This window comes from Amycolatopsis sp. NPDC005003 (assembly GCF_053600695.1).
This window is the reverse complement of sequence record NZ_JBSGAI010000028.1, coordinates 57,672-139,822: the sequence shown is the minus strand read 5'-3', so window position 1 is coordinate 139,822 and position 82,151 is coordinate 57,672. Positions and strand designations below refer to the sequence as shown.

Genomic DNA, 82,151 nt, shown 5'->3' with positions numbered 1-82,151 from the left:
CCGGTGATGGCCGGCCGCAGGTTGAGCGCGGTGAGCACCACGGCGACCGCGAGCAGCGCCCCGGCGTTAGAACCCGAAATACCACTCACGACCGGTTGCGGCAGAAGCAGAAGCAGAAGCGCTGGTTCTCGACTGCGGGCTCAGCCGGCGGCGACGATGCGCCACCGCTGGTTGGCGCTGGTGCTGTCGCCGTACTGGCCGAGGTCGGCGCCGCTGCCGGTGCGGCCCATGCCGTCGAGGTAGAGCCCGGTGCCGCTGTTCCGGATGCGGACGTTGTTCGCGTCGGTCACCACCGACCACTGCTGGTTGCCGCTGCCGCTGCCGGTGTACTGGGTCGCCGCGGCGCCGTTGGCCGTGCGGCCCGCGCCGTCGAGGTAGAGGCCGGTGGCGCGGTTCTTGACGCGCACGCGGTTGCCCGAGTTCTCGATGACCCACTGCTGGTCGTAGCGGCCCGGGTCGCCGGTCGCCTGGCCCGCGCCCGACCCGACGGCGGTGCGGCCCATGCCGTCGATGGCGAGCCCGGTGGCGGCGTTGACGATCCGGACGTACGTGCCGCCCCCGGTGCCTTCGCCCCACGCGTACCGCAGCCGGGCCAGCCCGCTGGGGTTCGACAGCGACAGCTTGATGCCCGCGCCGGTGCCGGCTTTCGTCGTCATGCTGTACCAGTCAGCGTCGCGCAGGCCCGGCCAGTACACGCTGCCGACGCCGAGGCTCCGCAGTTTCGCGCTGACCCCCCGGATGTAGTCGGCGAAGAACGACCCGCTCGGGATGCTGTAGTCGAGGGTGTCGTAGTGCACGCCGTTCTTGCTGCCGGGCGACATCGGGCCGCCCCACTCGGTGACGACCGTCCGGTCCGCGTACGCGCCGATGTAGCCGCCGATGTGGTCGGCCCACTCGGTTTCGCTTTCGTAGCCGGCGAAGAACGAATAGTCGTGGGCCGCCAGGAGCGTCCCGTCGAGCCGCCGGTCGCTGCCGACCGCGGGCACGTTCTGGGCGTACCCGGTGCCGTCGAGGATCACCCGGCCGCGCGGCACGCCGGGGTAGCGGGCCAGCCAGGCGTTGTAGAAGTTGTTCAGGTCGCCGGCGCCGTAGGCGTACGGCTCGTTGATGACCTCGAAGTAGGCGTTCGGGTTGCTGCCGTACTTGGCGACCACGGTGTCCCACATCTGCTGGAACCGGCCGGTGTCCTGCGGTTTGCCGCCGGTGTGGGCCCAGTACGCCAGGATCACCTTGCCCTTGGTGAGCGCGGCGTCGATCGCGCCGGTGTAGGTGGCCCAGTAGCCGGACACCGTCGGCTCGTTGATCGGCAGCCGGACCGTGTCGGCCCCGGTGATCGAGTACAGCTGGCCGACGACCTGGTTCGCCACGGTGGCGGCCGAGGAGTAGGTGTCCGAAGCCGTCAGCCCGGAGACGTACAGCACGCCGTTGACGAAGTTGTCCCGCGTGTCGGCCCAGTTGACGCCCTTCAGCCCCGCCGTGGACGCCTCGGCCTGCGGCGGGGCGGCGGCCAGCAGCCCGGAGGCGAGTGCGGACACCGCCAGGAACCGGAATGCCCTGGACAATGTCCTGCGGAGCACGGAGGGGTTCGGTTTCATCGGCTCGTTTCCTTCCCGGATCCCTGCGCAGCGTCGAGACACTGGTAACACCCCGGCCGGGGAACCGGCCAGGGTTCCGAAGCGAAACGCTCAGAACCGGTCAGGAAAGAACACCGCCGTGCCGCATTGAACGGCGCTGGCCCCCGTTCAATGCGGCACGGAATGCGCCTCAGCCGAAGTTCACGTCACTGCACCACATGTACGTCTGGTCCTGGTGGGACGCCTGCCAGATCGTGAAGACGACGTGGTGGCCGCGGTAGCCGCCGGAGGTCTGGACGTTGAAGGTGATGTCCTTGGCGGGGGCGAAGCGGCCGGTCTGCGTCACCTGGTCGAGGTTGCCCCAGCCGAGGCGCTGGGTGGTGGGGTCGTAGCCGTTCTTGCTGACGTAGACCCGGATGAAGTCGGCACCGTGGCTGGCCTGGTCGTAGAGGTGCATCGAGAAGTTCGCGCCGAGGGTGGTGGTCCGCCACTGGCCGGGGGTGTTGAGGGAGTTGTTGCGCGCCAGGCCGTTGCTGCACAGCTGCCCGTCGGGCGTCGCGCCCTGGAAGTTGCCGTGCAGCCCGTCCCGCAGGGCGCTCATCCAGTTCCACATGGTGTCGGCGTTGGCCTGGAAGGCGGCCCAGCACATGGGATCCTGCTGCTGCATGGCGGGGTTCGTGTGCTGGCTGCCCCAATCCTTCCAGCACTGGTAGGCCCGGGTGGCGGGGCCGACGATGGTCCCGTGCGCCGAGGCGGTGGGGACCCCGACGAACAGGCCGGCCAGCCCGGCGATGACCAGGGCGATGATGCCGCGCAGCCGGGTACCGGACCCGGAGGAGTTGCGCCTACGCATGGATGAGCCTCCATTCTCGGAAGAACGTGCGGTTCATATGGGAGCGCTCCCAGGGTGGCAGCAGCTTATTCTCGATCCGGACAAACGTCAACCAATCACCTGAGTGGAATTGGGGTTATTTCCCGTCGCCGCGATTTCGAAAATAACGGATTCCGCGCCGAAACTTTCGGGGCCGGCGCGGGATCACTTCTCCTGCCTGGCTCCGGAGAGCAGCCCGCTGACGCTCCGGACGACGTCGGCGCGTTCACGCAGGGCGGGGTCCACGGCCATGAGCACCGTGACGATCGCCCACAGCACGGCGAAGAGCGTCGCCGTGGTGCCCACCGGGTCGGGCAGCTGCACGCCGAGCCGGTGCACGAGCCAGAGGGCGCCGACAGGGAACGCCCCGATCACCAGTGTCCGCAGGAAGACGGCGGCCGCCCGGACCCGGCCCCACTTCGTGACGGGTGAACCCGGTAGTTCGTCGTAGGTGTGGTCGAGGACGGCCGTCATCAGCTGCACCACGAAGGCGCGCAGGTCGGCCTGCGTCCGGACGTTCGGCAGCGCGATCCACAGCGCCTTCTCCCGCACGGCCTGCGCCGCCGAACGGACGCGGCCGCGGAACACGCGCCGGTGCCGGGCGTCGGAGAGGCGGATGGTGTGCCCCAAGCCCTCGACGCACATCGCCGCCAACCGCAGGCGTTCGGGCGAGGGTAGCCGCCGGTCGCCGGGTATGTGGTCGACCAGGTGCACCAGTGTGAGGGCGAGGGAGTACAGAGTCAGCTCCTTCGGCCCCTTCCGGATGACGTACCTGCTAAACAGGCTCGAGGCGAGCGAGCCGGCGACCGCCGCCATGCCGACGATCATGGACGATCTCTCGGCGGAGGAGGGGAACATCATGACCGCGGAGGCGAAGACGCACACCAGCTCGCCGGCGAGGATCACGCGCCCCAGGTTTCCCGAGTCCCAGAGGGAAAGGGCACGACGGCGAACGCGATCAGCACGAGCACCGCAAGGATCCGAGGTGCGGCCTCGTCGAAAAGATCGAGCAGCCACTTCAAGCGGGCTCCGCGCCGGCAATACAGGTCGTAGCCCGCGAGCAACAACGAGCGTTCGTCATCGGGCATGGCCCCGACGCGGGATTCGGCGGCGAACAAGGGCTTCACCGCGAGCGCCGCCCGCCACTCCCACGCGAAGTTCCGCTGGAGCACCCAGTGGCGCCGGTGCGCGACCCCGTCCCAGTGCGCCCGCACGGGGAAGGCATTCCTTTCGTACCGGTGCCCCACCAGCCACAGCGACTCCGTCATCCGCCGGTGCGCGTCTTCGGTCAGCAAGTCACAACCCTTCGAGGACCGGTTACCGCCGGAAATCGTCGGGTCGACCGGCCCGTGTTACAGCCACGCGGCCTCGACGTCGTCGGCGGGCGGCTCGGTGAGCAGCTCGGTGTCGCCGCCGAACTGGCGGGTGACGGCTCCGGGGCCGTGCAACGGCCATCCGGGGTCGCCGTCCGCGGCGAACCGGGCCCAGGCGGCCACGAAGTCGTCGCGCAGCCGGCGCAGGTGCGGGACCGCCGGGTCGATGCGGTCGAACACGAGCGGGAGCTCCACGCCGTGGCTCGCCCCGAGGGCCGGGCCCTGCGGTTCGGCGGCGAACAGGTACGTGTGGGCCCGCCCGCCCGCGGCGGTCTGGGCGGCGGCGAGCCTGGCGGCCGGCCGCCGGTATGCGGCGTCGCCGAGGAACATCGTGCGCAGCGCGGCCAGGTCGGCGCCGGGCGCGCGGCGACGGTACGCGGCGAGCAGCCGCTCGGGGACGGCGACACCGGCGCGGCGCAGTTCGGCCAGCAACGCCGGTTCGTCCGCGGGGGCGTAGCGGGCTCCTTGCAGCAGCTGGAAAAGCCGCATCTCGTCGCGGTTGACGCCGACGAGCAGGCCGATCCCGGCCGCCGCGCCGTCGGCGACGGCCTGGTGCGGGTGGCGGTGGAGGACTTGGCCGTCCAGCACCGGACCCCAGGCGCGTCCGCCCGGCAGGGCGCGACGGCCGGCGTCCGCGTCCACCACGTCGTTCTGCGCCCGGACGATCCGCTCGACCGGCACGGCACCGAGCTCGTCGACGTCGGTGAGGCCGAGCGCGGCCAGCAGGCCGGTGGCGATCGCGGTGGCGGTCGCGGCGGTGCTGACGCGCTCGGTGTGCCCGCTCTGCAGGATCGCCCGGTGGAAGGTGCCCGCCGCGGCGGGCGTCGCGAGCAGCGCGCCGATCGACGACGCCCCGGCGGACTGCCCGGCCACGGTGATGTTCCCCGGATCGCCGCCGAAGGCCGCGATGTGGTCGCGGACCCAGCGCAGCGCCGCGGCCTGGTCCTGGAGACCGAGGTTGGCGCACTCGGGCCGGCCGAGCTCGGCCAGGTACAGGTGGCCGAGCGCGCCGAGGCGGTAGTTCGCGGCGACCACGACGGTGCCGGTGAGCCGGGACAGCGCCGCGCCGTCGGTGTTCGGGAGCGCGGCCGAGCCGCTGTCGAAGCCACCGCCGTGGATCCAGACGAGCACCGGACGGCGGCCGTCGACGTCCGGTGTCCAGACGTTGAGGTAGAGGCAGTCTTCGCCGCACTCGGCGGGCGTTGCCCACAGGTCGCCGGCCGCCGCGGCCGGCGACCCGGCCAGCAGGGCGCTGACCCGTTGCGCGGCGGCGGGCCCGAACCGGGTAGCGTCCCGCACCCCGGACCACGGCCGGTACGGCTGCGGCGGGCGCAGCCGCAGTGGCCCGACCGGTGGGGCGGCGAACGGGACACCCGCGAACAGGGCGCCTCCGCCGGGCAGCGGGGTGTCGCGGAGCGCGCCCGCGGCCGTGTCGAGCAGGGGGGAGTGGGTCATCGCCGGTCAGGCCTTTCGCAGCGTCCGGCCGGCTTGGGCGCCGGTCTCCGGACAAATTTATTCCACGGAATGACATTTCAGGGAAGGAGTGGTGGCGTGAGTGACGTCATGCAGGTGTTCTCGGACCTCGTCCGCTACGAGACGCGGCTCTACAACGTCGTCGGCGAGCGGCTGCGCGCCGAGCACGGCCTGACCGCGTCCCAGTTCGAGTTCCTGCGGATCATCGGCCACCGCGACCGCTGCCGGGTCGGCGACCTCGCCCAGGAGGTGGCGATCACCGTGGGCGCGACCAGCAAGGGCGTCGACCGCCTGGAGGCCGCGGGCTGGGTGGCCCGCCGCCCGAACCCGGAGAACCGGCGGTCGTCGTTGCTCGTCCTCACCGAAGAGGGCCGCCGGCTGCTGGACGCCGCCACGCCGACCTTCGAGGACGCGCTGGGGACGTGGCTCGCCGGTCCCCTGACCGGGAAGGCGCTGGACCAGCTGGCGTCGGCCGTCGCCGTCCTGCGGCGGACCATGGAGGACGAGCGGGCCGGCCTGCCGACCGGGTGAGCCCGGTTTCCGGGCTTGAACCTGACGCGACGTCAGGTTCTACGGTCGAAGGATGAGCGACCGCAGGTGGAGCATCGGCGAGCTGGCCAAGGCCGGCGGGGTCACGGTGCGCACCTTGCACCACTACGACCGCATCGGCCTGGTGTCCCCGGGGGAACGGACGCCGGCCGGGCACCGGCGGTACACCGAAGCCGACGTCCGGCGGCTCTACCGCGTGCGAACCCTGTGCGGGCTGGGACTTTCCCTGGACGAAGTCGCCGCCGTGCTCCGGAACTCGCGAGACGACCTCGGCTCCCTGCGCGCCCTGCTGACCGCCCAGCTCGCCGATCTCGAGGCCCGCGCCGCGCGCATCGAGGAGTCGGCCCAGCGGCTGCGTGGCCTGCTCGCCCGGCTGGCCGGAGCGGGCATGCCCGGACCCGAACAGTTCCTCGCCACCCTCGAGCCGATGTCCGTCGACGCCGGCCGGTACCTCTCCGCGGCTCAGCTCGCGGCGATCACCGAGCGGGCCGCACAGCTGGGCAGCGGGACGGTCGAAACCCTCAAGACCGAGTGGCTCGGCCTCTTCGCCGCGCTCCGGCGGCACCTGCTCGACGGGACACCCGTCGACGATCCGGCCGTGCAGGCGCTGACCGCCCGCTGGCGGGAGATCGCGGCGGCGTTCCACCCCGGCGGTCCGCCGTTCGAGGCGGCGACCACGGCGCTGTGGGAGGAGAACCGGGCCGGGCTGGGCGGGGACCTCGACGAGCGCCTCGGCTGGGCGGGGCCGGGCAGCGCCGCCGAGGTCGTCGACTACCTGCGCAAGGCCCGCGCCGCGGGCGAAGACAACCGCGAAGACAACCGCGAGGACGGCTGAAATGGACATCGACATCACCGGCTGGCTCCGGGAGAACCTCGTCCGCCTGCGGACGCTGGAGCCGGACGACGCCGGCCGGCACGAGCTCGAACCGTTGCGGGACATCGTCGGCGACGCCCGCGTCGTGGCCATCGGCGAGAGCACGCACCGGGTGCACGAGTTCTACCGGCTCCGGCACCTGGTGACCCGGTTCCTCGCCGAGGAGATGGGGTTCACCGGCTTCGCGATGGAGTCCGGTTTCCCCGAGGGCTGGGCGGTCCACGACTGGGTGCTCGGCGGCGACGGCGACCTGGACCGGCTCCTGCGCACCGGGATCACCTACCACATGGGCAAGTGCGCGGAGATGCGCGACCAGCTGGTGTGGATGCGCGAGCACAACCGCACCCACGACCGCAAGCTCCGCTTCTACGGCATGGACATCCCGGACTCCAGCGCGTCCGCGCGGCCGGGGGTCGAGGCGGCGCTGGCGTTCCTGGACGAGGCCGACCCGGCGTACGCGGCGGCGGCCCGCCGGAAGCTGCTGCCGCTGTTCGACTACCTGCCGTCCGACCGGACCGGGCTGGCCTGGGCCGCGCCCGCACTCCAGGCGTACGCGGCCCTCGGCGCCGCCCACCGCCACGAGCTGACCGCCCGGATCGGCGAGCTGACCGAACGCCTCCGCGCGCTGCGCGTCCCGTACTCCACAGTGGACGCGGACCGGGCGGACATCGCGCTGCAGTGCGCGATCACCGCGCGGTACGCGGACGCCTTCCTGGCCAACCTGGCCGCCGCGCCGGAGCGCACGTACTCCGGCGCCAACGTCCGGGACGCGGCGATGGCCGACAACGTCGAATGGATCCTCGGCCGGGAGGAGCGCGTCGTCGTCGGGGCGGCCAACGGGCACGTGCAACGCTGGCCCTATCGCGTGCCGCCGATCATCAACGACGAACAGGTCATGCTCGGCCAGCACCTGGCCCGCTCGCTCGGCGACCGGATGGTCGTCATCGCGACGACGTACAACGGCGGGCGCGTGTTCAGCCATCGCCCGCTGCCCGGCGGGCCGCCCGGCCACACCGAGGTGTTCTACGAGGACGTCGCGCCGTTCACCGAGCCGGGCAGCCTCGACGTGCTGCTCTCGAGCGCCGGTGCACCGCTCGCCCTGCTCGACCTGCGCGACGTCCCCGCGGAGGGGGAAGTGGCGCGCTGCTTCGCGAAGATCGACAGTACCCGGCAGGGACCGTACAAGCAGCTGGTGAATCCCCTCGAGGCGTTCGACGCCGTCGTGCACATCGACGAGATCTCGCCCTGGCAGACCTTCATCGGAGGGTGAACCGGATGGGCGGTGCGCTGGACGTTCAGGCCGAGTCCGTGGCTTCGCTGGGCCGTGCCTGCGCGGAGTTCGCCGGGCGGCACCGGGCCGCGGCGGCGGCCGGCGGTGCCGGCCCGTCCGAGTTCCGCGACTGGATCGCCCGGGCCGCCGGGCTGGTGGTGGCCGCCGAGCGCCTGCTGGCTTCGGAGATCGACCTCGCCCGCGGCGGCGGCGTCACGTGGGACGAGATCGCCGGAGCGCTCGGTGTCAGCAGGCAGGCGGCCTGGAAACGGTTCGCCGGACCACCCCGGGAACCGTGAGCGTGGGTGCGGGAGCCCGGCCCGGGGGCTCCCGCACCGGACGTCAGCCCTTGGCGGTCAGCTCGAGCAACCGGCCGGTGAGGTCGAGGTGTTCCTCGACGCTGCCGGTCAGGTAGGTGATGTCGACGAACGTGTGGTCCGGCGACACCAGCTCGACGATCTTGGTGACCCCCTCGGCGATGGTGGCCGCGTCCGTGCCGGGCGCGGCGTTCACCCGCAGCGCCACGCCGAGCGCCTGCGGGTCGCGGCCGGCCTTCTCGGCGTCCGCGCGGAGCTTGGCCAGGGTCGAGGTGATCACGTCCGCGGGGAACTGCTCGGGCACCGACCAGACCGGGAGCCAGCCGTCGGCCCGCTCGGCGACCCGGCGCAGCGACTTCTCGCCGAAGCCCGCCAGGTGGATCGGCGGCTTGCGCACCGGCTTCAGCGCGACGTTCGACTCCGCGATCCGGTAGCCGACGCCGTCGTGGGTGACGGTGTCCTTGGACCACCACGTTTCGAGGAGGTCGAGCAGGTCGTCGAGGCGCTTGCCGCGTTCGGACATCGGCACGCCGACGGCCGCGTACTCGTCGGGGGACCAGCCGATGCCCAGCCCGGGCAGCAAGCGGCCGTTGCTCGCGACGTCGATGCTGGTCAGCAGCCGGGCGAAGTTCGCGGGCTGGTACTGGGTCGCGTTGATGGTGCTGGAGCCGAGCACCGCGGTCTCGGTCACGGCCGCGGCGATGGCCAGCGCGGTGAACGGGTCCTGCGCGGTGTGGAACTCCTCGGGCATGGTGTCGTAGCCCGGGTAGGGCACCACCGGGGCGACCGGCGACAGCAGCCGGTCGCCGACCCAGAGCCCGGCCGCACCGGCCCGTTCCGCCTCACGCGCGTAGTGTGCGATCCCGCCCGGTGTGGCCGCCGCCTTGCCGAACACCGGAAGGCTGAAACCAAGTGGCATTGCTTCTCCCCTGAAGTGTGATCGGACCGTTCGGTCCTCATGCCACTACTACTCGCATCTAGTTGCCCGTTCAAGTAATTCCGGGTTTCCTGCCGCCGATCCCCCGTGGATGACCTATGCTGGGGGTAGCGGTCGAGCCGACGGCCGGAACGAAGCTCCCCCCTGCGCTCGGGGCATCAGTTGTCGCGCGGTTCCCGTTCCGCGATTTCACTTCAGCGTTGTACCTAGGGTGTGGCCGACGAAAGCAGGCCACCATGACCACCCGTCTCTCCACGCTGTCCACGGCGTCCGGCTCGGTCGAGCTGCCGGGCTCCCTCCGCCTCACCGTCCACCGGCCGGCGCCGGGCACCGCGGTCGTCGAGGTCGATGGCGATCTGGACCTCGCCACGGCCCCGAGGCTGCACGAGCTGATCGCGGCGACGGCGTCAGGCGCCCTGATCCGCCTCGTGCTCGACCTGCGCGGCGTGCAGTTCCTCAGCGCGACCGGCCTGGCGGCCGTCGAGCACGGCTACCTGCTCGCCGCCGAACGCGGCATCGCCTGCGCCGTGCGGGTCCACCCGGCCGGGCGGGCGCTGCGCGTCATCCGCCTGCTGCCGCTGCGGTTCGCCGAGGCGCTCGAACCGGGCTGACCGTTCGCCCACCGTAACGGGAACGACTCGCTGCGCGACTGACTGAGCGCGGGAAACCGCGGACGTCGGTTCCGACGAAGTGGGGGACACCCGTGCGCGCACCGGGCCCGGAACTCCAGCCGCTGGTCGACCGCCTCGCCCGCCGGCTGCCCGGGGTCGCCGTCACCGCCTACGACGGCAGCCGCGGCGGCCCGGCCGAGGCGGCGACCACGCTCGCGATCCGCACGCCCGCCGCGTTCGCGCGGGTGCTGCGGGCGCCGCGCGGTCTCGGCCTGGCGCGGGCGTGGGTCGCGGGCGACATCGAGATCTCCGGCGACATCGCGCCGGTGGCGGCGCACGAAACCGATCTCCACCACCCGGCCGTCGCCGCCGGCCTGCTCACCACCGCGCTGCGGGTGACGGCCCGGCGCGGGTTCCGCGACCTCGCCACGGCCGGGGCCACGGCGAGCGAATACCGCGCGGCGCGCCCGGGACGGCACACCGTCGGGCGCGACCGGGCCGAACTCGACTTCCACTACGGCCTGACCGCCGATTTCTACGCCCTGCTGCTCGGCCCGTCGATGACCTATTCCGGCGCGATGTTCGCGAAACCCACCGATTCCCTGGAAGCCGCGCAGGACCGCAAGCACGCGCGGATCGGCGAAAAGCTGGCACTCGGCGCGCATTCGACGGTGCTCGACATCGGCTGCGGCTGGGGCAGTTTCCTCGACCACGCCGAAACCGCGTACGGTGCGCACGGAATCGGGTTCACGGCGTCCCGGGAACAGTACGAATACGCCTCGCGGCGGTTTTCCGGCCGCCCCGGGGTGCGGATCGAGTACGGCGATTACCGGCAGCTGCTGCCGTCGCTTTCCAGCAGCACCGCCGGCAGCGCCGCCGGGATCACCGCCGCGGCGAGCGTCGGGATGTACGAACACGTCGGGGAACGCCGCTCGGCCGCCTTCTTCGCGCTCGTGCGCCGCTCGCTGCGGCCCGGCGCCCGCTACCTCAACCAGGCGATCACCCGCCGCGAGACCGGGCCGCGGCGGTTGCGCGCCAACGCCTTCGCGCAGCGGTACGTGTTCCCGAACGGCCAGCTGCTCCCGCTGTCGCGGCAGCTCGCCGACCTCGACCGGGCCGGGTTCCGGGTGCTGTCCACCGAGAGCTTCGGCGAAGGCTACGCGCGGACCACCGGCGCCTGGCTGGGCAACCTCGAGCGCAACTGGGACGCCTGCGTCGCGGCCGCCGGGCTCGAGCGGGCGCGGGCCTGGCGGGCCTACCTCGCGGGTTCCCGGCGGCGGTTCGAGGACGGCACCATCGACGTCACCCAGGTCCTCGCGGAGGCGAGGTGACGCGATGGCGGTGTCGCTGGACAGCCTCAAACCCCAGCTGATCGGGCGGTCCTTCGGCCGCAACCGGCTGCTCACCGGGTCGGCGCGCCCGCTGCGCGCGAAGGCCGGGTTCAACTCGTTCGGCGTGGGCGCCGCGCTGGTGGTGCTCGCGTTCGCGGGACAGCAGCAGGTGCTGGTCGACACGTCGGAAGAGCCGTCGGCCATCGGCGCGATCGTGCGGGCGCCGGCGCGGTTCGACGGCATCGCGATGCCGCTGCTGCAGGACCCGGTGGCGCTCGTCGTGCTCTTCACCGCGCTGGCCACGCCGCTGTTCTGCCTCCAGCAGGTGGAGTCCATCCGGGACTTCATCCCGATGACCCTGCGCAACGTCGGCGACGAGGCCCCGCACTTCGACCCGCGCGAGGTCCAGGTCCTCATCATGCGGGCCAACCGGTGGTTCCGGCGGATCGGCGCGAAGAAGGTTTCGCTTTCGCTGTTCGTGCTCAGCGGGGCCGGCGCCTACTGCCTGCTGCGCTACCTCCAGACGGACGGGCTGCTGGCCGGGTGGAACCCGGTGCCGGGCCGGACCGAGCCGTGGCGCGCGGCCGTCTACGCCGGCTGGTGGGCGAACGGCCACGCGCACCCGGTGATGGCCGTCCTGCTCTGGCTGCTGGGCACGTACATGTTCTACTTCGTGCTCAAGCAGCTGCTGATGGGCCTGGTCTTCGCGAGCTTCGCGCAGAAGGCGACGACGGTCGGCTTCGGCGTCACGCCCCACCTGCGGGCCAACAACGACGGCTACTGGGGCCTGCGGACGCTGCGCCGGTTCATGCAGTGGACGTACGGGTCGACGCTCGCGCACTTCGTGACGACGCTCGGCGTGTGCATCGTGTGGCTGCCGTTCACCCAGTGGACGTTCTTCATCGTCACCGCGGTGATGATCGTCAACAGCACGCTCGTCATCTACCCGACGATGATCGCGCACAAATCGGTGCTGCAGGCGAAGCAGAATTACGTCGACGACCGGCTCGCTTCCGCGGAGACCGAGGAGGAAAAGAAAAGCGCCGTCGAGGAGGCGGAAAAGGTGTGGCAGAGCCCGGACCTGCCGTTCCGCACGCGGGCGACGTTCACCGCGGTATTCGTCTACCTGCTCGCCCCGTTCGTGCTTGCGCTTGTTTCGTGGCTGTTGAAGCGCTAGGATCCGGCAAACTCTGGCGAGGAGGCGTGTCGTGGCCGAAATTCCCAGCCTGCTCGAGCCGATCACCGAATTCCGTCCCGGCCGCCCGCTGATCCTCTTTCTGCCCGGAATGAGCGGCAACAAACGGCAATGGGACTTCGTGATCCGCCGGCTGGACGGCGTCGGGGCCGACCTCGCGTACGGCGCCCCGGTGCTGGCGCACGCGGCGTTCGGCAACGCCCGCCCGACGGTCTCCCAGCTGGGCGAGGCACTCGCCGCGGAGCTGAGGGCGGCCGGCCGCGACCGCGTGACGGTGGTGTCCCACTCGGTCGGCGCGTTCGTGGCGCTGGTCGTCGCCCACGAGCTGCCGGAGGCGGTGCGCTCGGCGGTGCTGGCCAACGGCGGCCTGTCGAGCGTGGCCAGGTTCATCGACCGGCCCCTGCACCGGATCCCCGGTGCCACGACGTCGCGCCTGTCCTACCTGCGGCTGTTCGCGCTGGTCGGCACGCCGGTGCCGCCGCTGGTGAAACGGGCGATCGCCAGCCGGGAGTGGTCGAGCAGGCTGCTGGTCGGCCGCCGGCTCGTCTCGCGGCCCGCGCTCGCCTCCCGGGAGGCCCGCGATTCCCTGATGGAGGAGGCGGGCAACGCGCGGACGATCGCGGGGCTGTGGCAGAACCGCCACTACTGGCGCGAATTCGAGCGCACGGCCGCCGAGATCCCGGCCAAGGTGCTCTTCCTGGTCGGCGGCCTGGACCCGATGACGAGCGTCGCCGACACGGGCGTCATGGCGCGGCTGCTGCCGGACGCGGAGATCCGGGTGCTGCCGGGGGTGGGCCACGCGGCGCCGCTGGAGGCACCGGACGCCGTGGCTGCGGCGGTCGAGGACGCCGTGGCGGCCGGTTAGGCCGGGGCTGCCGGGGTAGGTTTCAGCCACGAGCGAGGGGAGCTGACGCCGGTGGCACGTCTTCACGTCGGGTGCGCGATGTGGACCCACAAGGCGTGGTCCGGGCGGTTCCTGCCACCGTCGCTGCCGGCCAAGGAGCGCCTGCGCGCCTACGCCGGCTGGTGCAACGCGGTCGAAGGCAACACCACCTTCTACGCGACACCCGCCCGGCACACCGTCGAGGCTTGGGCGCAGCAGACCAGCCCGGACTTCCGGTTCGTGGTCAAGGTGCCCAAGGTCGTCACGCACGAGCGCCGGTTCGCCGGGGTCGAGGCCGAGATGCGGGCGTTCCTGGACGCGCTCGAGCCCCTCGGCGACCGGGCGGTCCTGTGGACCCAGCTGCCGGGCTCGTTCGGCCCCGCGGACGTCGACGCGCTCCGCCGCTTCCTGCGCCGGCTCCCCGCCGGCCGCCGGCGCGCGGTGGAGGTGCGCCACCCCGGGTTCTTCACCGACGCCGGCTCGACGTCGCTGCTGGAGGGCGCGCTGGCCGACTCGGACGCCGAGTGGGTGCCCTTCGACACCACGGTTTTCTTCCGGCACCCGCCGGTGAGCGAGGCCGAGCAGGAAGCCTGGGTGAAGAAGCCTCGGCTGCCGCGGCGGACGCGGGCCCTGACCGACCGGCCGGTCGTCCGCTACCTGGGCCGGGACTCGGCCGAGGAGACGGCCGAGGGGTGGCGGCCGTGGACCGAGGTGGTCGCCGCCTGGCTGCGCGAGGGCCGGTCGCCGACGGTTTTCGTGCACACCCCCGACAACGACGACGCACCGGCGCTCGCCCGCCGGTTCCACGACGACGTGCGGGCGCTGGTGCCCGGCCTGGACCCACTGCCCGAGCCGGAACCGGTCGAGCCCGCGACCCTGTTCTGAAGCGACGGCACGACCCGAGCGGGGGAGACCGATGTCCACCGAGCCGACGTCCGGGCCGCCGCTGCCGCCACCCGTCACCGGGCCGCGGGTGGCGCCGCCCCGCGACGCCTCGTCCCCGCCTCGGCTGACCGTGACCGGCCCACCGGGGGCGGTGCCCCCGAGCGGGGCGTTCACGGTGCAGGTCCGCGTGCTCAACACCAGTGTGATCGTCGAGCACTTCGTGGTCGAAGTGGTCACTTCGCCGTCGACGGCCGTGGACCAGCCGCGCGCCGGAGTGACCCTGATGCCGCAGCAGGACGGGACCCTGGAGTTCACCGTGGCGGCGCCGGACGCCGAGGTCGCCGGGGCGGCCGGAGCGCCGTGGCAGCTCGACGTGGCCGTCCGGGTGCGAGCCGAGCCCGGCGAGACCGTGGTGGTGGGCCGGGTCCGCGTCATGGTGCTGGCCCAGCCGCGCGCCACCGAGCCCCGCCGTCGCGGCGTGGTGGAGGCGCCGCCGCCGGACACCTACCACCTCCTCGCCGACCACCCGATCGAACGCGAGGGCGACCTCCTCGATGCCGACGACACCGCGCGCCGCATCGCCGACGTCATCCTCGACACCGAGGTCGTGACCCCGTTCACGCTGGGGATCCAAGGCGGGTGGGGCGCCGGCAAGAGCAGCCTCATGCAGCTGGTCCGCCGGCACCTCGAGGCGCGTGGCGGCCGTCGCGTGCGGGTCGCCTGGTTCAACGCGTGGACCGCCGAGGGGTCCGACGCGCTGGCCACCCTGCTCCGCTCGGTGCTGCGCGAACTCGACCGCAACGTCCTCCGCCGCGTCATCCGCAAGACCAACGCCACCTCGTGGCTCCGGCTGCCGTTCATGGTGTTCGGCTCCTGGCTCGGCGCCCGCAGCCTCGCCGACGAGGTGTGGCGGCTCTTCTCGCTCGACGCCCCGCAGCGCAACGTCATCCGCACCGAGATCCAGCGCGCGCTCGGCGACTGGGCGGGCCGGGACCGCAAGCTCAAGACCGGGCGGCTGCTCGTGGTGTTCGTCGACGACCTGGACCGCTGCTCGGCGGAGAACGTCGCCCGGGTGCTGGAGGCCATCCGGCTGTACCTGGACGCGCCGGGGCTGGTGTTCGTGATCGGCTACGACCCCGAAGTGGTCGGCGAAGCACTGGTGGCCGCCCGCGGTGACAAGGCGCGCGGCCCCGCGTACCTGGAAAAGATCATCCAGGTGGACCACACGATGGCTCCGCCCGAACCCGCGCCCGCCCGCGAACTCGCCCGGCTGTGCGCCCGGCACTGCGGCGTCGAACAGCTGCTCGGCGAGGCCGAGCTCGCCCTCATCGTGGAACGCAGCCAGCGCAACCCGCGGCGGGTCAAGCGGTTCCTCAACACGTTCGTGCTCGCCCACCAGCTCGACTCGGGGGCGGCGCGGCTGTGGCCGGACGAGCACATCAAGCTCCTCCTGCTGCGGCTGTACTTCCCGGCGTTCTTCCGGTTGCTGGTCACCGACCCGCAGCAGGACGTCATCCGGCAGCTGATCGAGCTCGCCCGCCTGCGCACGGCCCTGCTGGCCCGCCGGGAACCCGACGCCGAGGACGTCGCTTGGCTGTGCGAGAGCGCGGGGCTGGCCAACGTCCACCCTGCGGACGCGCTCGCCGACCTCGAACAGCACCTGCCCGAGCCGATCGTCGAGCTGTCCAAGAACCGGGATCTGTTCACCCTGCTGTGGAGCCTCGGCGACCAGGAGCGGCGCGCCGGCCTGCTCGACCGGCTGCGCGATCCCGCGGCCCTGCGGGCGATCGAGGTGCCCGAGGCGGCGCCGCCCGAGCCGGCCCGGCCCCGGGAGGACCGGGTCTGCTCCACGTGCGGTACCTCGTCGAACCTCGAATTCTGCCCGGAATGTGGTTCCTACCTCGGTTTCTGAGCGGTGCGCCGGTGACCACCGCCACGCGGCCGTCCGGGTGAGGCGGAAAAATCTTGGGCGGTGCCGGGGAGAAGTGCCGCCGCCGCGCCACGAACAGGCTGTACCGAGAAGGGAGCAGCCGATGCTGAGTGTGGGGTCGAGGGGGCCGGTGCACCGGTCGATCGTGGTGGTGGACATCGCGGGGTCGTCCCGCTGGGACAACCTCGCGCAGCTGCGGGCGCGGGCCGCGCTGGCGCGGATGATGCGGATCGCCTTCCGGGCGGCCGGGGTCGGCTGGTGGCGGCTGTCCATTCAGGACCGGGGGGACGGGCTGCTCGTCATCGTGCCGGCTTCGGTGTCCAAAGCGGACCTGCTCGACCCGTTCGTGCCGCGGCTCCTCGCCGAGCTGCGCGCGTACAACGCCGTCGTCGCACCGGCGTGGCGGATGCGGCTGCGGCTGGCGGTGCACGCGGGGGAGCTGCTGCGCGCCTGGCCGCGGTGGGTGAGCGAAGACGTCAAGCTCGCGTGCCGGCTGGTCGACGGCGAACCGCTCTACGAACTCCTCGCGCGGTCCGGCACCGACCTGGCCGTCGTGGTGTCGGAACGGATCCACGACGGCGTCGTCCGGCACGGCTACAAGGGCATCGACCCGGAAACCTATGCGCCGGTGCGGATCCGGGTCAAGGAAGTCGACGCGCCGGCGTGGCTGCGGACGGACGCGGACCCGGCCCTGGCGGACCGGGCCCGCGTGCCGGTCAGCCGGGCGGCCGAAGCGTGAGCGTCGTGCCGTCGCGGCCGGCGAACACGCTGTCCAGCTCGGTGGCGTACGCGACGCGGCCGGCGCCCGTGACGGTGAAGGGGAACCGCCGTCCGCCCGGCGCCGTCACGTAGTGGGTGCCCGGCAGGAGCCGCACGACGTGGGGCTGCCGGGCGTCCCACCAGCCGACGCCCTCGACGCCGAACTGCGGGTAACCGGACCCGGTGGCGTCGACGGTGACGCCGAACCCGTGGACGGCGAGCGTGCGGCCGCCCTCGCCGGTGAGCAGGCCCCGCAACGCCGGGTCGTAGCCCACGAACCCGCGGTCGTCGACGGTGAACACCACCGTCGGCCCGCCGTTGGTGACCACGCGGTGGGTGCCGGGGAAGATCCGCAGCGTGCGGGCCGGCCTCGGTGTCCCGAAGGCGACCCCCTCGATCGACGCGTTGGCGTAGCCGAGGTCCGTGACGTCCAGGGTGACCGGCAGCCCGTGGACGGCCAGCACGGTTCCGGTCGCGGTGAGCAGCGGGCTGCCGGAGCGCACGAGCCCGTCGGCGGTCACGGTGAACGGCACGCTCAGCCCGTCGTGCGCGACCACGCGGTGGGCACCGGGCAGCAGCCGGAGTTCGCGGACGGCCTGCGGGGTGCGCCAGCCCGTGCCGCTGACGGTGGTGTTGTCGTAGTCGACGTCCGTGGCGTCCAGCGTGACGCGGAAGCCGTGCACCCGCAGCGTTTTGCCGTTGCCGGCGCGCTCGAACAGGCCGTCGAGGCCGTCGGCGTAGCTGACCGTGCCGTCCGCGGTGACGGTGAACGGGACCGAGTTCGCGTTCGCCGTCACGACCGAGTGCGTGCCGGGCAGCAGCCGGAACGTGCGGATCGCCTGCGGGGCGGGCCAGCCCGCGCCGCTGACGGTCATGTTGTAGTAGTCGGTGCCGGTCGCGTCGAGGGTCACCGGCAGGCCGTGCACGGCGAGCACCCCGTCATGCCAGGTCAGCAGGCCGTGCGAACCGGCCGGAAGGGTGACTTCGCCCGCCTCGGTGACGGTGAACGGCAGCGAGTTCCCGTTGGCCGTCACCACGTTGTGCCGGCCCGGCAGCAGGCTGAGGTGCCGGACCGGCTGCGGCACCGGGAAACCGGTGCCGCCGACCGCCATGTTGTAGTAGTCCACATCGGACACGTCGAAGGTGATCGCGTGCCCGCGCACGGTCAGGGTCGAGCTGTCGTAGCCGGTGAACGGGCCGTCCGGCGGCAGGTCGTAGCGGACGCGGTAGTCCTCGGTGACGCGGAAGGGGAGGACCTGGCCGGCCGGGGTGGCCAGCGTGTACGGGCCGGGGGCGAGGTCCAGGGTCTGGGCCTGCCGGGAGTCCCGCACGCCGACGCCGGAGATGGTCACCGTCGGGTAGGAGAGGCCGGTGGCGTCGATCGTGATCGGCTTCGGCTGCGGTGCCGTCGTGGTCGGTGGCGGTGTGGTGGTGGGCGGTGCTGTCGTCGGGGGAGTCGAGGTGGTGGGTGGTGCTGTCGTCGGGGGGACTGTGGTGGTCGGTGGTGTCGAGGTGCTGGGTGTTGTGGTTGGTGGCGTCGTGGTCGGGGGGACCGTGGTCGGCGGTGTGGAGGTCGGTGCCGCGGTGGTCGGCGGCGGGACGGCCGGGCGCGCCGAGGAGGAACTCGACGCGGGCGGCACACGGCTGCCCGGCGAGGTCGTGGTGGGCGGCGGCGGGCTTTCCGGGGCCGTCACGGCCACCGGCTTCGCGGTCGGCGCGCTCACCGTGGGTGCCCCGCCGGCCGGGGCGGTCGTCGCGGAGGCGCGCGGCGAGTCCGCCACCGGCGGCACGCCACCGCCGTCGGAACCGGCCAGTACCGCGGCCACGATGGCCGCGGCGGCCGCGACCCCGCCCGTTGCCGCGGCGACGATCCGGTGCGCCACGTCCGGGTTGTCCCGCACGAACCGGGTGACCCCGTCCACCTTCTTCAGCAGCGCGGGCCGGGACGAGAGCAACCGGCCGGCGAGGTTCGCGGGCCCCGCCAGGGGCACCGGCACGGCCAGCGCGGCCGCGGCCTGCGCCGGCGTCGACGAGATCCCGCCTTCGCCCACCCGGTCGAGCAGCGCGACGAGCGCCCGGCGCCGTTCCTCGTCGTCCTCGGCCAGGCGCAGCAGGCCCGGACCGAGGGCCCAGCGGCTGTACTTCTGGGCTTCGTCGATGCGGGGGGAGCACGTCGCGCAGCCGCCGGCGTGCTTGAGCACCGCACGCGTCCGCTCCGGGTCGAGCAGCAGCCGGCGGCCCGCGCGCAGCTGTTCGGCGTCGAGCACCTGGCACAGGCCGGCGCAGTCCGCGCGGCCGGTGCGGGCCAGGACGAGCGCCGCGATCGCGTCGAGCATCCGGAGCCGCGACCGCTGCAGCTGCCGGTTCACGACGTCGACCGGACGGCCCAGTTCCTTCGCCAGTTCCGCGCCGACGACGTACCGCCCCCGTTCCTGGGTGAGCCGGACGTGGGTGCGCATGATCGTCGCCAGGCCGTCACCGAGCCCGTGGGTCGCCGCCTCCAGCATGGCCCACAGCTGCCGCTTGCCGAGCAGCATTTCGTACTCCGACGGCAGGTCGGGCAGGTCGGTCCGGGCCAGCTCGAGCTGCTGCTCGCCCGGCTCCTGCGGGACTTCGCCGGGCGGCTCGTGACGGCGTTCCTTGGCCCGGTAGCGCTCCTTCAGCACGTTCTTGGCGATGCCGATCAGCCACGCCTCGGGCACGTCGGGCTCGGCGCCCTTGCGCAGGCCGACGAGGGCGCGGAGGACGACATCGCTCACGCAGTCGTCGAGGTCGGCCGGGTCGGGCAGGTGCCGCCGCAGGTAGGCCCGCACACTGGTGCGGCAGTGTTCGAAGATCTCCGCCTCGGTCATCGCGCGGCCCTCCGGGTGGCGAGGCGGGTGCCGGTTTCCAGCAGCCATTCCCGCGCCGGCTGCCCGCACGGGCAGGGCAGGTGCCCGACGAACTGGGCGAACGTGTCGTGGGTGGTTTCCCACGACACGGTCCGTTCGCGCAGGATCCGCCAGCAGCGCTGGAAAACCGGACGGGCGTACCGGCCGTAGAGCACGTCGAGCGCGCTCCAGTCACCGTCGTACAGCCGCGCCACCAGGGCGCGGTCTTCTTCCTGCTCGGAGCGCAGGACGTCCATGGCATCTCCCGAGGTCGGCAACCGTGTCGCCTGGTTCGTGGCGCACCGGGCCGGTTTCTCCCCGCGTGACCCGAAAATTCCGCAGCCATTTTCGCGGCCGGAACCGGTACCGCAAAGGCGTCCGGCCCGGTTGTCCGCCTTTTGTCCAGCTGTGCGGTCAGGCCGATTCCGCTTCGGCCCCGCCCGGGAGGGACGCGAACCGCTGCAGCTACCGGCCCGGCGTGACCAGGGCCGTGAACAGCCGGGGGAGCACGTCGGTCAGGTACCGGCTGTCGGCCTTGTCGGGGAGTTCGTCGAGGATCGCGCGTTCGAGCATGGTCACGTAGAGGGCCACCATCGTGACGACGGCGCTGTGCGGGTCGACGGTCAGCCGCATGTCGAGCCGGCCGAGCAGGTTCTGCAGGATCTCCGCGAGCGTGTCGTGGAACCGGCCCTCGGCGGCCGCGGTCGGCGCGCGCAGTTCCGGCTGCCGCATGGCCTGGGCGCGGAATTCGGCGTTGAGCAGGTACCACGTCTCGTCGGCGGTGAGGGATTCCATGAACAGCAGGCCGGCTTTCTGCAGCACCTCGTCGACGGAACCGGGCGCGGCCTCCTCGGCTGCCTCTTCGACGGCGGCGCGCAGCCGCTCGGCGCGCTCCTGCATCTCCACCTCGTAGATCGCCAGGAACAGTTCTTCCTTGCTGGCGAAGTTGGAGTAGAAGGCGCCGCGGGTGAAGCCGGCGCGTTCGCAGATCAGCTCGACCGGGGCGTCGCGGATGCCCAGCTCGGTGAACACCTCGTAGGCCGCCGCCATGACCCGCCGCCGGGTCTCCGCGCGTCGCCGGGTCATGCCCTTCGGGGTGCCGAGACCCGCGCTGGTGGTCGCCATGCCGCTCACCTTACTTTCCCCGGCTCACCCGGCGGAGTGACGGGATCCACCTTGCATCGGATACATTACGCATTAGGATACACGACGTATCCATCGTGGTCAGGAGTTTTCGTGTCGTCGTTCCTCTACCGGCTGGGCCGCGCCGCCGCCCGCGCCCGGGTGCTCGTGCTGGTGCTGTGGGTCGTGGTCCTGGCCGCGGCCGGCGGGGCGGCACTGCTGTTCAACCAGGGCACCGACGACGCCTTCGCCATCCCCGGCTCCGAGTCGCAGGACGCGCTGGACCACCTCGGCCGGGTCTTCCCCGAGGTCAGCGGCACCTCCGCACAGCTGGTCCTCGTGGTACCGGACGGCGCGAAGGCCGACACCCCGGGCAACCGCGCCGCGGTGGCCGAGGCCGTCACCCGGATCGGGAAGCTGGACCAGGTCGCCACCGTCGTGAACCCGTTCGGCGAGAACGTCGGCGGCGCGGTGTCGGACGACGACCGGGCCGCGCTGATCGCCGTGCCGTTGAAGGTGCAGCTCGCCGCGGTCGATCCGGCCACCAGGACCGGGCTCGCGACCATTGCCGAGGACCTCGGGCAGCAGACCGGCGCGAAGGTGTACACCGGCGGCGACGCGTTTTCCGACCGGGTCCCGAAGCTCAGCCCCACCGAGGGCATCGGCCTGCTCATCGCGTTGCTGGTCCTGGTGCTGATGTTCCGGTCCCTGATCGCCGCGGTCATGCCGCTGGTCACCGCGGTTCTCGGCGTCGGCGTCGCCATCGGGCTGGTCTTCCTGGCCACCCTCGTCACGCCCATTTCCTCGACCGCCCCGATGCTGGCGGTGATGATCGGGCTCGCGGTCGGCATCGACTACGCCCTGTTCCTGCTGTCCCGGCACCGCGACCAGCTCGCCGAGGATCTCGACGTCGAGGAGTCGATCGCCCGAGCCACCGCCACCGCCGGTTCGGCGGTCATCTTCGCCGGGTTGACCGTCGTCATCGCCCTGCTCGGGCTGGCCGTGGCGGGGATCCCGTTCCTGACCACCATGGGCGTCGCCGCCGCGGTCGCCGTGGCACTGGCGGTCGCGATCGCCGTCACGCTGGTGCCGGCGCTGATGTCCTTCGCGGGCAAGCGGTTGCGGCCGCGTGCCCCGAAACCGCGGAAGATCCGGGCTCGCCGGAAGCCGCAGATCGCGCGCTGGTGGGTGCGCACCGCGACGAAGGCACCCCTGGTCACCGTGCTGGTCGTGGTCGCCGGGCTGGCCGTCTGCGCGATTCCCGCCACCAGCCTGCGGCTGGCGTTGCCGGACAACGGCACCGAGGAACACGGCAGCCCGGCCCGCGACACCTACGAGGTCGTGAGCGAGCACTTCGGCCCCGGCTACAACGGCCCGCTCGTCGTCACCGCCGACATCATCACCAGCATCGACCCGATCGGCCTGGTGAACCGGATCGCCGGCGAGATCCGGCACGTCCCCGGCGTCGCCTCGGTGCCACTGGCCACCCCGAACCCCAAGGGCGACACCGGCATCATCCAGGTCGTGCCGGCGACCGCGCCGGACTCCGCGCAGACCGACGACCTCGTCTCCCGGCTGCGCGGGCTGGAGCCGCACTTCCTCGACGCCTACGGGACGCAGACCGCGGTCACCGGCATCACCGCCGTCGGCATCGACGTCTCCGCCCAGCTCGGCAGCGCCCTGCTCCCGTTCGGCCTCCTCGTCGTCGGGCTGTCCCTGATCCTGCTGGCCATGGTGTTCCGCTCGATCTGGGTGCCGATCAAGGCCACCGCCGGCTACCTGCTCTCGGTCGCCGCGGCCTTCGGCGCGACGTCGTTCGTGTTCGTGCAAGGACATCTCGCGGACGTCCTCAACGTGACGCACACCGGCAGCGTGATCAGCTTCCTGCCGATCATCCTGATGGGTGTCCTCTTCGGACTCGCGATGGACTACGAGGTGTTCCTCGTCTCGCGGATCCGCGAGGACTACGTGCACCACGGCGATCCGCACCACGCGATCGAATCCGGGTTCATCTCCGCATCCCGGGTCGTCGTCGCGGCGGCGGTGATCATGTTCGCGGTGTTCGCCGCGTTCGTCCCCGAAGGCAGTGCCACCATCAAACCCATCGCGTTCAGCCTCGCCGTCGGCGTCTTCATCGACGCCTTCATCGTCCGCATGACCCTGGTGCCCGCGGTGCTGGCGCTGCTCGGCCGCCGCGCCTGGGGGCTGCCGCCGAAGCTCGACCGGGCGCTGCCGGTGTTCGACGCCGAGGGCGACGCCCTCGTCCACGAACTGCGGCTCGCCGGCTGGCCCGGCACCGACGAGGCGATCAGCGCCCGCGGCCTGCGCCTGGAGGACGACCGCGGCCACCCGGTGTACCGCGACGTCGACCTGCGCGTTCCCCGCGGCGGCGTGCTGGTGCTGTACGGCACGGGGGCCTGCGGCAAGACCGCGCTGGCGTACACGCTCGCCGGCCGGGTCACCAAGTTCACCGGCGATCTCAAGGTGCTCGGCCGGGTGCTGCCGCAGCACACGCACGCCCTGCGCCGCGAGGTCGCCGTCATCCCCGGCCGGGCCACGACGGACCCGGCCCGGCAGATCGCCCGCGATGCCGACGCCGGGCTCGTCGTGGTCGACGACGTCGATCTCGTGCTGCGCGCGGACATCCGCGGCCACGTCCGCCGGCTCCTCGCCGAGCGGGGCGCCACGACCTTCGTGCTGACCTGCCAGGACCCCGAGCGCATCGCCGACCTGCTGCCCGCCGGCGCTCACCGGCACGCCCTCACCGCCGTCCAGCCCGCCGAGGTCTCCTGATGCTCAAGCCCTTCGCCGACTCCGCCCGTGCCCTCGCCACGGGGCCGCTGACCTGGCGCACCTGGACCGGCTTGATCGCCGTCCCGCTCATCATCATGGGTCTGCTCACCTGGGCCTTCTGGGCGCCCGACACCAACCACGGCACCGCCAAGGCCGCCGTGGTCAACAACGACGAACCGGTCCAGGTCAACGGCCGGACCGTCCCGCTCGGCCGGCAGCTCGCGGGCTACCTCACCCACAGCGAAGATTCGGCCTACGACTGGGTCCTCACCGACGCCGACGACGCTGCCGCCGGTCTCGCCGAGGGCAGCTACGCGGCCACGGTGACCATCCCGAAGGACTTCTCGGCCCGCGCCACCTCGGCCGCCACCGGCAAACCCCTCGAGGCCCGCCAGGCGCAGGTGCAGGTGCGGACGTCCGACGCCGCCGGCGTCAGCGACCCCGGCTTGGCCGACCACATCGCCCAAGCCACCCGGCGGACGTTGAACCAGCAGGTCGTGCAGACCTATTTGGACAATGTGTACGTCGGGTTCACGACCCTCCACCAGAAGGTGGGCCAAGCCGCGGACGGCGCGGCGCAGCTCGCCGACGGAACCCGTCAGCTGGACGACGCCGCCGGGCAGCTGCGCACCGGCGCCGACCAGCTCGCCGCCGGAACCGCCCGGCTCGCCACCGGATCCGGCAAGCTGGCGTCCGGCCTCACCCAGGCCGAACGCGACACCGCGCAACTGCCCGCACTGACCCGGCAGCTGGCCGACGGCGCCGACCAGGTCGCCGACGGCAACGAACAGCTCGCCGGTGTCGTCGTGCCACTGGCCGACCGGATCATCGCCGCGATCGACGCCGTCCCCTCGGCGAGCAGCGCGGCCCAGCAGCTCCGGCAGCTCGCCGACGAGTGCACCGGCACCCCAGCGTTCTGCGGCGCACTCCGGGACACCGCGGACCGGTTCACCACCGACGCGCAGAAGATCGACGGCGGCAAAGCCGCCATCCGCGCCAACGCCGTCAAGACCCGCGACTCCATCCAGGCCCTCGCCACCGGGGCCCGCAAGGTCGCCGACGGCAACGCCCGGCTCGCCGCGAAGTCCCGGGAACTGGCCTCCGGCATCGCCTCCGCCGCCAGCGGCGCGCGGCAGCTCGACAACGGCGTCCGGCAAGCCAACACCGGCGCGCAGAAGCTCGCTTCCGGCGCCGGGCAGCTGAAGGACGGGACCAAGAAGGTCGACGACGGCGCCCGGGAACTCGCCACCCAGCTGAACCGGGGCCGCGACCAGGTGCCCAGCTACACCGACGCCGAACGCGCGCACCTCAAGACCGTCGCCGCCGAGCCGAGCACCGCCACGACCGACGGCACCCCGATCGGCACCCTGGCCCTCACGCTGTTCGCCGCGCTCGCCCTCTGGGCGCTGGCGCTGGCCACCTACATCGTCACCCGGGCCGTGCCGGACGGCGTCCTGACCGCGCGCGAACCCACCTGGCGGATCATCCTCCGCGCCGCCATCCCGGGCGCGACCGCGGCGGCCCTGGCCGCGCTCGCCATCACCGCGATCGCCGTCCCCGTCCTGGAACTCGGCGTCGCCGGCACCCTCGGCTTCCTGCTGATCGCGCTGCTGGCCGCCTCCGCGTTCGTCGCCCTCAACCAGGCCGCCACGGCGATCTTCGGCCGCGCCGGCCGGATCGCCTCACTGGCCGTGCTGGTCCTCGCGGGCGCGACGGGCGTCGTCTCGACGCTCCCCGGACCGCTGTACGCGTTGGCGGACTACCTCCCGACCCACGGCGCCGTCCTGGCCCTGCGCGCCGCGGCCACCGACGGCGCCGGCCTCACCACCGGCGTCGCCCAGCTCGCCGCGTGGCTGGTGGTCGGCACCCTCGTCTCGATCCTCGTCACCGACCGCCGCCGCTACCTGTCCGCCAAGACCATCCGGCTTCGCCACGCCCACCCGCTCGCGGCCGGCTGAGGCGGCCGCCCGGTCAGAGGGCCGGCTTGCCCGGCTGGTAGAGCCAGGTGTGGAAGAACGCGCCGAGGTCGCGGCCGGTCAGGCGTTCGACGAACTCGATGAACTGCGGCGTCGAGACGTTGCCGTAGCGGTGGGTCGCCGGCCACTGGGTGAGCACCCGGAAGAAGGCGCGGTCGCCGATCTTCGTGCGCAGTGCCTGCAGCGTCATCGCGCCGCGGTTGTAGACCAGGTCGTCGAAGATGTGGTCACGCCCGGGATCGGCGACTTCGCCGCTCCAGTCCTTCTCGCCGGCGTACGTCTTCGCGAAGGTCTGTTGCACCGGGACGTTGTTGAACTTCTCCTGGTAGAGCCACTCCGAGTAGGTCGCGAAGCCTTCGTTGAGCCAGATGTCCGACCAGTGCGCGGGGGTGAGGCTGTCGCCGAACCACTGGTGGCCGAGTTCGTGGGCGAGCAGGTCTCCGTTGACGTCGCTGGTGCGCTGGTCGTAGACCGGCCGGCTCTGCGTCTCGAGTGCGTAGTGGACGCCGACGTCGGCGAGGATGCCGCCGGTCGAGTCGAACGGGTACGGCCCGTACAGCGACGATTCCCATCGGACGATCTGCGCCGTGGTCTGGTTGAACACCTTGCCCTGTCCGGGTTCGGTGTCGATCGACTTGCCGATCGCGGTGATGTTCGGCAGGCCGTCGGCGGTCGCGCCGCGGGTGGTGTGGTAGTCGCCGATGGCGAGCATGCTCAGCTCGCTGGCCATCGGCCGGTTCATGGTCCAGCGGAAGGTGGTCCGGCCGTCCTGGGTGGTGGTGGGCCCGGGTTCGCCGTTGGCCAGCACGGTGAGCCCGGCCGGCACGGTGACGGTCTGGGTGTAGGTCGCCTTGTCGGCGGGGGTGTCGTTCACCGGGTAGTAGGTCGCGGCGCCGATCGGCTGGTTGAGCGCGACCGCGCCGTCCTTGGTGGCGACCCAGCCGGAGACGCCCAGCGCGGGGTCGTCGATCTTCTGCGGGACACCGGCGTAGCTCACCGAGACGACGAACGGGCTGCCCTTGCGCAGGCCGTTCGGCGGGGTGATCACCAGTTCCTGGGCGCCGCTGCGGGTGAAGGCGGCGGTCCGGCCGTTCACCGTGAGCCTGCTGATCGTCAGCGGTCCCTGGAAATCCAGGTCGAAGCGGGAGAGGTCCTGGGTGGCCGTGGCGAGAATCGTCGTGGTGGCGTCGATCGCCTGGGTTTCGGGGCGGTACGCGAGCCGGATGTCGTAGTGGCCGACGTCGTAGCCGCCGTTGCCCATGTCCGGGAAGTACGGATCCCCGGCGCTCGCCGCACCGGCGGAATACCGCGGCGCCGCTTCCGCGGCCGGGCTCGTCGCGGCCAGCAGGCCGGCGGACAGTACACAAGAGACGACCAGCAAGTGGCCACGGCTGGGGTTGACGCCTCGCATCGGCCCTCCTCGGCAAGCATCGACGCTGAAGCGTAGGTCCGACCCGACACGGTGATCAACCCTGCCGCGAGGCCTGGAACTGGACTTTCGTGCGTACCCGGGCAGAACGGCCGGCGCACCGGCCGCAGCGGCCGACCGCCGAGCGGAACGCGAGCCCTGCGCGCGAAGGTTCTTCTCGCCCCAAGGGCAATCTGACGTCGACGCTCCCGCACTGACGGAGTCAGGAACCCCCTTCTCGGAGCTGCTGCGGGTCCGGCTGCCCTCGACGGTCCGCATGGCCGCGGGCGCGGAGGTGCTCACTGCGGGGTGCGCTGGAACGCAGCCGTGCCCGCGTCTGGGATTGGAGCAGTACGGCGCGCTGTTGGGCGGCTTCCGCGTCGGCGTACGCGCGTTCGGCCGTCGCCACCAGCCGGCCCGCCAGCTCCTCCATGCTCTCCGCGTTGGCCGCGGCCTGGGCGAGGTGGGCGGCGCGGTCCTCGGTTTCGTCGCGCATGGTGCTCCTCAGCGTTGAGCGGCAGGACCGGGGACTTCGGTGGCGGTGCCGACCCATTCGACGATCTCGCCGGTGTCGTCGCAGAGGGGAACCGCCCGGGAATGGGTCCAGGCGAGGGTGCCGTCGGCGCGGCGGACGCGGTGGACGGCGTCGAACACGCTCTTCGTGCGCACGGCCTCGTCGATCGCGGCGAGCACGCCGGGCTGGTCGTGCGGGGCGATGTAGCTGTCGAGCCAGGAGTGGCTGGGGGCAGTCGTGTCGGCGATGAACCCGCGGCCGTCGAGCCCGCGCATTTCGCTCCAGTCGGGGTTCATCCGGTAGACCGCGTCGAAGGCGGCGGCGACGAGGGCGCGGAACCGGCGGTCGCCGATTTCCCGGACGCGGCGGCGTTCGAGCTGGGCGGCGATGCGGGCGACGAGCTCGCTGGGCGCGAACGGCTTGACCAGGTAGTCGTCGGCGCCGGCGGTGAGGCCCTCGACGGTGGCTTCCTCGCCGGCGCGGGCGCTGAGCATGATCAGCGGCACCTCCCGCAGCCCGGGCTCGGCCCGCAGGCGGCGGGCCAGTTCCAGCCCGTCCATCTCCGGCATCATGACGTCGGCGACGATCAGGTCGGGCGGGTCCCGGCGGGCCGATTCGAGCGTTCGCCGCGCGTCGCCGACGGCGTGGACGTGCCAGTTCGGCGACAGGAGCCGGGTGAGGTAGTCCCGCATGTCGCGGTTGTCGTCGACCAGCCGGGCGCGGTCCGTTCGCGGCGGGTCCGTCGAGTCGTCGGTGTGGGTGTCCCAGTGCTCCGCGGCCTCCGCGAGGGCGACCGCGGCGGCGCGGTGGATGCGTTCGGGCCCGGGTTTCCCGGCGCTCCGGGCCTGCCTGCGCGGGATCCACACGGTGAATTCGGTGCCCTCGCCCACGGTGCTGCGGACGTTCACCCGGCCGTGCAGGAGCCGGGTGAGCTCCTGGACCAGCGCCAGGCCGATGCCGGCGCCGTCCTGGGTGCGCGACCGGGTGGCGGGGGCGCGGTGGAAGCGGGTGAACACCTTGGCCAGCTCGTCTTCCGGGATGCCGACACCGGTGTCGCGCACGGTGAGCTGGATGTGCTGGGGCAGCTCGCGCAAGGTGACGGTGATCGTGCCGGCGAAGGTGAACTTCACGGCGTTCGACAGCAGGTTGGCGACGATCTTCTCCCACATCTCCGGGTCGACCGGAACCGGCGCGCTCAGTGCGGGGCAGTCGACCCGCAGGGTGATCCCGGCGTGGTCGGTCGCGCCGCGGAAGGTGCTGGCGATGTCTTCGGTGGCCCGGGCGAGGTCGGTGGGTTCGGACCGGGCTCGCAGGCGGCCCGCTTCGATCTGCGAGAAGTCGAGCAGGGTTTCGACCATCCCGAGCAGCCGGCGGGCGTTGCGGACGGCGATGTCGACTTGTCCACGGAGGTGGAGGGGCAAGCCGGACACGGGCGCGGCGAGGTCGTCGAGCGGGGCGAGCAGCAGGGTGAGCGGCGTGCGCAGTTCGTGGCTGACGGTGGAGAGGAGCTGGGTTTTGGTGCGGTCCAGCTCGGCGAGCTGGTCGATCCGGTCGCTCTGGCGGCGGCGGTGCACCGCGTCGGTGAGCGCGGCGGTGGCCTGGGCGGCGACCAGGCCGAGGAAGTGCCGGTAGGTCTCGTCCAGGGGCAGCCGCGGGCTCACGCCGAGGATCAGCACCCCGGCGGGCGCGCGGGCGGGGGTTTCGCCGAGCGGGAAGAGCATCGCGGACCCGGGTTCTTCGTTGTCCGCGCCGACGGTCACCCCGCGGAAGGCGTGCGCCAGGTCCGTGGCGAGGACGGGCCCGCCGACCGCCACCAGCTCGGCCAGCGGCCACTTCGGCCGCCGCCAGGAGAGCGACGCGGTGTGTGGCGCCAGCGGCCCACCGGCCGGGGTGCCCACGGTGGCCACGAGTTCCGCCCGCTGCCGCGCCGGGTCGGTGAGGTAGCCGGCGGCGAAGGGGATGTCGGGGGCGTCGTCGCCGAGCGCGCCGACGAAGGTTGCGAGCGCCGTGCGCCCGGACGCCGCTTTCCTGGTGTGCCCGGCCAGGGTGCTCAGCAGGTCGAGCCGGCGGCGGGCCAGCACTTCGTGCGTCGTCTCGATGGCCGTGACCAGTACGCCCGCCGGTGCCGGGCCGTCGTCGCGCAGGGGGCTGAAGGTCAGGTCGAACCAGGCGTTCTCGGTGTCGCCGTGCCGGGTGATCGGGTAGAGCGCGTCCGTGAAGGAGACGGACTCTCCGGCCAGTGCCAGCCGGTAACGGGGTTCGTTGAGGTGCCACACCTCCGGCCAGCACTCGCGGTTGGGCCGGCCGAGGCCGGCGGGGTGCTTGGCCCCCATCAGCAGCCGGTAGGCGTCGTTGTAGAACTGCAGCAGGTCCGGGCCCCACAGCAGGCACATGCCCACCGGGCTGTCGAGCACCGTGCGCACCAGGGTGACCAGCTGGGCCGGCCACTGCCGGACCGGCCCGAGCGGCGTCTGGTTCCAGTCGACCTGCCGCCCCAGCGTGGCGACTTCGCCGGTCCCGGCGAACACGAAGCCGGCGTCGGGACGATCCCCGGCGCCCCGGGGCAGCGGGCCGCCCTGCGCGACGTCCCACAGCACCGGCCCGATCTCGGGCAGGTCCAGCACCAGGTTCGCCACGCCCGCTTCGGTCACGGCCAGCGGCATCGACGAGTGCTCGGCGGACTGCGCGCTCTGCGCGATGACGGTGCCGCCGGCCCGCCTGATCGCCTGGGCGCCCGCGAGGCCGTCCTGGCCCATGCCCGACAGCACCACGCCCACCGCGCGCTCGCCGACCGAGCCGGCGAGGGAGGCCAGCAAGGCGTCGAGCACGCCGCCGGATCCCGGGCCGGTGGCCGGAGCCAGCGACACCGTTCCGTCCGGCAGCAGCTCCATCAACGTCCGCGCCGGGCACACGGTCACGGTGCCCGGCAGCAGCGGCTCACCGTCGGCGGCCCATTCGACCGGCAGCGGCAGCCGGCGGCGCAGGATGTCGGCCAGCATCCCGCCGTGCCCGCCCAGGTGCTGGCCGACCACCACGGCGAACCCGAAACCGGCGGGCAGTGTGCTCAGCACGGAAGCGATGGCCCCGAGCCCGCCCGCGGACGCGACCAGCGCGACGACCGGCGAAGCCGCCTGCTCCGGCCCGTAGAGCACTTCGCCCGGGAGTGAAACCATCGCACCAGTCTGCTCGCTTGAACCGGTCCAAGCACTCCGAGCGCACGGAGCAACGTTGCCGGGCAACACGGCCGCGTGGCCACCCGCTCGGGCGCTTCGATGTGCGAGCCCGGCATGGACGATCTCGACACCGAAATGCTGATCGAGATCATCGCGGCCGCCCGGCGCGCCCTTGCTCTGGTGGCACGACCACCCGGCAAGCGACGAAGGAAGCCCGCGAACGCCCGGGCAAGGCCTGCCGGCCGGCCCGGACCCCGCCGAACAACAGCTGCGGTGGCGTTCCGGGCAGGTGTTCGCGGAGCGGATCCGGCCACCGGCGCGGTCGGCCGGGGCCGGGCTGGCACACTCGGGCGGTGCTCCTCGGATACGTCCTCGCCGTGCTGGCCGCCGTCGCCTCGGGTAGCGGTTCCATCCTGGAATCGGCCGGGGTCCGGCGGGCCGGCGCTTTCGGCGGCTCGCCTCAGGACCTGATCGCGCTGCGCCGTCAGCCGCTCTACTTCCTCGGGGTGGGGGTCGATCTGCTCGGGTTCGTCTTCGCCGCCGCCGCCCTGCACCGCCTCCCGCTGTTCCTGGTCCAGTCGGTGCTCGCGTTCAGCGTCGGCGTGACCGCGACGATCTCCGCGATCCTCGGCGTCCGGCTGGCCGGCGCCGGGTGGGCCGCGCTGGGGGTGGGGGCGACCGGCCTGGTCCTGCTCGGCCTGTCCGCGGATCCGGGTCCCGCGCGCCAGTTGCCGCCCGGGTGGAAACTGCTCCTGGTGGGCGTCGCGGTGGTGATCGCGGCGATCGCGTTCACCGCCCAGCGCCGGGACGGCCGCTGGTCGCCGATCGTGCTGGGGTTCTGCGCCGGGCTGGGGTTCAGCACCGTCGGGATCGCGGCGCGGACCCTCGACGCGTCCGGGCCCGTCTGGCACCTCGCCCTCGAACCGGCGCTGTGGGCGATGATCGCCAACGGGCTGGTCGGGGCGGTGGCGTTCGCGATGTCCCTGCAACGCGGCCGGGCGACGGCGGTCACCGCCATCATGTTCACCACCAACACGGCGGTGTCCTCGCTCGTCGGCGTGGTGGTGCTCGACGACCGTGTCCGCGAGGGCTTCACCGCCGCGGCCGCGGCGGGGTTCGTCCTGGCCGTCGCCGGGGCGATCGGCACCGCCCACTTCGCGGCCGCCCACCAGGCGGAGCCCAGTACTTCCGCCGCGTGAGCGAAGCCGGCGGCCGCCCCGGGGCGCGGCGCCGCAGTCAAGCCGGCGGGTGGCGTGTCCTCGGCAAGCCGGCCTGTTCAGACACCGCGTCCGGCCATCACCCGCCGCGCGACGGCGAGGGTGAGGCGCGTCGGCAGCAGCCGGCCGAACAGGAGAGTGGTCAGCGCGTTGAGCCTGCCGTCGATGACCGCCGGTCCCCTGCCTGACAGGGCACGCACCACGGTGGCGGCGACAGCCTCGGCGCTGCGCGTACCGCGGGGGTTCATCGGCGTCTTCGTGGGGCCGGGACTGACCACCACCACCCGGACCCCGGTGCTCCGGGTCTCGGCCCACAGCGCCTGGGTGAGCGAGACGACGTACGCCTTCGTCGCCGAGTACACCGCCAGGTAGGGGGCGGGGAGGTACCCGCCGGTGCTGGCGACGTTGACGACGGCCCCGTGCCCGCGGGCGACCATCGCGGGCATCAGGAGCGTGGTCAACTCGGTCAATGCGGTGACGTTGAGGTCGATCAGGGGCCGGAACCGCGCCGGATCGTCGTCGAGCACCGGCCCTTGCGTACTGACACCGGCGTTGTTGACCAGTACCTCCACCTCGATGCCTTCGCCAGCCAACGTCTTGGCGAGCCGCGTCGGGGCGTCGGCGGCGGCGAGATCGAGGGCAACGGCGCGCACGGTCACTCCGTGCCGCCGGCTCAGCCGCGCGGCCGCCTCGTCGAGCTTGCCGGCACTGCGGGCGACCAGGACGAGGTGCATGCCGGCGGCGGCCAGCCGCTCGGCGACAGCGGCCCCGATGCCGGTGGACGCGCCGGTGACGACGGCGAACTTGGCGCGCATCTGCGCTGCAGTGGTCATGATCCCGACGCTAAACCTTGACGTCGGTGTCAAGGTCAAGGTGAACTGGGGCATGCGCATCGGCGAGTTGAGCAAGGCGACCGGCGTCAGCAGCCGGGCACTGCGCTACTACGAACAGCAGGGCCTGCTGCGCAGCGAGCGCCGGCCCAACGGGTACCGCGAGTACGCCCCCGAGTCGATCGAGGTCGTCGCGTTCGTGCAGGACATGTTCCACGCCGGCCTGTCGTCCGACGTCATCCGGGAAATCGTGCCCTGCGCCCGGGACGCGCGCCCGCGTGACGACTGCGCCGAACTCGTCGCGCGCGTCCGCCAGGTCCGCGACGAACTGGTGCGCCAGGAACACCAGATCGCCGAGCGCCGCCGTCGCCTGGACACCTACCTCGCCGACGGCTACGAGGCACACCCGGCCCAGTGACCACCGGGCACGGCGTCGCCGGCATCGAGGACGCAGTCCTCGTTCGACGCCTGCAGCAGATCAGACGACGAACCCGTCCACTTCGGTGAGCGGCTCGAGCAGCCGTGCGGCAACTGCGACGCGGTGACGGTCGTGTTCGACGAGCCCGGCTGCAAAACGTTGCCGGCGCCGGGGTCCGCGAACACGACCCGCGCACCGCCGTCGACCGGGATTGACCGGGAGGCCGGGCACGGCGCGTCCTCTCCCGTGAACGCGCCGTGCCCGGGGCTCAGGACGAGCGCACGTTGTGCTGTGCCTCCTGGGCGCGGCCGGCGACGTCGCCGGCCGCCGAGCGTGCTTCCTCCTGCACCGTCGACGCGCGGTCGGCAGCTTCGGACTTCACCGACTCGACGGCCTGCTGTGCCGGCTCGCGCAGGTTGTCCTTGAGTTCCTCCGCCGCGTGCTGGGCGACCGGAGCCAGCTGTTCGCGCGCCAGGTCCGTCGCCTGGCTCGCCAGCCTGCGTTCCGGCTCGCTCGCCGGCAGCAGGGACGACACCAGCCAGCCGGCGCCGAAGGCGATCAGGCCGGCCGCCAGCGGGTTGCCCTGGGTGCCGCGGCGGATCTGCCGCGGGGCATCGGACACCGCGTCGGCCGCCGAGCTCACCTTGTCCTGCGCCGTCGAGGCGACCGAGCCCACTTTGTCGCCGGCGACCGAAGCGTGGTGGTCCGCGGTCCCCATGACGCGCTCCTTCGCGGTGCCGAACGCCGACCGCACGCGGCCGACCCGCCGTTCGATGATGCGGCCGGGGCTGACCTTCTCGGTCAGCGCGTTGACGTCGGTGCTCAGGTTTCGTTGCGTGCTTTCGATTTCCCGGCGGATCCGGTCCGGTTCGGTCATGGTCGTTCGCCTTTCAGTGCGTCCGGGACCTGCTGCAGGGTCTCGACGGTGCGTTCGGGTTTCGGGTTGATCCGGCGGAATTCGCTGCGCCCGGTGGCGTACAGGACCGCTCCGGCGATCGCCCAGACCGCGGCCACGATCAGCGCGGCCCAGCCCCCGTCCATGACGTTCTCGAGGGCCTGCCAGAGCGCGACCGACAGGAACAGCAGGACCATGTAGCCGGCGAACCCGGCGCCGCCGAACATGCCGGCGCCCTTGGCCGCCTTGCCCGCTTCGGCCTTCGTCTCGGCCTTGGCCAGCTCGACCTCCTGGCGCACCAGGGCGGAGAGGTCCTTCATGACGTTGGACATGAGTTCGCCGACCGAGGTGTCGGCGACGTCGACGGGCGGGCTCGCCTGTGGCGCGGGACCGGGGGGCTGGGTCATCACGGCACCTGCCCGGGCGCGGTGTGCCGGCTGGGCTGCGGCAGGGGTGCCGGTGCCGCGTGGCCGCCCGGCTGGGGCGCGCTGAACCCGCCGGGCGTGGTCGGCGGCGCATCGGGCCCACCGAAACCGGGCCGAGGCGCGATGAGGCCGTCGGGACCGACCGGACCGCCCGGCTGGGGCGCGGTGTACCCGCCCGGGGCGACCGGCGGCGGGTACCCGGTGCCGTCCGGGCCGGGAGCCGGGGGCACCGGCGGAGCTCCGGCCGGTCCGGGGTTCGGCGGCGGGGTGGCCGCGGTCGCCCGGCTGTCCGACGCACCACCGGAGTTCTCTTGCTGCTGGGCGACGACACCCCGGGTGAGCCGGCCGACGAGGGCACCGGCGACCGCCGCGCCCACCAGGAACGTCCCGGGACGGCGGCGGGCGAAGCGGCGCACCTCGTCGAGCAGGTCGCCCGGTTCGCGGTGCTCCAGCCAGTCCGCGACGGACCGCGTCCGGTCCGACACCTGCCGCGCGACGTCGGCGGCGATCCCGGGCGAGTCGGTCTGCCCGGCCATCCGGTCCAGCTCGCCCGCCAGCTGGTGGAGGCTCTCGGCCGCCTTCCGCTGGCCGTCCCGCGCCTGGGACTGCAGTTGTTCGCGACCTTCGCGCAGCAGGTCGCGCGCTTCCCGCTGGGCGTGCTGCGCGACGTGCTTCGCCTCCTGGGCAGCGGTTTGCGCGACGTCGCCGCCGCGGTCGGCGGCCGTGGTGGCGACCTCGCGGGCTTCGTCCTTGGCGGTCTCCGTCGTCGACGGCGGCGACTGGCCGCCGGATCCCTGTGTCATCTCGACCTCCTTGCGGGCGAGGCACTTCCGGTGCCCTCGGCTTCGTAGAGGGGCGGGCTACCCGGGCGCTACCGGCATAAACGGCACGCGTGTCCGGCCGGAACGGGGGTAGCCCGCTCGCGGAGGTGGTGGTCGTGCCGGAGACCGGCGTGCGGAAGGCGCGTTCGGCGTGGGCGGGGGTGCTCGCCGGGGTGGGCGTCGCCGCGTTCGTCGACGAAACGGTGTTCCACCAGCTGCTGCACTGGCACCACTTCTACGACCGCTCGACCACCGACGCCGGGCTCGTCTCCGACGGGCTGTTCCACGCGTTCGGCTGGTTCGCGCTCGTGTTCGGTCTCGTGCTGGTGGCCGACCTCCGGCGCGGCGACCGCCTGTCCGGCCGGGCCCTCACCGGCGGTGTGCTGACCGGGGCCGGGGCGTTCCAGCTGTACGACGGCACGGTCCAGCACAAGCTGCTCGGCCTGCACCGGATCCGCTACGCGGTGGACCTCACGCCGTACGACTGGACGTGGAACGTCGTGGCGGTGGTCCTGCTGGCCGCGGGCGTCGCGCTCTTGCGCCGTGCGAAGCGGACGTGACGGGGCACGGCGGGCCGGTCACCGCGGTCCTGGCCGTGGTGGTGTTCGCGACCTACGAGCTGGGTGCCCGGCGCCTGCGCGGCCGCGGCGACCGGTGGCCCCCCGTACGGGACGTCGTGTTCGGCACGGGCGTTGCCGCCGTGATCTTCCCGGCCGGCCCCGGCTTCACCGGGCACGCGCTGCAGCACGTCGTGGCCGGCATGCTCGCGCCGCTCCTGCTGGTGCTCGCCCGCCCGGTGACGCTCCTGCTGCGCACCGCCCCGCCCGTGGCGCGCCGCGGGCTCAAGCCGGTTCTGAACTCCCGCCCCGCAGCGTGGCTGACGTACCCGCCGATCGCGGCGGTCCTCGAGGCCGGGAGCGTCTGGCTGCTCTACCGGACCGGTATGTTCGCCGCGGCCGGCCGCGACCCCGGGCTGGCCGTGCTCGTCCACGCACACGTCGTCCTGACCGGCGTGCTGTTCACGACGTCGGTGTGCCGGCTCGACCCGCTGCGCCACCGGGTCGGTCTCGTCCCGAGGGCCGCCGCGCTGGTGGGCGCCGCGGCCGCGCACGCCGTGCTGGCCAAGACGCTGTACACCGCTCCGCCGCCGGGTGCGGCCCTCGCGGTCACCGACCGCCAGGGCGGCGCCCAGCTCATGTACTACGGCGGGGACGTGGTCGAACTCGGCCTCGCCCTGGTCGTCGCGCTTTGCTGGTACACCGCCCGGGGCCGCGCCGCCGCCCGCCGACGCGGATACCGGGCCGGCGCGACAGGTCCTTCCCGGAGCTGCGGATGATCTTCCGGGCGTCCGGCGGCCTGACGTCACGGCTGTCGGAGAGGGAGGAAATCGCCGCGCTGCAGGAGGTGGACCCGGGTGGCCGGTTTTCGGATCCGGACTTCTTCGAGGAAGTTCGACACGGGGGAGTGGAACAGGCCGTAGTCGTCGAAGTGGACCGGGACCGCGCGGTGTGGTTCGAGGAGGTTCAGCAGGTCGACGCCGCCGCGGCGGTCGAGGGTCACCAGGACGCCGAAGGCCCGGGTGCCGCCCAGGTGGACCACGGCGAGGTCGAGGCCGGGGAAGTGCTCGCGGATGGTGCGCAGCTCGTCGTGCAGCACGGTGTCGCCGCTGATGTAGATCCGCAGGGGGGCCGCGTCCGGGCCGGCGCGGTAGTCGATGACGCTGCCCATCACCGGCGGGAGGACGCGCTGCACGAGCCCGGGGGCGTGGCGGGCGGGCACGGCCGTGATCGTGACCTCGGCGTCGCCGTCGGTGAAGGTCTCGCTCATCCAGGTCGCCAGCGGGAGCGGGGCGTGGAAGCCGCGGCGCTGCAGCCGGGTCGCGGCGTGCTTCGTGGTGAGGATCGGGACGTCCCGGGGCAGTTCGCGGGAGGCGATCCGGTCGAAGTGGTCGCCGTGCAGGTGGGAGAGCAGCACGGCGGTCAGCGGCGGCAGCTCAGCCGGTTGCAGCGCGGGTTCGGTGCGGCGGCGGGAGAACAGGCCCTGGCCGAAGTAGGACCATTGGCCGCGGTGGAGGAAGTTGGGGTCGGTCAGGAACGTGAACGGGCCCAGACGGAGCACGGTGGTGGCGGTCCCGACGAACATCAGGGAGTCGCCGCCGGGAACCTCGGACATCGGTCGTCCTTTCACATCGACGCGGCCTGGGGACCGCGCTGAGCCGCCGGTCGTCTCGGTCGTGTTCGTGCTGGTCGGCGTGTTTGGGTTCGTCCCGGGCGTCACGACGGAGCCGCCAACGGCAACAGCACCGGGTAAGAGCTGGTTTCCTCGTAGACCAGGACGTCGATCTGCCGGCGGGACGGTACCGCCGTGCCGCCCGGGCTCACGGCCGCGCCTTTCCGTCTTGCGGTTCGCCGCCGAGGCCGTGGCGCACGTCGCCGCGGCGGGCGGCCGCTTCGAGGGCGGCGGTCTCCTCGGGCGGGTCGGGCCGCAGGAGGCTGCCGGGCACGGCGTGCCCGGCGGCACCGTACAGCGCGAGCGCCATCATGCCGATGCCGGTCCGGACCGGGACGTCGCGGGGGCGCTGGACGAGGTTGTGGTGGGCGGTGTCGCCGGACAGCCGGCGTTCGATCCACGGCCCGCGACATCGGGACGCCCCGCAGGTCGGCGTAAACACCTTGGTAGGTGACCTCCTGCATCGAGGGGTCGAAGAACAGGGTCAGGTAGACGCCGCTGAGCAGCAGGACCAGGAAGCCGTAGAGCGCGACCTCGCCGAGCAGGAACGACCAGTGCGTCGGGAAGACCTTGTTGAACTGGCGGCGCAGGCCGCCCGCGGCGTGCGGCCGCCGGTCGGCGTCGTCGGCGACCCCGGCGGCGCGCCCGGGCCCACGGGTGGGTGCGGGCAGGTGGGTCGGGCTCATGGTTCCTCCGCGCTGGTCGGCGACCGTCGGCAGCGCATACCCGGGGCCGTCCCCGACAACCGCCGATTCCGGCGACGGCTTGCCCGACGACCCCGGCGGGTCGATGGCGGCCGACGGCCGGGGCGCACTCCGTCATGCCCGGCGGCGGACCAGCTTCCGGACGGCCGAGACGGCGAGGCCGCCGGCCAGCACCCACGGACCCGCCACGATGATCGGGTCGAGCAGCTGGTGCTTGACGTCGGCGCGGTTCTTCCCGAGCCGCGAGGAGATCCCGTGCCGGCGGAACTCGCTCAGCACGCCGGTCTCGGTGACCGGGTTGTCCGGGCGCAGCGTGGCGAACGAGCGCAGGTGGCTCTCCCACGCGTCCACCCGGTCGGCGGCCAGCAGCAGGAGCCAATGCGCCGCGCGGCCTTCGCTGTACTTGCGGTAGGAAAACTTCCGCAGCGCCCCGGAAAGACCGCGCGGCGGGCACGACGTCCCGAAGACCGGCGTCAGGAACTTGTGCTCGATGGAGCGTTCCCGCGGCCAGTTCTCCGGCTGCCGTTCGGGAAACTCCCAGTGGGCGCCCGAGCGGTCCTCCTGCCACTGCAGCTTCGGCACCGACGGCCGGTCCTTCGGGTCGAGGTCCGCGCCCCAGCCGGGGATCCGGGCGCGCAGCGCGTCGCTCGATTCGGCGATCGGCGGCCGCTCCGATGTGTACGTCATGGTCGATGCCTTCCTCAGACGACGATGAGCGGCTTGATGCAGCCGTCCAGCTTGGCGGAGAAGATGTGGTAGCCCTCGGCGATGTGCTCGAGCGGGATCCGGTGGGTGACGATGTCGCTGGGCTTGAGGTAGCCGTTGCGGACGTGCTCGAACAGCCGGGGCCATTGCCGTTTGACCGGACACTGGTTCATCCGCAGGGTGAGGCCCTTGTTGAGTGCGTCGCCGAATTTGACCGCGCTGAACATCGGGCCGTAGGCACCCATCACCGAAACCGTGCCGCCCTTGCGGACGCCGTCGATGGCCCAGTTGAGCGCGACCGGCGAGCCGCCCTGCAGCTTCAGCTTCGCCGAGGTGACGTGCTGGGTGAAGTTGCCGTCGGCCTCGGCGCCGACCGCGTCGATCGCGACGTCGGCCCCAAGGTGGTCGGTGATCTTCTTGAGGTGCACCACGATGTCGTCGTATTCGGCGAAGTTGTACGTCTCCGCGTGGGCGAAGGTCCGCGCCTTCTCCAGCCGGTACTCGAGGTGGTCGATCACGATCACCCGCCCCGCGCCCATCAGCCAGGCCGACTTCGCGGCGAACAGCCCGACCGGACCGGCCCCGAAGACCACGACGACGTCACCCTCGACGATCTCCCCCAGCTGCGCGCCGAAGTAGCCGGTGGCCAGCGCGTCGGTGAGCAGGACGGCGTCTTCGTCATCCAGCCAGTCCGGGATCACGGCCGGGCCGACGTCGGCGAAGGGGACCCGGACGTATTCCGCCTGCCCGCCGTCGTAGCCGCCGCAGGTGTGGGAGTAGCCGTAGATGCCGCCGACGGCGGTCGCGTTGGGGTTGACGTTGTGGCAGTTGGAAAACAGGCCGCGGGCGCAGAACCAGCACGTCCCGCAGTAGACGTTGAACGGCACCATGACGCGGTCGCCGCGGTTGAGGTTCCGCACGCCGGAGCCCACTTCTTCCACGACGCCGATGAACTCGTGGCCGAAGGTCATGCCGACCCGCGTGTCCGGCATCATCCCGTGGTAGAGATGCAGATCCGAGCCGCAGATCGCGGCCGTCGTGACCCGGACGATGGCGTCGCCGGGGTGTTCGATCGGCGGAACGTCCTTTTCTTCGACACGGATCTTGTACGGTCCGCGATACACCATGGCACGCACGGCGCCTCCTCCGGCAAGTCGGTGGGCGGGAACCCGGGGCGAGCGGCGGAGTACCCGGGTCGTCCCCGCGTAACCGCGGGTGCGTGATCACCGCCGCCGTCGCTTCGCTGACGGGTGAGCCTGCGGTGGCGTCGCCGGACGACGGTGCGGCCGCGGGGTCGCCGGGAGCGGGCTCGGCGCCGTGCGGCAGTTCGGTCATCGTGGTTCCTTCGCCGGCCGCGGGGGTCGTCGGTTTCGCCTTGCTCGCCGGGCTGGGTGGCACTGGCGGCGACCTCGAAGGGGGCACTTCGCCAGGCCTTCGTCGAGCATCCGGCTGCCGATCCAGTTGAAGAACTTGATTCCGGTCGGCACCGCGATCAGAAAGGTCATGATCGATAAGAACGGCCATCACCGCACCCCGGGCCGGGCATGCCGCGGCCGGGAGGCCGCCGCAGTCGACCCGGCACGGGCCACGCGATCAGCGTCATGAGTGCCGGACGGCCTCTCGGGAGCGGGTGGGGTGGAGGCGTTCGGAGAGGCCGGCCAGATGCGCGTGCAGGACATCCTCGGCCTCCTCCGCGGTCAGGTGGCCTATGAGCACGTGGCTGGTGAGGCCGTCGGCGAGGGCGAGCAGGGTGCGAGCCTCGCGCTGCGGGTCGGGCGGCGCAGCGCTTTCGTTGGCTGAGACGCTCTCGCCGGCCTCCGTGACGAGGCGGGCGAGGAGGTCCTGGAGGGCCGCGTAGCTGGTTCTCAGCGGGCCGGCGAGCGGCTCACTGACGGCGGCCTGGGCGACGAACGCGAGCCAGATCCGTGCTTCAGCGCGGTGTTCTTCGCCGAGCAGGGCGATCTCGGTGACCGTGTGGCCCAGGGCGGTGGCGGCCGACTGGGCCGGGCTTCGGGCCAGCCGGGCCCGCACGCGTTCGACGATGCGCTCCCCGACGTAGTCGACGGCGAACAGGAGCATCTCCTCCTTGCTGCGGAAGCAGCGCTGAACGGCGCCCAGGGAGACCTGTGCGCGGGCGGCGACGTCGCGCATGGTCACTCCCTCCGGTCCGTGTTCGTCGGCGAGGAGGCAGACGGCCTCGGCGATCCGGCGGCGTCGGCCTTCGTAGTCCACCTGTTTGGGCATGCTCGGTCACCTCCTTTATTCCGATACGATCGTATCGATTCGGGGGTATGGTTTCGACACAAGCACGGCAACATGTGGGACGGGGAGCGCAAGGATCATGCAGGACGCCCTGTGGAAGCTGCCGGCCGCCGCCCAGGCAAAGGCGGTCCGAGGCGGAGAGATATCGGCGGTCGAACTGGTCGACAGCCACCTGGAACGCATCACCGAGGTCAATCCCCAGGTCAACGCTGTCACCCAACTGCTGGCCGAACGGGCCCGCGAGGCTGCCGCCCAGGCGGACCGGCGGCGGGCCTCAGGCGAAGAGCTCGGGCCTCTGGCCGGGGTGCCGTTCACGGTGAAGGAGTCCACCGCTGTCGAAGGCGTGCCGACCACATTCGGAACGGCGCGCTTCCGCGACCTGGTGGCCCCTGCGGACGCGCTGCCGGTGGCTCGGCTCCGGGCGGCCGGAGCCATCCCCATCGGTCACAGCAACATGCCCACTCTGATCTTGGCGGGGATGCACTCTCGCAGCGAGTTGTTCGGCGACACCGTCAACCCATGGGACCCAAGCCGGACCCCAGGGGGCAGCAGCGGCGGTGACGGGGTGGCCGTGGCCACCGGCATGGCCGCGCTCGGACTCGGCAACGACTCCGGTGGATCCGTACGGATCCCGGCCTCGTTCTGCGGTGTGGCCGGGCTGAAGCCGACCGCCGGGCGGTTCCCCGCTGACCACCGGGTCCTCGGCCCGGACGACCCCGGACCGGCCTCACAGCTGCTGGTCACCGACGGGCCTCTGGCCCGCAGGGTCGCCGACCTGCGACTGGCATACGAGGTGCTGGCCGGGACCGACCCGCGGGACCCGCGGGCCGTACCGGTACCCGTCCACGGCGAGCCGCTGCCGGGGCGGATGAAGGTCGCAGTCGTTGCCGACCCGGGCGGCCACGGCGTCCACCCCACGGTCCGCGGGGCCGTCGCGGCCGCGGCCGACGCGCTGCGGGACGCCGGGTACGACGTGCGGGAGGTGGCGGACGTGCCACGGCTGGACGAGGCCCTCGAGGCGTACGGCCGGATCACGGTGACCGAGTTCGCCGAGACCTGGCCAGTGGTGCGAACACTGCTCGGCGAGGGCGGAGACCGCTACATCGAGATGGCGATGGAGAAGTTTCCGCCCGCGACCACCGCGGAGTTCATGAAGCTGATGGGAGTCTGGCTGGGCATCCGCCGTTCCTGGGCGGAGTTTCTCGACGAGTACCCGCTGCTGCTCGGACCGGTGTTCACCGAGCCGCCTGTCGAGCCGGGGCTGGAGTCACGCGACAGAGCGGGGCGGGAACGGGTCGGCGCGGGCATGCGGCTGTGCACGGTGACCAGCTTCGTGGGCGTGCCCGGGGTCGCCGTACCGACCGGGGTGACCGACGGACTGCCGTCCGGCGTGCAGATCATCGGGCGCGCGTTCCGGGAGGACCTGTGCCTGGCCGCTGCCGAGGAGGTGGAGGACCGCCTCGGCGTGCTCACACCGATCGACCCGTGCTCCGAAGTCCCGACTGCCGCGCGGTAGGCGGTGCCACCGCGCCGGGCAGCAAGATGGTCAAGACCATCAGCGCTCCTGCCGCGATCTGGCAGGCGCACTCGCCCAGAACGACCGGCGCGCCGCCTACGCGGCCTTCACCCTCGGTGCGACGACCGTGGCCGGAGTCGCCGAACGGGCCGGGCCGCGCCCACCGGCGGCCGCCGCTGAGTGTGTCCGCCGCCTTGGGTAAGCGTTGCGTGGCAACAAGATCCGGCAGACGCGCGATATCGAGACGACCATGCGGTTATGTTCGGAAAGGTACGGCGTGCATTGGACCTGAACTCGCTCAGGCAGTTCCTCGTGGTGGCGCGACTGGAACACCTCAGCCATGCGGCCGACGAGCTGCGCGTCGCCCAGCCGTCGCTGAGCCGCACCATCGCCCGTCTGGAGAGCGAACTCCGCACGCCGCTGTTCGATCGGGCCGGGCGGCTCCGGCTGAACGACGCCGGAAAACTCTTCCGCGACTACGTCCAACGCGCGCTCGGCGAACTCGAAGCAGGCCGGCGGGCCGTCGCCGAGGCCGCCGGCGGGAGCGTCGGCACCGTGCGACTGGCCTCGGAAACCTTCCTCACCTTCATCGGGCCGCTCACGGCCTTCAAGCAGGCTCATCCTGGCGTGGAAGTCGAACTTCGCCAGACACCCGCCGCGGAGATGGCCCGCCGCCTCCTGGCCCACGACGTCGACCTCTGCGTCGCCTCCCAGCCGATCCAGGCCGACGGGCTGGACGCCGTCCCGCTGCTGGACGAGGCCATGTGGCTGGCCACTCCGCTCGATCACCCGCTGGCGGGCCGAAGCTCGGTGACGATCGAAGAACTCGCCGACGAACCCTTCATCGCCGCCGGCAAGGGGCACTGGCATCGCAGGCTGCTCGATCGGCTCTTCGCGGCGCGCGGCCTCACCCCGAAGATCGTCTGCGAGGGCGACGAGCTGAGCGCCATCGCGGAACTCATCAAGGCGGGCCTCGGCGTCGGCCTCGTTCCCGACCTCGCCAAACGCTCGATCCCCAGCACCTCGGCCGCCTGGATCGCCGTCGACGCCCCGGACTGCCGCCGCACGCTCACTATGTACTGGGGCGCCGGCAACCACCTCTCGGCCGCCGCCCGCGGGCTGCGCGACACGATCACCGGCTGGGACTGGATGTCCGGCGGGCCGCATACCCCCACGGTTATAACGTCATAGCGATATTGGTCTTGGTCAAAATATCTTCGGCGTCATAACTTTCTCGGTGTCGGACGAATCCGGGAACGAGGAAGAAGATCATGTATCGGATGACTACGCTGAGGAAAACCATCGTCGTGGCCGCTGCGGGGTCGCTGCTGGCCGGGGGCGGGCTCAGCGCTCGCGCGGCGGAGACCGGCCCGGCGAACCGGCCGGGGCAACCCGAGATCCTGGAACTCGCGGTCGAGAACGACCAGTACGCGGCCCCCGACCTGCCGCCGGCCGGCACCAGTGTGGGTGACCTCTACGTGTATTCCGGCTGGCTGCTCAAGGACGGTCACCGGGTCGGGCAAGGCGGGGGTTCGTGCCAGGTCGTCCAGGTCGACGGCGCCAAGGTCACCGCCCAGTGCGTGCTCACGGGCAGGCTCGAGCAGGGGTCGCTGACCATGCAAGCGCTCTGGGCCACCGGCGAGAGCCCGCTCGACATGGCCATCACCGGCGGCACCGGCGCCTACCGCGACGCGCAGGGCACGGTCCGGGTATGGGACATCGCGACGCCGAACGAGCGGATGCGGGCCGAAATCACCCATTCGGCAACGCGATAACTAAAGGAATCAAACGATGATCACCGACAATTCCGAAGGTGAAGAATTCTTCGAAACCCGCCGCGCCGCCCAGCAGTCCAAGGACATCGATCGCCTGATGGGGCACTACTCGTCCGGAATGTCTACTACGACGCCGTCCCCCCGCTGCGGTTCAGAGGGACTGACGAGGTGCGTCGCAACTTCATCCGATGGTGTCGACGGATACGACGGTCCCATCAGCCTAGAAGTGCCCGGAGTGCTGAAGAACGCCCTCGACCACATGTTCGTCGAATGGACCTCAGGAGCCGTCCAGGGCGGCGGCGAGGAGTTCGGTGAGCAGGCGTGCTCGGGTGTTGGTGTCCTGCTCGTCACGGGCCGGGTGCCAGGGGCAAGCGATGTCGACAGCGACAACACGGCCGGTGGCCATTACGCGGCGGGCGGCGTCGAGCACGGCTCGCTGCGTGGGGCCGTTCGGGGCGGGAAACCGCATTCCCGGCAGTTCGTCGGTGCTGATCACGTCCACGTCGATGTGCAGCACGAGCGGCCCGTCCGGCACCATCGCAACCTGGAGTTCCTCGACCCGGTGGCGCCGGAGGTCGCTGCCGGAGAGATAGTCGACCTCAGCAGGGTCGAGATCGCGCGCATCAACCAGCACGGCCTGGCGTTCGGTCAGGGGACGCAGCCCCAACGGCGCGGCGAGCCGTTCCTCGTGCGCGCCCATCACCAGCCGCAGCGCCATGCCACCGAGGTAGCCCGAGGTCGAGCTGCGCAGGGTGTGCACGTCGCCGTGTGCGTCGAACCAGACCACCGAGGGGTCGAGGCCCGCGCGTTGCGCACCCGTGATCGTGGCGTTCGTGACCAGGCAGTCCCCGGACACCACCACCGGCACCATGGCTTCCTGGGCCTCGAGCCGGTCAGCCACCCTATCTGCCACAAGGTCGAACAAGGCCACCAGACGCGTCCAGATATCCCCTTCGGGCAAGGTGACGTCAACGGTCTCGACGACCGCTGACCCAGGCAGAGGGATGCTGCTGTCAGGCAACCGTTTATCCTGGTGATACGGCACGAGGATGATCATGTGCTCAGGCTAGCCATGCGAACATCCCATGCCGGTCGGGGGCCTCTGGGCATGCCCCGTGTGATTGTCAAGCCACGACGGGATCGGAACCAGCTTTGGAAGGCCGGCAGTAGGCGCAACCGACCCCGACGCAACGATCTTGCCGCATCCAAGCACTCTCGGCTCATCGAAAGCCGTCAGGCAGCGCGGCGCGGGCAGATGCTCCGCGTCCCATGAGATACCGCGTTCTGGGAAATGGAGGCTTTCACCGAGCTGCAGCTTCACGCGCGCTGGCAGATCGACGAGAAGGCCTGCGTCCAGGCGGCCCGGCGTGCCGTCACAGTGCCGCGAAACCACCCCGCCGCACTTCACCTCACGCTGATGGAGCACCGCTTCACAAGCGGCTCGGTCCTAGGTCGGCGAAACAACGTGGACAGCGGATGGTGCCAGTTGTCCCCCTCTGCGCCACTGGGGGTCGCCCGCCGGCCGAGCCGGGGAGCGGCGGGAACACCGCACCGCCGCTGCGCCGGTGCTCCAGTTCTGCCCCACCGGGAGCACAAGATCACGCCGCAAGCCGATCACCGAAGATCGAACTCGGAATGCAGAAAACCCCTCCGGCCAGCCAAGAAGGCTGAAACGAAGGGTTCCTTACGATGTGGAGCTAAGGGGACTCGAACCCCTGACCCCCTCACTGCCAGTGAGGGCCGATCATGGCCCTGGCCTGCGACGATAGAGAATCGCCCAGTCAGATGATGCGCTTCGGTGCCGTTGTTGGCAACTGTGTGTTGTTGAGTGCGGTTGTGGCAGGGGGTTTTCACCTGCTCAGCGGCTACCAAGACTGGGGGGCGGGGTCCGCCAGACTCTGGTTCAAGTGGCCGGTGAGTTTAGGCGGAAGCGAAGCGCACGAGGAAGCGGCGCAGTCGTTGCTGCGCCGGCCGGCAACGACGACGTCGTCCATTTCGGCAGGCGTCGTGACCACGGGCGTGCGCTGGCGTCGGATCCGTGACCGCGCACGTGGTGAGCAACCGCTTCGACCGCGGGTTGCCAAGTCGTAGTGGTTGGGTCACCGATCTGGGCGACCAGCGCAGCAAGGCCTTCGCGGCGCGAGACGCTCCACATCAGTGCGACGTAGCACCCGCGACACTGCTCGGAGATCGTCAACGAATCCGAGATGCGGAAACCTCACCCGGACCAGCCCGGAAGGCTGAAACGAAGGGCTCGTTGCGATAGAGAGCCGAGGGGGACTCGAACCCTTGGCCTCTCCAGTCCTAGCGGGGGAGGAGGAAGAGAAGATCCACCGCCACGATAGCGGTGGGCACCGCACCGAGCGCGACGCAGGGCAGGCCGGCGAGCCAGATCGTTCGGCTGCGCGTCCGCCGCGACGACCAGACGGCGAAGCCGCCGGCCAATATCGTCCAACCCGCGGCGAGGGCGAACAAGGTGAACGTCGTCCCGGAGCTGGCCCAGTCTCGGCCGCCGCGCGAGAGGGCAAGGAGGAGGAGAAGCGCGCCGGTGGCGGCGATTCCCAGCGCGATCAGGACGAATCCCAGGGTCATGACCACTGTCTTCGCCACACGAACGCTCCGGGCGCTGTCGTCTTGCACTACCGGAACGATACCGGTGGCCGGGCCGGCGACGCGGCCCGGCCACCGGATGCCGTCAGCTTCCCTTCGCCAGCGCGCCAGCCCCCCGGGTCACGCCGGGCCGGGTGCCGTCCTCGACGTCGGCAGCGCGTAGCCAGTTGGCCAGGCACGATTCGGAGATCCCGAAATCTTTCGCGATCTGCTTCAACGGGGCCTCGCCACGGCGGGCCACCGCGATCACGTCGTCACGGAACTCACGGGGATAAGGCTTGGGCACGGTGACATCCTTCCAGGTGAGGCCGAAGCCTCATAGGTGAGGTGTCAACTAGACCCTGGGCAGACCCGTCGATTGCTCTGTCGACCTGGTCCGTGGTGAATTCGGTGTCGTCCATGTGGTGCCTTCCGCCGTCACTGTTGCTGTCTGGGTATCACTGCCACCCGCTCATCGGTTACAGGTGCGGCGAACTCTCGGACGCCGGAATCGTGCCGGGCAGTGATCCGCTCGTTGGCACGAACCTGCGTGGTGAACGACCGATCGGCGGCCTGAGCGGACGCGGCCGTGGCAGCTACCGGCTCGTGTGTGCCTCAGTCGTCATCCGGTGACCGATGGCGACCCGTCGCGGGGGCGCCGGACGTTGACGGTCCGGGGCAAGCAAGGGCTCAACGAGCTTCCGCCATGCGGCCTTGGGGCCGCAACAGCATCCATTGCTGTGAGCTGCGCGAATGGCGGTCCTCGAACCACGGACTCCATCCTCGTACGGCGTCGTGGCCGATGGTGAGGTAGCGGCAGCTGTGCACGGATTGGATCAGGTAACCGTTGCCGTCCGGGCTATCTTCGAAACGCCAACGCTGCCGTGGTTCTTCGGTGGTTTCCGACATCACCGGATGAATGTCGCCGGAAACTTCGAATGTGGCGTCGAGGACGAGCCCGTTGGCTACGGACACGATCAGCACCTCGTTCTTTTCGCCGGTGGCTTCCAGTCGCCAGAGTTGATGCGGTTGGCCATGCGGTGACCACACGGTTACGTCACCTCCGGGCTCAGTGCCGATGGGGGTGTCGAGGGCGAACCCGCACGCCCTGTTGACCAGAAGGAAAGGGCCGTTCTTCGACATCTTCGCTCCCTTGAACCGAGTCCGGGAACTGCGCTGGGCGGAGTCGGACTCGCTTTGCGCTCGCAGTGGCGAGACTGGCAGCGCCCATACAGCGACGGCCAACGCACCGATGCCGGCGACCCAGCTCAACCCCTCCACGATGGGGCGCCAGGGGTGGTACGCGTCTCCGAGCCAGTTCAACAATCCGAAGTGGGTCACCGCCCACGTCACGATTCCGCCGGCAACCAGCCACACCGCGCGACCACTTCGGCCAGCCAAATCGACCCCTACCCGACGATGACATCCGTGTCCTGCCCTAACAGATCGCGGGCGGCGACCGATTCGCTACACCGAATCGGGCTCGGTTCAGACACGACCAGACCGGTCTGGAGAGCCGCCAGCGGGACGAGAGACAACGTCGGGCTGCATAGACATCCAGGAGGCTGGGAGAACCGTCCGGCCATCGGCATGACATGGCGACTGGATGATCGACGGGGCGGGCAGAGTGCGGCAACGCAGTACCCGACACGTCCAGGGCGACGGATCGGAGGCTGGATGTCGTTGAATCAGTTGGCGGTCGGCCGCGGTGGGGGCTGGACTGCTCTGCGCCAGGCTGTCCGGAGACCTTCCAGTTCGTGTCGGGGGAACGGGCGACCCCACCGAGTCCGGTAGCCGGCCTCGCCCATGTCGTCGGCGACGGTGTCGAATGCGCTGAGCACGGCTCTGGCGAGCGTGGTCGTTGGCTGCTCGCTTTGCCAGAGCAGGCTTCCCTCGTGCCCAGGTGTCTTCCAGTCGACAGCTTCGAGAAGGCGGATCGTGACCGTGTTCGCTCGACGATGGAGAAACCAGCGGTAAACGGTGGGTTCGGCCTCGAACTCCGCCTGGGTGTGGGTCTCATGGAGGACGATCCTGGCGACGGCCCTCAGCAGCTGCTCGGGACCATCGGTGACGTAGGAAGCGAACGCCTTGGCGCTGGTGTGCTCGTCCTCGACGGAGCAGAGGGCCCAACCGTGGTGCTTGATCGTCCAGGTAAGTCGCACGTCCGGCATTGTGATCGGACACGGTGCCCGCCGTCATCCGATTACTACTGCAGGCTGCAGCGGCGTCCGCTCATGGAGCCATGAGAGTGCGTACAGACCGGTCGTCTCGGTCTGCGCATCTGGATGCCGGCTGGCGGCTGCATCGTCGTTGAGGGCGGATGCTGGGGATGTCTGCGCCGGGGAACTCCACCGTTGGGGCCAACGCCTCGTTGGTCATCCAGGTGGGAGGTTGTTGTGGCGTGGGTGGAGCAGTGCGGCAGCAGGTCGTGGCGCGTGAGGTATCGGCGGCCGGGTAGTGGTGTTCGGTCGGTGTCGGGGTTCGGTTCGCGGCGTGATGCTGTGGCCTATGCCGCCGGGTTGGAGGTGGATCGGCGTCGGCGGGTGTGGATCGATCCGGCGGATAGTGCGGTCACGGTGGCCGAGTGGGTGGCGCGATGGTTCCGGTCGCTGAATCTGGATCCGCGGACGATCGAGAGCTATCGGAGCCGGTTGCGGTGTCACCTCCTGCCGAAGTTTGGCGATCTGCCGTTGGTCGCGATCACGGCGTTGGGGGTGACCGAGTGGGTTCGGGAGCTGGAGCGAGCGGGGTACGCCCCGTCGACGGTGAGTTCGCAGCTGAACCTGCTGTCGATGTTGCTGACCGACGCGGTCGACGAGCGGCTGATTCCGTTCAATCCGGTGCGCCGGCGGAGGCGCCGTGGCCGGCGATCACGGCGCGCCGTGCCGGAGCGGATATGGGCGACGTCGGAGCAGGTGGTGCGGATTGCCGAGCAGGCCGGTCTGCTCGGTGGGCCGATCGCGCGGCTGCTGGTCATCACCGCGGCGTGGACCGGCTGCCGGTGGGGTGAACTGGCCGGTCTGCACCGGGACAATGTCGATCTCCGGCGTGGCGTGATCGTGATCGATCCGCTGGTGGGGGCGTTGCACGAATCGGGGTCGATGCGGTGGCTGGGTCCGCCGAAGACACGGGCCTCCGCGCGGACGATCGCGTTGCCGCCGTTCCTGGTCGCCCTGCTGCGCGAGCACCTCGCCCGGCACCGGTATGAGTTTGTTCACGACGCCGAGCGGGAGGTGGTTGTGGCGCTCGACGTTCATCCGGCGCGTCTTCCGCCCCGCGGTCGACGGCAGCGAGGCGTCCGGGACCAAGGCGGGCTGCGCGGCGGTCCGACCGGGGTTGACCTTCCACGGGCTACGGCACAGCCACAAGACCTGGCTGATCGCCGGCGGCGCACCGGAGATCGCCCAGGCCCGCCGGCTCGGTCACCACCTGGACAACCGGGTCATCGAGACCTACTCCCACGTCGCCCCGGAGGTCGAGCAGCGGCTGCTCGACGATCTCGAGCGCCGCTGGCACACCGCGGCACCACTGCCGCCAACACCGTCACCGAGTGTGGTCGACGGTGGGCGGGTGGCGCCGGTGGTCCCCCTCTTCGCCACGGTGGGGGTCACTCGCCGCCCAGGCCGGGGAGCACCGGGAACACCGCGCCGACGGTCGGCCAGGGCTGGGGCGGTGCTCCAGTTCTGCCCCACCAGGAGCACAAGATCACGCCACAAGCTGATCACCGATGATCGAACCTGGAACGCAGAAAACCCCTCCGAACAGCCAGGAAGGCTGAAACGAAGGGGTCCCTTACGATGTGGAGCTAAGGGGACTCGAACCCCTGACCCCCTCACTGCCAGTGAGGTGCGCTACCAGCTGCGCCATAGCCCCGAGGCGAAGGTGAACTCCGCATCTCGTATGCCCATACAGTACACCCCGCCCAGACCCCCTCCGCACGGGGGTCCCCGCAACCCCGTCTTGCCATCCACGAGCTCCTGACCTGCACATTCACGCCTTATTTTTAGTCCTGTATTGACGCCCGGCTGTGGCCGCCGTTACATTTTGCGCGGTTGTGACGCCGAGGTCCCCGCCCGTTACGCCGCGTCTCCAACACCGGGCACACCTCTCGATGGACGCCGCGGAAGCGGCAGAGGAGGCTTCGATGACGAGACGGCGGGTGATGACGCTGCTCGCGGCAGCGTCGGTCCTGGTCGGAAGCATGACAACGGCCCCAGCGGAAGCCGCGGTTACCCCGGACGGGTGGTACACCGTTGCCGCCGTCAACAGCGGCAAGTGCGTCGACGCCCGGGCCGCCGGGAGCGCCGACGGGACCGTCGTCCAGCAGTACACCTGCAACCAGACCGCTTCGCAGCAGTGGCAGTTCCAGTCCACAGGGGACGGCTACTTCCGGGTCAACGCCCGCACCAACCCGGCCGCCGGCTGGGACGTGAAGGACGTCTCCACTGCCGATGGGGGGCTCGTCCAGCTCTGGACGTACGGAGGCGGGGCCAACCAGCAGTGGCAGGCCGTCGACGAGGGCAACGGCCGGTACCACTTCGTCAGCCGCAACAGCGGGAAGTGCCTCGACGTCCCCGGTGCTTCGACCGCCGATGTGCAGCTCCAGCAGTACACCTGCAACGGCACCGCCGCCCAGTCCTTCATGCTGGCCCCGGTGAACACGAGCCAGCCCGACTTCGGCCCGAACGTGGTGATCTTCGACCCGTCCATGCCGAGCTCGACCATCCAGAGCCGGCTCGACAGCATCTTCGCCCAGCAGGAACGCAACCAGTTCGGCAGCCAGCGCTACGCCGTCATGTTCAAGCCCGGCACCTACGCCAACGACGTCAACGTGGGCTTCTACACCCAGGTCCTCGGCCTCGGCTTGAGTCCCGACGCCGTGAACGTCAACGGCGCCGTGCACGTCGAGGCCGACTGGTTCCCGCCGCAGAACGCCACCCAGAACTTCTGGCGGGGCGCCGAAAACCTGTCCGTGACCCCGAACGGAGGCGCCGACCGCTGGGCCGTCAGCCAGGCCGCGCCCTACCGGCGCATGCACGTCCGCGGCGACCTGCAGCTCGACGACGGCGGCTGGGCCAGCGGCGGCTGGATCTCCGACACGAAGATCGACGGCCAGGTCCGCTCCGGCTCGCAGCAGCAGTGGATCTCGCGCAACTCGCAGTTCGGCAGCTGGAACGGCTCGAACTGGAACATGGTCTTCGCCGGGGTCCAGGGCGCGCCCGCCAACACCTTCCCGTCGCCGCCCTACACCACCGTCGCCCAGACGCCGGTCGTGCGCGAAAAGCCCTTCCTCTACGTCGACAGCGCTGGCAAGTACCAGGTGTTCGTCCCCGGCGTGAAGACCAACGCGTCCGGCACGACCTGGGCCGGCGGCGCCGCGCCCGGCACGTCCGTCCCGATCGACCAGTTCTACATCGCCAAGCCCGGCGCCACCGCCGCGGATATGAACGCCGCGCTCGCCGCCGGCAAGAACCTGCTGGTCACGCCGGGGGTCTACCACCTGAACCAGACGCTGCGCGTCACCCGTCCGGACACCGTCGTGCTCGGCCTCGGCATCGCCACGCTGATCCCGGACAACGGCATCACCGCGATGACCGTGGACGACGTCGACGGCGTCAAGGTCGCCGGCCTGCTCATCGACGCCGGCACGACCAGTTCGGCCACGCTCATGCAGGTCGGCCCGGCCGGTTCGAGCGCGAACCACGCGGCGAACCCGACGTCGCTGCACGACGTCTTCTTCCGGATCGGCGGCGCCGCCGTCGGCAAGGCAGCCACCAGCCTGGTCGTCAACAGCGGCAACGTCATCGGCGACCACATGTGGATCTGGCGCGCCGACCACGCCGAACGCAACGAGTACGTCGGCTGGGGCACCAACACCGCCGACACCGGCCTCGTCGTCAACGGCAACGACGTCACCATGTACGGCCTCTTCGTCGAGCACTACCAGAAGACGCAGGTGGTCTGGAACGGCAACGGCGGGCGCACCTACTTCTTCCAGAACGAGATGCCCTACGACGTGCCGGACCAAGCGAGCTGGATGAACGGCTCGACCCAGGGCTTCTCCGCCTACAAGGTGAGCCCGAACGTGACCAGCCACGAAGCGTGGGGGCTGGGCAGCTACTGCTACTTCAGCACCAACCCGTCCGTGGCCAGCGCGCACGCGTACGAGGCGCCGAACACGCCGGGTGTCCGGTTCCACGACATGGTGACTGTGTCGCTCAACTACCAGGGCACGATCACGCACGTGATCAACAACACCGGCCCGGCGACGCCGTCGGGCACCAAGGCCGTCAACCTGGTGAGCTACCCCTGAGCAACCGGCGTGCGCCGTGGTGGCGGCCGCGGCGCACGCCGGTCCTATATGGATACGCCCGAACGGGGTGTTCCGGGAGCCGGACGAGGGAATCGTCGCGATACTGGGAGTCCCTAGATCCGGGAGCGGCAGATGACCTCTTTCGCAGCGTTCACCGTCGTCGAACCCCGCAAAGCCTGGCCGCTGGTGGCCGTCCGCGGTGTGTTCGCCGTGCTCTTCGGGCTCTTCGCGCTGATCTGGCCGGGCGCCACCGTCCTCGTCCTGGCGATCCTGTACGGCGTATACGCGATCGTCGACGGGATCGGCGGCCTCATGCAGGCGTTCCGCCCGGGTGACACCGGCCACCGGGTGGCCTACGGCGTCCTCGGCGCGCTCGGCATCATCGCCGGGATCCTCGTCCTGGTCTGGCCCGGCATCACCGTCCTGCTGCTGGCCCTGCTGGTCGGCTTCTGGGCGATCATCACCGGGATCGCCGAGATCGCCGCGGCGATCCGGCTGCGCAAGCAGATCCAGGGAGAGGCCTTCCTCATCCTGGCCGGCGCGATCTCCGTGCTCGCCGGCATCTTCATCGTGATCAACCCGATCGCCGGGGCGTACGGCATCGCGCTGCTCGTCGGGATTTACGCGCTGCTGTACGGGATCGTGCTCCTGGTGCTGGCCTTCCGGCTGCGCAAACTGGGCGACACCACCCCGGCCGCCTGAGTACCGTGCGGGGGTGTCGACCCGCGAACTGGTGGTGCTGGGCACCGCGAGCCAGGTGCCCACGCGCCACCGCAACCAGAACGGCTACCTCCTCCGCTGGGACGGCGAGGGCATCCTCTTCGACCCCGGCGAAGGCACCCAGCGCCAGATGCTGCGCGCCGGCGTGGCGGCCACGGACATCACGCGGATCTGCGTCACGCACTTCCACGGCGACCACAGCCTCGGCCTGCCCGGCGTGATCCAGCGGCTGTCCCTGGACAAGGTCAGCCACCCGGTGCACGCCCACTTCCCGGCCTCCGGCGCGCACTACTTCGAGCGGATGCGGCACGCGACGGCGTTCTACGAGCAGGCCGACCTGCGGGAACACCCGATCGCCGTGGACGGTCCGATCGCCACCGGGAAGGTCACCATCGAGGCGAGGCGCCTCAGCCACCCGGTCGAGGCGTTCGGCTACCGGCTGACCGAGCCGGACGGCCGCACGATGCTCCCGGAGAAACTGCGGGAACGCGGCATCGCGGGCCCGGACGTCGGCCGGCTGCAGCGGGAGGGCCGCCTGGGGACCACGAACCTCGAAGACGTGAGCGAGCCGCGGCCCGGCCAGCGGTTCGCGTTCGTGATGGACACCCGGCTGTGCGACGCGGTCTACGCCCTCAGCGAAAACGCCGACACGCTCGTGATCGAGTCGACGTTCCTGGCCGAGGACACCGGCCTCGCGCGCGACTTCGGCCACCTGACCGCGCAGCAGGCCGCGCGGGTGGCCGCCGAGTCCGGGGTCCGGCAGCTCGTCCTGACCCACTTCTCGCAGCGCTACCCCGATCCGGAGCGCTTCGCGGCGGAGGCGCGGGCCGAGTTCGGCGGCGAGGTCGTCGTGGCGCAGGACCTGGAGCGGGTCCAGGTGCCGAAGCGGCGTTCTTTCCCAGCGGGGCAGGAAGCGCCGTAGGCTGCATCTCGTGAGCCAGCCGATCCTGATGACCGTCGACGACGATCCCGCCGTGTCCCGCTCGGTCGCCCGTGACCTGCGCCGGCGCTACGGGAAGGACTACCGCGTCATCCGCGCCGACTCCGGCCCGGACGCCCTCGACGCGCTGCGCGAGATCAAGCTGCGCGGCGACGCCGTCGCGGCGATCCTCGCCGACTACCGGATGCCGCAGATGGACGGGATCGCCTTCCTCGAGAAGGCGATGGACCTGTTCCCGCACGCCCGCCGCGCCCTGCTGACCGCCTACGCCGACACCGACGCCGCGATCCAGGCGATCAACGTCGTCGACGTCGACCACTACCTGCTCAAGCCGTGGGACCCGCCGGAGGAGAAGCTCTACCCGGTGATCGACGCGCTCGTCGAGACCTGGAAAGCGGTCGGCGACCGGCCGGTCGAGGAGGTCAAGCTCATCGGCCACCGCTACAACTCCTCGTCGTTCCACCTGCGCGACTTCCTCGCGCGCAACGCCGTCCCGTACCGCTGGTACTCGGTCGACGACGACGAGGGCTGCCGGATCCTGCAGGCCGCGGAGGCGACCGACAAGGACATCCCGGTGGTCGTCACCCCGGACGGCACCGTCCTCAAGAGCCCGACCGGCAGCGAGATCGCCGACGCGGTCGGCCTGTCGACCCGGCCGGCGCAGGAGTTCTACGACCTCGTCGTCATCGGCGGCGGCCCGGCCGGCCTCGGCGCCGCGGTGTACGGCGCGTCCGAGGGCCTGCGCACGGTGCTCGTCGAGAAGAAGGCCACCGGCGGACAGGCCGGCACGAGCTCGCGCATCGAGAACTACCTCGGCTTCCCCGACGGCGTCTCCGGTGCGCAGCTGACCGACCGGGCGCGGCGCCAGGCGCAGAAGTTCGGCGCCGAGGTGCTGACCGCGCGCGACGTCGTCGGCCTCGAAGCCCGCGGCTCGTCGCGGGTGATCACCTTCGGCGACGGCAGCGAGATCGCCGCGCACTCGGTGATCCTCGCCAGCGGCGTCACCTACCGCGCCCTGGACGCCGAGGGCATCGAGGAGCTCAGCGGCCGCGGCGTCTACTACGGCTCGGCCGCGACCGAGGCACCCGAGTGCAAGGGCGAGCACGTCTACATCGTCGGCGGTGCGAACTCCGCGGGCCAGGCCGCGGTGTTCTTCTCCCGGCACGCCAGCGACGTCACGATCCTGGTGCGCGGCGAGTCCCTGGAAGCGTCGATGTCGCACTACCTGATCGAGCAGATCGCCGGCATCGAGAACATCCACGTCCGCACGCACACCACGGTCAAGCAGGTGCACGGCGACGGCCACCTCGAGCGGATCACGCTGTGCGAGAACGGCGGCACCGAGACGGTCGAGAGCGGGCACCTGTTCATCTTCATCGGGGCCGCCCCGCGCACCGACTGGCTCGGCGACGCCATCCACCGCGACGACCACGGCTTCGTGTGCACGGGGCCGGACCTGCTGAGCGGCGGGCAGCGGCCGGCGGGCTGGCCGCTCGACCGTGACCCGCACTACCTCGAGTCGTCCATCCCGGGCGTGTTCGTGGCCGGTGACGTGCGGTCGCAGTCGGTCAAGCGGGTGGCGTCCGCGGTCGGCGAGGGCGCGATGGCCGTGACGCTGGTACACCGGTACCTGGAGGAACAATGAGCGCACTGCCGCGGGAAGAGCTTCGCGGCCTCTTCCTGTTCGAACACCTTTCCGAAGACCAGCTCGACTGGGTCGCCGCCAACGCCGTGCTCGAGGAGTACGAGGGCGACTCGACGATCATCAACGAAGGCGGCGAGGCGACCTGCTTCTACGTCCTGCTGAACGGCGCGATCCGGATGACGCGCCTGGTCAGCGGCACCGAGGTGGAGACCAACCGGTCCGACCAGCGCGGCGCCTACTTCGGCGCGACGCAGTTCTTCGTGCACCAGGAGGCGGAGCACACGTTCGGCACCACCGTGCGCGCGCTGTCCGACGTCACGTTGCTCGCGCTGCCGTCGAAGGAGTTCTCCGTCGAGTTCCGCAGGTGGTTCCCGATGGCGACCCACCTGCTGGAGGGCATGTACCTCGGCTGGCGCAACAGCGACACGGTGATCGGCTCCCGCCGCCGTCTGCTGGCCCTGGGCGAGCTTTCGGCCGGGCTGACGCACGAGCTGAACAACCCGGCCGCGGCCGCCGTCCGCGCGACGGCCGCCCTGCGCGAACGCGTCGCCGGGATGCGGCACAAGCTCGCGTTCCTGGCGAAGAAGGACATCGACCCGGAGCTGCTCTACCAGCTCATCGACGTCCAGGAACGCCTGGTCAAGCAGGTCGCGCAGGCCGAAAAGCTGACGGCGATGCAGCAGGCCGACCGCGAGGACGAGATCGGTGACTGGTTCGAAGACCGCGGCATCGACGGCGGCTGGGACCTCGCCGACATCTACGTCCGCGCCGGGCTGACCACGGCGGACCTGGACCACGTGCTGGAGCAGGTCGGCGACACCTTCATCGACGGCGCCGTCCGCTGGCTCGCCTACGCGCTCGAGACCGAGATGCTGATGGGCGAGATCGAGGACTCGACCACCCGGATCTCCGCCCTGGTCGGCAAGGCCAAGCAGTACTCGCAGATGGACCGGGCGCCGCACCAGTGGGTCGACGTCCACGACGGCCTCGACTCCACGCTGGTGATGCTGTCCGGCAAGATCGGCGGCGGCGTCCGCGTCGTCAAGGAGTACGACCGCAGCCTGCCGAAGATCCCGGCGTACCCGGCCGAGCTCAACCAGGTCTGGACGAACATCATCGACAACGCCCTCGGCGCGATGAAGGGCGAGGGCACGCTGACGCTGCGGACGTGGGGCGAGAACGACCAGGTCCGCGTCGAGATCGGCGACACCGGCCCGGGCATCCCGGCGGACATCAAGCCGCGGATCTTCGAGCCGTTCTTCACGACCAAGCCGGTCGGCGAGGGCACCGGGCTGGGCCTGGACATCTCGTGGAAGATCGTCGTCGAACGGCACCAGGGCGACCTGCGCGTCGAATCCGAGCCGGGGAACACCCGGTTCGAGGTCTGCCTGCCGACGGTCGAGCAGGCCTCGCTCTGATGGCTTCCGTCCCGACGGTCACCACCGAACTCGGGGCGCTGGTCGGGCTGGCGGGCGACGGCGTCCGCGTCTGGCGCGGGATCCCGTACGCCCGCCCGCCGGTCGGCGAGCTGCGGTGGAAGGCACCGCAGCCGCCGTCGCTCTCCGGTGGCGTGCACGTGGCGACCGAGTACGGGCCGCACGCGATGCAGTCGCCGGACCCGATGAACCCGGCCGCGGTGTGCGACGAGGACTGCCTGTACCTCAACGTCTGCACGCCCGAGGGACCCGCGCCGGACGGCGGGTGGCCGGTGCTGTTCTGGCTGCACGGCGGCGGCTACCGCGTCGGTCACGGCGAGCAGCTGGGCGACGGCGAGGAGTTCGCGCGCGCCGGGATCGTCGTGGTCACCGTCAACTACCGGCTCGGCTCGCTCGGCTTCCTGCACCTCGCCGGGATCTTCGGCCCGTCCGAACCCGACGCCGGCGTCTGCGGGTTCCTCGACCAGGTCGAGGCCCTGAAGTGGGTGCGCCGCAACATTCCCGCGTTCGGCGGCGATCCCGCGCGCATCACCGTCTACGGCGTCTCGGCGGGCGCGAAGAGCGTCGGGAACCTGATGGGCAGCCCGCTGGGCAAGGGGTTGTTCGCGCAGGCGATCAGCAGTTCCGGCGGCGCGGACCACGTCGCGACGCCGGAAGCCGGGACGGCGCTGGCGCGGCGGCTGCTGGACGAGGTCGGCTGCCAGGACATGGCGGGGCTGCGGGCGTTGCCCGCCAAGGAGTTCGTCGAGGCGCAGGAACGCATCCTGACCGGCTTCCAGGCACTGTGGCTCTGGCGGCCGACGTTGCATCCGCGAGTGCTGCCCGAGGTGCCGATCGAGCCGATCCGGCGGGGGAGCGCGGCCGGCGTCCGGCTGCTGATCGGCTGCAACAGCAACGAAGGCAGCACGTACGCGTTGATGCTCGGCGACGACATCGCGACGGCTCCGGCGTCCGGTGTGCTGTCGAGCATCCTCGGCGACGAAGGCGCTTCGCGGCTTCTCGAGACGTACCTTCGCCGCGTCCCCGACCTCAAAGCCGCGAAGATCGCCGCGATGGGCGACGAGCGCTACGGCATCCCGACGCAGCGGCTCGCCGATGCGCAGTCCGCGCACGCGCCGGTTTACCGCTACCGGATCGACATCGCCGCGCCCGGCGTGCCCGAGCAGCTCGACGGCGGCCACGGCACCGAAACCACGATGGCGTGGAAGGTTCCGCTTCCGCTGGCCGCGCAGGGAACCGCGGTGAACCCGGCGCGAGAGCGGGCGGCCCTGCTCATCCACCGCGCCTGGCTGCGGTTCATCCGCGACGGCGTCGCGGACGCCGACGGCCCCGAATGGCCGCCGTACGGCCCGGAGCTGCGGCCGGTGCTGGTGTTCCGGGAGGACACCGATCTGGTCCTCGATCCCCGCGCCGACGAGCGGAAGGCCTGGGGTGACACGGAATGGGCGTCCGGCACCTGGTTCCCGGTGACCTGAGAGCGGTTGTCCGCGATCTGAACCCTTGTGAGTGATGATGTTCGAACGCGCGTTCGAGTAGCGTGGTCGTTGTCAGCACCGGGAAGGGGAAATCATGAACGTGTACCGAGGTTCGGCAGAGTCAGGGTCATCGCGGCGGTGGTCAGCCAGCTCAGCAGGTCCGGCAGGGGAATGCGGGAGAGGCGCTCCGGCCATTCCTCCGCCACGGTGTGCAGCACGAGTTCGTCGTGCCGCGGCTCCACTTTGGTCAGTTTCAGGCCGGGCGGCAGTTCCGGCAGGGGAAGCTCGATGGGCTGGAAGGTGCGCGGCGGGCGCAGCTGCCGCCGTCCGATGTGGAGGGTCTGCGGCACGAGCACCACGGCGTCGTCCGCCACCTGGGGCCGGAGGGTCAGGTGGCCCCAGTGCGGCCGCTTGGCCCAGCGGATCTGCAGCAGTCCGCTGCCGGCCGGGGTGGCGACGATCCCGGGGCGGGCTTTCGCCACCCGGTCCCGCAGCACGTCCGCGGAAACGGCGATCGCGAGCTGCACCCGCGCCGGCTTGGCGGCCGGCGTGGGCAGCGAGCGGAGGCGGACGTCTTCGGCGAGCACGGTGACGCGGCGCAGCGGGATGCTTCCGGGCTCGCCGCCGTCGGCGGCTTCGGGTTCCGGCCAGTCGACGTCCTCGGCGACGATCCGGACGTCGCCGATGCGTCCGGTGGCCAGCCGGAGGCTGTCCGCGGGGTAGTCGAGTTCGGCGAGGGTGAGGCCGACTTCGCGGTCACCCACCTTCGCGGTCAGCCTGCGGCCGACGAGCTGCTCGGTGACGGTGCGCGCGAGGGCGGCCGGCGTGACCGGGACGTTCGGGAGCAGGGAACGCCCGGCCGCGGCCAGGCCGGCCAGCTCGGGCCAGGGTGACCAGCCGTCGAACCACCTGCCGTCGCTCATCCGTCCAGTGTCGCCCAAGGCGACGGACAGCGGCGACGGCGGGTGGTTCGCGGCGGGGCCGGTGGAACGTCTCCGGTCACCGTCCGGCGAAGCGGGCGATGATGCCGGTCACGACCAGCCAGAACACCGCGGCCAGGCCGTAGTCGAGGATGACGGCCAGGCTGGGGCTGTCCACCGGGAACAGGCCGGGCCAGAACAAGGCGAGAGGAACCGCCAGTGACTTGATGAACTGGAAGAAGGCATTGCCGGCATTCGCGCCGGCGAGCACCATGATCATGTAGAGAACTTCGATCCCCGCGAAGATCGCGCCGATCGCCGTGATGACCCGCACGGCCGTGTTCCGTCTGGTGGTGGTTCGCCAAGGAGACATGCCGCGAAAATTCCCGGATCGGGTGACCGATCAAACGCTCCAGGGCCCAGATTGCGCCGTTCGGCCGCTACTCGTTGCTCTCCGTCGGCCGGCTGGCACAACTGGTGACCAATGGGTGACGCTCGGCGGCAGTGTGGGCCTGACGGTAGTTGGTTCGGGTTTCGCCAAGGTGTTCGATCCCACGGGCAACTCCCCATGTCGTCCATCCAGGTACGCGTGTCGTCCGCCTGGGCCCCTTGTCCTACCCGCGCACCCCGGCCGCCTCACCGAGCAGCCGGGCCACGGCCCAGTCCTGCACGGCGAGCCCGACGGACTTGAACACAGTCCGCCCGTCAACCACCGGCGGCCGGCGCAACGCCGAACCCAGCTCGAGCAGCTCTCCGCGGTCGAGAAGCCCGCTGTCCACCGCATGGATCACTTCACCCGCCTCCTCGAGGGCGGCGTCGACCTGATCCACCACCACGCAGCCGGCGGTGGCGAGCAGCTCGGCGGGAAGCTCCCGCATGGACGGCAGGTAAGACCCGATGGCGTTGACGTGAACCCGTTCCGGCAAGTCGTCGACATCGAAGAGAGGAGTACGGGACGAAGTAGCACAACAGACGATCTCCGCGTCGGACACCGCGTCCGGAGCGCTCGAAGCCACCCGCACCACCATCGCCGGAAATTCGGCCCGCAACCGGCCTGCCAACGCCGAAGCACGCGAGTGGTCGCGGCCGAACACCGCCACCCGGCGTACCGGCCGCACCGCCGCCACGGCACGCACCTGGTCGGCGGCCTGGGCGCCGGTGCCCAGCAGCGCCAGCCGGCTCGCCGAGGCCGGGGCGAGCAGGTCCGTGGCGACGCCCGCCACCGCGCCGGTGCGCAGGGTCGTGACCTCGACCGCGTCGGCGACCAGCTGGCCGCCGGCGGTGTTCCACACCAGCGTGCCCAGGATCATCGGCGCCCGGGCGGGAGCGAGGTTGAGCGTCTTCACCACGGTCGTCGAAGACGGTGTGTGGCAGGCGGTCATCACGAGCGTCGTGGCTCCGGCGAAGGACAACCGTTGCGGCACCACGAAACGGCCCGCGGCGAGGTCGAGGAACGCCTCGCGCACCGCTTCGACGGCGGCCGGCATCGGCACCGCCTTCCGGACCTCGTCGGCGTCGAGCATGCGCGGCCCCTCCGGCGTCGGATCTGCCGCTAGCCTGGCGGCATGCCCGAGGCCACGCAAGAGGAGCAGCGGTTCTTCCGCGACGACTGGTACGGGGAGGAGATCACCGGGCGGCACTACGTGCGGTGCGAGTTCCACGAGGCCGACTTCTCGGAGGCGGTCACGCGGAACTCGGTGTTCACCGACTGCGTGTTCGGCAACGTGCGCTTCAACGCGTCGCGGCACACGGACTCGGCGTTCACCGGCTGCACCTTCCAGCGGTGCAACTTCTTCGACGCCGAATTCACCGGGTGCAAGCTCGTCGGCGCCACGTTCACCGGGTGCGAGCTGCGGCCGTTGCGGGTCACCGGCGGGGACTGGTCTTTCGCCGGGCTGGCGGGCGCCGACCTGCGGGCGGTCACCTTCCAGGGCGTCCGGATGCGGGAAGCCGACCTCACCGGGGCGGACTGCGCCGGCGCCGTGTTCGCCGACGTCGACCTGTCCGGGGCGCTGCTGCACGCCGTCAAGCTGCCGAAAGCCGAGCTGCGGGGCAGTGACCTCTCGGCGCTCGACCCGCTGAACGCCGAGCTGGCCGGGGCGATCGTGTCCCCCGAACAGGCTGCGGTGCTCGTCACGTCGCTGGGGCTGCGGGTCCGGGCGTAGGCTCGTCGAGATCGGGAAGGGAGCGCCGCATGGGTGTCGTGACACCGGGTTTCCAGGGCCGGGCGCGCAGTGGCAACCCGCGGCTGCCACCCGGGCAGTACCTGGCCGAGGACTTCCCGGTGCTGTCGGCGGGCCCGACCCCGCGCGTGCGCACCGAGACGTGGGAATTCACCGTCACCACCGAGGCGGGGGAGAAGCACACCTGGAGCTGGGCGGAGCTGATGGCACTGCCCAGCGAGAAACCCACGGTGGACATCCACTGCGTCACCCAGTGGTCCAAACTGGACACCCGCTGGCGCGGTGTTTCGATCGACACGCTGGTCGGCGGGCTCGACACCGAGGCCGACTACGTCATGGTGCACGCGTACGGCGGGTACACGACGAACCTGCCGCTGGCCGACCTGCTCGACGGCCAGGCCTGGATCGCCTACGAGTACGGCGGCAAGCCGCTGACCCCCGAGCACGGCGGTCCGGCGCGGCTGCTCGTGCCGCACCTGTACTTCTGGAAGTCCGCGAAGTGGGTGCGCGGGCTGGAGCTGAAGACCCGGGACGAGCCGGGCTTCTGGGAGAACGCCGGCTACCACGACTACGGGGATCCATGGCGCGAGCAGCGGTATCAGGGCGACTAGCCTGGCGGGTCGCCCGCCTGGCCGACTTCCGTGACGAGACACCGACGGCGCGCACGCTCGTCTTCGACCTGCCCGGCTGGCCGGGACACCTGGCGGGCCAGCACGTCGACGTCCGGCTCACGGCCGCCGACGGCTACCGCGCGCAGCGCAGCTACTCCCTGGCGGCGCCGGCGGACGGCGACCGCGTGGAGCTGACAGTGCAGCGCGTCGCCGACGGCGAGGTGTCCGAGCACCTCACCGGCCCGTACGCGATCGGCGACCCCGTCGAGATCCGCGGCCCGATCGGCGGCTGGTTCGCCTGGCGCCCGGCGGACCCGGCCCCGGTCCTCCTGATCGCGGGCGGCTCGGGCATCGTCCCGCTGATGGCGATGATCCGCGCCCGCCGCGCGGCGGGCGTCCGCACGCCGTTCAAGCTGATCTATTCGCTGCGCACCCCGGCGGAGCTGTACTACGCGAACGAGCTGCGCACCCCCGTGGCGGGCGTGGACGTGACCTACGTGTACACGCGCGAGCTCCCCAAAGGCCGCCCGGGCATACCCCGCCGCATCGACGTGGCAACGATCAACACGGCAGGCTGGCCGGCCGAGTTCGGGGCGTCGTGCTTCGTCTGCGGCCCGACGGGCTTCGTGGAGACGGTGGCGGACATCCTGGTCGCCCTCGGCCACGACCCGCACCGGATCCGCACGGAACGCTTCGGCCCCAGCCGCGACTGAATGCCGGACAGGCATCCGATGAATAGGTGACCTGATGCCTCGCTGAGCGGGAATTTATCGACATCCCGCCGGAGAGATCCTATCTTTCCCTCATGCTGACCAAGTGGGGCTCAACGCGGCGCCGCACCGTGGTGACCGTTCTCCTGGGCGCGGGCGTCCTGCTCGCCACAACCGGTCCGGTGGCCGCGGCCGCTCCGGAAGCCACGGGCGGAGACGTCTACGTCTCGCCCGACGGCTCCGATCGGGCCTCCGGCACCGCCGGGCATCCCGTGCGGAGCCTGGACCGGGCCCGCGACCTGGTGCGGAAACGCGCGCCGCACCTGACCCGGGATCTCACCGTCCACCTCGCGCCCGGTGTCTTCCGCCTGACCGCTCCGCTGCGGCTCGACGCGCGAGACTCCGGTGGCAACGGCCACCGCGTCATCTGGCAGGGCAGCGTCGACGGGCAGGGCAGCGACACCGAGCTGAACGGCGGCGTGCGGGTCACCGGCTGGCGGCCGGTATCGGGCCGTCCGGGGCTGTTCGCCGCGCCCGCACCCGCCGGGCTGGACAACACCCGCCAGCTCTACGTCGACGGCGTCCGCGAGCAACGCGCCCGCGGCCCGGTGCCGGTGACCCTCAAGGCCACCGCCACCGGCTACACCGCCGACGCGGACACACTCGCCCGCTGGCGCAACCCGAAGGACGTCGAGTTCGTGTACGTCTCGGGCGAGGCGCTCTGGAACATCCAGCGCGACGGCCTCGGCCAGTGGACCGAACCGCGCTGCCCGCTCGCCGCCGCCGAAGGCACGACGATCACCATGGCCAACCCGTGCTGGGACAACTCGACGAAACGCGTGCTGTTCCCGGACATCCCCGGCCGCAGCGTCAACATGGTCGGCCCGGCCGATCTCACCAACGGGCGGCACCCCACCTACGCCGAGAACGCCTTCGAACTGCTCGACACCCCCGGCGAGTGGTACCTCGACCGGTCCGCCCACGTCGTCTACTACCTGCCGAAGCCGGGCCAGGACCTGCGTCGCGCGGACGTCGAAATGCCCGTGCTGGAGAAGCTGATCGACGCGAAAGGCACGGCCGACGCACCGATCCACGACGTCGCCTTCCGCGGGCTGCGCTACTCCTACGCGACCTGGCTGACGCCGTCGTCGCCCGAGGGCTTCTCGGAAATCCAGGCGGGGTACACGATCACCGGCGCCGACGGCTGGGCCGTCCAGGGCCTCTGCCAGTTCGTGCCGGGAGGCACCTGCCCGTACGCCTCGTGGACGCGGGAGCCGGCCAACGTCGCCGTCTCGCACGGCCGGCGCGTCGAGTTCAGCGACAGCGTGTTCACGCACCTCGGCGGCGCCGGGCTCGACCTCATCGACGGCACCAAGGAAGCCCAGGTGCGCGGCAACATCTTCACCGACATCTCCGGCAACGGCGTGCAGCTCGGCGGGGTCGACAAACCGGTCACGGACACCGACGCCGACGTCGTGCGCGACGTCCAGGTCACCGACAACCACCTCTACGGCCTGCCGCGCGAGTTCCACGGCGGCGTGCCGATCGTCAACGGCTACACCGTGCGGAACACCATTTCCCACAACCAGATCGACCACGTCGGCTACTCGGCGATCTCCGTCGGCTGGGGCGGCTGGCCGGACAAGATCAAGCGGCCCGCGACGCCGAACCTGTCGCACGACAACGTCGTCTCGGACAACCTGATCTTCGACTACATGCAGATGCTCGACGACGGCGGCGGCATCTACACGCAGGGCATCACCGGCAGTTCGCTCGACGACGGCGAAAAGGTCACCGGCAACGTGATCCACGACCAGTGGGGGCTCGGCAAGGCCGTCTACACCGACAACGGCAACACCTACGAAACGATCCGCGGCAACGTCCTGTACCGCACGGCGTACTTCAACGTCGGCACGGTGCACGTCGACTACCGCGACGACCTCGGCAACAACGACCCGACGCTGATCGAGGGCAACTACTGGGAGCAGGGCGACCGCGACAAGGTCGACAAGGGCGCGATCACCCGCGGCAACCACATCCTGGCGAACCCGGCCGACGCGCCGGCGTCGATCGTCGCGAACGCGGGCCTCGAGCCGGCGTACCGCAAGCTGCTCACCCGGCAGGTGGGCGGCCGCGCCCCGGCCGAAGCGCCGTCACGGGTCGGCACCTTCGCGGTCGCGGGCAAGCTGTACGCAACGTGGAACCCGACGTTCGCCTTCAACAACGCACCGGTGACGGACTACGTGGTGACGGCGTCGGGAGGCGGCCGCACGAAGACGACGACGATTTCCGCCGCCGACTTCGCCAAGCTCGCCTACGCCGAAGTGCCCGGGCTGACGGACGGAACGCCGTACACGGTGACGGTCGCGGCGCGCAACGCGTTCGGAACGAGTGAGCCATCGCTGCCCTCGGCGGCGGTGACCCCCGGCCCGAAACCCGTTGCGCTGCCGGGAGTCCCGACGAGCGCACGGGCATTGCCGAGCAGCACGGCGGCCTCGATCCGCTGGAACCCGCCGGCAGCGGCGGGCGACACCCCGGTCCTGGCGTACGCGATCACGGTGTCCGACGGCCGCACGATCCGGGTGGAGGGCCGCGACGCCCTGGTCACCCAGCCGACGGTCAAGGGCATGACCAGGGTGGTGGACGGACTCGACCCGGCCACGGCCTATACGTTCACGGTCGCGGCGGTCACGGCCACGGGAACCGGCCCGGCGGCCACCTTCACCACGACGACACCGGCTGCCTGAGCCGGTTCGGCCTCGTTGTCCACAATCCGGCCGGGATGTGGACAACGAGGCCCAGCCTCGGCCTTTCCCAGCTTTCTGTCGCTGACCTCCGATAGACTGGTCGTGGGACGTCCCCCCAGGGAGGGCGGGGGAGTTTCGGCGGTGTTGTCCGAGCGGCAGGGCCGCCGGGCGCCCCCCGTTTGCGGCAGGGGATGGGAAGATCGCGGCCTGAGCAGCCCAACGGTTCTCGGCCACCCGCGAAGAACCAACCGGCGATCGGAAACGCCGGACTCTGCGGGTGAGGCCCACGGTCCAATCCGCGCTAGGTCGCGTCCGGGCGGGAAAGGAGTTCCCGCAGCGTCGCCAGCAGCTCCCGCCGGTCCGCTGCCCCGAGCTTTCCGCGGATCCGGGCCATGTGGTGCTCCACCGTCTTGCCCGAAATGAACAGCTTGCTGCCCGCCTGCTTGTACGTCAGCCCCTCCACCACCAGCCTGGCCACTTCCAGCTCGCGGTCGCTCAGGGCCGCCAAGCCCGTGCCCGTCGCCGGTTCCGGGGAGGTTCCCGGCTCGCGGCGGGCCGAGGGGCCCTGGAACTGGCGGGCCGCCTCCAGGAGCTGGACCATCGCCTTGCGGTCCGAGGTGCGGATCGCCGCCTGGCCGGCCAAGCGCGCCGCGTCCCAGCGGAGTCCCAGGTCGTGCAGTTCCGCCGCCGCCGCGGAAATCGTGTCCGGGTCGAAGGTTCCGCCCAGTACCGCCAGCCAGCCCTGGGCCGCCGTGGCCAGGGCCCGGGGGTGGCGGCCGCAGTGGGCGTGGGTGGTCAACGTCGCCAGGTGGGCCTTGACCGCGTCCGCGTCCTCCAGCGTGATCGCCGCGTGCAGCTCGTGCCAGACCAGCGAGACCGTCCACAGTGGAGGCTCGCCGAGGCGGGACAGGAGGGTGTGGGCGCGCTCGAACTGGCCGGACAGCTTGGCGAACGCGCCGGTGCGGGCCGCCGCGATCGCCAGCTCGCCCAGTGGCAGCAACGAGAACAGGTCCGTCTGCTGCCGCATCGAGGCCTGGTACGCCCGGTGCCACGACCGCTGCAGCCCGACCAGGTCACTGGCCCGCCGGGCCAGGCCGAGCTCCAGCGCCGCGAAGAACAGCTCGTCGCGCGCCTCCAGAACACGTTCCGCGACGGCGTCGCGGTGTTCCGCCGCCGTCGCCAGGTCGCCCGCCGTCATCGCGACCCAGCCCAGCAGCAACCGGTGCCGCGCGGCCAGCAGCTCCCCACCGGTCCCGCCGTCCAGCGCCCGGCGCAGCACCGACTCCGCCAGCGCCAGCTCGCCGGTGTGCAGGGCGACGAGCGCGGCCAGCGCGGCCGGGCTGTCCGGCAGCAGCGTCCCGCCCAGCGCCGGCTCCAGCATCGCGGCCGCGCCGAGCAACGTCGACAACGTCTCGGTCGCGCAGCCGGACACCGAATCGACGATGCCGCGGGCCATCCGGGTCGCCGCGCCGGCGAACAGCGTCGGTGCGACGCCGGGGGTGGGGGAGTCGAGGAGGCGGCGGGCGCCATCGAGGTCGCCCGTGCCGACCAACGCCGTCGCCGAGAACGCGTCGGCGCGGCCCGCCCAGTGGTACAGCTCGGCGCTGCGGGCCAGTTCGCCGCGGTGGGCCAGCACGGTCGCCGCGATCTCCGCGCCCGCCGCGCGGGTTTCCTCGTCGGCCGCGCCGAGCATCCCGTCGCCGAGCCGCAACGCGGTGTCGAGGTCGCCGGACAACGCGGCCGCGCGCGCCCAGCCGGCCGTGACGGCCGGGGAGCGGTCGCCCGCTTCGGCGGCGGCCTCGAACAACCGCGTCGCCAAGCGGGCGTCGGAGGGCAGTGCTTCGCCCGCCGCCGCGGCGAACGCGGCCGCCGCGGACGCGCCGGAGCTGCCCGTGCCGAGCAGGGACCGGGCCAGGTCGAGCACCGGGAGGCCGTTCGCCAGCTGCAGTTCGACCAGCCGCTGCACCGTCGTCAGCCGCCGCGCGGGCGGCCCGAAGTCGCGGACGGCGGCCGCGGCCAGCGGGAGCAGCGTGTCGTCCGGGGCGAGCAGGCCGGTCGCGCGGGCGCCCTCGACGATCGCGGGCAGCTGGTCGGGGCGCCGGTCGAGCAGCGCGCACAGCAAGTCCAGATTGCGCCCGGCGCCGGCTTCGGCGGCGATCAGGTAGCGCAGCACGTCGTCGTCGAGCTCGTCGAGTTCGGGCCGGAACTCCTCCAGCCGCCCGAGCAGCGCGCGCTCGGCCAGCCGCGGCACCCCGCCGCTGCGGGCGTGCAGCTCGGCCGCGGCGGCCGGGTCGGCGGGCGAACCCGTCGCCGCGGACATCAGCCGCGCCACGTCCTCGACGCCGAGCGGGCCGAGCTGCAGCAGCGTCCAGCCGGGCGCCACCGCGGCCGGCCGGTGCGCGACGACGATCGGGCCGTCCGCGCCGGCGAGCAGCTCCTCGAGCTGGTCGGGGCCGAGCCGGTCGGCGTCGTCGACCAGCACGGCTTCGACGCCCGCCTCGCGGTAGCGGCGGTCGAGCGCGGTGAGCAGCACGCTCTTGCCGTACCCGCCCGGAGCCACGACGGCGAGCCGCAGGGGAGCGGCCGGTTCGGCGGCGACGCGGTCGAGCAGCTGCCGGGCCGCCGGGTGCACGGGAACGGTGTGCGGCGCGGGGACCTGCGTGAGCAGTGTGTTCAACAGTGACCTTCCCCGGAGGGGACGCAGTGGGTGGGGGCGGGCGCCGGGGTGGGGCCGGCGGTGGCTTCGCGGGCGGTGACGGTGATCACCACGGCCGAGACCGCCGCGGCGAGCACCAGGACCGCGGCGGCGAGGGGGCGCCGCCGCCGGAACAGGCTCAGCGGGCCGGTGCGCTCGGGCAGTTCGAACGGCGTGATCTCGACCGGCGGCCGGGGTGGCCGCTCGCCGAGCTCACCGAGCGTGTCCACCCTGGGGAGCAGGGTGGTTTCGACGGCGGGGGGTTCCTGCGGCGTCCCGCGGTGGTCGGCGCGCAGCCCCGCGAGGGCGGCCGCGCCGAGGGCGGCGGTCGCCGGCGGAACCGGTTCCGCGAACACCGGGCACGGCGGCCGGGCCGGCAGCGCGTGCGGCGGGACGTCGCCGCAGAACACCACGCCGGCGAGCCCCTTCGGGGCGGTCGACGCCGCTCCGGCGAGCGCGAACAGCGTGCTCAGCGCGGCCGCCGGGGCCACGCCTTCGGCGCTTTGCCCGAGCTGCCAGCCGCCGGCGCCGCTCGCCGTCGCCAGCGTCACGTTTACGCCGTCGGCGCCGAACTCGCACACCCCGGCGACCTGGGCGCCGGGGCCGGGAACGGGCAGGTGCGCGGCGAGCGCGGCGATCGAGCCGGGGACCAGCGTGACCGCGGTGAACCCGGCGTCGGCCAGCGCCCGGCGCAGCACGTCACGGCGGTAGCCGCCCCAGTCGCCGGGGTGGGTCAGCACCAGGTGGTGCGGGGGGCCGCCGAACAGGTTCGCGGCGTGCTCGGCGATCCCCTCGACGAGCACCGTGGTGAGCGTCTCGGGCGGGAACGGCTCGCCTTCGACGAGCATCGGCACGTCGTCGCCGATCCGCCGGTGGAAGCCGGTGAGCAGCCGCGACGGCACCTGGGTGCCCGCTTGCGCGGCCGCGTCGCCGGTGAGCAGGTACCCCTCGTCGTCGAGGAACAGCGCGGACGCGGCGGCCGGGGACCGTTCCCCCAGCCAGAGGGGTTCGGGCTCGCTCCAGCCGGGGCCCTGTCGGCGGCAGGTCGCGGCGTGGGTCCGGCCCTGGGCCACATCGATCCCGAGGACGTAGGGCAACGGCGCTTTCCTCCTCACCTCGTGGCGGCCGATCGGGGGCACGGAATCCCCCTAGGGTTCGGGGCATCCTCACCCAAACGGGTTAGTCAGGCAAGGGTCTGGAGGGATTTAACCCAACTGAGCGCGTCGCGGATGAGCCCCTAACTCCCTAACGATGACATATCGATCCCCTATCGGATGACCGGATCGCGACTCGGAGTGATCCCCGATGTGCGCTGGGGGACGGTCTCCCTACCTTGATCACGGAGCGGCGGTCCCTGCGGTCGCTGCTGTCCCCCGAACCACCGGACCAGGAGAAACTCCATGGAATCCGTGCAGACCTTGCACGACTTCGCCCTGAACCTGCTCAACGACCCGACCGCGCTCGCGGCCTTCGGGACGGACCCGCAGGGCGCCCTCGCTGCCGCCGGCCTCGGCGACGTCAGCGCCGCCGACGTGCACGAGGTCCTCCCGCTGGTGCTCGACTACGTGCCGGTCGACAGCCTGCCGGCCGTCGGCGGTCTCCCCGTCGTCGGCGACCTGTCCCCGGTCGGCACCGACGCCCCGGGCGTCCAGGGCGCGATCGACCAGCTCACCGCCCTCACCGCGGGCCTCGGCCTGCCGGCCACCGCGGGCCTGCCGGGCGTCGGCGACCTGGGCGTCGGCGAGCTCCCGGCCGTGGGCGAGCTGCCCGCCGTCGGCGTTCTCGGCTCGCTGCCGGGCGTGAACGACGTCACCAACGCCGCGAACGTGACCGCGCTGGCGGGCAACGCCACCGGCGCCATCCTCGGCGGCGACCTGGCCCACGGCCTGGACTCGCAGGCGCTGGCCAACCTGACCGCGGCCCCCGCCTACCTGACCGAGCCGCAGGACGGCGTGGCCGGCAACGTGGCCTACACCGCGGCCGTGGGCGTCGGCGAGGCCCAGCAGGTCCTCGCCACCTCGAACGCGGAGATCCGCGAGGTCAACAGCCACGTCGGGGACACCGCCGACACCCTCGGCCACGTGACCGACTCCCTCGGCGTCGGCAACCTGACCGGCCACGTCGGTGACTTCTCGGGCATCCTCAAGGGCGCGGGCGACGTCGACGTCCAGCACGTCACCGGCCAGGTCGCCGGCGCCGTCCACGGCCTCGGTGACGTCACCAACGCCGTGACCTCGGTCACCGGCATCAGCGCCGACCACAACGTCGTCGGCCAGGCCACCGAGCTCGCCACCGGCAACGGCACCGCCGTCCACGACGTGGTGTCCGACGTCACCGACGTCACCGACCACACCCTGGGCAACCTGCACCTCGGCAGCATCGCCTCGCACAACGACATCCACCTCGGGCACTGATCCCCGAACCGGTCACCGGTGCCCGTCCCGCGGTCTGGGTGCAGCCGCGGGACGGGCACCCGGTGTGCGTACGGGGAGTGAACCGGGGACACTCGTCCATCGTGACCGCACCGGCTTGGCTCGAAGTGCTCAACGAGACGCTGGACGCGTGCCGCACGCACGGCCGCGCCGATCTCGCCGAGCGCCTGCGCAGACGCCGGGACGCCCCCGCCGGGCAGACCCGGCTCGGCGTGCTCGGCTTTCCCAAACAGGGCAAGGGTTACCTGCTCAACGCCGTGCTGAACGCGCCGGTGTGCGCGGTCGGCGACGCCGCCACCCCCGCCGTTCCCACGGAGATCGCCTACGCCGCCGAACCCGCCGCCACCCTGGTCGGCCGGTCCCGCGAGCGGATCCCGGTCGCGGTCGAACGGCTCACCGGCGAACTCGGTGCCCGGCCGGCCGGCACGCTCAGCCGCGTCGAGGTCGGCGTGCCGCGCGAACTCCTCTCGGCCGGCCTCGTGCTGGTCGACACCCCACCCGTCGGTGACCCGCGGTCACCGCGCACCGCCGCGGCGCTCGACCTGCTCGCCGAAGCCGACGCGGTGATCCTCGTCTCCGACGCGACCGCCCCCCTGAGCGCCGCCGAGCTCGCGCTCGCGCGGCACGTGCGCACCTGGTGCCCGCACGTCGTGCTGGCCCTCACCAAGATCGACGCCTGTCCCGGGTGGCGCGCGGTCGCCGAACGCGACCGCGCCATGCTCGGCGAGGCCGGGATCGACGCGCCCGTCCTGCCCGTCTCGGCCGTGGTGCGCCAAGCCGCCGCGAAGACCGGCGACGCGGAACTCAACGCCCGCTCGGGTTTCCCGGAGCTCCTCGGCTGGATCGCCGAGCAGGCCGCGCGCCCGCCCGAGCGGTCTCGCGCGCTGCTCGCCGCCGTCGGCGTGCGCGCCGCCGCGGCCGAACTGGTCGAATCCCTGCGCGACCGCATGGACGCCGCCGGGCAGGACGCCGGGCTCGGCCAGGCCGCGCTGCTGCAGCGGGCCCAGCGCCGCGCCGACGACCTGCGCCGGCAGAACACCCGCTGGCAGAACCTGCTGTCCGACGAGATCACCGACCTGTTGTCGGACGCCGAGTACGACCTGCGCGAGCGGACCCGCAAGATCGTCAACACCATCGACCGCACCTTCGACGAGGGCGATCCGGCGAAGGTGTGGGACGAATTCGCGCCCTGGCTGGACAACGCGCTGGCCGAGGCGGTCGACATCAACTACACGTGGCTGGCCGACCGGGCGGAGTGGATCGCCCAGGCGGTCGCGGCGTGCTTCGGCGCCCAGTACGACCGCGCGCTGCCCGACCTGCGGCTCGACGGCTCGGGCGTGGAGCACCTCGACGACGTCGGGCGGCCGAAGATCGAGAAGTTCAAGATCGGCCAGCAGGCCTTCACCGGGCTGCGCGGATCGTACGGCGGCGTGCTGATGTTCGGGCTGGTCACCAGCCTCGCCGGGCTGCCGCTGATCAACCCGGTCTCGATCGGCGCCGGCGCGGCGTTCGCCGCGAAGACGATCAAGGACGAAGGCGGGATGCGGCTGCAGCGCCGGCAGGCCGTCGCCAAGCAGGCGGCGCAGCGGCACGTCGACGACGTGTTCCTGCGGTTCAGCAAGGAATGCCGCGACGCCATCCGCGTCGTGCAGCGGCGGCTGCGCGACCACTTCACCGGGCTGGCCGAGGAACTCGCCGACGAGCTGACGCACGAACGCGAGACGATCCTGGCCGGCACCGCGGAGCGCGAGCGGCGGACCGGGCACTTCCGCCGCGAGATCGACCGGCTCGCCGGCCTGCACCAGCGCGCGGGCGAGCTCGGCACGATCGCCGGACGGCAGCAGCGGCGGGAGCTTTCGGCGTGACCCAGGACGTCCGCGACCTGCTGCACGCCGCGGCCGGGCTGTACCGGGACGACCCGCGGGCTTCGGCGCTGCTGCACGACTGTCTCGACCGGCTGGAGCAGCCGCTGCGCGTCGCGTTCACCGGGGCGCCGTCCTCGGGGAAGACCACGCTCGCCGCCGCGCTGGGCGAATGGCCCACGCGTGCGCTGCGTGACCTGGTGCTGCTGGACGACCCCGGCCCGGCCGACGACGTCCCGGACGCGACGGTCCGGCTGGTCCGCCACCTCGAGCCGGACGAGCTCGCGGCGGCGCACCCGCCGGGCGGCTCGGCGTTCGCGCGGCAGAGCGCGGTGAACTCGGTGCTGGTGCTGTCGCGGGCCGACGAGGTCGGCGCGGGCCGGATCGACGCGCTGCTCACCGCGAAGCAGCTCGCGCGGCGCGCGTGGCGGGAAGACCCGCTGTGCACCGGGTTCCTGGGCGTGATCGCCGTCGCCGGGCAGCTCGCGTACGGCGGCCGGTCGCTGCGCGACGACGAGTTCGACCTCCTGGCGGCGTTCGCCGCGGTGCCGCGCGAGGAGCTGGAACGGCACGTGCTGTCGGTGGACTCGTTCACCGACCCGGCGTTCCCGGGCCCGATCCCGGTCGAGACGCGGCGGTCGCTGGTGGTGCGGTTCGGCATGTTCGGCGTCCGGCTGGCGCTCACGCTGATCCGCACCGGCTGCGACGACCGCGTGAAGCTCTCGGCGGAACTGGTGCGCCGCAGCGGTTTGGGCGAGCTGCGGGACACCCTGGCCGGGTGTTTCGTGGCCCGGGCGGAGGCGCTGCGGGCGCGGACGGCGATCATCCGGCTGGAGACGCTGCTGGCCGCCCAGCCCCGCCCGGGCGGCGACCGGCTGGTGTCCCGGGTGGAGCGCTTCGCCGCGGCCGCGCACGACTTCCGCGAGCTGCGGCTGATCGCCGACATCCGCGGCGGCCGCACGGCGTTGTCCGGGGAGCCCGCCGAGGAAGCGGTCCGCCTGCTGGGCGCCCAGGGCACGGCGCCGGCCGATCGACTGGGCCTGGAACCGGACGCGGACCCGAACGAGATCTACGACGCGGGCCTCGACGCCCTGCGGCGCTGGCGGCACGAGGCCGAGCGGCCGGACCGCCCGCACGCGGAGCGCACGGCGGCGCACGTGGTGGTGCGCTCGACCGAGGGGCTGCTCTCGCTGTTCGCCTAGAGCACCGCGGTCGCTTCGATTTCGACCAGGTGCTCGGGGACGTCCAGCGCCGCGACGCCGATCAGCGTGGCCGGCGGCTTCGCCGTGGTCCCGATCTTGGCGCTGCCGCGGGCGATGCCGTCGAGCAGGGCGGGCATCTTCCCGGGCGTCCAGTCGACGACGTAGACGGTCAGCTTCGCCACGTCGTCGAACGATCCGCCGGCCGCGGCCAGTGCGGCGGCGACGTTGACGTAGGCCTGCTCGACCTGGGCGGCGAGGTCGCCTTCGGTCTCCCAGGCGACCTGTCCGGCGACGAAGACCAGTTTCGTCCCCTCGGCGACGGCGACCTGGTGGTAGCCGTCGATCTCGGGCAGTTCGCGGGGATCCACCATGGTGACGGCCATCTTTTCCTCCGTGCTCTCTTGTGGTTACCCGGGAACCATAGGAGAGTGTGCGTCGACGTGGAAGAACGCACTTTTCGGTGACAGGGGAACCTGATGGTGACCAAGCAGGACGCGGACCTTTCCCGTGCGGATTCGCTGGCGCGCGAGATCTTCTCGGACGTCGCCAACAAGTGGGCGTTCCTGATCATCGAGACCCTCGGCGAGCGCACGCTGCGCTTCAGCGAGCTGCGGAACGAGGTCGAGGGCATCAGCCACAAGATGCTCACGCAGAACCTGCGCATGCTGGAGCGCAACGGCCTGATCGAGCGCGAGGTGTACCCGACCGTGCCGCCGCGCGTCGAGTACACCCTCACCGAGCCCGGTCAGGGCCTGCGCGCGACCGTCGACAGCATGTGCGGCTGGACCCAGCGGTACATCGAAGACATCGAAACCGCGCGGCTGCGCTTCGAAGGCCGGACCGCCTAGACCGGCTTTCCGTTCACCGTCACGTTCGAGAGCGTCACGTCCCGGGCGTTCGTGATCTGCGGCGCCGGGGTGTCGATCTTCGTGAACGTGCTGTCCGCCAGGCGGAACCCGGTCAGCGGGCTTGCCTCCGCGCCGCTGATCTTCAGCGCGAACGGCGAATCGTCGAGGTGGATGTCGCCCAGGTCGATGTCGCGGATCACCGGCTGGACGATCGGGCCGTAGCCCGGGCCGGTGAGGCTGTAGTTCATGTCGACGTAGATCGCGCCGCGGTCGACCGGGCCGCCGGTCAGCCGGCGCACGTGGATGTCCGAGACGACCCCGCCGCGCCGCGGGTTCGTCTTGAGGTACACGCCGTAGAACGACTTGTACGACGAGCCGGCGTGGATCCGGTTGTCCTGCGCGAAGACGTTGCGCACGCCACCGGACATCTCGCTGCCGACGGTGATCGCGCCCCAGCGGCCGAAGTAGTCGTTGTCCTCGATGACGATGTCCTCGCTCGGCACGCCGACGCGGCGGCCGTCGGTGTCGCGGCCGGACTTGATCACCGTGCCGTCGTCGCCGGTGTCGAACGAACAGCCGTGGATGTGCACGTCCGCGCAGCTCTCCGGGTCGACGCCGTCGACCATCGCGCCGCGGGAGTAGACCGTCACGTTCCGGACCGTCACGTTGCGGCACAGCACGGGGTGCACCGTCCACATCGCCGGGTTCCGCAGCGCGACGCCCTCGACCAGGACGTTGCGGCACCGGTAGAACTGGATCAGGTTCGGCTTGAGGAAGTGCTTGTCGCCGAACACCCGCTGCGACACCGGCACGCCGTCGGCCGCCTGCTGCTGGAGCCGGTCCCAGTCGGGGCCGCGTTTGCCGTCGAAGTCGAACCAGGGGCCGGCCGCCGCGTTCCCGTCGATCGTGCCGGAGCCGGTGATGGCGACGTCGGCTTGGTCGATCGCGTAGAGGAACGGCGAGTAGTTGTGGCACTCGATGCCCTGCCAGCGCGTGAACACCACCGGCAGGTACGAGGCGGCGTCGCTGCGGAAGCGGATCGTCCCGACGACGTGGAGCTCCACTTTGGACAGCAGGTGGATCTTGCCCGTGCGGAACTTCCCGGCGGGCACCAGCACGCGCCCGCCGCCGGCGGCGTGGCACGCGGCGATCGCCGCCTTGAAGGCGGGCGTACAGTCGGTCGAGTTGTCGCCGACCGCGCCGTAGGACCGGATGTCGAACACCCGGTCCGGGAACGACGGCGGCGTGATCCGGCCGAGGATCACCGGCACGCGCGCCCACGGGTCCTCATCGGCGGGGGACGCGTTCGCGCCGGCCGGCCCGAACACCGCGCTCGCGGCCAGCAGCCCGCCCGCCGCGCCGGCGGCCTTCAGGAACTCACGCCGGGTGCTGCCCGTCATGCGAAGCCTCCTCGTCGAGTGCTTTCATACATCATGTACAGCATGCGATATGCCGACAATGCGGTCAAAAAAGGTCCCGCTGACCGGTATTGACGCTTGCTGTGACGCGGCGCACCATAGAGCCGTCTATGGTCCAGAGCCGGCCCGAAGGGAACTCCCATGCCCGAAGACGTCCGCCCCCGGGTCCGGCTGTTCGGCGAGCTCCTGGCGCACTGGGCGCGCGAACGCCCCACGGACACGGCGCTCGTCTTCGGCGACCGGAGCTGGACTTGGGCGGAGTTCGACGAGCGGGTCCGGCGGCTGTCCGGAGCCCTCGCGGCGGCGGGGATCACCCGGGGCGACCGGGTCGCGTTCGTCGACAAGAACCACCCCGCCTGCCTGGAGACGACCTTCGCGGCGGCCGGGCTCGGCGCGGCCAACGCCGTGGTGAACTGGCGGCTGTCCGGTGACGAGCTCGCGTACGTGCTCAAGGACGCGGGCGCGAAGGTGGTCTTCGTCGGCGCCGAGCTGCGGCCCGCGCTCGACGCGATCCGCGACCGGCTGCCCGCGGTGGAACGCGTGCTCGTCGTCGGTGGGGACGCCGACGAGTACGAGGCCTTCCTGACCTCCGCCGCGCCGCACGCCGGAAGCGACGTCGACACCGACGACGGCGTGCTGGTCATGTACACCAGCGGCACCACCGGCTTCCCGAAGGGCGCGGTGCTGACCCACCGCGGTGTCCTCGCGCACGGCCTCGCCGCCGGGACGGTGTTGCCGTTCGGCCCTGGCGACGTCAACCTGGTCGCGATGCCGCTGTTCCACGTCGGCGGCAGCTGCTACGCGGTTTCCGGGTTCCTCTACGGCGAGCCCTCCTACCTGACGCGCGAGCCGGACGCGGCGTCGCTGTTCGCGGCCCTGCGGGCCGGGATCACGCACGCCTTCCTGGTGCCCGCCGTCGTCGCCGGGATCGCGCAGGCCGGCGAGGCCGCGCTCCAGGCGTTCTCCCGGCTGAAGTACCTCTGCTACGGCGCTTCGCCGATGCCGCTCCCGCTGCTGCGCACGGTGCTCGCCGCCTGGCCGGACGTCAACTTCGCCCAGGTCTACGGCATGACCGAGCTGTCCGGCGCGGTCACCGCGCTGGACCCGGCGGCGCACCGGGACACCACCCGCCCGGAACGGCTGGCGTCGGCCGGCACCGCGCTGTCCGGAGTGGACATCCGGATCGTCGACCCGGTCACCAAGGAGGACACCGCGGACGCCGCGGCCGGCGAGGTGTGGGTGCGCACCGAGCAGCGGATGGCGGGCTACCTCGGCAGGCCCGAGGCGACCGCGGAGACCATCGTGGACGGCTGGGTCCGCACCGGCGACGTCGGGCGGCTCGACGAGGGCGGGTTCCTGTTCCTCGAGGACCGCGTCAAGGACATGATCATCACCGGCGGTGAGAACGTCTACTCGCCGGAGGTCGAGCGCGTGGTGGCGGAGTTCCCCGGCGTCGCCGAGGTGGCCGTGATCGGCATCCCGGACGAGAAGTGGGGTGAGCAGGTCAAGGCCGTCGTCGCCGGCGACCAGCCCGACGCCGCGAAGATCGTGGAGTTCTGCCGCGAGCGGCTGGCCCACTACAAGTGCCCGCGCAGCGTCGACGTCGTGGACGCGTTGCCGCGCAACGCCACCGGCAAGATCCTCAAGCGTTCGCTGCGCGAACCCTACTGGCGGGACCGGGACCGGAACGTCTGATGCCGCCGGTCACCCGGCACGGGTACTTCGAGGCCGCGCTGGAGGTGCTGGCGCGGCGCGGGTTCACCGAGCTGAACGTCGGCTCGCTGTGCCGCCGCCTCGGCGTCACGAGCGGGTCGTTCTACCACCACTTCGGCGGCTGGCCGGGGTTCGTGGCGCAGCTGCTGGACCACTGGGAGAACCGCCAGGTGCGCATCCTGCGCGAGCGGAACTTCGGCACCGGCGGGCCGGCCGCCGACTTCGCCGCGCTGATGGACCTCACCCTCGGGCTGCCCCACGAAGCCGAGGCCGCCATCCGGGCGTGGGCGCGCAACGACGAGACCGTGCGCGCGGCGCAGAAGCGCGTCGACGACGCCCGGCTGCGGACGGTCGGCAAGGCGGTCGAAGGGATCGTCGGCGACCGGGCACTGGCCCGGACGCTGACGTCGCTCGGAATGGCGATGCTGGTGGGCCACCAGCAGCTGGCGTCGGCGGGGGAGCACGGCGAGCTGACGGAGCTGCTCGCGGAGTACACCCGGCTGGTGCACGCCCGCGCGGGCGGCCGGTGAAGGAGGGACGTCGATGGATCCTGCGGCTTTGTGGATCGTCGTGCCGGCGGCGGTCGTCTATGTCGTGGCGGCGCTGATCGTGGTCCGGTGGCGGGCGAAGACCGGCGGTCTCGGCCGGGTGCCGCCGCCGGACCCGGCCGACCGGTGCGTCACGCTGCGGTACGAGGACTACGACCTCGTCCTGCGGGGAACGGCCTTGGTGAACGGCCTGACGGTGATCGGACACTCCTCCAGATTGCTGGTCACCCGCGACCAAGCCGAGCTGCGTGCCTCCTACACCCACGACCCGATCCTGTTCAGCCGCGCCGAGGTGACCGGCCTGCTTTGGACGCGCGGTCCGTTCGGCGGCCGCAGCCTCAAGTTCCGGACCGCGTCGGGCCGGCTGGACAAGGTGACGTTCTGGACCCGGCGCGCCGCCGAGGAAAAACTGGCCGAGCTCGGCTGGTACTAGGCGTTGCCGAGGACCCGGGTCACGGTGATCTCGATGACGACCCGCTGCGGGTTCGGCTTGGGCTGCCGGTAGCGGGCGGCGTACCGGTTTTCGGCGTCGCGCACCGATTCCGGGTCTTCGCGCAGCACCGCTCGTCCCTCCAAAGTGGACCAGCGGGGGCCGTCGAGCTGGCAGATCGCGACCGGGATGCCGTCCGGGCCGGCGGCGCGGACGAGCCGGGCCTTGACCGACGGGGCGAAGGTGATCACCCGGGCGAGACCCGCCTCGAAGTCGACGGTGACGCCGACCGCGACGACGTGCGGGGTGCCGTCCGGCCGGACCGTGGTCAGGGTGGCCAGGTGGCGCTCGGTCCAGAACGCGCGGAAGTCCGGCCCGCGGCCGTCGAGGTCGATCTTCATGACCGCCACGCTAGCCCGTCCGGGTGGGCGGAGCTCGGCGGGACCCACTCAGCGTGATAGTAAGGAAAGTTTCCTAACAGTCTTGACCTGGTCTTGAACCGTCTGTCACGCTTCGGGACACCCCCGCCGCAGCCAACGATGCTTTACGGAGGAGCCATGAAGAGAGTCGTCCGGGCGGTGGTGGTTTCGGCCGCGCTCGCCGCGGGGCTGCTGAGCGTGCCCACGTCCGCGTCCGCGGCCGGTACGCCGTACGTGCCGGGAACGCTGCGGCCGTCCGTCTCGCAGGCCACGCAGGATGCCGCACTGCAGAAGTACTACGACTTCTGGAAGAAGAACTTCCTGACGACCAAGTGCGGCACCGGCACCTACGCCGTGCTGTCCAAGGACGCCGACCACGCCTTCGTCGCCGAGGGCGAGGGGTACGGCATGACGATCTCGGCGATGATGGCGGAGAAGGACCCGCAGGCGCGCTCGATCGTCGACGGGATCCTGAAGTTCGTGAAGGCGCACCCGTCGGTCAACAACAAGGACCTGCACGCGGCCGAGCAGAATTCGAGCTGCAAGAGCGTCAACGGCAGCGACTCCGCCACCGACGGCGACCTCGAAATCGCCTACGGCCTGCTGATCGCGGACAAGAAGTGGGGCAGCGGCGGTTCGGTGAACTACAAGGCCGAAGCCGTCCGGATCATCAACGCGATCAAGAAGAGCGAGGTCAACGGCACCACGAAGTTCACGCTGCTGGGCGATTGGGGCAACGACGCGCAGTACAAGAACAGTTCCCGCTCGTCGGACTGGATGCCGGGCCACCTGCGCGCCTTCGCCGCGGCGACCGGCGACGCCTTCTGGGACTCCGTCCGCACCCGCTCGGAGACGGCGGTGAGCCAGCTGCAGTCGTCGTACGCGCCGAACACCGGGCTGCTGCCGGACTTCGTGGTCAACACGAACTCGACGCCGAAGCCGGCGCCGTCGAACTTCCTCGAGGGCCCGAACGACGGCAAGTACAGCTGGAACGCCTGCCGCGACCCGTGGCGCCTCGGCGCGGACGCGATCACGGCGGCCGGCAGCGCGGCCGGCCCGCAGGTGCGCAAGATGAACACCTGGATCAAGTCGGCCACGGGCGGTGACCCGGCGAAGATCCAGAGCGGGTACTCGCTTTCGGGTTCGAAGACCGAAAGCGGCCAGCACCCGTGCTTCACGGCCCCGTTCGCGGTGGCGGCGATGACGGACCCGGGCAGCCAGGCCTGGCTGGACAAGCTGTGGACGGCGGTGTCGTCGTGGTCCCCGGACGCGACCGACTACTACGGGACGGGCATCACGATCCAGGTGCTGCTGATCCTGAGCGGCAACTACGTGGCGGCTTAGGTCCGCCCCGGCCGCCTCGCCCTGTTTCGGGTGCGGGGCGGCCGGTTCGCCGGGGCTGCGCAGCCGGAAGCCGCACGTGGCGAGCTGGTTCGCCCTCGCCGACGTGCGCGCTCAGCTCGGTTCGCGCAGCGGGAGACCCGCCGCGCGGTAGATCTCGTCGATCACGGTCATCGTCTCGACCGCGTCGGCCGCCGAGGTCTTCACCGGTGCGCCCGCCAGGACCGCCGCCGCGAAGGCGTCCAGCTGGTAGGCGTACGACGCCCGGCGCGGGAACTTCTCCGTGCGGCGGTGGCCGTCCACGCGGACCGTGAGCCGGTGGTAAGCCTGCGGGCCCACCGGGTTCAGCACCGCCAGCGACCCCCGCGAGCCGGTCACCTTCGCGCTGATCTTCAGCAACGAAGACGACCACATCGAGCACTCGATCCGCCCGGTGTGGCCGGACGGGTACGCGAGTTCCGCCGTCATC

The 82,151-nt window shown here is 71.7% G+C and carries 73 protein-coding genes, 1 tRNA gene and 3 pseudogenes (1 of these 77 only partly in view); 39 read left to right on the top strand and 38 right to left on the bottom strand.

Translation table 11 applies throughout. The features are described 5' to 3' along the window. Nucleotides 1-140: 140 nt before the first annotated feature. The 5 genes from ACWED2_RS29630 to ACWED2_RS29610 form a co-directional block, all read right to left on the bottom strand. Complete coding sequence (locus ACWED2_RS29630) at nucleotides 141-1,595, bottom strand: RICIN domain-containing protein (protein ID WP_449693773.1); 1,455 nt, start codon at nucleotides 1,593-1,595, stop codon at nucleotides 141-143. A gap of 169 nt (nucleotides 1,596-1,764) precedes the next feature. Next, nucleotides 1,765-2,427, bottom strand: a complete 663-nt coding sequence (locus tag ACWED2_RS29625) for a lytic polysaccharide monooxygenase auxiliary activity family 9 protein (RefSeq protein ID WP_449693772.1) — start codon at nucleotides 2,425-2,427, stop codon at nucleotides 1,765-1,767. A gap of 183 nt (nucleotides 2,428-2,610) precedes the next feature. Continuing rightward, nucleotides 2,611-3,351 (bottom strand): hypothetical protein, encoded by a 741-nt coding sequence (locus ACWED2_RS29620; RefSeq protein WP_449693771.1) that lies wholly within the window; start codon nucleotides 3,349-3,351, stop codon nucleotides 2,611-2,613. Next, a complete protein-coding gene (locus ACWED2_RS29615; RefSeq protein ID WP_449693770.1) occupies nucleotides 3,348-3,740 on the bottom strand; it encodes a hypothetical protein in 393 nt (130 codons plus the stop codon). The genes ACWED2_RS29620 and ACWED2_RS29615 overlap by 4 nt, the downstream gene beginning before the upstream one ends. A 57-nt stretch (nucleotides 3,741-3,797) precedes the next feature. Next, the gene (locus ACWED2_RS29610) at nucleotides 3,798-5,273 is read right to left on the bottom strand and encodes a carboxylesterase/lipase family protein (RefSeq protein WP_449693769.1); all 1,476 of its coding nucleotides are present in this window, start codon (nucleotides 5,271-5,273) and stop codon (nucleotides 3,798-3,800) included. Between the two features lie 96 nt (nucleotides 5,274-5,369). Between ACWED2_RS29610 and ACWED2_RS29605 the strand changes: the two genes are divergently transcribed. Genes ACWED2_RS29605 through ACWED2_RS29590 form a run of 4 tightly spaced genes read left to right on the top strand, consistent with a single transcriptional unit; the run spans nucleotide 5,370 to nucleotide 8,283 of the window. Beyond that, a complete protein-coding gene (locus tag ACWED2_RS29605; RefSeq protein WP_449693768.1) occupies nucleotides 5,370-5,822 on the top strand; it encodes a MarR family winged helix-turn-helix transcriptional regulator in 453 nt (150 codons plus the stop codon). Nucleotides 5,823-5,874: 52 nt separating this feature from the next. Further along, complete coding sequence (locus tag ACWED2_RS29600; protein WP_449693767.1) at nucleotides 5,875-6,675, top strand: MerR family transcriptional regulator; 801 nt, start codon at nucleotides 5,875-5,877, stop codon at nucleotides 6,673-6,675. Nucleotide 6,676: 1 nt separating this feature from the next. Further along, nucleotides 6,677-7,984, top strand: a complete 1,308-nt coding sequence (locus tag ACWED2_RS29595; protein WP_449693766.1) for an erythromycin esterase family protein — start codon at nucleotides 6,677-6,679, stop codon at nucleotides 7,982-7,984. Between the two features lie 5 nt (nucleotides 7,985-7,989). Next, nucleotides 7,990-8,283, top strand: a complete 294-nt coding sequence (locus ACWED2_RS29590) for a hypothetical protein (RefSeq protein ID WP_449693765.1) — start codon at nucleotides 7,990-7,992, stop codon at nucleotides 8,281-8,283. Between the two features lie 43 nt (nucleotides 8,284-8,326). On the opposite strand, the gene ACWED2_RS29585 is transcribed toward ACWED2_RS29590, so the two are convergent. Next, nucleotides 8,327-9,220, bottom strand: coding sequence for a TIGR03619 family F420-dependent LLM class oxidoreductase (locus ACWED2_RS29585; protein WP_449693764.1), 894 nt, complete (start codon nucleotides 9,218-9,220; stop codon nucleotides 8,327-8,329). Nucleotides 9,221-9,474: 254 nt separating this feature from the next. Between ACWED2_RS29585 and ACWED2_RS29580 the strand changes: the two genes are divergently transcribed. From ACWED2_RS29580 to ACWED2_RS29550, 7 genes are all read left to right on the top strand, one after another. Beyond that, entirely contained in the window at nucleotides 9,475-9,849 is a 375-nt protein-coding gene (locus ACWED2_RS29580; protein ID WP_449693763.1) for an STAS domain-containing protein, read from the top strand. A gap of 92 nt (nucleotides 9,850-9,941) precedes the next feature. Beyond that, nucleotides 9,942-11,180, top strand: a complete 1,239-nt coding sequence (locus ACWED2_RS29575) for a class I SAM-dependent methyltransferase (RefSeq protein ID WP_449693762.1) — start codon at nucleotides 9,942-9,944, stop codon at nucleotides 11,178-11,180. A 4-nt stretch (nucleotides 11,181-11,184) separates the two neighbouring features. After that, nucleotides 11,185-12,357, top strand: coding sequence for a hypothetical protein (locus tag ACWED2_RS29570; protein WP_449693761.1), 1,173 nt, complete (start codon nucleotides 11,185-11,187; stop codon nucleotides 12,355-12,357). A 31-nt stretch (nucleotides 12,358-12,388) separates the two neighbouring features. Next, nucleotides 12,389-13,240 (top strand): alpha/beta fold hydrolase, encoded by an 852-nt coding sequence (locus tag ACWED2_RS29565; protein WP_449693760.1) that lies wholly within the window; start codon nucleotides 12,389-12,391, stop codon nucleotides 13,238-13,240. A 78-nt stretch (nucleotides 13,241-13,318) separates the two neighbouring features. Beyond that, nucleotides 13,319-14,143 carry a DUF72 domain-containing protein gene (locus tag ACWED2_RS29560; protein WP_449693780.1) on the top strand — a complete coding sequence of 275 codons (825 nt, stop codon included), beginning with the start codon at nucleotides 13,319-13,321 and terminating at the stop codon, nucleotides 14,141-14,143. A gap of 31 nt (nucleotides 14,144-14,174) precedes the next feature. After that, on the top strand, nucleotides 14,175-16,055 hold the full coding sequence (locus ACWED2_RS29555) for a P-loop NTPase fold protein (protein ID WP_449693759.1): 1,881 nt from the start codon (nucleotides 14,175-14,177) through the stop codon (nucleotides 16,053-16,055). Between the two features lie 121 nt (nucleotides 16,056-16,176). Continuing rightward, nucleotides 16,177-16,812, top strand: a complete 636-nt coding sequence (locus tag ACWED2_RS29550; protein WP_449693758.1) for a hypothetical protein — start codon at nucleotides 16,177-16,179, stop codon at nucleotides 16,810-16,812. Here ACWED2_RS29550 and ACWED2_RS29545 read toward each other — a convergent pair. The 3 genes from ACWED2_RS29545 to ACWED2_RS29535 all read right to left on the bottom strand — a co-directional run bounded on the left by ACWED2_RS29545 (nucleotide 16,790) and on the right by ACWED2_RS29535 (nucleotide 20,827). After that, nucleotides 16,790-19,684 carry an RNA polymerase sigma factor gene (locus ACWED2_RS29545; protein WP_449693757.1) on the bottom strand — a complete coding sequence of 965 codons (2,895 nt, stop codon included), beginning with the start codon at nucleotides 19,682-19,684 and terminating at the stop codon, nucleotides 16,790-16,792. The genes ACWED2_RS29550 and ACWED2_RS29545 overlap by 23 nt on opposite strands. After that, nucleotides 19,681-19,959, bottom strand: coding sequence for a hypothetical protein (locus ACWED2_RS29540; RefSeq protein WP_449693756.1), 279 nt, complete (start codon nucleotides 19,957-19,959; stop codon nucleotides 19,681-19,683). Before ACWED2_RS29540 ends, ACWED2_RS29545 begins: the two co-directional genes overlap by 4 nt. A 208-nt stretch (nucleotides 19,960-20,167) precedes the next feature. Beyond that, complete coding sequence (locus ACWED2_RS29535) at nucleotides 20,168-20,827, bottom strand: TetR/AcrR family transcriptional regulator (RefSeq protein WP_449693755.1); 660 nt, start codon at nucleotides 20,825-20,827, stop codon at nucleotides 20,168-20,170. Nucleotides 20,828-20,938: 111 nt separating this feature from the next. On the opposite strand from ACWED2_RS29535, the gene ACWED2_RS29530 reads away from it, so the two are divergent. Both ACWED2_RS29530 and ACWED2_RS29525 read left to right on the top strand, forming a co-directional pair. Then, the gene (locus ACWED2_RS29530) at nucleotides 20,939-23,617 is read left to right on the top strand and encodes an MMPL family transporter (protein WP_449693754.1); all 2,679 of its coding nucleotides are present in this window, start codon (nucleotides 20,939-20,941) and stop codon (nucleotides 23,615-23,617) included. Beyond that, complete coding sequence (locus ACWED2_RS29525; RefSeq protein WP_449693753.1) at nucleotides 23,617-25,575, top strand: YhgE/Pip family protein; 1,959 nt, start codon at nucleotides 23,617-23,619, stop codon at nucleotides 25,573-25,575. Before ACWED2_RS29530 ends, ACWED2_RS29525 begins: the two co-directional genes overlap by 1 nt. Nucleotides 25,576-25,588: 13 nt before the next feature. On the opposite strand, the gene ACWED2_RS29520 is transcribed toward ACWED2_RS29525, so the two are convergent. The 3 genes from ACWED2_RS29520 to ACWED2_RS29510 form a co-directional block, all read right to left on the bottom strand. Further along, nucleotides 25,589-27,004: a M1 family metallopeptidase gene (locus ACWED2_RS29520; protein WP_449693752.1), complete on the bottom strand. Its 1,416-nt coding sequence runs from the start codon at nucleotides 27,002-27,004 to the stop codon at nucleotides 25,589-25,591. A 220-nt stretch (nucleotides 27,005-27,224) separates the two neighbouring features. Next, entirely contained in the window at nucleotides 27,225-27,497 is a 273-nt protein-coding gene (locus ACWED2_RS29515) for a hypothetical protein (protein WP_449693751.1), read from the bottom strand. A gap of 8 nt (nucleotides 27,498-27,505) precedes the next feature. Beyond that, nucleotides 27,506-30,688, bottom strand: coding sequence for a chemotaxis protein CheB (locus ACWED2_RS29510; RefSeq protein WP_449693750.1), 3,183 nt, complete (start codon nucleotides 30,686-30,688; stop codon nucleotides 27,506-27,508). Between the two features lie 353 nt (nucleotides 30,689-31,041). Between ACWED2_RS29510 and ACWED2_RS29505 the strand changes: the two genes are divergently transcribed. Continuing rightward, nucleotides 31,042-31,887, top strand: a complete 846-nt coding sequence (locus ACWED2_RS29505) for a hypothetical protein (protein ID WP_449693749.1) — start codon at nucleotides 31,042-31,044, stop codon at nucleotides 31,885-31,887. A 77-nt stretch (nucleotides 31,888-31,964) separates the two neighbouring features. On the opposite strand, the gene ACWED2_RS29500 is transcribed toward ACWED2_RS29505, so the two are convergent. Further along, nucleotides 31,965-32,738, bottom strand: a complete 774-nt coding sequence (locus ACWED2_RS29500; protein WP_449693748.1) for an SDR family NAD(P)-dependent oxidoreductase — start codon at nucleotides 32,736-32,738, stop codon at nucleotides 31,965-31,967. On the opposite strand from ACWED2_RS29500, the gene ACWED2_RS29495 reads away from it, so the two are divergent. Further along, nucleotides 32,737-33,153 carry a MerR family transcriptional regulator gene (locus ACWED2_RS29495; RefSeq protein WP_449693747.1) on the top strand — a complete coding sequence of 139 codons (417 nt, stop codon included), beginning with the start codon at nucleotides 32,737-32,739 and terminating at the stop codon, nucleotides 33,151-33,153. The genes ACWED2_RS29500 and ACWED2_RS29495 overlap by 2 nt on opposite strands. Nucleotides 33,154-33,421: 268 nt before the next feature. On the opposite strand, the gene ACWED2_RS29490 is transcribed toward ACWED2_RS29495, so the two are convergent. From ACWED2_RS29490 to ACWED2_RS29480, 3 genes are read right to left on the bottom strand one after another with little or no spacing between them, the layout of a single operon-like run. Then, nucleotides 33,422-34,030, bottom strand: a complete 609-nt coding sequence (locus ACWED2_RS29490) for a DUF3618 domain-containing protein (protein WP_449693746.1) — start codon at nucleotides 34,028-34,030, stop codon at nucleotides 33,422-33,424. Further along, nucleotides 34,027-34,455 (bottom strand): phage holin family protein, encoded by a 429-nt coding sequence (locus ACWED2_RS29485; RefSeq protein WP_449693745.1) that lies wholly within the window; start codon nucleotides 34,453-34,455, stop codon nucleotides 34,027-34,029. The genes ACWED2_RS29490 and ACWED2_RS29485 overlap by 4 nt, the downstream gene beginning before the upstream one ends. Next, nucleotides 34,455-35,276 carry a hypothetical protein gene (locus tag ACWED2_RS29480; protein ID WP_449693744.1) on the bottom strand — a complete coding sequence of 274 codons (822 nt, stop codon included), beginning with the start codon at nucleotides 35,274-35,276 and terminating at the stop codon, nucleotides 34,455-34,457. Before ACWED2_RS29480 ends, ACWED2_RS29485 begins: the two co-directional genes overlap by 1 nt. A gap of 134 nt (nucleotides 35,277-35,410) precedes the next feature. Between ACWED2_RS29480 and ACWED2_RS29475 the strand changes: the two genes are divergently transcribed. Together ACWED2_RS29475 and ACWED2_RS29470 are read left to right on the top strand one after the other, a co-directional pair. Further along, entirely contained in the window at nucleotides 35,411-35,854 is a 444-nt protein-coding gene (locus tag ACWED2_RS29475; protein WP_449693743.1) for a DUF2243 domain-containing protein, read from the top strand. Then, the gene (locus ACWED2_RS29470) at nucleotides 35,851-36,630 is read left to right on the top strand and encodes a cytochrome c oxidase assembly protein (RefSeq protein ID WP_449693742.1); all 780 of its coding nucleotides are present in this window, start codon (nucleotides 35,851-35,853) and stop codon (nucleotides 36,628-36,630) included. The genes ACWED2_RS29475 and ACWED2_RS29470 overlap by 4 nt, the downstream gene beginning before the upstream one ends. A gap of 26 nt (nucleotides 36,631-36,656) precedes the next feature. Here the strand turns inward: ACWED2_RS29470 and ACWED2_RS29465 are convergent, their stop codons facing one another. The 6 genes and pseudogenes from ACWED2_RS29465 to ACWED2_RS29440 form a co-directional block, all read right to left on the bottom strand. After that, nucleotides 36,657-37,466 carry an MBL fold metallo-hydrolase gene (locus ACWED2_RS29465; protein WP_449693741.1) on the bottom strand — a complete coding sequence of 270 codons (810 nt, stop codon included), beginning with the start codon at nucleotides 37,464-37,466 and terminating at the stop codon, nucleotides 36,657-36,659. A 205-nt stretch (nucleotides 37,467-37,671) separates the two neighbouring features. Then, a complete protein-coding gene (locus ACWED2_RS29460; protein WP_449693782.1) occupies nucleotides 37,672-37,965 on the bottom strand; it encodes a hypothetical protein in 294 nt (97 codons plus the stop codon). Continuing rightward, nucleotides 37,913-38,209 (bottom strand): annotated as a pseudogene (locus ACWED2_RS29455) (cytochrome b); the annotation flags it as partial. The pseudogene ACWED2_RS29455 and the gene ACWED2_RS29460, both read right to left, overlap by 53 nt. 132 nt (nucleotides 38,210-38,341) lie before the next feature. After that, nucleotides 38,342-38,914, bottom strand: a complete 573-nt coding sequence (locus ACWED2_RS29450) for a hypothetical protein (RefSeq protein ID WP_449693740.1) — start codon at nucleotides 38,912-38,914, stop codon at nucleotides 38,342-38,344. Between the two features lie 14 nt (nucleotides 38,915-38,928). Then, a complete protein-coding gene (locus ACWED2_RS29445) occupies nucleotides 38,929-40,059 on the bottom strand; it encodes a zinc-dependent alcohol dehydrogenase (protein ID WP_449693779.1) in 1,131 nt (376 codons plus the stop codon). A gap of 472 nt (nucleotides 40,060-40,531) precedes the next feature. Further along, the gene (locus tag ACWED2_RS29440; RefSeq protein WP_449693739.1) at nucleotides 40,532-41,176 is read right to left on the bottom strand and encodes a TetR/AcrR family transcriptional regulator; all 645 of its coding nucleotides are present in this window, start codon (nucleotides 41,174-41,176) and stop codon (nucleotides 40,532-40,534) included. Here ACWED2_RS29440 and ACWED2_RS29435 point away from each other — a divergent pair. From ACWED2_RS29435 to ACWED2_RS29425, 3 genes are all read left to right on the top strand, one after another. Further along, entirely contained in the window at nucleotides 41,175-42,710 is a 1,536-nt protein-coding gene (locus tag ACWED2_RS29435) for an amidase (protein WP_449693738.1), read from the top strand. The genes ACWED2_RS29440 and ACWED2_RS29435 overlap by 2 nt on opposite strands. A 282-nt stretch (nucleotides 42,711-42,992) precedes the next feature. Then, entirely contained in the window at nucleotides 42,993-43,901 is a 909-nt protein-coding gene (locus ACWED2_RS29430; RefSeq protein WP_449693737.1) for a LysR substrate-binding domain-containing protein, read from the top strand. A gap of 80 nt (nucleotides 43,902-43,981) precedes the next feature. Next, entirely contained in the window at nucleotides 43,982-44,485 is a 504-nt protein-coding gene (locus ACWED2_RS29425; RefSeq protein ID WP_449693736.1) for an allene oxide cyclase barrel-like domain-containing protein, read from the top strand. Between the two features lie 277 nt (nucleotides 44,486-44,762). On the opposite strand, the gene ACWED2_RS29420 is transcribed toward ACWED2_RS29425, so the two are convergent. From ACWED2_RS29420 to ACWED2_RS29400, 5 genes and pseudogenes are all read right to left on the bottom strand, one after another. Further along, nucleotides 44,763-45,542 (bottom strand): arginase family protein, encoded by a 780-nt coding sequence (locus tag ACWED2_RS29420; RefSeq protein WP_449693735.1) that lies wholly within the window; start codon nucleotides 45,540-45,542, stop codon nucleotides 44,763-44,765. A 1,247-nt stretch (nucleotides 45,543-46,789) separates the two neighbouring features. Then, nucleotides 46,790-47,125 (bottom strand): hypothetical protein, encoded by a 336-nt coding sequence (locus ACWED2_RS29415; RefSeq protein ID WP_449693734.1) that lies wholly within the window; start codon nucleotides 47,123-47,125, stop codon nucleotides 46,790-46,792. Between the two features lie 106 nt (nucleotides 47,126-47,231). Beyond that, nucleotides 47,232-47,381, bottom strand: a pseudogene (locus tag ACWED2_RS29410) (transposase); the annotation flags it as partial. Between the two features lie 383 nt (nucleotides 47,382-47,764). After that, nucleotides 47,765-48,217 carry an RICIN domain-containing protein gene (locus ACWED2_RS29405; RefSeq protein ID WP_449693733.1) on the bottom strand — a complete coding sequence of 151 codons (453 nt, stop codon included), beginning with the start codon at nucleotides 48,215-48,217 and terminating at the stop codon, nucleotides 47,765-47,767. A gap of 545 nt (nucleotides 48,218-48,762) precedes the next feature. Continuing rightward, the gene (locus ACWED2_RS29400; RefSeq protein WP_449693732.1) at nucleotides 48,763-49,236 is read right to left on the bottom strand and encodes a hypothetical protein; all 474 of its coding nucleotides are present in this window, start codon (nucleotides 49,234-49,236) and stop codon (nucleotides 48,763-48,765) included. Nucleotides 49,237-49,359: 123 nt separating this feature from the next. Here ACWED2_RS29400 and ACWED2_RS29395 point away from each other — a divergent pair. Next, nucleotides 49,360-49,800: pseudogene (locus tag ACWED2_RS29395) on the top strand (tyrosine-type recombinase/integrase); the annotation flags it as partial. A gap of 144 nt (nucleotides 49,801-49,944) precedes the next feature. Here ACWED2_RS29395 and ACWED2_RS29390 read toward each other — a convergent pair. Both ACWED2_RS29390 and ACWED2_RS29385 read right to left on the bottom strand, forming a co-directional pair. After that, the gene (locus ACWED2_RS29390; protein WP_449693781.1) at nucleotides 49,945-50,331 is read right to left on the bottom strand and encodes a hypothetical protein; all 387 of its coding nucleotides are present in this window, start codon (nucleotides 50,329-50,331) and stop codon (nucleotides 49,945-49,947) included. Nucleotides 50,332-50,874: 543 nt separating this feature from the next. Beyond that, nucleotides 50,875-50,947, bottom strand: a tRNA-Ala gene (locus ACWED2_RS29385). Between the two features lie 271 nt (nucleotides 50,948-51,218). On the opposite strand from ACWED2_RS29385, the gene ACWED2_RS29380 reads away from it, so the two are divergent. The 6 genes from ACWED2_RS29380 (at nucleotide 51,219) to ACWED2_RS29355 (ending at nucleotide 59,603) form a co-directional block, all read left to right on the top strand. Continuing rightward, complete coding sequence (locus tag ACWED2_RS29380; RefSeq protein WP_449693731.1) at nucleotides 51,219-53,387, top strand: RICIN domain-containing protein; 2,169 nt, start codon at nucleotides 51,219-51,221, stop codon at nucleotides 53,385-53,387. 132 nt (nucleotides 53,388-53,519) lie between these two features. Then, nucleotides 53,520-54,089: an HdeD family acid-resistance protein gene (locus tag ACWED2_RS29375; RefSeq protein WP_449693730.1), complete on the top strand. Its 570-nt coding sequence runs from the start codon at nucleotides 53,520-53,522 to the stop codon at nucleotides 54,087-54,089. A 13-nt stretch (nucleotides 54,090-54,102) separates the two neighbouring features. Continuing rightward, the gene (locus tag ACWED2_RS29370) at nucleotides 54,103-55,029 is read left to right on the top strand and encodes a ribonuclease Z (protein WP_449693729.1); all 927 of its coding nucleotides are present in this window, start codon (nucleotides 54,103-54,105) and stop codon (nucleotides 55,027-55,029) included. 10 nt (nucleotides 55,030-55,039) lie between these two features. Further along, nucleotides 55,040-56,692: an FAD-dependent oxidoreductase gene (locus tag ACWED2_RS29365; RefSeq protein WP_449693728.1), complete on the top strand. Its 1,653-nt coding sequence runs from the start codon at nucleotides 55,040-55,042 to the stop codon at nucleotides 56,690-56,692. Next, nucleotides 56,689-58,110 (top strand): ATP-binding protein, encoded by a 1,422-nt coding sequence (locus ACWED2_RS29360; RefSeq protein WP_449693727.1) that lies wholly within the window; start codon nucleotides 56,689-56,691, stop codon nucleotides 58,108-58,110. The genes ACWED2_RS29365 and ACWED2_RS29360 overlap by 4 nt, the downstream gene beginning before the upstream one ends. Continuing rightward, a complete protein-coding gene (locus ACWED2_RS29355; protein WP_449693726.1) occupies nucleotides 58,110-59,603 on the top strand; it encodes a carboxylesterase/lipase family protein in 1,494 nt (497 codons plus the stop codon). The genes ACWED2_RS29360 and ACWED2_RS29355 overlap by 1 nt, the downstream gene beginning before the upstream one ends. Before the next feature lie 92 nt (nucleotides 59,604-59,695). Here the strand turns inward: ACWED2_RS29355 and ACWED2_RS29350 are convergent, their stop codons facing one another. From ACWED2_RS29350 to ACWED2_RS29340, 3 genes are all read right to left on the bottom strand, one after another. Next, the gene (locus tag ACWED2_RS29350) at nucleotides 59,696-60,526 is read right to left on the bottom strand and encodes a hypothetical protein (RefSeq protein ID WP_449693725.1); all 831 of its coding nucleotides are present in this window, start codon (nucleotides 60,524-60,526) and stop codon (nucleotides 59,696-59,698) included. Between the two features lie 76 nt (nucleotides 60,527-60,602). Further along, nucleotides 60,603-60,857: a hypothetical protein gene (locus ACWED2_RS29345; protein ID WP_003083120.1), complete on the bottom strand. Its 255-nt coding sequence runs from the start codon at nucleotides 60,855-60,857 to the stop codon at nucleotides 60,603-60,605. Between the two features lie 280 nt (nucleotides 60,858-61,137). Further along, nucleotides 61,138-62,046, bottom strand: coding sequence for an ornithine cyclodeaminase family protein (locus ACWED2_RS29340; RefSeq protein WP_449693724.1), 909 nt, complete (start codon nucleotides 62,044-62,046; stop codon nucleotides 61,138-61,140). Between the two features lie 42 nt (nucleotides 62,047-62,088). On the opposite strand from ACWED2_RS29340, the gene ACWED2_RS29335 reads away from it, so the two are divergent. The 4 genes from ACWED2_RS29335 to ACWED2_RS29320 all read left to right on the top strand — a co-directional run bounded on the left by ACWED2_RS29335 (nucleotide 62,089) and on the right by ACWED2_RS29320 (nucleotide 66,774). Then, entirely contained in the window at nucleotides 62,089-62,688 is a 600-nt protein-coding gene (locus ACWED2_RS29335; protein ID WP_449693723.1) for a pentapeptide repeat-containing protein, read from the top strand. 29 nt (nucleotides 62,689-62,717) lie between these two features. Beyond that, a complete protein-coding gene (locus tag ACWED2_RS29330) occupies nucleotides 62,718-63,317 on the top strand; it encodes a sulfite oxidase-like oxidoreductase (protein ID WP_449693722.1) in 600 nt (199 codons plus the stop codon). After that, nucleotides 63,287-64,030: a ferredoxin reductase gene (locus tag ACWED2_RS29325; RefSeq protein ID WP_449693721.1), complete on the top strand. Its 744-nt coding sequence runs from the start codon at nucleotides 63,287-63,289 to the stop codon at nucleotides 64,028-64,030. The genes ACWED2_RS29330 and ACWED2_RS29325 overlap by 31 nt, the downstream gene beginning before the upstream one ends. A 92-nt stretch (nucleotides 64,031-64,122) precedes the next feature. Next, nucleotides 64,123-66,774 carry a fibronectin type III domain-containing protein gene (locus ACWED2_RS29320; RefSeq protein ID WP_449693720.1) on the top strand — a complete coding sequence of 884 codons (2,652 nt, stop codon included), beginning with the start codon at nucleotides 64,123-64,125 and terminating at the stop codon, nucleotides 66,772-66,774. A 301-nt stretch (nucleotides 66,775-67,075) separates the two neighbouring features. Here the strand turns inward: ACWED2_RS29320 and ACWED2_RS29315 are convergent, their stop codons facing one another. Both ACWED2_RS29315 and ACWED2_RS29310 read right to left on the bottom strand, forming a co-directional pair. Continuing rightward, nucleotides 67,076-69,451, bottom strand: coding sequence for a LuxR C-terminal-related transcriptional regulator (locus ACWED2_RS29315; protein WP_449693719.1), 2,376 nt, complete (start codon nucleotides 69,449-69,451; stop codon nucleotides 67,076-67,078). Continuing rightward, nucleotides 69,448-70,566, bottom strand: a complete 1,119-nt coding sequence (locus tag ACWED2_RS29310) for a molecular chaperone DnaK (RefSeq protein WP_449693718.1) — start codon at nucleotides 70,564-70,566, stop codon at nucleotides 69,448-69,450. Before ACWED2_RS29310 ends, ACWED2_RS29315 begins: the two co-directional genes overlap by 4 nt. 303 nt (nucleotides 70,567-70,869) lie before the next feature. Between ACWED2_RS29310 and ACWED2_RS29305 the strand changes: the two genes are divergently transcribed. The 3 genes from ACWED2_RS29305 (at nucleotide 70,870) to ACWED2_RS29295 (ending at nucleotide 74,965) form a co-directional block, all read left to right on the top strand. Beyond that, nucleotides 70,870-71,883 carry an IniB N-terminal domain-containing protein gene (locus ACWED2_RS29305; protein ID WP_449693717.1) on the top strand — a complete coding sequence of 338 codons (1,014 nt, stop codon included), beginning with the start codon at nucleotides 70,870-70,872 and terminating at the stop codon, nucleotides 71,881-71,883. A 101-nt stretch (nucleotides 71,884-71,984) separates the two neighbouring features. Further along, the gene (locus ACWED2_RS29300) at nucleotides 71,985-73,766 is read left to right on the top strand and encodes a dynamin family protein (RefSeq protein WP_449693716.1); all 1,782 of its coding nucleotides are present in this window, start codon (nucleotides 71,985-71,987) and stop codon (nucleotides 73,764-73,766) included. Further along, complete coding sequence (locus ACWED2_RS29295; RefSeq protein WP_449693715.1) at nucleotides 73,763-74,965, top strand: GTPase; 1,203 nt, start codon at nucleotides 73,763-73,765, stop codon at nucleotides 74,963-74,965. The genes ACWED2_RS29300 and ACWED2_RS29295 overlap by 4 nt, the downstream gene beginning before the upstream one ends. On the opposite strand, the gene ACWED2_RS29290 is transcribed toward ACWED2_RS29295, so the two are convergent. Beyond that, the gene (locus tag ACWED2_RS29290; protein ID WP_449693714.1) at nucleotides 74,962-75,348 is read right to left on the bottom strand and encodes a RidA family protein; all 387 of its coding nucleotides are present in this window, start codon (nucleotides 75,346-75,348) and stop codon (nucleotides 74,962-74,964) included. The genes ACWED2_RS29295 and ACWED2_RS29290 overlap by 4 nt on opposite strands. A 93-nt stretch (nucleotides 75,349-75,441) precedes the next feature. On the opposite strand from ACWED2_RS29290, the gene ACWED2_RS29285 reads away from it, so the two are divergent. Continuing rightward, the gene (locus ACWED2_RS29285; protein ID WP_449693713.1) at nucleotides 75,442-75,813 is read left to right on the top strand and encodes a winged helix-turn-helix transcriptional regulator; all 372 of its coding nucleotides are present in this window, start codon (nucleotides 75,442-75,444) and stop codon (nucleotides 75,811-75,813) included. Here ACWED2_RS29285 and ACWED2_RS29280 read toward each other — a convergent pair. Beyond that, complete coding sequence (locus ACWED2_RS29280) at nucleotides 75,810-77,213, bottom strand: glycoside hydrolase family 28 protein (RefSeq protein ID WP_449693712.1); 1,404 nt, start codon at nucleotides 77,211-77,213, stop codon at nucleotides 75,810-75,812. The two genes, ACWED2_RS29285 and ACWED2_RS29280, sit on opposite strands and share 4 nt — an antisense overlap. Nucleotides 77,214-77,372: 159 nt before the next feature. Between ACWED2_RS29280 and ACWED2_RS29275 the strand changes: the two genes are divergently transcribed. The 3 genes from ACWED2_RS29275 to ACWED2_RS29265 are packed head-to-tail and all read left to right on the top strand — an operon-like array spanning nucleotide 77,373 to nucleotide 79,925. After that, nucleotides 77,373-78,926 (top strand): long-chain-fatty-acid--CoA ligase, encoded by a 1,554-nt coding sequence (locus tag ACWED2_RS29275; protein WP_449693711.1) that lies wholly within the window; start codon nucleotides 77,373-77,375, stop codon nucleotides 78,924-78,926. Next, complete coding sequence (locus ACWED2_RS29270) at nucleotides 78,926-79,474, top strand: TetR/AcrR family transcriptional regulator (protein ID WP_449693710.1); 549 nt, start codon at nucleotides 78,926-78,928, stop codon at nucleotides 79,472-79,474. Before ACWED2_RS29275 ends, ACWED2_RS29270 begins: the two co-directional genes overlap by 1 nt. 13 nt (nucleotides 79,475-79,487) lie before the next feature. Continuing rightward, entirely contained in the window at nucleotides 79,488-79,925 is a 438-nt protein-coding gene (locus tag ACWED2_RS29265; RefSeq protein ID WP_449693709.1) for a hypothetical protein, read from the top strand. Here the strand turns inward: ACWED2_RS29265 and ACWED2_RS29260 are convergent. Then, nucleotides 79,922-80,323: a PPOX class F420-dependent oxidoreductase gene (locus ACWED2_RS29260; RefSeq protein WP_449693708.1), complete on the bottom strand. Its 402-nt coding sequence runs from the start codon at nucleotides 80,321-80,323 to the stop codon at nucleotides 79,922-79,924. The genes ACWED2_RS29265 and ACWED2_RS29260 overlap by 4 nt on opposite strands. 156 nt (nucleotides 80,324-80,479) lie before the next feature. On the opposite strand from ACWED2_RS29260, the gene ACWED2_RS29255 reads away from it, so the two are divergent. Then, a complete protein-coding gene (locus tag ACWED2_RS29255) occupies nucleotides 80,480-81,685 on the top strand; it encodes a glycosyl hydrolase family 8 (RefSeq protein ID WP_449693707.1) in 1,206 nt (401 codons plus the stop codon). 111 nt (nucleotides 81,686-81,796) lie between these two features. Here ACWED2_RS29255 and ACWED2_RS29250 read toward each other — a convergent pair whose 3' ends face one another. Further along, nucleotides 81,797-82,151, bottom strand: the 3' portion of a protein-coding gene (locus tag ACWED2_RS29250) for a Gfo/Idh/MocA family protein (RefSeq protein WP_449693706.1). 629 nt of this gene lie beyond the right edge of the window; the window shows 355 of its 984 coding nt (coding positions 630-984); its start codon lies beyond the right edge, outside the window; it ends in the stop codon at nucleotides 81,797-81,799.

Coding starts and splice junctions, on each gene's coding strand:
- ACWED2_RS29630 (WP_449693773.1), bottom strand. CDS start 1,595: ATGAAACCGAACCCCTCCGTGCTCCGCAGGACATTGTCCAGGGCATTC.
- ACWED2_RS29625 (WP_449693772.1), bottom strand. CDS start 2,427: ATGCGTAGGCGCAACTCCTCCGGGTCCGGTACCCGGCTGCGCGGCATC.
- ACWED2_RS29610 (WP_449693769.1), bottom strand. CDS start 5,273: ATGACCCACTCCCCCCTGCTCGACACGGCCGCGGGCGCGCTCCGCGAC.
- ACWED2_RS29600 (WP_449693767.1), top strand. CDS start 5,875: ATGAGCGACCGCAGGTGGAGCATCGGCGAGCTGGCCAAGGCCGGCGGG.
- ACWED2_RS29595 (WP_449693766.1), top strand. CDS start 6,677: ATGGACATCGACATCACCGGCTGGCTCCGGGAGAACCTCGTCCGCCTG.
- ACWED2_RS29590 (WP_449693765.1), top strand. CDS start 7,990: ATGGGCGGTGCGCTGGACGTTCAGGCCGAGTCCGTGGCTTCGCTGGGC.
- ACWED2_RS29585 (WP_449693764.1), bottom strand. CDS start 9,220: ATGCCACTTGGTTTCAGCCTTCCGGTGTTCGGCAAGGCGGCGGCCACA.
- ACWED2_RS29580 (WP_449693763.1), top strand. CDS start 9,475: ATGACCACCCGTCTCTCCACGCTGTCCACGGCGTCCGGCTCGGTCGAG.
- ACWED2_RS29570 (WP_449693761.1), top strand. CDS start 11,185: ATGGCGGTGTCGCTGGACAGCCTCAAACCCCAGCTGATCGGGCGGTCC.
- ACWED2_RS29560 (WP_449693780.1), top strand. CDS start 13,319: ATGTGGACCCACAAGGCGTGGTCCGGGCGGTTCCTGCCACCGTCGCTG.
- ACWED2_RS29555 (WP_449693759.1), top strand. CDS start 14,175: ATGTCCACCGAGCCGACGTCCGGGCCGCCGCTGCCGCCACCCGTCACC.
- ACWED2_RS29550 (WP_449693758.1), top strand. CDS start 16,177: ATGCTGAGTGTGGGGTCGAGGGGGCCGGTGCACCGGTCGATCGTGGTG.
- ACWED2_RS29545 (WP_449693757.1), bottom strand. CDS start 19,684: ATGACCGAGGCGGAGATCTTCGAACACTGCCGCACCAGTGTGCGGGCC.
- ACWED2_RS29540 (WP_449693756.1), bottom strand. CDS start 19,959: ATGGACGTCCTGCGCTCCGAGCAGGAAGAAGACCGCGCCCTGGTGGCG.
- ACWED2_RS29535 (WP_449693755.1), bottom strand. CDS start 20,827: ATGGCGACCACCAGCGCGGGTCTCGGCACCCCGAAGGGCATGACCCGG.
- ACWED2_RS29525 (WP_449693753.1), top strand. CDS start 23,617: ATGCTCAAGCCCTTCGCCGACTCCGCCCGTGCCCTCGCCACGGGGCCG.
- ACWED2_RS29520 (WP_449693752.1), bottom strand. CDS start 27,004: ATGCGAGGCGTCAACCCCAGCCGTGGCCACTTGCTGGTCGTCTCTTGT.
- ACWED2_RS29515 (WP_449693751.1), bottom strand. CDS start 27,497: ATGCGCGACGAAACCGAGGACCGCGCCGCCCACCTCGCCCAGGCCGCG.
- ACWED2_RS29510 (WP_449693750.1), bottom strand. CDS start 30,688: ATGGTTTCACTCCCGGGCGAAGTGCTCTACGGGCCGGAGCAGGCGGCT.
- ACWED2_RS29495 (WP_449693747.1), top strand. CDS start 32,737: ATGATCCCGACGCTAAACCTTGACGTCGGTGTCAAGGTCAAGGTGAAC.
- ACWED2_RS29500 (WP_449693748.1), bottom strand. CDS start 32,738: ATGACCACTGCAGCGCAGATGCGCGCCAAGTTCGCCGTCGTCACCGGC.
- ACWED2_RS29490 (WP_449693746.1), bottom strand. CDS start 34,030: ATGACCGAACCGGACCGGATCCGCCGGGAAATCGAAAGCACGCAACGA.
- ACWED2_RS29485 (WP_449693745.1), bottom strand. CDS start 34,455: ATGACCCAGCCCCCCGGTCCCGCGCCACAGGCGAGCCCGCCCGTCGAC.
- ACWED2_RS29480 (WP_449693744.1), bottom strand. CDS start 35,276: ATGACACAGGGATCCGGCGGCCAGTCGCCGCCGTCGACGACGGAGACC.
- ACWED2_RS29465 (WP_449693741.1), bottom strand. CDS start 37,466: ATGTCCGAGGTTCCCGGCGGCGACTCCCTGATGTTCGTCGGGACCGCC.
- ACWED2_RS29450 (WP_449693740.1), bottom strand. CDS start 38,914: ATGACGTACACATCGGAGCGGCCGCCGATCGCCGAATCGAGCGACGCG.
- ACWED2_RS29445 (WP_449693779.1), bottom strand. CDS start 40,059: ATGGTGTATCGCGGACCGTACAAGATCCGTGTCGAAGAAAAGGACGTT.
- ACWED2_RS29435 (WP_449693738.1), top strand. CDS start 41,175: ATGCTCGGTCACCTCCTTTATTCCGATACGATCGTATCGATTCGGGGG.
- ACWED2_RS29440 (WP_449693739.1), bottom strand. CDS start 41,176: ATGCCCAAACAGGTGGACTACGAAGGCCGACGCCGCCGGATCGCCGAG.
- ACWED2_RS29425 (WP_449693736.1), top strand. CDS start 43,982: ATGTATCGGATGACTACGCTGAGGAAAACCATCGTCGTGGCCGCTGCG.
- ACWED2_RS29420 (WP_449693735.1), bottom strand. CDS start 45,542: ATGATCATCCTCGTGCCGTATCACCAGGATAAACGGTTGCCTGACAGC.
- ACWED2_RS29405 (WP_449693733.1), bottom strand. CDS start 48,217: ATGTCGAAGAACGGCCCTTTCCTTCTGGTCAACAGGGCGTGCGGGTTC.
- ACWED2_RS29390 (WP_449693781.1), bottom strand. CDS start 50,331: ATGAACGTCGAGCGCCACAACCACCTCCCGCTCGGCGTCGTGAACAAA.
- ACWED2_RS29380 (WP_449693731.1), top strand. CDS start 51,219: ATGACGAGACGGCGGGTGATGACGCTGCTCGCGGCAGCGTCGGTCCTG.
- ACWED2_RS29375 (WP_449693730.1), top strand. CDS start 53,520: ATGACCTCTTTCGCAGCGTTCACCGTCGTCGAACCCCGCAAAGCCTGG.
- ACWED2_RS29360 (WP_449693727.1), top strand. CDS start 56,689: ATGAGCGCACTGCCGCGGGAAGAGCTTCGCGGCCTCTTCCTGTTCGAA.
- ACWED2_RS29355 (WP_449693726.1), top strand. CDS start 58,110: ATGGCTTCCGTCCCGACGGTCACCACCGAACTCGGGGCGCTGGTCGGG.
- ACWED2_RS29350 (WP_449693725.1), bottom strand. CDS start 60,526: ATGAGCGACGGCAGGTGGTTCGACGGCTGGTCACCCTGGCCCGAGCTG.
- ACWED2_RS29340 (WP_449693724.1), bottom strand. CDS start 62,046: ATGCTCGACGCCGACGAGGTCCGGAAGGCGGTGCCGATGCCGGCCGCC.
- ACWED2_RS29335 (WP_449693723.1), top strand. CDS start 62,089: ATGCCCGAGGCCACGCAAGAGGAGCAGCGGTTCTTCCGCGACGACTGG.
- ACWED2_RS29330 (WP_449693722.1), top strand. CDS start 62,718: ATGGGTGTCGTGACACCGGGTTTCCAGGGCCGGGCGCGCAGTGGCAAC.
- ACWED2_RS29325 (WP_449693721.1), top strand. CDS start 63,287: ATGGCGCGAGCAGCGGTATCAGGGCGACTAGCCTGGCGGGTCGCCCGC.
- ACWED2_RS29320 (WP_449693720.1), top strand. CDS start 64,123: ATGCTGACCAAGTGGGGCTCAACGCGGCGCCGCACCGTGGTGACCGTT.
- ACWED2_RS29305 (WP_449693717.1), top strand. CDS start 70,870: ATGGAATCCGTGCAGACCTTGCACGACTTCGCCCTGAACCTGCTCAAC.
- ACWED2_RS29290 (WP_449693714.1), bottom strand. CDS start 75,348: ATGGCCGTCACCATGGTGGATCCCCGCGAACTGCCCGAGATCGACGGC.
- ACWED2_RS29285 (WP_449693713.1), top strand. CDS start 75,442: ATGGTGACCAAGCAGGACGCGGACCTTTCCCGTGCGGATTCGCTGGCG.
- ACWED2_RS29280 (WP_449693712.1), bottom strand. CDS start 77,213: ATGACGGGCAGCACCCGGCGTGAGTTCCTGAAGGCCGCCGGCGCGGCG.
- ACWED2_RS29275 (WP_449693711.1), top strand. CDS start 77,373: ATGCCCGAAGACGTCCGCCCCCGGGTCCGGCTGTTCGGCGAGCTCCTG.
- ACWED2_RS29270 (WP_449693710.1), top strand. CDS start 78,926: ATGCCGCCGGTCACCCGGCACGGGTACTTCGAGGCCGCGCTGGAGGTG.
- ACWED2_RS29265 (WP_449693709.1), top strand. CDS start 79,488: ATGGATCCTGCGGCTTTGTGGATCGTCGTGCCGGCGGCGGTCGTCTAT.
- ACWED2_RS29260 (WP_449693708.1), bottom strand. CDS start 80,323: ATGAAGATCGACCTCGACGGCCGCGGGCCGGACTTCCGCGCGTTCTGG.
- ACWED2_RS29255 (WP_449693707.1), top strand. CDS start 80,480: ATGAAGAGAGTCGTCCGGGCGGTGGTGGTTTCGGCCGCGCTCGCCGCG.